Here is a 95,882-nt window from a genome sequence, read left to right as displayed (position 1 = left end):
GTAATTCTACATCCATTGCCCTACCTCCCTTGCAGAGTTTTTTCTTCTAATCCTTTTATTTAGAATAACCGGAAAGTGACAGAAGAGGGATATATACCACTTCTTGTTTGAATACAGTACACCCCAATAAACGGTAGGGGCACAGCATTGCTGTGCACCTACGAACGCTTGTATTTGACGCAAGCGAGAACAGCTATAGTTTTGTGTAAAAGCGTGGCGCTTTTAATGCAAGCCAACGCATTCACAATGCAAGCTGACACATTGGCGTTGTGGGGTATTGCCTTTCATTAATTCGCTATGAATTAATGAAATGCTGTATTAAGTGTTGACTTAGGTCTTAAACCCTTAAATTTATGAGAAAACTTGCGATTTATCTATAGGCTCTTTGAGATATACAGATTAAAGTAATATAGCAACGGTGGTATTATTGCATCCAAATGATACCGTAATTTTGTCTAGATATAGAATTCTATCGCCCTGCCAACGGGAGATTATTTCTAAAAGGAGTTTGCTGTAATGTCCACAACCCCAACTACTCGATTAATTTTAGAGACTTTACTCCCCCATCTCAAAGTGGCAGCAGCCTATGCCCATTTTCTACAACCAAAAATTGCTGCACTTCCCGCCAAAAAACAAGGAAACAACTTTTTTAGTGCTGCACTTACTGATGCAGATGTAGCTATTCAAAATCTGATAGAAGTGGTATTACTAGCGACTTTCCCAGATACTCGCTTTTATGGAGAAGAATATGAAAGTTCTAATAATACCAAATATTTTCGAGCTACCGAACTTGGTTCAGAAGGTGATTACTTAGTCACACTCGACCCGATTGATGGCACTAAGTTTTACATGGATGGACATTCTAATTACCAAATTATTCTCAGTATTCTAAATGCGGATGACTTTGAAGCAGTAATTGCCATTTCCCCTGCTCAAAACATTTATTTTTATGCCCTCCGAGGTGAAGGTGCTTTTAAAGGGACGTTGGAAATGAACTTAGAAGGCTGTGCCCCGTTACATATAACATCTCCTAAACCTGCTATTTTGTTGGGATGGGGAATGAATTCCATCGCACATTTACTAAAAAATCAATATAAAGTAATCGATATAGCAAATGATTACTCTAGTGATATTCAAATTCCCAATCTCAATGGTATTCTCAGTGGCGACTTGAGTGGAGCAGTGATCAAATCGGGCAAATTTATTGATAGTGCTGCACTCGCTTTTATTGCAAAAGAGGCTGGCTGGATTGTAACTACTCTGGACGGTTCGACTTTACCACCATTGCATACTTGTAAAAACTATAGCCTGCCTGGATTGCTCATAGCTGCCTCAAAATCTGTTCATCAACACCTGCTGTCAGCGATGCAAAGCCTAGCTGTTTAAGGGTTAATCAATATTGGGTAAGCTAAACCACATCTAGTTTACATAATCTGAAATTGTACATTTCTTGTGGGGTGGGCGTCTCGCCCGCCCAATATATGCAAGTTAAATGTGGAACAGCTTACTGTTGCATCTACAGGTTGATGTTGAAGATGAGTTAGTCCAAGGTACTCGGTCTAGATCGCCAATGAAAATGTACTCTCAACGACTCTGTTTAGAACCACTAGAACCAGATCATGCTGAACTGCTTTTTGATGGATTACAAAGTGCGAGTATATACAAGTTTATTGAAGATGTGCCGCCACAAAGCGTTCAATCACTTCGCGATCGCTAAATGGTTTTGGCACGTCGTCAATCACCAGATGGAACGGAAATTTGGTTAAATTGGGCTGTCTGGTCTCTTGTAGAGAAATGCTACGTTGGATATGTTCAAGCAACAATTACTATATATAATAGTGCAATGCTTGGATATGTGTTTTTCCCTAATTTCTGGGGAAAAGGTTATGCGCTCGAAGCCGTAAAGTGTATGATTAATTATTTAGTTAAGACATACCAAAATCTTGATTTTCGTGCTGACGTTGATGTAGAAAATCACCGTTCTATTACCTTACTACATAATTTGGGATTTGTCAGAGCGACATTTATTCAAAATATTGAGTCTAACCAAGATGAATTCAACCACGAAGTACAGTACCGCTGTGCGTAAGTCAAAAGTCAAAAGTCAAAAGTCAAAAGTATTGTATTCCGGGCTTTCGCGTCATTTTGAATAGTATGTTTATTTAGGCAGTGTTGTACTAGATACTGTCTTCCACGACTCATATTCTTTTGACAAAATGAAAATCTGTATTGTTGGCGCGGGTGCAATTGGTGGATATTTAGGGGCAAAACTGGCACTAGCAGGTGAAGCAGTGACACTGATTGCTCGTGGTTCTCATCTGGAGGCAATTCAAAAAAATGGGCTGAAGTTGCTTCTGGCAGATGGTTCTAGCCAAATTGCTACTCCATTTCTGGCAACTAGCGATATTCAGTCAGCAGGAAAACAGGATGTAGTAATTTTAACTGTGAAGGCTCACAGTGTGCCTGCGATCGCACCTTTTCTCCCAGCACTTTACGATGCTTACACAATGGTGGTGACAGCCCAAAATGGCGTTCCTTGGTGGTACTTTCGTCAGCATGGCGGTGAGTATGAAGGTACGCGGATTCAATCTGTCGATCCAGATGGGATTATTGAAGCTAGTATCGGTGCTGAACGTGCTATTGGTTGTGTGGTTTACCCGGCAACTGAGATAATTGAACCAGGTGTAATTAAACATATTGAAGGCGATCGCTTTACTCTTGGTGAAATCGACGGTACTAAAACAGAACGCATCCAATTATTGGCACAGACTTTAAAACAAGCAGGATTTAAAGCACCAATCCGCAATCAAATTCGCACGGAAATTTGGATCAAATTGTGGGGGAATGTGGCATTTAATCCGATCAGTGCTTTAACTGGTGCTACTCTAGAAGATATTTGCCGCTATCCTCTCACCCGCGAACTAGCGCGGCAAATGATGAGTGAAACTCAAGCGATCGCCGAAAATTTGGGTATAAAGTTTGGCATTACTTTAAAACAACGAATTAATGGGGCAGAAAATGTTGGTGCCCATAAAACCTCAATGCTACAAGATATTGAAGCCGGACGCGCTACAGAGATAGATGCTATTGTTGGCGCGGTGGCAGAATTGGGAAAACTTACTCAAATTCCTACACCTTATATTGATGCTATTTATGCCAGCGTCAAGTTGCTGGAAGCGACCAAAGTCAGAATTTGACAGTCCCGAAGTTTTCATGGAATTAGGCAGATATATTACCTACAGAAATGGATATTAGAATTTTTCTTGTTCGTAATGATATACAGCTCTTAGTAGTGTTTGAGTAAGGCGATCGCTTTGGGGCTTAAAAAATAATCAAACGCGAAATCCTGATTTTTTCGTTGCTTCTTAACCTTTGTTGCGATCAAGAGTAATTTAGATGCGTTTGCCCTGGGTTTTACCTGCTCTCAGCATTAAATCGTCACGTAGCTGCCTTGAATCTAAAACATTTGTGGCAATAATGAAACGCCCTGCACTCAGAATTTATGTATTGATTTTACTTTCATTTTTGCATACTGTAGCTGAAAGTCGGTAATATATTCCGGCTTGATTATCTTTTTTATTAGATATAAATTCCGTAACTTTACTCTCCTGAATTTGGTGATATTTAAATTATTTTGATAGTTTTGATAATGCTTTGATAGCATCAGCTTCACAAGAAAATTTATCTTGTGATAACTTTTTCAACTCAAGAAGTGCTGAGGAGTAACCCAAGTTGGTGCAAGTGGAAAACCAATCATTTCCAACACAAAGACAAATGTTGATGCTTGCCATCGGGTTTTGCGTGAGTATGTCGGTATTATTTCGATGAGCAATGTATCGTGAAGGTGTCAAGTATCTCCCTAAGTCCGCGCAGTTATTGAAGACAACCTATTCTTACCTCTTGATTCTTCACCCAGCTAAATACTCTCGTATCACACGCAGGATACTTGCACTACCTTTACTGTTAACCAAAAGAATCGGCGCAAGATGCGATGGACGATTCGCTTCAATAAAACCTGTGGCTGCGTGTTTAGCACTAGCCGTCACCATCACAACAATGTCAGAATTTCTCACCCACTGACGCAGCCTATCATTACCTCCCTTGTCATGACTGAGATAAACTGTCACTTCTTTACAAGCTGCTTCTAAAATACTTTTTACTCTGATTGCTACGGTTTCTGTGAGAGTGTAAATAAGAACAGATTTACTCTTGAGTTTTTGGAAAATATTCACCTCAACTTCCAGATTTTGCTCGACTAAACTCGCTGGTTCGTCAAGCAAATCTGGAAACGATTCTCCTAAGTGTAAATCTTTTACCAAAGCGCGAAAGATTCCCCTTTGCACTTCATCAATACGTTCTGTAAAACGGCGTAGAGTTTCAGCCGTAGCAAATAGAAGTTGTTCGCGCTTTTCTAGGACTGGGCAGGGATATGATATTAGTACATCAATTAAATCAAGCATCCAATCAACTTTTTTGGGTGAGGCGAACCTGTCCCAAAGCTCCAAAGCATAGTCTACAATCTCAGTATATTTTGCTGTATTAACTCCCAAAGTTAAAATAGCGATCGCTAAATCATTGAACAAAACCAAATCAACATCCCCACCCTCTGTACTCAGGACTAGTAGTTCTAGCAATGAGTAATAAAGGCTCTCGAACTCGCCACGGGGAAATTGCTCATCTTTCTGAAAAAATCCCAGCAAGTAAGGAAGCGCATCGTGCAGGATAGACTCAGCTGTTGAGCCTACTTTACTTAACAATTCGTCAAATTCTGCTACCGCCTGTGGTTGCATCAGCAAGCTAGTCACATCCCACTCGGCAGAACCCTGGTGTGCAGTGTATAACGCTCGTTCCCAGGTTGGCTTTTTATCCAGTTGCCATAACCACTCCAACCAATTCGTTGGGACAGATAAAGCTGTTGGGGTGTCTTTTGTTGTACCTTCCTGGCTTCCCCGCAGTTGGGTAAGAAAATCTTGGTTCCAACGTACCTTTAGTAAGGCTGTTTGCTCGTCAGCAGTCAACTCGTCAAAGGCTTGCAATACAGCTTTTTCCACTGCCAAAGTTTGTAACTCGTAGGCGCATTGAAGGAGCAAGCGAACTTTCTCTTTCGACGACGGAGCATTACAAAGCAATGAAAAAGCTTGATCAAAGTCTCCATTTTTGGATAGCTGTTCGGCTTGTTGCAGGGGGTCGCCTTCGCTGTTCGGGGTAGCATCTTTTAGCAGTGCAGCTAACCTTTGCAAATAGCTGCGGTGAGTTTCTTCAACTTCCGCAATTGCTAACAGTTCGTCTCGAAGTGCAGGTTTCGTTGGTTCTCCACCCACCGCCAGCAGCATAAATAATTTCAATACTTCCGGGATTTTACTGCCTGCACGGACAGCAAAAAGATTGTTGTAACGCGGGAAAACTACTTCTTGGAAATAGGTTACAGCACTGCTTGGGGCGTTATTGTCCTCAAAATGTTGTAGTTCAGTGCGGTATACTGCCTTCAGCAGAGCTTGGGTAACGGCGAAGGGGCGGCGAACCTGCAAAAGATTGCCTAGTTCCGGGAGGGTAAGCAACTCGTTCCATTGCTCTAGTTCTGCTAAGAGTTGCACCCGCAGAAACAGCAGATTCAGCGCATCCAGACGATGCTGGTCTACAAGGTATTGTAGTGAGTTTTCCGCAGCAATGCGATCGCCTGCTTGCAATGCCATATAAAAGTCCCGCAGTACGCGACCTGTGGGACGGGGAATATCTGCGACCCGTTTCACCCGTCTCTCACTCACTCGGCGCATCTGCTCTAGTGCTTCCCAAACATCTGTCGCTTGTCCGCACAGTTTGACCGCAGCGCCTCCAGTAAATTCGTAAACTGCTAATTCTATAGGGTCTTGGGGGTTTAGTTGCGCTCTTTGTCCACGAAATGTCGAATATGTGGGGCCAACAAACGCCATTAATTCTTCACTCAAACGGCGTAATTGGCGTTCCGAAAGGGCGATGGCGTACCAATCTACACTCTCGTAACGCCAGCAGGGAAGAATTGTTGGCTGAGGTTCGCCTTTGGTCAACAACTCGACCCAAGGACGGATTTTGGCTTGTTTTCCTTCGCCACGTTCAATCTTGCCAAGGTCAAATTTGTTGTCAGTGCCAAAAAACTGCTCTAGGAAGTGGCGGATATCTGCATTGCTGGCATTAGTCATTGCTTTTGAATATCACATGGTTAATATATTATGGTGTGTAATAAAAAGTACTTAAATCGTTACAGGATAAAAATTAAATAATCCAAAATCCAAAATAGTATTACGCCCCTCCCCATCGGTTAGTAAAAATCAACTGTTGTTCGGCGATCGCTTCTGAGGATGTTTCATAAGTTACAACTTCCTCATTGATTGTAATACCGTTGTAGGTGAAGTTCATCGAACCTGCAAGATAATACCCATCTCCCAGGATACCTTTTGCGTGGAGTTCTTCGGTAATGTGGAATCGCACGGGAACGTCCTGATAGTCAGTTTTGCCTTTGATTTGTTCAATAAATCTGTGATTGTGAGAGTCGGGACGGGTAGCAATGTGTACAGTCGTTCCCCGTTCGGCTAGGGTGGCGAGGACTTGGGAGAGGCGAATGCGGGAACGACTCCATGAGGGTTCTAAGCATAGGAAGGTGTTGGCGGTGTTATCGATAACGGGGATGTCAGATATCCACGGAGAAACAAGCCACACGCATTGGCTGGGGGTGATAAGTTCGGCGACGAAGATTGTTTGGAGTAAGTCAGGGATTTGGCGGGAACTTAGGCGGGAGTGAATATAGCGGGATGACATTTCTTCTTATTCTTGACGTGAATCTAACTGAGGCGGATGCCAACCCGCTTCTACCCAAAAACGACGAGCAACTTGAATCGAAGGCTCATCCCGACGTTGATCATTGAAGTCAAAACGATCGCTAGTAGCTCTTCCTGTAGGAGTTGTACCTATAATTTTTATTCCATCTTTTGTCCAGATAAAATGCTCAGACCATTGTTACTGACGGGGATGAAATAGAGGGACTTGTTTTTGAGTGTTGGGATCAGTACTTACTGTAAAATTATAGTGACGCTCATTACAGCGATGACAAGCTAATGCCAAATTATCCAATTCATCAGAGCCACCCAAAGACTGCGGCATGATATGGTCAATGGTAAAACGGTCTGGACTCAAGTATTCTGGAGAGTGACAGTATTCGCAGAGATATTCAGCTCGTTTTCTTACAAGTCTTCGAGTTTGTTCGGACACCATTTACTTTTGGCTGCTAGTTGAGCGTTAATCAAGGTAAATATTCGCTCAAGTTCGGAAATGCCTACATATTCAGCTTCTTCTTCAGGAGTGAGCGTATCAGCTTTTTTCTTCTGCAACAGTTCTTCAAAGCGAGACTGTAGCTCATCGGTAAATTTAAAAAGATAAATATCACCGAATTCGCTCATCCTGATACCAGAAGACATTAAGGATGAGGGTTGAACCATCAATTGAGTAGTCATCGTGTATTCACAGTGCCTTTGGTTCTATTGTGCCTCAATTAATCAATGATTATAGCGTTCTAGGTGCGAGCGAGTAATTTTCAGATAATTCTACGTATATGAACTTTTGCCGATGTTATCGATAACGAGCATACTAGATATCCAGGTAAAACTAGCTAGATGCACTGGCTGCGGTTGGTGAGTTAGGTGACGAAGATTGTTTAGAGTAAGTTGGAGATTTGGCAAAAGTTTAGCTTAGGCTGTAGTGGATATAGCAAGAGGACATTCTGAGTTGCTAGAAGATGTGATAATCAAATTATCAGGTGCTTCAAGATCCACTTAAAGTCACTAGAATATCGAGTATATAAACTAACAAAAGGAGTCAAAATAAATGGATATTGAAGAACAAGATAGCGATGTAATTGAAAAAGATGAAGATACTGCTGAAGAAGATAGAAGTGATAATGGAGGGTTGTATCCATATGACCCTACTCAAGCAGATATTGACATTAGAGTAGATATTCAAACAGTTTTCGATTTAATGAGAAGATATGATAACAACAAACTGATTATTGATCCTGATTTTCAACGTAATTTAGTTTGGACACAAGAGAAAAAAAGCAAATTTATTGAATCACTAATACTTAACTTTCCATTACCTCCTTTGTGTGTTAATCAAACTGTAAAAGGTAAGTATATTATTGTAGACGGTTTACAAAGAATAACCACATTACACGAATTTGTTAATGATGAATTTAACTTAACAGGCTTAGAAGCTTTAACAGATTTGAATGATTATAATTTTTCAACCCTCAAAGAATTACCAGGTGACTATCAAACGAGAATAGAAGATAAACAACTTTATATATACATTATTAAACCTTCTGTACCAGCCAAAGTTGTTTACGATATTTTTAATAGAATTAATACGAGTGGGACATATCTTGAGCGTCAAGAAGTCCGAAACGGTATTTTTTCAGGAAAATCTACTCAACTCCTAAAAGACTTATCAGAAAAAGATTATTTTAAAAGAGCTATTGATTATGGAATATCTCCTAAAAGAATGAAAGATAGAGAAGCCATTTTGCGCTACTTAGCATTTAAAATTTTTGATTATGAAAGAGAATATCAGGGAAGATTAAGCGATTTCTTGGACAATGCAATGAAAAAAATTAATCTTATGAAAGATGATGAAATAGAAATTTTAAAAAAAGATTTTATCAGAGTTATGAATTTAAGTTATGACTTTTTTGGTAAAAGAAACTTCCGTTTGCCAGCAGCAGAAAGGAGAGGAAGAATAAATATTGCTATTTTTGAATCGGTTTCTTATTTTTTCTCAATCAACAGTGATGATTTTTTACAAGACCATAAAATTAATATTCAGCATAACTTTGATAAGTTACTACAAAATCCAGAATATATTGATGCTATAAGATATGCTACAAGTAGTAAAGCTAAAGTAATCACTAGATTTAAACTAGCACAAGAAGTTTTAGGAAATGTATAATGCTTACACAAATAGAATTAGAAAATTTTAAAGTTTTTAAAGAAAGAACATCTTTCCTATTAGGTCAAATAACTCTGTTAACAGGAATAAATGGATGTGGTAAGTCTACGCTTCTTCAGTCTTTGCTATTAATGAGGCAATCTATTGAGCATAATGATAGTGCGTCTCAAGTTGTATTAAATGGTAGTTGTGTAAACTTAAGTAGCTTTACAGATATTAAAAACACTAGTATTTCCAGAAATGAATCAATCAAATTTATCTACCATTATGAAGATAAACATATTCTGAATCCTAATCAAGAAGATAATCTCAAACTTCACGGCTATGCAGAATATGATTTTGAGGAAAATTTTGAAGATGATATGGTAGCTCAGATAAGCAATATTACCTTTTCCGATCAAGGGATCATAAATTTTAATAGAAAAAAATCTGATTATGGATTTGAAGGAGTATACAAAAAGATTAAAGATTCAGATATTTTGAATCTAAATAGATTTGATTTTGATGAAGGAAACCAAGGTGAATTACCAGGGCTAGTACCGGAACGAACAGGATCTTGTCGTCTTCTTAATTTATTACCTTTCTATGGCGAGGGATATGATTTTAAAACCCCAGAAAAATACAGCCTCAGATTGGATGTGTATTCGTTGCATAAATCTCTATATTTTTACAAGATACATTACATTTCAGCAGACCGTTTAGGCCCGCAAGAATTTTATCCTAAAGCTACTTTGAACAAATTTCCAAATGTAGGAGCAAAAGGAGAATTTACAGTTAACTTACTCTATAAAAAGAGAGATGATTTAATCAATGAAAAGTTATGTCTAGGTCAAGATGCCAAGACTTTATATACTCAAACAGAAGAATGGCTTAACGAAATTTTTAATGGAGCAAAGGTCGAAATTCCTAGTTCTGACAGTAATATACTCGAGCTTTTATTTAATACGAGTAATTCAAAAGAGCGTTTTAAACCAGCTAATGTTGGGTTTGGATACCATTGTATTTTGCCAATTGTTGTTTCAGGATTGATTGCTCAACCAGGTGAAATATTAATCGTAGAAAATCCAGAAGCACATTTGCATCCAAGAGCGCAATCCCGATTAGCTCAATTTTTAGCTAGAGTTAGCAGTTGTGGTGTACAAGTTTTTATTGAATCACACAGCGACCACATCTTGAATGCTCTGCGGATAGCTGTTCTTGATACAATTGTCACTCCAGACGATTTAAGGATATTATATTTTCAGCAAAATCCAGAGCAGCCAGTAGTGCAAATCCCCGTCCAGCCAAACGGAGGAATTGAAGAATGGCCAGAAGGATTTTTTGACCAAATGGATAAAGATTTCTCTCGGCTTTTTGGAATGTAAGTAATGGAAATATTTATTAACGAAGTATCCCTAGAAGGACAGTTTATGACAGAGGCAGAATTCCGGGATGCTATAAAAATATTTAATTTGATTTTTGAATTAATCAATCAAAAAATTAAAGATAAAGAACTTTATAAAGAAGATAGCAATATATATGCTAACTATGAAGCCATCAAAGGATCTAGTTTCAATGCTAGTCTTAACCAACTGAAAGATAAATCCTTGAAAACTGCTTTTATTAATATCGTCTTCAATAAGTCAAATCCCAAGCAATGGCGTACAGAGCAGTTGCATTCTTCAAAAGATTTATTTGATTGCTTAACTATTGACAATGATTATAAAAATGTTTGTAATACTTCTTTGGCAGAAGTAGCTGAACGAAAAGGTCAAAACAGTAATAAAGAATATCTGTTAGTTAATTTTATTAATTCTAGTTTTCAAATCACTCACCCAGATATTGTTAACTGTTGTTTAATTACAGTCATTAAAAATAATATTGAAGACAATGAGATATGTATAGATGGTGTTGATAGTAAACCAGCACTGGAATATTGGTTAGAAAATAAATTAAATCTAAGCTCACTAGAATATTCTTTAGATGTTACTGAACCTCCAAGAGATGAACAAACGATTTTCCGAGACACCACAAGATTTCAAAAAACTTCGCGAAAGTATGATGGCAGATGTATTTATTGTGAATTGCTTACAGTAATGTATTGGTATGTAGATAATTTACATTATGGTGAAGCTGCTCACTTAGAAGTTTTTGATAAAAGAGGATATCATGTTGGGGAAGCTGACTTGCAAGGAAATATTGATACTAGTAAAAAAGATAAAAACAAAACTATGAATTTGTCCTAAACCCCGTCCATTTTGAAACCCGTAGTTTTTCAGCAGAATGCTATGATTCGGTCGTAGGGAGATTTAATATAGTTCTCATCCAGAATACCTATAGATGTACATTTTAGTTGTAGTTATAGTCTAGGGGAAAGGATTTTACCTGTACCACCTCTACAGACTATGCCTAAATTTACGCTGTCGTTATCAACTTCTGGTCTATACAAAGAATAACCTGCAACGGCGGCGATCGCTCTAATATAGCTAATACTAAATTGTTCTTTTTGTTGGTTAATATCCATATTGTGTTGGATGGTCAGACTTTATCTTCAAGCAGATTATCACTGCACCGTTTCTCGCACCCGTAGCCTCACCCCAAACCCTCGCGGATACCTCTGCACCCCCTCCACCAATGGATAAACCTGCAAAAACCCAAGTTCCATCGGTTCGACTGCTAAACTCAAAATCGCTGACTTTAAATCTCCTCTCGCATCAGGAGGCGCTATCAGCGAAACCGATGCACCTTGCTTAAACGCTTCCTCCACCTGTTCTCGCCAGTTGGGTTCATTCAGCCAAACTGTACGTAGGCATAGCCCGTTGAAAGCATCGCCCACTTGCAAAACATCCAGTAAAATTTCTCTATCTGCTTCAGGAATCACAACAAAGGGATTATAGGAAGATAAGGCGCGAGAACGAATAATATTTCCCCTCGCCCACAACAGCCCATAAATCACTTGAAACCGCCAATAAGGATTAGGCTGCACTAAACCAAGATGCAACAACGCTTGATCCAACTGGTCATCGTTGCTGGCGACATAGGCAAACACCCGCGCATCAATTTCAATACCTAAACGCGCTTCTTCCTGATGCCACAAACGAATCAAATCCAGCAGTAGTTTATCGGTTTCCGGGGTACTTCCAGGACGCAAAACTCGTGCGTTAATTGCAGTCATCACCGGATGCGTTACCAAAATTCCCTCAGAGGACAGGACTTTGCGGAGGCGATCGCTTGCTTGTTTTAATTCACTATGTCCTTCGGCTAACTGCACATCAGCCATTGCATCGACAACCTCAACACTGGTTTGGGTTAACTCCAATAACCGCGTCAGTTCCGAGTCCACAATCTCAAAATCCGCAGGTGACAACGCACTCCCCGCCAATTGGAAAAAATTCGCCGGATCAGCAGCATAGCGCCGCAAGATTTCCTCAATCACCCCGCCGCCACCAATGGTAGATTCAGTTATCCAGATTTCTTCTACTCCCTCTGAAATAGCAGGTGCATCTAGTGGACGCGGGCCAGGATCGATATCTAAAATCAGGTCGCCCAAATCAAAGTGGGGGCACAATTGCCCGCAAGCATCCAGCAGCGCCCCTCCCAAGGTCGCTTTAAAACGTAAAGCTGCCCAAGAATGCCACGCCTCTTCAGGTTCTGACCAGAGAATCGGTGCAAGATCATTTAATATAGTTTGGATGATATCTGCGTTGGCAAGTGCCAGCAACCTATCATGTACCCTCTGCCGTCCCTGAATTTGTTCCGGTGCAGATTCCCCTTCTTCCAGTAGGGTTTCTTCGACATTCAAGGTTTGAAAGATATTGTCCAGAACCCTTGCCATTTCTTGACCCATATTTTCACCCAAAAGCACCTCAAAAGCTTCAGGTAGTGAGATTTGGTCTGCCAAGGCGCGGGCGGTAAGCATCGATATATATATTTGATAAAGCCACTCTCGTTGAAAGACATTTGTTAATTCACACAATCTGGCATCTATCAAGAACCGATATCGGAAATATGCCGTGCGAAACGCCCAAATCTTCTCTGGATTAGAATCGCTGGGACTGATGCTGAAATTAGGCGGAATACAAAAGCGAAATACTAGACCATCAACAGATTGGGCAAATCCTACAGCTGCTGGACTACCATCGTGTCTTTGGGTGAAGCGAATTGTCGTATCGAGTTCGTCACCTTTTTGAAAACGGATGTTAGCATGGGAGGCGATCGCAAACCGCCGCACTTCAAGGGGCGATTGTTGGATGTGGGTAAAGGAGCAAACTTCTCTAATAATTTTGCACCACGAGGAACCTTGGGGTAATTCGAGTTTAATACCGGAGTCGGGAGGAATTATTTGACTGCACCATTTTAATTGGGCATTAGAACGAACGGAAATGCTGGCAGGAACTTGTGTAAGATTGATTGCCCAAGGACGAATGCAGCGAATATCTACAATTTCTCCATTTTGCCAAAGTTGAAAAATTCCCGCTTCTTCAAATTCAGTACAGTAGTCTTCTATTGGTAAATTTTGTTCTCTTTCTTGCCAATTCGGGGGAGCAATCCAGTGAGTTGCATGGATGTGTTGTACCCCAAAACGACGACTAGCCCTGCCTGGTGTAAAGGTTTTCAGTGCTTGAATAATGGGCATGAGGTTAATATCTGGCTGGCTATTACGCAATTTGGGAGGTGTCGTAATCTTTACTTCTGGTAAGAGCAAGTCGCTAAATAAACTGGGGGGAACGAAATCGGGTAAGGGGTCGTTGGTTTGATAATCTTGGTTTGATTCATTTAGATGTACTGAAAAGCGATACCAATTAGACTTTAAACGCCGCAGCAAAGTGGGAAGTACCACCATCATCAATGACCTTGGGGCTTCCCAGAGAATAGCTTCGACCTCATCTTTGCTCAAATTCAAGGCTGATTGCAGATATGCTGCCAATTCGAGTTGTCTTGTTTCTGTTTCGAGAATCTTTTCAATTAGTTCTATTTCTAATTGCTGGCGTTTTTTTGCGTATTCAGATGGGCTGGCAAAATCATACCAAACACTTCCTTTGATTGCTGCTAACTGGTGTCCTACCCAATCCATAAAAGCGAAAACCGCAGATGTGCGAATAACATAGCGGTTTTGGATGGGGAGCGATCGCTTTTCTAAAACTGGGTTAAATAACATATCATAGCCTTGATAGACAATGCGATCGCGTCCGTAGTCAGAAAGCACCACCACTGTCCAAGGTCGCATAATTCGCCGTCGTCCAGCACGTCCTTTTCTTTGGAGAAATGAAGCCATATCTCGCGGTGATTTGTGCTGAATTACACCTCCAACCTCTGGGTCGTTGAATCCCACTTCCAGGGATGCAGTAGCAACAATTACATCACTATTTGGGGTAACTCCAGTATCTTGGGAACTAGTGCGGCCAATACTTAAAGGCAATTCCAACCCATGACCAATTTCTTCACATAAAAGCCAAGATTGCCCAGCAACCAAGCGTTCGCTCCCCTCAGATGCACTATGCGATCGCAATGCTGCAAATGGCTGTCTTCCCCGCAGAGGACGACCCCAACTGTCGCATCCTTCGGCATCCAAAAGGTTATGAAATAAGCGGTTGGTAACATCTAAATCGTCAGTAAAAGCAAAAACACGGGAACCATAGAACCCTTGGCTGGGAGGGTCTTCAGATGGATCAAGGATGCGCCGTAGCAGCATCGAAGTTAGTATCGTTGTAGACAGTAAACTCGTTCCAGATACGGGGTCGCCTCTGAGAACTAATTGATATTCCGTGCCTTCCGCAACTTGATTTTCGCTGGGGGAAACTTCCTCGATAGAACCAGGATTTAAGCCTATAAGTTGGCTAAAAAACTCTGCTGCACTTTCTAATGTTGCCGAAAGACCCGTAAATTGGACTTTTGTGGCAATTATTTTCTGCCAACGTCGTAACAGGTAAGCAACCTGTGCGCCGTGGATACCTGTATAAGTATGCACCTCATCGAGCAAAACTATCTGAGGCTTTTTCGCAGTTGCAATGCCGAATATATGACCGTAACGGGAGTCTCCCATAGACCGATTGAGCATTTCTGTGCTGGTAAAAACCAAGTCTGGGGGAGTTTTCGTCATGCGATCGCGTGTTAAAATTACTTCATCTTCTTGGATAACAGCACCGCAAGATGGATTGAGACAAGAAAGTTGTTCTTTACCTGCTTCTAAATCAGCCCGTCGCCAAGATAGCGCACCCTCACATCTGGGACACCGCAGGTAAGGACAAGTAAACCCACCACTTTCAGCTTCCCATTTATCCTGTACCCGATCCAGAGTTGCGCTTTTGGGAGTTAAGCCAAAAAATGCACCAATAAGAATTTTACGCTTACCTTCTGCCTTGAGGACAGCATCAAGACGACGTGCTTCTTGATAGGTTTCAGAAAATTGGTCTTTGAGAAGTTCGTTACGGGGATAAATTGCTAGTCCTTTACTCCAATACTCATTCTTTTTCAACAACCCTGCAATATGCGCCAGTGCTGGTAAGTAAAAAGATAAAGTCTTCCCCGTTCCTGTCCCAGCACAGACAATCATCCCGCGACTTTTCGTGCTATTTAAATCCCGCAGCATCCGGCTTGTAGCGCGTAGCTGAAAATCTGCAAGTTGAACCTCACCACGCAATGGCGAATTTAGTATAGCTGCAACAGCTTTTTTTCGTATTGGAGTTAATAGTTTATCTGCCTCTAGCTGTTTAATTACTGTTTCTGGCGTAATATATCTTTTGGGATAAATTCTCGGACGGATTTGTAGGCGATAATCAGCAACTAAGGTAGGAGATGTTTGCCAACTATTATTCGGGAACAGTTGGCGGAGACGGGCAAATAATCTCACCCCTTCCGCCATCCTGGTGCGAAAAAGGCGATCGCCTCTGAGGTTGAATTCAAATAACAATTTGCGATCAACGATTTGCTCTATAAAATCCCAAACATCCTCATCAATCTCGCAATTATTTAGAAAATCGTCCGCAAGTTCTTTAATTTCATCTTCAGAAAATCCACCATCAATAATTCCCCACGTCAAAAGTTGGACTTCCTGGCGTTCCAACTTATCTAAAAATTCTCTAATTATTTTATCCCAATTGGTAGTCACCCTTGCTCTGCCTTTACTTTAAGTCAAGCGAATTTTAAAAGAATCAGAAATGCCATTTTGATTAATCCAATCTTGAACTTCTGGAGTTAAAAGACTTAAATCCGCTCCTTCCTCAGATACTGCTTGGAGGAAATGCGATACAGCTTCTGGAAATTCATCAGACTTGAGACTCTTCCAAGAATGTTTTAATTGTTCTATTTTAAGTTCACATATTGCAAATTCAGCATTATTTTTAGGATAACGAATGTTTTTTAAATCTTTCTCTATATCCTGAATTTGTAAAACTGTTTGTTTAAAAGCTTCTACTTTAGCCAGTAAATTGAGTATTTCATTGTTAGTGCTAGGCATTTTTTGATCGCGATACCTTTGCCAACATTTACTCAATTGCTGTTCTAGCGTATTTTTTAGTCTTTCAGCATCGGACTTTAAATTATTAATTTCAATGTTTTCAATATCAAAAATCCATTCATTATTATTACTTAATTTTTCCTCTATCTTGATAATTAAATTCACTATTTTATCTGTTTTATTAGCCAACTCGATATCTATCATACCTCTTTGTCGAAAAGCTTGTAATCCTTCCGCTAGCGGCTGAATAGCAGCAATTGTATCATTAATTTTATTTTTTCTATCTTGAATAATTTGAAGATTAGCTGCAAAGTTTTGCAGAGATTTTCTACGTTGAGATAACTCAATTAGTTCCTGTGATTTTTCTAAGAGCATTTTGTATCCCCTTTAATTTCATTCATGAGATTCCGTAAGTTAGCTAACCCCTCACAAATTTCTTGGTAACTAGATTCTACTGTTGCAGCATCAGATTTTTCTAATTCTGCAATACGACTTTTTGCTTCAAGAATCGAAGCATCGAGAAAATTATTAGTATTATCGAAGAATTCTGAAGAATCAGTAATAATTTTTTGATAATCTTCACTCAAGTCTTGAAGTAATTTACCAACTTTACTTTCTGGGTTGTCTTTCTCAGTTTGTACGCGCTTCATTGTATCTTGATACTTGGTAATTGCGGTACGTCTAAATTTATTTAGTATATCTTTCATTCCAACAAAGTCTTTCCTACCACGAAACACACCCTCACCTTGTGCTGAAATCATTGCAGTTTCGAGAGTCTTAAGAACTTTCTCTTTATTAATCTCCTCTCCCAACTCAGATACTAGAGATTGATAAATATTAAACTGACGTTCGTACTCTTCTTGGATAGCTTTCTCTAGGAGTTCATCGACTTGTTGACGTACCTTTTGCAACTCTGGAAACTTATCGCGGACATCTTCAGGAATTTGCTCTTGAGGTTGCCAAGATTTACGCACTTTTTCTAGAGGTTCAATAATTTGAATTGCATCAATAATTTGAAAATTTGAATTACTGCCTTTTGTACAAGCAATTCGACTTTTAACAATATCTAATAATGCTTCTCGGTTTCTCTTGAGACTAAAAGTATCAAACAGCTTTTTCCAACTAGATGCACGATTTGTATCATCATTTTTATCTAAGTCGATAAACAAAGAATTAATCAGATTTTCGAGCGTATTAGTAGGATACCCTGCCATCGTGGCACTAATCGCTAGTAATTCCACCGCAGCAGGTACGGGGTTCCAAGGTTCACCAGATTCGCGGGGATAAAGGCGAATTTTTTCGATGACGTACTGACTCCAACGTTCTAGATACTTTGCATACATGCGAAAATAGCGATCGCCATTGGTAAATTTCCAGTTCTTATAGTAATTGTATTTTAAAATACCTTGAAATACGTATGCAGTTTCTGTAAATTCCTTGTCATCGTCTGGGTTAAGGGGAAGTGATAAAATAACCCCAGAATAGCTCCCTCTCTTGACTTTAGGGTTATAGAAAATGAGATTTCGCTGCTGAACCAACTTACCACCAGTACCGACGAAACTACTTTTCAGCAGCATTTCAGTATCCCATTCAATTTTTTCGATGATAGCGGGGAAAAGCAACTCGCGGATATCTTTGGCGATCGCATCTGGTAAAATTTCTTGATTGTTCCAACTGTCGAGGATCTCCAGCTTTTTTGTCAGCGTTTCTGGAATCTCTTGAACTAAAGTATCAATCTTATATTCCCCTGAAGGATCTACAACGCTTGGTGTTACTTGACGAGGTTGGGGTGTAACCTGCTGAATTTGTCTCGGTTTAGTCTTAACATCAAGCAGAGGTAAATTAAAAGCAGTATGAACTTCTGGCGACAAATTACAAAGTTCATTACTATCATCCCACAAGTCTAAAAATACCTCACGACGCTTGATATTTTGCGCGTCTTTAGCTTGAATATTTAACCTAACTTCAGCACTCAATCTCATGTTACCAAAGTGTTTTCCTAAAGTAACTGAAGGGAAACGCCCATTTTCAATATCATCAATAGAATTTTCCAAGGTGTATTTTAATACATCTCTAATTAAAATTCTGGGGTTAAATTCATCTGGATTTACCCTACCAAACATCTGTTCTAAAGCTTTAGAATTGAAAGGATAAAGACCCATTCCTTCAACATGGCCAAAACCTGTATGACAAGCGTGGGAATGTTCGCATTCGCTACAAGCACTTTCTATTTCATCTCTATTTTGAGAATTAGCCCAGTTTTCAATGTCTTGTTCCTTTAAGCGAACAGCATTCAGATATCTAGCAACAAATACTTGAATATCATCCTGAGTAATTAAAGATTGCTTCCCAACTGTATCAATATTAAGATTGACGCTGAAAGTAACGCGCTGTTGCACTGTATCAATCAAATTTTTAAAATAACCTGTAGTACAAGCTAAGGCTGTACGCATAGCACATAATGGCTTATTTCCAGCTTGCTGAGGTCTTGCTAAAACTGCTTCCAATACTTCTCTATCAATACCTTGCAATTTAGCAAAATCTTCAATTAAAAGTACTAATTCAATATTTTTTTCTGCTAATGTTTCTCGTACTTCGCGCATTAATTGCTGCAAGTCTTCTCGACCAAAATTCAAAACTTGGGTGATAGCTTCATCTAAGTGATCATTCAACCAAGTCACAGTTTGCTTTTGTATATCCTCATCATTTATTAATAAACTATAAAATTCTCGTGCCTTTTCTCCAGCTTTTTGAATATTCAAAATATTAAGAGGCAAATCTTCGATAGAAAACTCACGGCGTTCATTAATATCTTCAATAGTATATTGATATCCCAATGTATGAATTACTAAACGATGAATAATCTCTCCATCTCTTAATAAATGCTCTCGAAAAAAATTATCATATAGCAAAGCAGGTAAATTTTCGATTAAATATTCCTGAGTTTCCTCATCAGCAAGTTTAGCGCGTGTATGTTGTCCGTTAATGCCAACTTGAAACGCTAAATTGTTTAATAATTGTTCTCTTGCACCCTTATCTGTAAAAGTACGACTTGATTGATTTAAACGTTTGCGATACTCATCTAATTTATCTACTTCAAATTCTGCAATATTTAAAATCTTTTCAATTATATCTTTTAAATTTGTCCCAATTCTGGGAATTAGCAGCACTTTCCGTTTATCTGTTGATTTTATATTAGCTTGCAACCAACGAATCAGGTGAGATTTTCCTATACCCGTCTCACCCAAAACAGGTACAAAGACAAAATCTTTTTCACATAAAAAATCTTTGAGAAACTGTGCTTCATCATATTCCTTTTGTGATAACGCCTTAATAGAGTCCTGACGGTACATTGTAATAGGATGATGTGTAGCTAGAAACAAATGATTTGCAGTTTGGGTTGCTTCCACATTCATCACCTGACGGATCATATCCAGCTTCCAACAGACAAACTTTTCAAAACGCTCATATACTAACCTCTGTACAAAATACATCAAATTTAAAATATCTGCCTGAAAAAATATTAATTAATAGTCGGTCTTCTCTATCTGGGTCTGGTGTATTTATAGGAAGTAAAATGATGCGCATTGTACTTGATATACTGTAATTAGATAAATATTTTGCAGGTAGAGGTGTTCCTGGAGGATGAAAAATCAGAGTGGGTATTCGTGGCATTAGCACAGGTTCGTAATTATCAAATATAAAAATAAATGAGTTATGTATTCTACTAGTTTCTTTCAAAAATTGATTATATTCTGGAGAAATTACAATATTATTCATACCCTGTTATATTAACCACTTGAACAATTTTCGACCTCTTGAAAACTTATTTAATTGTTCCAGTGAATCATAGAAAATAAGCAGATTTTTTTCACCTGCAAGGACTCTTTGCATTTCTTTACCTGGAATAAAATTAGGTTTTTGCCATACAGGTTTAGAAGCAGGCATTATTCCCGGAAAAGGTGTGACTCCATTTTTTCTACAAATAGGACAACCTCCACAAGCAGGAAAAACTATCACAGTATTTCTGTTTTCTGGAGTGTGACGTGGGGGGATACTATACGCTTGTGCAAATATTTCGGAAATACAACGTTTAGAGTTTAAAGCCTCTTTCATCAATTGCAGGTTTTTATAACTCCAGTTTTGGCGTTTCTGGCGCACTGGTTCAACTTCAGATTCCCAAGTGAATTTTTTATCGTGAAATTGATTACGGATACAAATAACGCGAGAATTGCGGTACAAATCCCAAGCGGCTTGATAAGCTTCTTCAGATTTTGATTCAAAGTTTTTCTTCTGGGGAGGCTCGACTGAATCGATTGCAATTAAATTGGCTCGGTTCATCAACGTTAAAGTGCGGATATTCCAAGCCCTGTTTTGGTCACTTCGCATATCAATATCTCTTTCTAGCAAAGAGGGAGGATTATTAATAGGCACACTATATTTACCGTCTTTTAGGGGTTCTTTTTTCGCAAACATACTTTGCCAACGCTGCAATCCTCTCTCGATAGTAATTGTCGATTTTTCGTTTAAACCACGAGCAACATTGAAGTCTTCAGTTGTATATAATGTTAGCGACATACATGCTTTTCCATCCCTTCCTCCCCGTCCAACTTCTTGATAGAAACGGTCAATAGTTTCGGGAATACAGACGTGAATTACTGCTCTGACATCTGATTGGTCAATACCTAATCCGAAGGCAGAAGTAGCAATAACTATATCAATTTTCCCTTCCCGCCATTTTTCAATTAATTGCTCCCGCTGCTCAGTTGTAGATTTACCTGTCATCAGGTCGCATCTTTTAAATCCAGCACGGGTTAATTCTCGTTTCCAATCCTCGACATCCTTAACTTTAGTCCCGTAAATAATTAACGGGCGAGGAAGATGATAAACTGCCTCAAGTAACCTTTGTTTTCTAATTTCTTCAGTCTCACATCGTTTAAACCAATAAGCAGGTTCTGGTCGCAACTGTACAGCAGATATAACTTGTAAATCTTGACCAAATAATGTTTCGAGGGTGTCTAAACAAGATTCCGTTAAAGTTGCTGTTAGCAATAAAGTTCTGAAGGGACTAAGACGCAATAAATCTCGTCGCAAACCAGGAATTTCTTGAAATGCGGGACGAAAATCATCACCCCATTGCTCTACCATGTGGGCTTCATCGATAATAAAATACCGTAAAATACCCCGATGGGCTGCTTCATACAGAGCAGATGCCAGAGAATCCATTAAACTTTCAGGAGAGGTAAAAATTATCCTTTGGGTTCCGGCGCGAATGCGATCGCGTATCCCTTCTCTTCTTTCTTTACCCTCCACAGAATCATCGCTATAATACGCTGTGGCATGGTGTACCAAAGATTTTGATTTTAATGCTCGTTCTTGGTCAATAGCTAATGCTGTAGTCGGGACAACTACCACGCTGACACCATTATTGTTTCTGGAGTTCAGCAATGCAGGTAGTTGGGCGCAAAGGCTTTTTCCCGCACCCGTAGGTAAGTTAATGATTAAAGTTGAATTATCAGGAGCGGTCAAAACTGCACGAATTGCTTCACGCTGTCCGATACTGCTGTATTTTTCAAACTTCATTAATTGCAAAAACGGGTCGCCGGAAACTAATTGGTAATTCCGTCGAGGTTTTTCATCAAGTAAGGGTGTATCTGGGGGATATTTGTCAGCAAGGTCAAGCCATTCCGGTTGCCAAGGACGGGCGCTGATGAGATAGTGTTCTTTATCTTCGCGCAGCACAATTATGCTAGCCTGCTCCCAAATAGTGCTATCGACAAAAGGAGGTTTCCGAGGTATTTGGAGATAAGTTGGAGAACTTCCACCCTGTTTTTCATCTTCACGCCGCAGCACATGACGCACTAGACTTATAAGGACGTTGCAGGATATTTAATAGTGTTTCATCTTTAACAGCACACATTGGTTCATATCGTGCATCAATAAATACACTTTCTACAATTGGAGCGAATAACCCATCTACGCGTCTTTGCAAAGTTTTATCTTTTGTGGTGTTTTTGTAATTCGTTAAATTTGTTTCAATAACGTAATTAAATCGGAAACCATACCACTCTTCACCTTCCCCAGAATCCGAAGTTTCTGCAACTCGCCACATAGCAAAAGCTTGACCCCGATCGTCCCAATGAATATAAGATGATAGTGCGTCTACAAATTTTTCACCAATGCGGTAGAGTTTTGCACCAAGCTGTTGATTTGCTACACTGCGGTTAAAAGTCCCAAATTCTTCTAAAACCCCTGCAAAATTGCTGCTTAAATCATTTGCTGGAATTAATGTATTTTCGGTAGGTTTATAACGCGTTAGTGCCGACAAATTAGGATTAGTAATTGGCTTAAATCTCAACACATCACAAATCCAATCTTTAGTTACTTGCTGGATTTCCTGATGACGGGCATCATAATCGTCTAAAGCTTGAAAATATTGGGTAGCGTTTTCATCTAGAGCATCAATTTCATCTAGGGCATTTTGTTCGCTAATTTTTACTTGCTCTTGCTGAATTTTTTTTTGAATGATTTCTATGCTTTCTAATAGTCCATTTGCACCCGATTTAAACAGAATTTCTGCTAATAAGGGTAATTTCTCATCAACATAAAATTGGAGACTGGCAATAGATTGCCCAAAGATATTAAACCCTTCTTTCAATAAGCGATACCATGCATCATGGAGACTATCGGGTAAGTCTACGCCAGCAAATACTGTCAACTTAACTTCCAATAAACGACCAATCCGGTCTATCCTACCAATTCTTTGTTCTAGGCGATTTGGCGACCAAGGCAAGTCAAAACATATCATGTAGTTAGTAAATTGTAAGTTACGACCTTCTTCGCCGGAGGAGTCGCAAACTAAAATAAAGCATTTGGGGTCTTTTTTAAACCGATTTAAGTTCTCCTCTACTTGAGAGCGAGTTTGTCCAACTTGATGACTGACGATAGTCCCCTCACCAAAACGATCGCTCAAGTAACGGACAATTTCGGCACAAGTTTGTACAAAACTCGTAATATATAACAATTTTGGGCAGACTGTCTCCCGGTATGGGTCTTTTTAGCCGTTGTTGAACCTCTGCAAGTAATTTAGGGAGGTTAAATTTCAAGGATTGTATAGCCGTAGTCACATAGTTTAGGACATTTTAAAAGAGTGAAAGCTAGGAATAGTAATAGTTTTACCTCCAGCATAGCTGCCTCCTGCCTCCTGCCTCCTGCTATAACAGATGAGCAGTTCTTCCAACTGTGTCAGAATAATCGAGATTTGCGACTTGAGCGCACGGCAGAGGGAGAATTGATTATCATGCCACCAACTGGATGGGAAAGCGGAAATCGAAATAGTAGACTTACACAGCGCTTAGGTAATTGGGCTGACGTTGATGGGACAGGTTTGGCTTTTGATTCCTCAACAGGTTTCAAACTTCCTAATGGTGCAAACCGTTCTCCCGATGCATCTTGGGTGAGCCGAGAGCGATTATAAGCCCTGAATCCAGACCCCGACAAATTTCTACCGATCGCTCCAGATTTTGCGGTAGAATTACGCTTTGCTTCAGACAGTTTAAAGACTGTGCAACACAAAATGCAGGAGTATATTGACAATGGTGTGCGTTTAGGATGGCTAATCGATCCGCAAAACCAACAGGTGGAAATTTACCGCCCAAGAAAAAATGTTGAAGTTTTACAATCGCCTACTAATTTATCTGGAGAGGATGTATTAGCTGGCTTTGTGCTTGATTTAGCGCAGATTTTGAGTTAGGCGATCGCTTTTTACTCACATCTCTTCTCAAAAGGCGTAGGCGTAGCCCGTCGTAGACATCGCTCAATTCTCCTCACTTCATAGTTTGACGAAATTGCAACTATAGTTTGATCAAATTTTACAAATAAAAACAAAAAATTAATATTGACTTAATATTAAAAATACTGTCTGCAATAACCCGATAACAAAACCTAAAACACCACCTAAAGTCACAATCGCTTGCAATTCACTTTTTACAATTCCCTCAATGGCAGCTTCTAAATCAGCCGGTGAAGTTGATTTTACACGGTCAACTATCACTTCATCTATTGACAAAATTGGAATAGCCTGTGCCACAATTGCTTCTAAATCTTTTTCCAAATACTTCTCTAAAATTAAAGCCAACTCTTGACTCATGACTTCTAAAGAAGTACTTACAACAGGTGAAGTACTAAGACGATTCAGCAGCACTACAGCAATATTTTGCCAATCGACAGAATCAGTTAATCCTTGTAGAAAATCGCTGCCACTGTTTTGCAGGTAATGGCGGACACTTTCGCGGGTGGTCTTTCGGAGTTGACGCACTGTTCCCATTGGCAAGTTTTGTAATGATAAATTTTGCAGTAATTTCCGAATGCGATCGCGTATTTGCAAATCTTGAGTCAATTCCTGCAAGCGAGTATTAGCAGCCTCTTTTTCATCCAAACAAAAAGTTCGTAGCCGTGTAAGAGTATTACGTAAGCCAAACAAATTTGCTACTACCCAATAAGTTCCACTGGTTTTTTCGCGGAAGCCTTCATCAATAATTTGAATGGTGCGATCGGTCAAAAAATCAACTATCGTTTGGCGGAGAAGATCCGGCGGTAAAACTACTTGCAACAACCAATCAGCAAGTCGCGTAGCTTGTTCTTCACTCAGTTGAAATTCCAGCAATATCTGGTCAAAAATTTGATTGATTTGTACTTCTAAAAAATCTTCACGCCGCGCTAAAACCTTGAGCAATCGTGGCAAAGATTCCCCTAGTAAATCCCGCAAAATTCCCGCGACAATTTTGGCACTTTTCTCGTTCTGATCTGTTTTAATTTGTTCAATTGCCAAGCGCAATAACCAGAGAATTGCTGATTGTACGCGTTCTGTTTGCAACAAACGCCGCGCCAGATTTTGCAATTCTTGTGGTGTCAACAGTGACCCCATGATTGTATTGGAAATGTTTTTAGCCAGACGCTCCTGATTGCGGGGGATCAATCCAGGCGTGAAGGGTACTTTTTGTCCAGCGATAAAAATTGCTCGGTAAGGACGGAACAACATTTTGATGGCTATATCATTTGTGAAATAGCCAATAATTCCACCCAGTACCGGGGGAGACAGATAAAGCCAAAGATGAGACCAGTCCAAGGGAAGAATTAAAAAAGTTAGGAATAGAGATGCGATTAATCGCGTCTGTACAAGAGTGAGGAGTTAAGAATGATAAATTTTAAACGAGAATTTATCAGTACTGATAATTTATAACTTATAACTTATAACTCCTAACTCCTCACTCATTTTTGTTGATTACCAGCATTCCCATCATACCGTTCGCAATGGGGTAGTGTGTGGCAACAGCAAAACCAACTTGATAAGCTAACTCTATTTGCTCTTTACCGATGGGAAAGCGATCTAAGCTGGGACTGATGTAAGCATATTCTTCTTTTAAGCCGAAATAATTGGCAACTGGTACCACGAAACTGTCCAGATACAACTGTTGAAAGGCACGTAGCTGAGGATTACTCGGTCGATGAAAGTCTAGAATTGCAGCTTTAGCTCCCGGTTTCAAAACACGGTATAACTCTTGGAGACTCCGGGGAATATCTTTAACATTTCTTAAACCATAGCCCATTGTTGCGGCATCAAATTGGTTGTCGTCAAAGGGTAAATTGAGGACATCAGCTTCTACCCAGCTGATAGCAGGTTGGGGATACTGCCTTTGAGAGCGTTCTTTAGCGTTTTCTAGCAGGTTTGGAGAAAAATCTACACCGTATACCTGTCCTGTGGCTCCGATATGTCGTGCTAAACGTAAAGCTAAATCACCACTACCGCAACACAAATCTAATGCAGTATCTCCTGGTTTAGCTGCACTCCATTTTACTGCCATTTCCTTCCAGATTCGATGCTGTCCCAGACTCAACCAATCGTTCAATTGGTCATAAACTGGAGCAATACGGTTAAAAATGGACTGAATTTCGTTAGTCATTGGCCAATAAGTCATTAGTCCTTGGTGATTAGTCCTCTCTTACAAAGTTCTGATTGGAGTAAACCTCCGCTCAGACTTTGCGCTTTGTCATTTACCAAGGACAAAGGACAAATGACAACTACACAGTGGTTTGATGGCAACGACTACTAGTCAGAGCGATCGCTATTAATTGTGCTGATAAATTAATTAGCACTATTTCATCTTCTCGCAAAGTGCAAGGTTGTTTCCACTGGAGCGACAATACACCCAAAAGTTGATGGCGGTAATTAATTGGGATCACTAAGTGCGCTTGTACACCCGTATTTTTGTAGTGAATTGCATCAATTAATTTGGTGTCTTTCAGTACATTTGAGGAAACTTGCATTTGTCCGGTGGCGATCGCTTCGGTAGTCAGTGGATCTTGAGATAGCCAATTCTCTATTGTACCTGTATAGCTGTAAGTTCCTTGAGTTGCAACCAGAGTATTTCCATCTGTAAGTTGTAAAATACAGCCGTCTGCCCCAAAAGTTTCACTTACAGCTCTAGTAATGGGAGCGAGAGTTTCTTCTAAGCTAGAAGCTGCTTGAGTTACCTGTACCAAAACACTCAGCAGCGCCATTTGAGCGTGAGCACGGCGTAATTCTTCTGTTCGTTGCTTGAGCAAGTCGTAGGTTTCTGCTGCTCTTTGCACCACTGCCTTCAGTTCCCCTGGGTCCCAAGGCTTGGTAATATATTTGTAGACTTGTCCGGCATTAATCGCTTCTACCAAGTCTTCAATATCAGTAAATCCGGTAAGAATAATTCTCACTGTATCGGGAAACTGAGGTACAGTCTTGCTGAGAAACTCAGTCCCTTTCATTTCTGGCATCCGTTGATCGGAGATAATTACCGCTACTTCACCTTCTGCTGCCAAAACTTGTAGGGCGTTCACCCCACTATCAGCTTTGAGAACATTAAAGTCGCGTCGAAATGTGCGATAAAGTAAATCGAGATTATCTGGCTCATCGTCAACTACCAAGATTTTCAGCTTTTTTGGTCGTTCGAGAGTCATAACTTGAGATTGGACTTTATCAATTTCGAGATTAGGTTTATCCATAAGATATTTCCTTTAAATATTCACTCTATTGTTATATTCCATACCAAGTTTAGTTGAGAATAGCCGAAAACAGCCAAGGGTTTATACGGAGTTGCTTCGCATATTTGAGAACGTTAATAGCGTTCGCTACAGAAGAAATTTGTCTAAATATCTGAATTAAAAAATGTTGCGCTATAAAAACTAACAAAATTAGCGAAACTATGGCAGTTTTAATCGTGAATGAAGTGTAGGTCTAGGTATAGATTAGAATAAGACTTGCTCATGAGGTGTTATAGCCGTAGTCACACAGGTTAGGACATTTGGAAAGAGTGAAAGAAGAGAGTTAGCAATAGTTTTACCTCCTGCCCTCTGCCTCCTGCCTCCTGCCTCCTGCTATAATTAGCCTCTTAAGTTGAAGCTCGCACTCCGATTATGACTGATTTACCACCCAACACTCAGAATCCCGAAGATAATACTACCAACGATGTAGCACAAGAGTTACTGCGAAGACTGAGGCAAAAACAAGGCAACTGGGTGGAATGGGGAACCGCGATCGCCTCGTTGTTAAAAATCGGTTACAACCCTCAAGAAATTTTTGAGGCGACTGGATTTGAGCCGATTCAACAAAACCAGGTGGTTGTTGGTTCTCAAGTTTACAATTCTTTAGAAAAGTTTGGAGTATCGCCAGAAACGCGATCGCACTATACCACACGCGGCAGCGATGTTTTATACGAGCTGCGTTTGCTTACTCAAGAAGAACGCGCCGCCGCCGCCGAACTGATCTTTGTCCACAAACTTGACGCTGATGAGGTGAAGGAAGTGGCAAAAGAAATTAAAGAATTCTCCTATTTCCGTATTTTGCCAGAAGGATTTTCTGCTCATCCTGGAGATGCTGTTGCTCACCAAGTTTGGAAACTGGCACGCCAAAATGCAGATTTACAACAGCGATCGCGCCTAATCGCCAAAGGTTTACGTTTTGCTCACACGCCAGGTGCAAGACAAAAAATCGAACAGTTGCTGACTGATTTTACTACCGTTCCCCAGCGTCCAGCGCCGATTTTTCCCTTTTACCGTCTGGAATTTGAGGAACAGTTACCCCGAATCTTGCCTGTGGTAGGCGAGTTGCCATTATCGCGGCAAGACTTGCAAGCTGTGCCCATAGTGACAGAAATAGAACCATTTCGGATGGTGAAGTTTTCTGGAGAGCAAGCTTGGATACCTTTACCAGGTTGGCAAGTGCTATTGGCGGCAGAAGATCCAGTAGTGATTTTAACGAATAGCGATCGCTTCCAAACCCAAAGCCAAACGGAGCCAGTCGTAGTTGTGGTAGATCGTGCCCAACGAGAATGGGATGCCTCTAGTTATTTTGTGGTCGAAAATGGTGGTGAATTAGATTTTCAGTGGTTTGAAACTGAGCCAGAAATTCCTCTACTAGGACAAATTATTATCATCGTCCGTCCTAAGAAAATTCTAGATGAAGAATTAACTAAAGATTCCTGGCAGATTGACGAATAAATTTAATTTTAGACAGAACTAACTGCGTGATGCGATCAGTTAAGACTGTCCAAACAGCGAATAGCAAATGGCGGTATTGATTCAATTTTTTGTTTGGTCAATGCCCCATCTGCTTTAACTTTCTTAACATGAACTTGGCACTGGCTTGGCAATGCTTTGCCTAAACCCTTGATTTTTCGTTGACTTGTGTAAGTCCATATTTTGAGGGATAATCACATCCCCTGAACAGTCACAAAGTAACGACTGTAACAGGAAAAACCCAAAGTTTTTAAGCTGAAAGTGTATAAAGCACAAAAATTATTTGAATTTTGTAATAACTATATTTTATCACCACAATTATTGAGGAAAAAACAAATTCCTATTTTTTCGATTTAGTTTCATAACCAAACAAACGCAATGGATTTTTTGTTGACAGAAATGACTCAAGCATTATTCAACATAGCCATTACTCGTTTGTAGCTGAACTAGGAGTTTTCCGAAAATGTCTATCACGAAACGTTGTTTGGCCGAATTTATCGGTACATTCTGGCTTGTTTTAGGTGGCTGTGGTAGTGCTGTTATAGCCGCCGCCTACACAGAAGATGCTGCAAGAATCAGTGATAATACTTATTTTCCATTGGGTATTGGATTAGTAGGTGTATCCCTGGCATTTGGGCTTACTGTCCTCACAGGGGCTTATGCTTTTGGTCATATTTCTGGTGGTCATTTCAACCCAGCTGTTTCGTTTGGACTATGGGCAGGTAAGCGCTTTCCGGGGTCTGATTTACTACCTTACATCCTCTCTCAAGTGAGCGGCGCAGTTGTTGCTGGAGGGATTATTTACCTGATTGCTAGCGGCAAAACTGGATTTACGCTGACTGGCTTCAACCCACTGGCTACCAACGGTTATGGTGCTCATTCTCCAGGTGGTTACACGCTATTTGCTTGCCTGATTACTGAAGTTGTGATGACTTTCATGTTTCTGCTGATTATTCTGGGTGTGACTGATAGCCGCGCTCCTAGAGGATTTGCACCACTGGCAATTGGTTTTGGACTCACTTTGATTCACCTAATCAGCATTCCTGTAACTAATACCTCGGTTAATCCTGCTCGTAGTACCGGAGTTGCTCTATTTGCAGGTGTAGAACTCTTTTCGCAAATCTGGCTGTTTTGGATAGCTCCTATCTTGGGAGCTATTTTAGCCGGATGGTTGTACGTAGCTATGTTTAGTGAATCAACTGTGGAAGAACGCTAAAATCTCAAAGAGCTAGTCTAAAAGTCATTTTCAACTGTACGAGTTAGCCCGGTATTTCTGGTTTTTATAGCAGTTCATCAAAACGGGCAATAGTTGGATCTGCATTGTGCCTATAATCAATCTTCAGGTGAGGCTGCACCTACAGCCTGCCGTAGGCATCGCTTGAAATTTCGTTTTTAGATTTCTTAACAATCCCGTGATTGAACAAATAACGCTTGGCTAATTTGTTTAGTCATACGATTGACAGAATATTTAAGTTTATGAAAATTCACGGTGTACAGTTCCCCGACTTTTTTGATAAGTCGGGGAACTTACTTTTCACGAATGATTTAGGGCTGTTATATACACTCTCTTTTAAAAAAAATTAGATTACTATTCTACTAGAAAACAACCAATTTTTTAATTATTCTACATTTTTAATCATTAGACTTATTTACGAATTAATTAGTACAATACAGCATAAATATACATACTATCTCAATTAACGAGACTTGGGTCTTGACAAGGATATTTTGCTTTTTGTTAAAGTTAGGCAAACTTCCGCCTCAATGTACTAGTTAGTGATATTTTGAGCCGGAAGAACCCCCTGCTTTTTAAGGGAGGCTTAAGATATATTTACAGAGAATCACCAAAGATTATTCATATCTGTGGTTTGGGAATTACATTCAACATCTATTTAAAATATAAAATTTGATATGTCAGACTCTAAATTTACTGCTCCTGTTGTTCAAGAATTACTCGACTCAGAATTGTCTGAGCGATCGCTAATTCCTTCTTTGCAGGAAAAGATTCTCACAATCCGCAACAGTCTCCGCCCTGGACAGCAGCAAATGGCTGATTGGCAATCTGGCCCTTTGGCTATTTCAGCCGTTCCTGGTGCAGGCAAATCTACTGGGATGGCGGCAGCAGCAGCGATCGCGATCGCACGTCAATATGAGCGTTCATCCTCTCGCCGTCAGTTGGTAGTTGTTACTTTTACTCGCTCTGCTGCTGCCAATATTAAAGCGAAGATTCGCAAATTCTTACGAGATAATTTATCTTTACCTCAAACGGGATTTTTTGTCTATACCCTACATGGTTTAGCGTTGAACATTGCCAGTCGCCATTCTGATTTATCTGGTTTGCAATTAGAAAATGTTATATTAATTACGCCAACTCAAAGTCACCGCTTTATCAGAACGGCTGTAGAACAATGGATTGTAAATTATCCAGATGTATATTTGCGGTTGTTGGAAGGTCATCAATTTGACGGGGAAGAGACAGAAAGGTTGCGTCGTCAATCAGTGCTGCGAACAGAAGTATTGCCAGAATTGGCTAATACGGTAATTCATGAAGCAAAAAGTTCTGGGATATCGCCAGAAAAATTGCGGGAGTGGAGTAAACAAACCACAGACGAATATGCAATTTTGAGCGTAGCGGCGGGATTGTACGAGCAATATCAAAACTTGATGCGATCGCGTGATTTCATAGATTACGACGATATGATTTTAGCTGCACTGCGCGTTTTAGAAAACGACAGTGCCCGTCACATCGAGCAAAACCAAATATTCGCTGTCTTTGAAGACGAAGCCCAAGATTCTAGCCCTCTTCAAACGCAGCTATTAGAAATTTTGGCAAGTAATCGGGAATATGAGGGGATGAATACAGACGCGATGAATCTCGTCTCTACGCACTTCCCACTAAATTTAGTCCGAGTTGGCGACCCTAACCAGGCAATTAACTCTACCTTTACTCCAGCCGATCCGATTTATTTTCGGCAATTTTGCGAAGAGTGCGATCGCATCGAACGATTGGCAACGATGGATCGAGCTGGTCGCAGTACTAGAATTATCATTGAAGCCGCTAACTTTGCCCTGAAATGGATCAATAATCAGTGGTTAGCAACAACTAAAACCAACAACAAACAACATCCTGACAACCGACAAGTACCATTTCGCTTGCAGACAATTCGCCCTGTGGAAGTTGGCGATCCGCAAGATAACGCCAACCCTGCACCCGTAGGACGAGGATTAGAACTTTATACACCGCGTGACATTCATCACACCGTTGAATTATTATCTCAAAGAGTAATTGAGTTATTTGGTGAAGACCCAACAAAAAATAGTGCCGCGATTTTAGTCCGAGAAAATCGTCAAGGACGATGGTTAGCAGAGGCTCTGACACCTATGTGCAAAGAGCATAAAATTACACTTTATGATGTCGGAGAACGCGATCGCCGTTCCCATGTTCCCCAAGAAATTTTGGCATTATTGCAATTTTGCGATCGCCCCCACTCTCCCGATTACCTCAAAGCTGCTCTAGAAGCATTAGTACAGCGCCAATTAATTCCTACCCAAGACCTCAACGCCCTTGCTAGTCTGCCAGAAGAGTTTTTGTATCCTGGCCCCCTAGCAGAACCCCAGCCAGAAACAGTACAAAAAGCTGCCCGCTTGTGTCGCAGCTTACTCCGCGCTCGTTTAGAATTGCCTCTTTACCAGCTAATTTCCTTTCTCGCCTTGACCTTAAATTACGACCAAGCAGAATTGGCAACTGCTGATAAACTCGCAGAACGGGTAAATCAGCAGATAGCTGGCAATAGTTCGATGGGGGGAATGCTATCAGCTTTAAGTGAAATCGTTAGTTCCGAACGGTTTGAACCAGTGGAAACCGAGGATTCGGAAGAACGTTACACCCGTCGCGGTCAACTGACGATTATCACTATGCACAAAGCTAAAGGGCTAGATTGGGACTATGTGTTTCTTCCCTTTCTGCACGAAAACTTGATTCCTGGCAGATTTTGGGTTCCTCCCCAAAGCCAATTTTTAGGCGACTTTACCTTATCAGAAGTAGCCCGTGCCCAAATTCGCGCTACTCTCCATGAAGAATCTATCATACCGGATGTAAGTCAAGCATGGGAGGTGGCAAAGAATTTGAAAACATCTGAAGAATATCGTTTACTTTATGTTGCCATGACACGAGCAAAGGTTATGCTGTGGATGTCTGCGGCGCAGAAAGCTCCCTTTACTTGGAGTAAACCGGACAATTTACAAGAACAAGCGCCTTGTCCAGTGTTTCCAGCATTAAAACGCCAATTTCCTGAATGTGTGGTGAATTTAGCGGCAATCAGCAAACAAGTATAAGGGATGGGATATTGGGCATTGGGCACTGGGTAAAACAGTTCCGTTAGTGGATAACGAACCGCAGAGGCACAGAGAAGCCAGTGCATTGGGCGGGTTCCCCGACTTGAAGCAACTGGCGCGGCACAAATAAATCAGAGTTTGAGAGATATTCTGCGTAAGTCCCAATAAAGAAACTGAATTAAGAGTGCAACGTCAAACAAATTATGATTGCAATTGCGTTTTAACAATTGATACATAAATATATGAAAAAATCAATCATCCAAGCATCTGCCGTGATTAAAAGCACCTTCCAGTTACCCAAAGGAGTTTTATTAACGCTAGTGTTGACAAGCTTGCTATCCTGCGGATTTGGACTCGTTGAAAATAATTCTGCTAAAGCTATACCTCTGACTAACAGCACTCAATTATCCCAATCGCAAGTAAACGAGTTGCCGAAAGCGATCGCTAATAAAATTTTAGGAGATGCAGCCTTCCGTTCCAGCCTACCTAAACGGGAATTAGAGATTACCCAAGTCACATCGAAAACCTTTGGTAATCCCTGTGAATTCAAATTTGGAGAAGTTTGTACCAGGGAATACAACCCCATTGAAGGCTGGGAAGTAGTTGTCAAAGTCCGCCAAGATTCGTGGACTTACCATGTAGATAAATCTAGAAAGCAAATCCTTTTAGATCCGAAAGTGGTTGCTTTACAAACATTGCCTAAGGCGATCGCAGATGCAATTTTGAGCGATGCCTCAAGCCGTTCTGGGGTGGGAATTACTGATTTAAAAATTACTAAAACTACACCAAAAACTTTTGGTAATCTCTGTCAATTCAACTTTGGCGAAGTCTGCACCCAGCAGTATGATCCCGTGGAAGGTTGGGAAGTGATTCTCAAGGTTAAAGAGCAATCTTGGACTTACCATGTGAATAAATCCACTTCGCAAATAATTTTAGATCCCAAAGTCAACATAATTCGTAATTGATAATTCTTAATTCGTAATTGCAATTAGTGGGAGCTTGAACTCACTACTAATTCTAGATTGCTTAATTTTCAATTTAGCGGGGGCTTGTACCTCTTTAATTACGAATTACGAATTACGAATTAGTAATTATTTGGTCAATGCCACTGAAAAAAGTTAAATAAATCAATGGCTTTGGCTTTTTTTCATCTCCTCATTCCGTGCTTTGACCATCACAGCACGGATATACTCATTTTTACCATTGGTATAAGCCTCGCGATCGCTCGAAAAACTTGCCGCCAAATCGCGTTTTAGAACTTCGTAACGTTTCGCCTCTTCAGGATGCTTTCTCAAATAGTCACAAAATAGCTTGCGTTCCCAAAATTCGCTGTCAATCTCGACTATGTGAATATGATGAGTACGTTGCTTTCCGTATGGTGGCATTCCTTTAACAAAAAACATCCGTCTAGGATCTGGGTTTTCACGCCAATAAACGTATCCCAAAGATTCTAAAGCTAAAATAGCAGATTTTGCATCTACCAAGGAACGCACTCCCACCATGATGTCAATAACTGGTTTGGCTGCCATTCCTGGTACTGCGGTACTACCAATATGTTCAATTTCTACAACGAAGTCATTGCCTAGTAGTTGCCAAATCCGCTCGGCTTCCTCTGTAAACAAAGTCTGCCAACGTGGATCATATTCGACTATATTGACCTCATCCATAGGTGAAATTAATTTGATCTAAAGCGATCGCCGTTGCTTAAATCCTTTATTTAATTGCAGTTATAGCAATTTTAATAGTATATAATAATGGATCGTGTCGAATCAAAGCTAGACCATGCCAAAACTAAAGACTCGTAAAGCTGCGGCAAAGCGATTCCGTGCCACCGGTAGCGGTAAAATCGTCCGTCGTAAAGCGTTCAAAAGCCACCTTTTAGAACACAAATCTTCTAATAAAAAGCGTAGTATGCGTAAGAGTGCCCTTGTACACGAACGCGACGAACTTAACGTGCGGTTGATGATGCCATATTTGTAAGTATTTTAGGAAATAAATTATGACTCGGGTAAAACGCGGTAATGTAGCTCGCAAACGCCGCAATAAAATTCTCAAACTAGCAAAAGGTTTTCGCGGTTCCCATTCAACTCTGTTTAGAACTGCCAACCAACAAGTGATGAAGGCGCTACGGAGTGCCTACCGCGATCGCAAAAAGAAAAAGCGCGATTTTCGTCGCCTCTGGATCGCCCGCATCAACGCTGCTTCTAGGCAACACGGCTTGAGTTACAGCCAGTTGATCGGTAACTTGAAAAAAGCAGAGATCCAACTAAATCGCAAGATGTTGGCGCAATTGGCAGTTCTCGATCCAGCTAGCTTCGGCAAAGTTGCTGAATTGGCACTTCAAGCTAAAGGATAAAGGTGTAAGGGATGTATAACAGATGTAACAAATGGCAAATAATTACTCGGTTACATCTGGTATTATCCGTCACTATATTTTGGATTTTTTGCTTTTCTCTAGTGGGGACAGGATTAACTGCATCTGCTGCCGAAATGTCAGAAATTCAGCAGCGCGGCTATTTAAATGTTGCTGTTAAAGATAACTTGCGTCCCTTGGGATTTAAAGATGACAACGGGAATTTGCAAGGTTTAGAAATTGACTTGGCAAAGCGTTTGGCAGTTGACTTGGTTGGTAAAGCAGAAGCTGTAAAATTTCAACCTGTAGCGAATCGCGATCGCCTGTCTGTAGTCTTAGACAAGAAAGTTGATTTTGCGATCGCTAGAGTCACAGCAACCGAGTCACGCGCCCGCATAGTTAGTTTCAGTGTTCCCTATTATTTGGATGGCACTGTACTAGTTACAAAAGATGCATCTGTGCAGCAGTTGAGCGATCTATCCAAACAAAAAGTTGCCGTACTTAACAACTCCAGCACCATTCCTAAAGTGCGATACTATCTGTCAAACGCCGAGTTAGTAGGAGTGAATTCCTATGAAGAAGCGCGAGAGAAAATAGAAAATAATGCAGCCTTTGCCTTTGCCGCAGATGCTAGTGTTTTAAGCGGTTGGGTACAACAATATCCTCAATATCGGCTATTGCCAATTAAGTTATCAACTGAACCTCTGGCTGTAGTAATGCCCAAGGGATTACAATACGATGAATTAAGACGAAACGTAAATCAAGCGATCGCTCGTTATTTAGAAAAAGGTTGGCTCCAACAACGCTCTCAATATTGGGGTTTACCGTAAATTGGTCATTGGTCATTGGTCATTGGTCATTAGTCATTAACGAATAACAAAGGACAAATGACAAAGGACAAATAACAAACTTTATAATATTTGTATTTGCAGCAATGGATAATAGTCTAGCCGTTGTTTATCTCTCAATTTTGGTGGTTATACTCACAATTGCAGCCGTGAGTGTGTTTCGCCAAATTTTTAAAACTCGCAAGGTTGAAGGCTCTTTTGCAAAGTTGCGAAAGAAGTTAGAGAAAGAAAAGGGTACGACTCAAGAATATTATGAGTTAGCCAGTATTTATTCAGAAAAAAAAATGTATTCTCCAGCGATCGCGCTATTTCAAAAAGCTCTCAAAGCTGCCCAAGAAGAGGAAGAAGCAAATATCGCCCCCATCTACAACGGGTTGGGCTATGTTTATTTTACCCAAGACCAATATGACTTAGCAATTCGTCAGTACAAAGAAGCTATTAAGTCTAAACCAGACTACGTAACAGGATTGAATAATCTTGGTCATGCCTACGAGAAGAAAAAATTAACTACTCAGGCGTTACAAAGTTACGAAGAAGCACTCAAATTTGCTCCAAATAACTCTATTGCTAAACGTCGTGCTGAATCTTTACGCCGTTTGGTATCGGCATAAATAGGGGACTAGGGATTGGGGATTAGGTATTGAGTATTAGAAAAGATTTCCCAGTCCCAAGTCCCTAGTAACCAGTCCCTAAGTATTAACAAATTAATTTCGCTTTCGCCTCTTAATTTATCGGTTTTCACTCTAAAGGTTGGAAATAGATAACTACAAGTCTTTTGTAAAAATGTAAAAGATGATTAAGCGGCTAAAGCGTTTTTTCTGGCTAGCTATTGCCATCATTGTTATCATTTCTATCTCAATCGGATTAATGGAAACATTGACGGCTCAACAGCCTTCAATCTCCCATCCTCTCACTTCGCTAACTGAGGTAGAAATTAGCACAGCTGTTTCGATTATCAAAAGAGAAAAAACTTTGAGCGAAACGGCAGCTTTTCCACTTATTGCTTTACAAGAGCCAGATAAAGAAGAAGTTCTAAATTTTACCCCTGGTAAAGTCTTTGGGCGAAAAATTTTTTTGGTAATCTATGAACGTTCAGAAAACAAAACCTTTGAAGGAATTGTTGACATCAGAAGCAAAACCTTAAGTTCTTGGAAAGAAATAGCATCTGTTCAACCTGCGATTATTAATTCAGAATATGAACTAGCAACTCAGGTGGTTAAAGCCGATCCTCAATGGCAAAAAGCAATGCAAAGGCGGGGAATTACTGATTTTGAGCAAGTCAAAATTAGTTGGTGGGCACCAGGCATTCTGAGTCAACAGGAACAAGCAACAGGTAATCGTCTTTGTCGCGGCTTATTTTACTACAAAGGTAAAAGCTGGAACTATTACGGTAGTCCGATTGAAGGAGTCTTAGCAACAGTCAATTTGAATACAGGTAAAATTGCTAGTTTTGTTGATAGAGGAAATGTACCTTTCTCTAAAGAAAACTGGAATTATGATGTCAATTCCTTGGGGAAATTACTATCACCCCTTAAAGCCTTGAAAAGCCTCCAACCTAATGGTAGAAATTTCCAGATAAAAGACAATGAAATTAACTGGCAAGGTTGGAAGTTTCGCTATTCAATGCATCCTCGTAATGGATTAATGCTCTACCAAGTGACGCATAATGACGGGGAAAAGATTCGACCAGTTTTATACCGCGCTAGTCTCTCAGAAATGGTAGTACCTTATGGCAATCCTGAACCTATTTGGTCATTCAGAAATGCCTTTGATGTTGGAGAATATAACTTAGGTATACTAGCAAATACGATGGAATTAGGTAAAGAAATTCCCGAAAATGGCTTGTTACTAAATGCTGTATTTGCTAATGAGCAGGGAGAACCTTATCAAATACCAGGGGTTATCGGCATCTACGAGCGCGATAACGGAATGCTGTGGAAACACTATGAGTATAATACTCAGCGTAATGATGTCCGTCGCAGCCGAGAATTAGTGATGAAGATGACGGTAGCCATTGATAACTACGATTACAGCATCAATTGGATCTTTCATCAGGATGGGGCTTTGGAAGTCCAAAATGAATTAACAGGTATTATACTGGCGCAAGGAACGGCTGCCCAGAAGCAATCTGATGATGATTCTTATGGTCGGTTAATTGCGAAGAATATCTTTGGAGTAAATCATCAGCACTTTTTCAACTATCGCCTAGATTTTGATGTTGATGGTCAGGCGAATTCTGTGATGGAAATGAATGTGAATGCTTTGCCGATGAATGAGAAAAATCCTTTAGGAAATGCGATCGCAGTTGCAGAAACCCCACTAGCCAAAGAAAGTGCTGCTGTGCGCGATTTGAACATGAAAAGCAGTCGCGAATGGATGATTGTTAGTGCAGACAAAAAGAATATTTTAGGGGCTGCACCCGGATATATGCTAATGCCTGAAGGAAACTCTGTATTTTTCCCGGTGGAAGGCTCAAAAATCCGTCAACGGGCAGAATTTGCAACTCATCACCTCTGGGTAACAAAATATAAACCTACTGAACTTTATGCTGGAGGCGATTATCCGAACCAGACGAAACCCGAACAGGGTTTACCAAAATATATCTCAGACAATGAGTCTTTGCTAAGTGAAGATATCGTACTGTGGTACACAATGGGCCTAACTCATATTCCGCGATCGGAAGATTGGCCTGTAATGCCTGTTCACCGAGTTGGCTTTAAGTTAGTCCCTAGAGGATTCTTTAGCCGGAATCCAGCGATAAATTTGCCAGAGTAAAATATTCGTTTTCTAAAGTTTCCCTTAGTTCAGTTTTTTGTAATCTGTAAACCTGTAACTTGAATGCTGATAAGCTTATCGTAGATCAAACACTGGCAATTTTCACAATAGGATACCTCATGAATTTTCCAGAAATTAATATTCCCGGTGATGGAACACTGCACGCTCGTTTAATCACTTCCTTGGGTGAAATTGTAGTTCGTTTGGAAGAAGAGCGAACTCCTAACACCGTCAAAAATTTTGTCGGTTTAGCAACCGGAACAATCGACTGGAAAGACCCTAAAACTGGTCAATCTGGTAAGGGAACTCCAGCTTACGATGGAGTTCGCTTTCACCGAGTCATCCCTGATTTTATGATTCAGTGTGGCGATCCTCTGAGTCGTTATCTAGATACAGCCAGCCGATGGGGTACTGGTGGGCCAGGATATCAATTTGAAGATGAGTTTCATCCTGAATTGAGACATACTGGTGCAGGTATCCTGTCGATGGCTAATGCCGGACGCGGTACTAATGGTTCGCAATGGTTCATTACAGAAGCACCAACACCTCACCTTGACAAAAAACACAGTGTTTTTGGTGAAGTTGTCGAAGGTCTAGATATAGTCAGCAAGATTGCTAATGTGCCTACAACTAGAGATCGTCCGAATCAAGAAGTGGTGTTAGAAAAAGTAGAAATTTTTCGGAAGTAATTAGCACTTCAATTTGTAGTAAGGACTTTAGTGCTTAAAAAATAAAGACTAAAGTCCTTACTACGAATCTTGCTTATCCATCGAGATTTTGCAGTCCCATCGCAATCTTACTGTGTTTTTCAATTTGCCCCATAACTTGTTTTGCACGTTGAATAACTACGGCTGGTAAACCCGCTAATCTTCCCGCTTCAATTCCATAAGACTTATCAGCACCTCCTGGTTGAACTTGGTGCAAAAAGATAATTTGGTCGGGTAATTCTTTCACTGTCACTTGATAGTTAGCCACATTCGGTATAATACTAGCCAGTTCATTTAATTCATGGTAATGGGTGGCAAAAATTGTCCGCGACCGAATATCCACTGCTATATATTCTGCCACCGCCCAAGCTATGGAAAGACCATCAAATGTTGCTGTCCCGCGACCAATTTCATCTAATAGTACTAACGACCTAGATGTGGCATGGTTGAGAATATTTGCGGTTTCATTCATCTCCACCATAAACGTAGATTGACCAGTTGCTAAATCATCTACTGCACCGACACGGGTGAAAATGCGATCGCATATTCCCAATCTGGCAAACCTTGCTGGTACAAAACTACCAATCTGCGCCATTAACTGAATTAATCCCACTTGACGCAAATAACAACTTTTACCACTGGCGTTTGGCCCGGTAAGAATAATTAAATCGGGACTGTCATTTGTTATTTTTTCTTGGTCATTTGTGATTTGTTCTTGGTCATCTGCTAATGACTCTTGACCTAATTGCGTTGAATTCGGCACAAAGAAACCCGCAGGTAAAGACTGTTCTACTACTGGATGACGGCCATCAACAATGTTTATCTCTCTTCCTGGCAACATTTCGGGACGACAGTAACCTTGATGTACGGCCAACTCAGCCAAACCACACAACACATCCGCCGCCGCCACTGCACGAGATAAATTGCGAATTACTTCCGCTTCTTGTGCTACCTCTTCCCGCAAGGCCGTAAAAATCTCATATTCCAACTGATTTAAATCATCTCGCGCTGTGAGAATTCTAGCTTCTCGTTCTTTCAAATCTGGAGTGATATAACGTTCCTCATTGGTCAAGGTTTGCTTACGGATATAATTAGCGGGTACAAGGTCTGCTTTGGTGCGGGAAATACTGATGTAATAACCAAAGGTTTTGTTAAATCCTACCTTTAGTGTGGAAATTCCTGTCTTAGCTCTCTCATCAACTTCCAAGTTGGCAATCCATTGCTGGTCTGCTTCGACAGTCGCTTTTCTTTCATCCAATAGGGGATTTACACTAGGGCGAATCAATCCGCCTTCTTTAATTAGTATGGGTGGGGACTCTACAAGATGCACGTGTAACTTTTGTGCCAATTCTTCTAACACACTGGGGACTTTCTGTAAAGCTTTCAGGAAGGGAGAACGCGTCTCAATTACTAAATTGGCTAATTCTGGTAAGCGTGAGAGAGAATCTGCTAAAGCTACTAAATCTCTAGCATTAGCTGTACCAGAACCTGTCCTTCCTGTGAGGCGTTCCAAATCGTAAATTTGCTTTAACAACTGGCGTAAATCTTGACGCAGGGGCGTATTTTCCATTAATTCTTGAATGGTATCTTGCCGCGCCCGAATGCCTTTAATATCGACTAACGGTTGCAACAACCACCGCCGCAAAGCGCGCCCACCCATTGCTGTACTAGTTTTATCTAACGCCCAAAGTAAAGAACCGTGAAAAGTACCATCTCGTACAGTTTGGGTAATTTCCAAGTTACGGCGGGTTTGATTGTCAACAATTAGGTAGTCAGTAACAGTATAGCTGCGGAGTCTCTGGAGGGTGATGGGGTTTTCTTTTTGAGTATCTTCCAGGTATTCCAGAAGACCGCCAGCCGCACGAACAGCGAGGGGAAGACGATCGCAACCGAGTCCTTCAAGCGATCGCACCTTAAATTTCTGCAATAATCTTGGTCTAGCTTCACCTTGAGAAAAGGGAAATTGCGATCGCAAACTATAACAAAATGATGGTGGCAAACACTCCGGCAAATGTGGCGAAGTTTCTCCCGGACGCAGCAAACTCCCCAAATCAGGTGCATTTGTCGGAACTAACACCTCTGAAGGTTGCAAGCGCATTAATTCTTGTGTCAAATGTTCTAAATCACTACCTTGAGTAGTGAGAAATTCACCTGTAGAGATATCTGCATAAGCTAAACCCCAATGATTTGCGGCAATTACTACTGCTGCAAGGTAATTATTGCGACTGGATTTTAGCATTCCTTCTTCTAGCAAAGTCCCAGGAGTCAGAATGCGCGTTACTTCTCGTCGCACCAATCTCCCAGCAGCTTCCGAAGCATCTTCCACTTGATCGCAAATTACCACTGCGTAGCCTTTCTCTACCAGCATCGTCGCGTAGCGTTCCCAAGCGTGATGCGGAACACCAGACATCGCCACCCGTCCCTGTTCCCCGGCTTGCTTACTAGTGAGAACTAATTCTAATTCTTGCGCTAGTTTTACTGCATCTTGGAAATAGCATTCAAAGAAATCTCCTACCCGATACAGCAATACCGCGTGAGGATATTTATCCTTTGTCTCGACATAATGCAAGTACATTTGACTTAGCTTACTGCGATCCACCTGTTGATGGTCAGAAATAAAAGTACTTGCATCGGGCTTGGTAGATGGAGTTTCGGAGTGAGAGGCAGTCATAGATGCTATCGAGTTATGCACGGAAATTCCCCAAGATCCGATGATAACGTGATGTGAAAGTTGAATGGCGATCGCTCAAGGATATTTTACCTTCACAGCAGATTGCAAGTTAATCAAGTACAAAAATACCCCTCCCTAACCCCTGCCCTTACAGCTATTTTCAGGTAAATAGACCACGCGGTAGGGGCGCAATACCTTACGTCCCTACTACTCAAACAAAATTATTTCATATTCTAAATTTGGCAACCCCAAATTAAAATGGTAAATGAGTGAGGTTGCAAGTCAAAAAAGATTACTCCTCTTCTTCCTCTTCTTCCTCTTCTTCTTCTCCTTCCTCTTCTTCCTCTTCTTCTTCTCCAAATACTCCGTCTATGAGTTCTTGTGCGCGTTCGTCTGAAATATTTAAGGCTTCCTGAAGCTCAGAGATATAATTTTGTTCGCTTTCGGGTACTTCTTCGTCAACTCCTACCACTAAGATAGCTGTGATGTATGCAGCTTCGCGATAATCTGTATTGGGTAAGGATTCGATAGACTGGGCGATTAAATCTTCTGGTTCTTCTTCTTCAATCAAACTGACAACTTTTTCGTTCAATTCTTCAAAATCTTCTTCAGAGTAATCTTCAAATAAATCAACCTGACCGAGAAATTCACTCAAAGCGTATTCTTCTGTAGAAGAAATACCTTCATCATCAGCCGCTGCGGAAAACAACCCAAGGATTGCGATCGCAACTTCTGGTTCTAGAGCAACTGAACTAACACTACGGCCTTTGGGCAACTTGCGTTTAGACATAATTATCCTCTAAAAGTTACGTGATATTTCAGGAAGTAATACCTTGTGGCTTATAATACTTCCTCGATTTATGATTCCCAAAAGAATACGGAAATATACATTGGGATGAATCTTTTTTTCATAAAAAATACGTAGATAATTATATTACTTGCGTATAAAAAAGTTAAATTGTTTTAAGCAATGAGGTTTTTAGGACTTTTATACGCCACCGCAGCCTAAAAGGATGTTTGAAAATTTATGGTTGATGTATCAAATATTCTTTTACCCCACCCTAACCCTCCCCGTATGTATTGGGGAGGGAACTAGATTCCTGTCTCCCCCCTTTCCAAGGGGGGATTAAGGGGGGTAATCCAGGGAATAGTAAGCACAGTCCAGGAATATGAAAATGCTGATGACAAAACTGTATAACCAAACCTCAGAAAAGCAAAAACGGCAAACTCTCAGAAACAATATGCCCCCATCTGAAAAAATAGTTTGGGCAAAACTTAGAAATCAACAAATTGAAAGCTGTAAATTTCGCAGACAATACAGTATTGACAGATTTGTTGTGGATTTTTATTCTTCGGAATTGAGACTTGCCATAGAAATTGATGGTGATAGTCACTATCAAAATGCAGTTCCAGAATATGATCGCGATCGCCAAGCATTTTTGGAATCAAAAGGTACGAGGATTTTGAGATTTACGAATCAAGAAGTTTATCAAGATATTGATAGTGTGGTGGATAAGATTAGGGAAGTTATTTGTAGGTTGAAAGGAGTTACCCCACCCTAACCCTCCCCTTATAAAGGGGAGGGAACCGGAAATCTTTTTCGCCCCTTCTAAGGGGGGATTAAGGGGGGTAATTCGACTTGTGTGTACACCGTAGCTTATAAAGGGGAGGGAATTAGATGTTTTAGTTTCTCCTTTATGATGTTATTTTGGCGTTCGCATTTGCTGATTTGGCGTTCGCATTTGCTGATTTGGCGTTCGCATTTGCTGATTCGACGTTCGCATTTGCTGATTCGGCGTTCGCATTTGTTGATTTAGCGATCGCATTTGTTGATTCGACGTTCGCATTTGTTGATTCGGCGATCGCATTTGTTGATTCGGCGTTCGCATTTGCTGATTCGGCGTTCGCATTTGTTGATTCGGCGATCGCATTTGCTGATTCGGCGTTCGCATTTGCTGATTTGCCGTTCGCATTTGCTGATTCGGCGTTCGCATTTGTTGATTCGGCGTTGAACTAAGTAAAAAGGAGTGACGAGATTTTATTGCATTGACACCTCACCCGTCACTCCTTATAACTTGCGCGTTGATTAGCTGTTACGCATTGTTAAATTACACCAGCTTACTACTTCATTTATCCTCTAACTAAAGAGAGAGGCAGATAACTATTAAGTTAATATGTGATTCTCTATACAAATATTTTTAATTTATTAATATTTATCTTTGCAATTCTAGATATAGTAGTTTGACTATTGCTTAAAACGTCCTCTTAAACAAGTTAGGAATCTTGTTGTGAATTTAATTAATAGAGAACGTATTTAAAATCACAAACAAACTTAACTTAGATTATATGTCTTTAGTAGTAGTTGCATAATCCTTGTGATGGAAGTTAGGGAAACTATTATTAGTTACTCTTAGTAAAAATGGAAACAATAATTAGCTATAAATTATTCATACAAAGAATAAAAAAGCGGGCTTAATCAATCATATTAGTCATAAATGTAGAGTTTTCCTACTGTGGTATCTGCCATTTGCTAGTAATAATTTTGACTGGTTTATCAGTTAACCGAAAAATTTAGTCCAAATATTAGTATCATCTGAGAACAAGAGATTTAGCACTAGTATTTAGCTGAGTTTACAGAGTTATACCACCAAAGATAGAAGTACTACTTAAAAAAATCTGATATAATAGGTTTTGAAAAAAGATTAAGAAGTAAAAGCTACAATAACCATTTTGTAATTTTCTAGATTCAATTTTGTTTTGAGCATCAAGGTTGAATGCGATACGTGTTATTTAAAAACTGGCACATCTGTAGCGACTGTACGGATATACAGCAGTTTGCAAGTAAATGAAACACAAATGCAGGACTCATAAAAAGTTTCTATCTCCTGCCTCCAGCATCAAAACCCGTGGCTTTGTACTTCATGCAAAAGAAAACTGCTGTAAATTATCAAAAACTTAAAATAAATGTAATTTTATAAGTTCAATTGTGTAAAAATTATAGTTTATAACCACTTAAATTTATCACTCAATTAAATTAAGACTGCTGCAATTTTTTCAAATATTTATCTAGTAGATTTTTTGCTCAACTTCTGCAAGCAAGTAGCGGTTATTTAAAGTGAACATAGAAAAATTTATCCAACGCACAGAAATATTGCACAAGCGTTTATCAGATTTATACCAAACTGCTAGTGTACTACCTTGGATTTCCCCCGAACTGTTGCCGGAAGCTTTTAAGGAACTTTATAACACCTCAAAAATAGCACAATTAGCGGCGGAGGAACTTTATCAACAAAACGAGGAATTAGTAAAAACACGGAATTGGCTAGAAGCAGAACGCCACTACTACCAAGATTTATTTGAGTTAGCGCCAGACGGCTATTTAGTAACTAATACAGAAGGAATCATCCAAGAAGCTAACCTCACCGCAGCTAAGTCGTTGAATATTTCAAAGCATTTTTTAGTGGGAAAACCAATAGTTAACTTTATTCCTCTAGAAGAACGTCAGCAAGTTCGTTACGAACTGATACAGCTATCGAAATCAGACAGAGTTAAAGAGTTATTGGTACGTTTTCAACAACGTCATGGTGATTTCTTTGATGCAGCATTGACTGTGGCAGTTGTCCGTAACAACCAGGGTAAGGCAATCTCTCTGCGCTGGATACTGCGTAACATTACTGAGCGTCAGCACTTAGAATCAGCAAAAGTTAAGGACGATAGTCACATCTTCAACAATCGTCCCCTACAGAAATATACTAAAGGAGAAACTATTGCCCTCCATCCATCAGTAATTTCGTATGTTTCTCAGGGTTTTGTCAAACTCAGTACCTACTGTGAAACGGGTGAAGAAGTGGTGATAGGATTGGCAACAGCAGGAATGGTTTTTGGTTCTAGTTTGACTTCTTTAAGCATTTACCAAGCAACAGCCCTCGCTGATGTTGATCTGGTGTCAATTTACGCGGGAGAGATAGCAGCTTCTCCAACACTTAGCCATACGCTTTTACCAAAAATTAATCAACGGTTACAGCAAACAGAATCTTTTTTAGTTATTTGTGGAAGACGGCGAGTACAAGATCGCTTGCACGATCTATTACAACTTTTGAAACGAGAAGTGGGTGAAACTGTACCAGAAGGAACTTGCCTAAGTGTTCGCCTTACTCACGAAGATATTGCTAACGCCTGTTGTACTACCAGAGTAACAATCACACGATTGATGAGTAAATTACAAGAACAAGGTATAATCAGTTACGACTTTAAAAAACGGATTATCTTGAGAAATTTTGATTAGTTATTTTGCTATAGATTGATGACATTTTTGTTAAGCAAAGATAAGTTGCCAGCCAATCAGGAAAATTGCTATATCTGCAAAAACATGGCTGATGTATCCAGGCCAAATTGAGCAATAATTCAAGTAGCACCATGACCAAATCGCCCCTGCTATAAACACCCCCAATGAGCATAATATTGTCGCACGCCAGTCGAAGTAAGCTGCCAAACCAATAACGTGATGAATCGTAAAAAATAGTGCAGATAGTACAGCCGTAGTCACATAGGTTAGGACGTAATGACAAGCGTGAATGCTAGGAATAGTAATAGTTCGACCTCCTGCCTCCTGCTATACTACAGCTAAAGGACTTGATACCAAAATTTCACATTTACGATAGACAAATCAACGCCAGACAAATTCCTCAAGCAAAGAGTTGATAAATATCCAATATCCTGAACCTACTAAGTAAATCGCAAAACTGTTTAATCCAATTTGCGTTGCTCGCTCGCGAACATATTCAACATCTATCTATATCGCGCCCAGCAGCCAATAAACAATCAACATGATACCTAGCATTAATAGCCCTAATCCGACTCCAGCTAATAAATCGCGTATTTTAGGATATTCAAATTTGAAATTCTCTTTATCGATAAATAATAACCAAGTAATGGGTAGTATCAACAACCAGATTTTAGATAATAAGGCTACTAAATGTCCAGGGAAGCCAGGGAGTATATACAGTTGAGTTGCAATACCAATGCTTGGAACTGGCACAAGTAACAACAGAGCTAGTAGTCTGCCAACCCAAAGATGCGCTTTTTCGGGCTGGGGAAAGGGGAAAGGGAACTGGGTTTGGGATTTAAAACCTTTCCCCCTGCCCCTTATCCCCAGAGGGGGCCCCACCTTCCCTCTTACCCAATAAAGAGCTTTCGTCACGAAAGCGAACTACTAGTAGTGCATTTTTATTTTGGTTAAGTTTTAACATCGGAAAGTTTTGTTATATTTTGATAGTTTTAACTTTTAAACTACATCTATTTTTAAATCCATAGTTTTGATGTCAAGTTAGGGTGATTACTTCTAATAAAATCGAGGAATATGAGTTAGAAAGGTTTTTTGCCTAAGTTCTAACAAACAAGGAATTCAAAATGTACCCAAAATAATGTATATCTGATTGAGGGCGTATTGCTAAAATCGCAATACCTATGACGGGCTACGCCTACGCAGCATTCAAAGCAGCTATGCACACATCTGGCACAAAAATTCCATCATCGGGCTACATCTTAGCATTGGATTTAGGTACAACAGGCAACCGCGCCTTTATATTTAACGTAGACGGCAAGATTGTTGGACAGGCATATAAAGAATTAACTCAGTATTATCCTCAGCCAGGATGGTTAGAACATGACCCTCAACAAATCTGGCAGGATACTTGTTGGGTGATGCAAACCGCAATTGAGAATGCCCAGATTGCACCATCAGCGATCGCAGCTTTGGGACTAACTGTACAGCGCGAAACCTGTTTGATTTGGGACAAAACTACTGGTAAACCACTCCATAATGCGATCGTCTGGCAAGATCGCCGCACTGCTCCTTTTTGCCACCAGTTACAACAGCAAGGCTACGCTGATGAAATTTACGATCGCACCGGATTAATCATTGATGCCTATTTTTCCGCTACCAAGCTCAGATGGCTATTAGACAATTGTACTGATATCGATCTAAACAATGTCTTAGCAGGTACTATTGATACCTGGGTGTTGTGGAACCTCACAGGTAGGAAAGTCCATGCTACTGACCACAGCAACGCCAGCCGTACAATGTTGATGAATCTCAAAACCTGTGAATGGGATGAGATTTTGCTGGATCTGTTTCAGATTCCGGCTCAGATTTTGCCCCAGATTCAACCGAGTTTAGGAGTATTTGGAGTCACTGATGCGACTTTGTTGGGCGCTGAAATACCGATTACAGCCATCTTAGGAGATCAGCAAGCGGCTCTATTTGGTCATGGCTGCGATCGCCCCGGCTTAATCAAATGCACTTATGGTACTGGTAGCTTTTTGGTTGCTCATACAAGCGATCAAATTGTGCGCTCTCGCCATCAACTTATTTCTACAGTGGCATGGACACAAGCAAATACCAAAGATACTTTAGATGTCGGCTATGCCTTAGAAGGCAGTATGTTTACTAGTGGCGCTTGTATTCAATGGTTGCGCGATCGCCTGAAGTTGATTAAAACTGCTGCTGAAACTGAAGCGATGGCCAATCAGGTAAAAGATAATGGCGGAGTCTACTTTGTACCTGCATTTAGTGGACTGGGCGCACCCTATTGGGATATGAGTGCCAGGGGAGCTTTTTTCGGCATTACCGCCAGTGTACAACCAGAGCATCTAGTTCGCGCCGTCTTGGAAGCGATCGCTTATCAAGTTCTGGAGGTGGTGCAAGCGATAAACGCATCCAGCAGTACTCCAGTTGGGCGATTAACCGTAGATGGTGGTGCTTGCGAGAATAATTTTTTGATGCAGTTTCAAGCTGATGTGTTAGGTATTCCAGTTGAACGCCCGATGATGCGCGATACGACCGTTCAGGGTGCAGCATTTGCGGCAGGTTTAGCTGTAGGATTTTGGGAAAGCTATGAAGCACTGGTAAAACAACGGCAAATTGAGCGTGTGTTTGAGCCAAAGAGTGATTTCCCCTTATCCAACTTTGGTACTTGGCAAAAGGCAGTGAAACGTACTTTGGCTTGGGAGAAGTAGCCGATCAAAATTAATCAGTCAAAATATCACTCACATATAAGAAGCGCATGACTACTAAACCGAAGATTTTCATTGATGGAGAATCAGGAACCACAGGCTTACAAATTTACTCACGCCTAAACCATCGGGATGACATTGAGTTAGTTAGCATTGAAGCATCTAAACGTAAGGATGCAACCGAGCGAACCAAACTAATCAATGCTGTTGATGTTATCATTCTCTGCTTACCTGATGATGCAGCCCGCGAAGCTGTTAGCTTAGTCAGTAATACTAAAGTTAAGATCCTTGATGCTAGCACTGCCCATCGCACGGCTAAGGACTGGGTATATGGTTTCCCTGAACTAAATCCAGGACAGCGAGAGAAAATCGCCAGCGCCCAGTTTGTCAGCAATCCAGGCTGTTATCCCACAGGATTTTTAGCTTGTATCCGTCCGTTGATTGCCAAAGGACTCCTGAATAGCAACTTTCCCATCACCGTTAATGCAGTGTCAGGTTACTCTGGTGGCGGAAAGAATCTGATTATACAGTATCATACCTTCCACGAACAGCAAGCCGGTGCAGAGTCGCTCCACCCTTATGGTATCTACGGTTTGCAGTTTGGGCATAAGCACGTCAAAGAAATGCAGCAGTATTCAGGGTTAGCATCACCGCCGCTTTTTGTACCAGCTGTGGGAGATTTTGAGCAAGGGATGCTGGTACAGATACCTTTACCACTAGCGACTTTGGATAATCCACTATCAGGTAAGATTATTCATCAAGCGATCGCTGATTACTACCAAAGTGAAAAGTTTGTGCAGGTTGCTCCATTCCAAGATTCAACTCTGCTGAGAGACGGAACATTTCTAGATGCGATCGCACTCAACGATACTAATATTGTTCAGGTTTTTGTATTTGCTAATGATACTACCAAAGAAGTCTTACTAGTTGCTCGTCTTGACAATCTGGGTAAAGGCGCATCAGGAGCCGCAGTTCAAAACCTAAATATCATGCTCGGTTTTCCAGAAGAGTTAGGATTGTCATGAAAGAGAGTTAAGCACTGAGGAGCAGAGGAGAAGTTGTAGTAAATTTATTCCTCTCTGCTTCTTGTGCCCAATGCCCATTATCTTGATTTTTCTTTCAGTTCCTCAAGCAATTGAATTACATTATGCTCAAATGCTTTGTTTCGCTGTTGAACTGATTCAATTAACGGTTTATCAAACAAATTAATGACATACTTGCCGAATTGAATACCTAAAGGTCTTAAATGTCCACCTGCTACAGTTTTCCGAAAATCTTCAGGTGGCTTTTGCAGAATATTAGTAAACCATTCACAGGTTGATTTAGCAATATTATCTGATTTGAAACAGACTAAACCCATGATCTTAAATAGCTTACTATCCTTGATTAAATTTCGGGTTTCTTGAACAGTTGGTTTCACACCCCAACCAAGATTATCAATGATATCCGCTAAAAATTGAGGACGAATTGCGCTCCCTGTGTCAGCAATAGCAGGTGCTAATAAGATAGAAACTTGTCCTTTAATGAAAATACTATTAATTTTGATTTTCCGACCTACATAAGTACAAATTAATTTTTCAACTTCATCCCTTTTTCGGATTAGTTCATCAAATAGAACATTAATATCTGCAATAACACTTTTTATATGTGAATCATCAGAAGTATGAGCTAACAGGTTACGAATAAACTGTTCTCTATGTTGAGCTTTTGCAGGTAGAGCAGTAAATCCTTCTAATAAAGAGATATATTTACAGCCAAGGCTATGTCCAATCCAAGAAAAGTTTTTATCATCTAAATAGGCTTCATAATCGTATCCCTCAACAGTTGCCATTTTCACAAGCTCTGGCAGAATTTCATACTGCTCTTTCATGAGAAAACCAGCTTCTACATAATGGTTAAAAGTAAAATTAAACGGCAAAAGAATAATTGTATATCCTTGCTCGAATAGAGATTGAAGCAGATAACTATAAAAAAGCATAGGGCCAAATGTTCCAAAGAAAGCCCCAGCAATAAATTGAATTACTCCTTTAGGCTTTGGATGTAGAGCAACCCAACTGTGAGAAACTGGTTTAAATCTCAGTTTTAGATTCATATTTACCATGACTTATTTGTAGGTATATGCTGAATCTCCAAACTGAAATTGCTGCTTTTCGGATTATTCAAAAGATATTTTTACAAAATCGAGATACTTTAGCGAACTGCGATCGCCTCGTTACCGAACAGCCTGAACTCTCCTAATAATGTTAATTTCACTAGTTAGCAGTGGTTAAACCAGGGCAAACGCATCTAAATATTGACGAGCTTGAATAAGGGTGAAATACACCCCTTCTCCAACCACATAAGGCTTTCAGTAAATTAAATCTCACTTTTTATGGAAATAATAATCATTGCAATGGGGAGTTAGAGGCAGCCGACGGCTGCCTGACTTTTCACGCTCAGTTCTCAAAACACTAAATAGCGTAGGTTTTCTCACAGTCTGATTCTCAATAGTTTTAGATTAATGACTAGGAGTTATGAGAAGATCAGCGTTTGCACCGCTCAATTTATGCGATCGCTATTGAGACAATAACCAGAAATAACTTGTCTACTTATTTTATGTTTACCCTTGAGAATCAAAGCTGGTAAATACAGGTGTGTGTAATTTACTACTTAAATTTTATTATTCTAAGATATAAATAGGGATGTAGCTTTTAAAGCAAAAAAAGTCTTCGTACAAATAAGTAACTTCTTTAGCCCTGAATTAGTCCATCAAAGCTGAAAAATTAACTTTATTTTGGCAATATACATAGCATTTTTAGTGGTTTAATCATCAGATGCTAAAAACACTCAAATTTATATATATAGATGTTTTTGAGTCTTTACTGTCAGAAATGTATACTGCTCTGTAGAGTTATTTATATAAAAAAGTTGAAAGTTAACCATCCGTGAAAGGTTAAGGTAATTGCACATTTGTCAAGAGGGTGCAGGAAAAGGAGATAAATCCAGCTTGGAGACTGGCAATCGTCTGGCTTTGACAACTCCTAAATCTTGATTTTCTAACGCAGCAAAGTACTTAATGGGGTCATCCGCCTTCCCTTTGTCGTAAGCAACACTAAAATGATACAAACCACGAAAAATCATTTCTAAAGAAATGCGGTCAAATGGTAGAGATAATTCATCGGCAACAGCATCTGCTAAATCAATTAAAACAGCATAAAATAACCAAGTTGCCCAGACTTGTAACTTGATACCATTAAGAGAACCAGTCCACAAATAAGACAGTGCCAATAAACGTTTAACTACATAAAAAGCCTCTTCAATTCTCCATCTTCTTCGATATAAATCAGCTACGACGTAGGGAGGTAGTATTTGTGGCTCGAGGATAGAAGTAATATAAGAATAGTTAGTTTTTCCAACTTTTATCTCGATGAAACGTCAAGTCAGTACTGGTGCGCCACCACGACCACTACCAAGTTGAATCAATTGGTCTTTAATAGAATGGTCATAGCTAAAAATCTTTATATATTTAATAGATGCTTTGGCTTTTAAACGAGTAATAAAATGGACTTCTTGATTAATCAGTTGTTGTAAAAATTGGAAATGATAGAAACCTCTGTCAAGTAAAATTAAAGTCTTAGCAGCGACTAAATTTAGTAATGCAGATTCAAAATTTGTGTCAGAAGCAGCAGGATTAGTGTGAAACCAAACTTCGACAGGTAAACGAGTAACTAAATCAATAACTGTACAAATCTTACCTGCGAGTTGACCTTTTTTCATGTCTTCCAGGCTTTTCAGCTTCCGAAATAGAGCTTCTAATGTAGACCCATCAGCTATCCATATTCGTTCAAAATTACAGAGTGCAAATTTAACACTATCTGGCAATGGTCGCTTAAGTCTTTGTTGCCAATTCCGTTGTAATTGAGGTAGTAAATCTTTAAAGACACGTTCAAATAATTCAGATGGGAAAACTAAAAATCTTTCGGAAAGTGATTGTTGTGCAACTTTGGTAACATCACACCATAAGAAACCTTCTCTTGCTAACAATCTATTTAACTCCTGAACGCCAGGAATTTGTCGCCACAATAACGTTAATACTGCTGCCACCATTAACGATAAATTCAGAATCCTGTCTCGACATCCTAACTGCTTATAATATTTTTGTTGAGCAAAAATAGCTGGGGTTAATAAAACTTCTAAATGTTTGGAGATCGCTTCATTATCTATAGTAGGAGTATTATGTCGGTGTGCGTGATCAGAGTTTTGTTTTGGTCGTTTTGGCATGGTGGTAAACCAAATTTTTCATTACCTCGTTTGATAATTGAATTTACCTAAGAATTCAGTCCACTTTTGACAAAGTTATTCTCTCGTTACAATACTGTTTCATATCCTATTTTAATTTGTGAAAGACCTTAAAGATAATGATAATCAAATAGAGGGGGAGGAGGCGAGCGTCGCTCGCCTCCTCCCCCTCTGCCCACACACGATTATCATTCTTATTAAGACTATTTTGAGTATTTTAGCTGATTGACAAAAGGCGCTTTATTCTAACCTCTCACGGATGGGGAGAAACTCGCATCGCTTCACAGAATCAATTTTTGACATAGCCGCACATGGGAAAGTTCATCTAGTATTAATCATTCTAAAGATATTGGCACTGTATGATATGAGTATCTGCGATCGCAGATTGTAGAAAAATATAAACTCGTTGTAGAAATACAGCTGATAAATACTTGTAAATGATCTATTGCTGGAAATTCCAGAATCGAATCATACCCTGTAATTTGGTGTCTGGCTTTTAGTAAATACCACAGGCAATACACTATAAGTCTAAATATTCTTTTGCATTTGATAGGCTTTGGGATTTACACCATATTTTTTCCTAAACGCACTTGCAAACCGACTACGGTTAACATAACCAACAATTTGAGTAATTTGTTCAATTTTCATTTGCCCTGATAGCAGTAATTGCCTGGCTTGTTCCATGCGATAGTCGTGTAAGTAACCAAACACTGTAGTCCCAAAAATTTGACGAAACCCGCGTTTAAGAGTGTATTCGTTAATACCCACTTGTCGAGCTAGATCGATTAATGAAGGTGGATTACCGATATTCCTTAGTAAAATGTCTCTGGCATGATGGATGCAATCAATTTCTTGAAGCCGTACCAGTTTTTCTGTTGGCGCTGCTAATCGATCTACTAGCTTGAGGGATACTAATTCTAGCACTTTGCTTTCCAGATACATTTTGCGTGTTAGTCCTTGATAAGGACAATGAAGAATCTGCTGGAGTGCGATTTGTTTGGCTGGGGTAATTAGACTGGGACGTAGATTAAAATATTCTGGTACACCTGCGATCGCTTTTTCTAAATCTTTTGGTAGTGGTTCCCCATAACTTTCGATCAACATCCTCAGTGTTTCTGGCTTAATTATCAAACTCACCCAACTCAGATTACCAGCTCCATCAACGTTGTTATTCGACTGTGGATAGACACCACCAAAAATATAGTCTTCTCCTGACTTTTTTGGTTGTCCATCACAATCTTGTCCCGATCCAGCTAGAATAAATCCAAATTCTAAACTGTTTTGGTGATGGGCATGAGTAATCCACTTGATTGACTGCGGCAAATAGGTTTCAAAAATTTCGATGATAATGCCTTCACGCAGCGGTATCCAGCGATAACAGCCTTGACCAAGTTCTTGAGGATACCGACAAAGACGATCCTCTTGATGGATTGGATCGATTAATAGTTGTGGATTTGCTGCTTTCCTCAAATCCCAAAAATCGTAAACTGTGATGTTAATTGTCATCGTGTATTGTACTATGCAATCGCTGTGTTTAGATATAGCCGTAGTCACATAGGTTAGGACATTTTAAAAGAGTGAAAGCTAGGAATAGTAATAGTTTTACCTCCAGCATAGCTGCCTCCTGCCTCCTGCTATATATTACATGTGTGCGATCGCCTAATTCATACTTCAATCAAGTTTAAAAATTGCCAAAATAATTGTTCAATAATACTGAACAAGCTTTAGTAAAGAATGAAACTTGCACCAAAGAATGACGTATGCTTTATAGATTGACGATTGATTTTTACGCAAGCAAATCACAGTTGTATTAATATGCAAAGGAATCTCGGTTCTAGTGGGGAACAGTCACTAAAGGAAACGAGGAGTTCTGCTTTTACCCATTACCAAATTTAAAAAACTTTTTCCTAGTTCCCAGTGCACCATTATCCCAGAGGAGGCCTTGATTTCCCAGTCTCTAGAAAGAAGAGTGGCGTTCTTGCCGCCACGAACTAAGCGTTAAGTAAGAGACTCACAAAATGCGACAAATTAAAAGTGCAACAAAGTTTTAAGTACCTCCAACACGATTTTTAAGTACCTCAACACGACTTTTAAGTACCTCAACATCGTGTTGAAGTACTTGAACACAATTTTCAAGTACCTCAACATCGTGTTGAAGTACCTGAACACGATTTTCAAGTACCTCAACATCGTGTTGAAGTACCTGAACACGACTTTTAAGTACCTCAACATCGTGTTGAAGTACCTGAACACGATTTTCAAGTACCTCAACATCGTGTTGAGGTACTTCAACATGACTTCGATGTATGCCCTTGTAATCCCTGCTTCCCCTGCTTCCCCTGCTCCCCCTGCTCTTTTCACGATGATCTCACTTTTTCGCGTTGCTCCCAGTCCGATGCCTGCTCTGGGCTACGCCATCGCTTGATATTGTAGCGACTGTCTTAAAAGTCAAGCGTATTGTCCTATAAGTGAATTGCTCCTTCTGCCTCCTGCCTCTTTCCTTCTGCCTTCATCAATAAAGTCGAGCTAACAGCAGAAAAGTTTGTATCAATCAAGCAGTCAGTACACCAATTAATTTTGAGTAACCATCATCTAACTCACAAATTATCTCAGCTATTTATTGCAAGCGTACAGATACACTACCTGCATGGGCTGGCAAACCTTCTGTTTCTGCTAAGGTGACAGCTGCTTTGCCTATTGTCTGTAATGATTGTTTGCCACATTCTAAAAAAGTAATTCGTTTAAGAAAATCGAACACACTCAAACCAGAGGCAAAGCGGGCAGAACGGGCAGTTGGCAGTACATGGTTGGGGCCACCTAAATAATCACCAATCGCTTCTGGAGTATAGCGTCCTAAAAACACGCTCCCGGCACACTTAATTTGATTAGCAAGCTGTTGCGGGTTTTCTGTGCACAATTCCACATGTTCAGGAGCTAGTTGATTGAGCAATGGTATACTCTCTACCAAATCGCTAACCACAATTACGGCTGCATAATTTTGCCAACTAGCACTGGCAACTTTTCTGGTGGGTAAATCGGCGAGAATTTTCTCAACAGCTTTTATTACTTGTTGCGCGAAAATTTCGGAATCAGTGATTAAAATTGACTGGGCACTAGGATCGTGTTCTGCTTGCGATAGCAAATCCCAGGCAATCCAATCCGGGTTGTTCTGGCTGTCAGCTACCACTAAAATTTCAGAAGGGCCAGCGATGCTATCAATGCCAACAGTGCCAAAGACTTGACGCTTGGCTTCAGCAACATAAGCATTACCAGGGCCAACAATTTTATCCACAGGGGCAATACTTTCTGTACCATAAGCTAATGCTGCGATCGCTTGCGCCCCACCAATGCCATATATTTCTGTAACACCAGCAACTTGAGCAGCAGCCAATACGGCGGGATTAATCTCACCACCAGGCATTGGTACAGTCATGACAATTCTTTCAACACCAGCAATTTTGGCTGGTAAGGCATTCATCAACAAAGAACTCGGATAGCTAGCCCGTCCTCCTGGTACATAAATTCCCACTTGCGACAGCGCTACCCAATTCAATCCCAGTTTTACCCCGACTTCATCAGTATAAGCAATATCTTGTGGTAGTTGTTTTTCATGAAAAGCCACAATCCTTTGAGCAGCAAATTCCAGTGCAGCCAAGACATCAGCAGGACATTGTGCTGCGTGTTCGGCAATAAAAGTTTCGCTTAGATGCAAAGATTGGAGATTGTTGCGGTCAAAGCGGTTAGTATAGTCCTTGACTGCGCCATCACCACGCACTTTCACATCAGCTAGAATCTCACGTACTGTGCCACTAACATCAACTGTAACTTCCCGGCGATCGCTTACAAGAGTTTTGAATTTGACAGAAAAATCTTTGTCGGTAGTTTGAAGTAGCTGCATGGACAGTACCTTAAAAGCAGTGAGGTCAATAATTAGTTTAACTCTTGATTAACTTGTTCGATATGACTGTGTTATGTGCATGACTCTTTTTGGGATGTAAGTTAAAAGCACAAAAGATTATGAGTTAACATCTTATGCAGCAGTCCACTGTAATCTTGACTCTCGTCATGGTATTGATTGCAACAACAGTTGCAGCAGTTATAGTTATCCAGCTTCGAGACATTGCCTATACAGGAGTAACACTCTGGGCATTGGTAGCGATGGCTGCGCCAACGTCTGCGACGAACGCACTCAAGCATTCTGGCAACTCAATACTTAAAAATACCGTATTCGTTTTAGCAATTATCCTAGTTTTAACCGCTACGATTAACAGCTTACGCACCCGAAAAGAACATATTTAAGTGTGATGACATCCCCCCAGCGCTAGTCAAGAGACAACTTTTAGAAGCGTTCATTAAGCACGTGCAATCATGGTCGGTTATTACACATACCAGTCTAATTATTATTAGTCAAAATAGATAGTTAGAGCCATAATCTTCTGAAAATACCAAAATTCATAAAAATGAAAAATATTATCTCGATTGGTTGGAATAACTTGTTAAAACGGCATAAAGAATCTGTTTTACTATTTGACTCAATTGCTGCTGCTAGTGAGATTGCCCTGATGCTTAACGGTCAGTGGGATGGCTGCAATGGTGTAATTGTAGCTTTTAGTGATGAGGTAGCTGTTAAAACTGCTGCCAAACTATTAAAAGCTACATGGTGTTATCAAGGTGCATCAAAAGCTGTTTTAGGCAGAGTAACAGCTGATGAAATTTTACGCCGTTATGCAATAGGAGAAAGAAATTTTGTTAATGCTAATTTGAGGTGTGCAGTACTTACATCAGTGAAGTTAAGTAAAATTAACCTAAGTTATGCCTCGTTGAGTTGGGCAAACTTAAGTCAAGCTAATCTAAGTAAAGCTGATTTAACAGCAGCAGACCTAACTCAAGCCAATTTAAGTGGAGCCGATTTGAGTAAAGCATACCTGATAAGAGCAAACCTAAGTGAGGCAGACCTGCAACAAGCTTCACTTCAGGGAGCTAATCTAAGTAGTGCTAACTTAAGTGAAGTCAACCTCACTGGTGCAGATTTAACAGGAGCTAATCTGTCATTAGCAGACCTCAGAGGAGCAAATTTTCACTTGTGCAATTTGAGTCAGGCTAACTTAACAGATGCCAAGTTAATTGAAAGTGACTTGGCTTTTGCTCAACAATATCCGAACAAATACTAAATTTAATTTATTGTTAGATTTTATACCAAATTTAAAAAAGAATACGACAAATAGACCATTCGTAGAGACGCGATTCATCGCGTCTTGATTCAAGGATGTGTTGCAATCATTAATTGAATTGGTATTAGTAATTAATTGAAGAGAAATTTTAGATTCATCCAAATGAAGGGTTTTAAAATCTCTCAAACTTTCAGTTACCCTGAACATTGAAACACTACTGAAAGATTATTAGCTGGCATTTGGTAAATCTGTTGCAAGATCAGATTTTGTGCCCTAGCTACTGCTATGACATCATCCAAGTTACGCACACCCCACTCTCGGTTTTCAGTGCGTAAATATTCGTCAAAAGCTGCATTACTTGCAGATGTATGTTCTCCACCTTGTTTGAAGGGGCCATATAAATAGAGGATACCTCCTGCTTTTAGAATACGACCTGCCCCTGCCATTAACCCCAGACAAGCTGACCAAGGTGAAATGTGAATCATATTGATGTTGACAATAACGACAATTGGCTTGGTATTCAGCCAATCAAATCTACCATTTTCCACAGCCCAAACTGGTTCTCTTGCATCTAGCTCAAGCGGTGCATAAACGTTATCACATACATTGTGTTCAGTCCATGAAATAATGCTGGCTCTTGATTGTGGATTTACATCGGTTGGAAGCCATTGATAATCTCTGAGCCTGGATGCAAAAAAGACTGCGTGCTCACCAGTACCACTTGCTATTTCTAAAATAGTGCCGCTCTTTGGCAACACTTGTAAAAGTACTTCTAGAATTGGTTCGCGGTTACGCTCGGTTGCCGATGCGTATTTTCGTGCATTTTGTGGTGTCATCTGGATCGTTATATTTATAATTAATATGAATCAGGACTTACGTAAAATCATAAAAAAAACGAACCGCAAAGACAAGGCAGTGCGCCCTTGGGATTCCCCGACTTATTTGCTCTTAGCGTTCCCGTTCGCGCATCGTCTTTGTCAGGAGAAGGGTAGCAACTGCCGTGCAAAGGACACAAATAAATAAGAGTTTCAGAGACTTTTTGCGTAAGTTTTATGAATATAAAACTATAGACATTTCTCAAATATTAAACGAATAACTCGACAAATTTTTACAAAATATTTGCACAAGTCTGAGCAAGTAACTTTTTGCAGGCTTATCGCCATACAACCATTTTATCAAATCACCAGGAGATAACCAAAAACTTTCAATAAAATCATTTTTATTGTACTCTGGGCTACAATAACGCGATGTGCGACTTTTTTTATTCTTATAGAATCTTATCCGTCCTTTCTGGGCAGGCAAGATGCCTACCCCACAATGGAATCAAGGTTTAAGATTTGACTCTGAGTTTAGTGGTAGGATTGCCAAGTTATGGTAGCAAGTACTGGCTCATTCCATTCTGAACCACACCCTGAACTTGCTAATTTGGCATGAATGAAGAGAGAATCTATCAGTCAAGTCAAACTAACTCTCCAAAACGCAATAGTGGATGTTACCGAATTAGTCAAAGTTTCAATTATTCTCTTGCTCGTTGCTACAGGTGTAGCTTTGCTATCCCGGCGGTTGCGAATCCCTTATGTTGTGGGTTTAGTATTAGCAGGTTTGCCCATCACTGAGCTACTATCTCGTCCGATTGGTTTAAATCCAACCCTTGTTTTGGATCTTTTCCTGCCAATTCTCCTCTTTGAAGCTGGTATTAATACAGATGTCAGCCGCCTACGCAGCACTTTTAAACCAATTGCCCTACTTGCTGGGCCTGGGGCTGTGCTTTCCAGCGCGATTATTGCCGTACTGTTGAAATTTGGGCTGGGACTGAGTTGGATACCTGCCTTATTTGTAGGAGTAATGCTGGCAAACACTGATACAGTTTCAATGATTGCCGTCTTCAAGGAAATATCAGTACCCTCGCGGCTTTCCACCATCGTTGAAGGAGAAACTCTATTTAATGATGCTGCTGCCCTGGTTATGTTCAACCTGATTGTGCAAGTATATTCGACAGGTTCACTCACATTTATGGAGGGAATCCAACAACTGTTTGTTATCTCTCTAGGAGGCTGCGTTGTCGGGTTAGTCTTGGGCTACTTGAGTATACCCATATTCGCCCGTTTAGATGATGCTCTTAGCAGTCTTTTGCTGACAGTTGCAGTTGCATTAGGCACTTTTCAGGCTGGAGAATTTCTAGGTGTATCAGGTGCTGTCGCCGTAGTTGTCGCTGGATTAATTTTCGGGAATTTAGCGCTTTCTCGCAATACTTCTGCTTCTAGTCGCATCACCTTGTTGAGTTTCTGGGAATATGCCGGTTTTACCGTCAACACCTTTATTTTTCTGTTGATTGGTGTAGAAATAGACCTGGTAACACTCTGGAGGACTTTACCAGCAATTTTACTTGCAGTTTTGGCTTATCAAGTTGGGCGAGTTCTTACGGTCTATCCACTGCTGGGAGTGGTTCGTTGGTTCGACCGCCCAATTCCGCTACGCTGGCAACATTTACTGTTTTTTGGCAATATTAAAGGCTCACTCTCAATGGCTCTGGCATTGAGTTTACCTACAACACTGCCAGGGCGAGAAGTCTTGATAGCTATAGTCTTCGGCTGTGTGCTGGTGTCGTTAGTGGGACAGGGTTTAAGTTTGCCTTGGGTGGTAAAACGCTTAAAATTATCTAAATTTTCCGAAATTCAACAACAAGTTGAAGAATTACAAGCCCAGTTGATGACGGGTAAGGCTGCACAAGATGAATTAGATAGCCTGTTGAGATCGGGAGTATTACCAAAAGCCGTTTATGAAGAGATGCGTTCAGCTTATCAGGTAAGAATTGCCGGTGCAGAAAAAACACTGCGGGAACTATATAATCGTCGCCCTGATGAGGTGGAAGGTAGAAGTGGCAAGAGCAGTAAACTTGAAGCTATTCGCCGACGTTTATTGCTGGCAGAAAAAGGAGCGCTCAATGAGGCAATGCGGAAGCGAATTCTCTCAGAAGAAATTGTGCGCGGGCGGATACAAACTCTTGATGAACAATTGTTGCAACTAGAAGATGATTAAATATGGGGTATAGGGCATAGGGCATTGGGTATAGGGGAGATAGTCTGGGCTTCGTCGATGAACCTCTAAGCTTTAGCTGATTGATTAGGAACTGCCGCCTTCAGCTAGAGATTGAGTCAGATACTCAATGAATGCATTCCCATGCTTTGCATAGAAACGAGAAAACTTAATTACGAATTACGAATTACGAATTACGAATTACGAATTATTTTAAAGGCGATCGCTTATTATTATTTTGACTTTTAATTACTCTACCAGGACTGATAAAAGAAATTCCTTGTTGAAAGTCAGTGCCAATCATGACTGCTTCCACTATCGGTTCGGATATTTCTGTTTGGGCTACCCACTCGACAATGAAGTTTGCGCCTAAGCCTCCACTGGTGTCATTTCTATTGATAAAAAAATCTGTGGAAGCTAGGGGTTCAAGTTGAATAGGGCGCTCTAAATACTGTTTAACTAGTTTTCCTTCTGAGTTATAGTAGCGCACAGAAGTAATAATAATCGGATTGGTCAAATCTGTATTCCGAATACTAAGCGTAACTGCTAACTCAAAAATCTCTTGGCGATTGTGATGATAGATATGAGAATAGACCGGAACATAAAAAGTTTGACCGCTTGCTATCTTAAAATTATTATCCAGCGTCACTGTTTTTTGCAATGGGGTTGCTGGAATGGCATCGGGTTGTGACTTGAGTGTTGATTCACAAGATGCAAGAATAATAACAGCGATCGCTAAATAAATATATCGATACGGCTTCATCAAAACTCACCAATTTTTTTATATGTGGAGCTAACCCTACCTAATAAACAGTTTAGGTAGGAACTGTACTCAACATCTTTGTTCAATAAAATCAATGACTTGATGTAAAGATCCTGGTTTAGTCACAATCAGCACAGTTGAGTGAGGTTCCAGTATTGTACTACCGTTGGGAATCATCAAATCTTCATGGGGATGGGATTGATAACCAATAATTAGCGAACCAGTAGGGAATTGCGAATCCTGAGCAATTTCGGCAACGCTACGACCAGCAACATAGCAATTGTTGGGGATGGAAAGTTTCAGAACCTCAATCTGTCCCTGCTCAAAATGCATCATTGATTCCACTTGCGGATACTCAATAGCGTTCACCATTGTTGCAACTGATAGTTCAACAGTACTAATAACATGGTTGGCTCCAGCTATCCGCAGTGGTTCGGCAAAGTCGGGGTGGCGCATCCGACTCAAAATATGAGGAGCTCCATAATGTTTAGCAAGAGTTATCATTGCCAAGTTTAAGGCATCACTTCTCAGAACTGCTGCTAAGGAATCGGCTTTGCGAATCCCCGCTTCTAGCAAGACTTCTGTACTCACAGCACTGCCTTCAAAAGCCATTGCTCCCACTTGTTCGCGGGCGTAGCGGCAAGCGATCGGATCGATGTCAATTACAGCAACAGTATGTCCTAGTTCTACCAGTTTTTGCGCTAAACTTAAGCCCACTAAGCCGGCTCCACCGATGAGTACGTACATGAATGCTCCTAATGCTCTTTCACTTCTTACTTCACTTTATAAGCTAACAAAGAATGAAGTATAGTTTGTGAGCCTCGCTCGGTACTCAAACCATAATGCAATAAGCATGGGAGGAATTAGTAAAACTGTGTTGTCTGTGAATTTGGCACAACAAATATATGAATCGTATTTAATTTGTGACCATTGAAAGCTATAGAGTTTTAGCAGATATAGCAGGAGGCAGGAGGCAGAAGGCAGAAGGCAGCTATGCTGGAGGCAGAAGGCAGCTATGCTGGAGGTAAAACTATTACTATTCCTAGCTTTCACCCTTTCAAAATGTCCTAACCTGTGTGACTACGGCTATATTAAACCTCAAATACTGCCTTTAGCTCAAATTCAAAACCTTGCTTTGTCAATACTATTTAGTAGCAATGAAAACAAAAAAATTATTCTAGCAGAGGTTTTTTCAATTACAATTTTTAAACTTGTGTTTTTCGAGCAGCTCTTTAACTTGAACGGATACTAAAGGATGTGGATCTTTTTGTAACTGGGGGAGGATTTGCAGGAGAACGCGATATGAAACCATATTTAAGTATGCGATCGCAGCTTCTCTGACAAAGCCGGTGGGATGACGCAAACTCACTAATATCTCAGAACTGGTTAGTCGGATGCGTGTAACTTGAGCATAATGAAAACAGCAAGCTAAACACCAGTCAGAAAGTAAATTACCTAACGTCAGCAATCTGTGGAGGCGATCGCTAACTACCATGTTCTCATATTCTACGATCTTGGCTTCTATAAGATATTGTAATTTTTCTGCCTGTGGTCGGTTATCTAAAATATTCAGCAATAAAGACTTTGAAGGCAAAGTTATAGTATGCTCTAAAATTTCTAAGCCCCGCGCTAAGTTTACCACTGAGAGCGATCGCAGATTGAAGGATGCTGCCTGCATTTTTTCTGGCGAGTAAAGCAGTCTCAGTAATAGTAGCAGCCGCTCTTTCACATCCAATTCTAATTCTAGAAGGGCGCGTTGCAGTAATTCACAGACAATCACAATCCTTTCACTAGATTGATGATTTTCTTTTTGATCTAGTATTTGAAAGTCAATATATGCAGCGTAAATTTCACCTAAAAACTTTAATTCCTGCTTAATTAAATTTTCCACTCGACTTTCATAAAACCGATCTACTAAACCTTTGATTCCTGGTTGTTTGTGTATTTTTAATAAGCTGCGGAGAATATGATCTCTAGTAGTACCCCAGGATGTCTCCAACTTTTCCCATAAAGTCTCCAATGCCTGCTGGGTACCAACTTGAGCAATGGTACGCCAAGCATACATTCGTACTACTTCTGGTTTGTAAATATTGGTCGCCAACCGCAACAGCATTTCTAAAGCTTCATTTTCTAGTCGTACTAGCGCTGACATGGCTGTGCTGCGAGTTGATTTGTAATAAAGTGCTGCAATCAGTGCTGAATAGTATTCTTCTAAATGGGTGGCTGCAATCATTTCTAATACGGCACAGCGCACCCGTAGTGACTCATCTTGTAATAAATTTGGGATATGAATCCGCAATGCCTGCAAATAAACTGCTTCTCTAAGCGCTCTAACTCCATTCATCCGTTCCCGTTCTTGTTTATGAGTCAGCATCCGACGCATGGTTTGAGTAGCTGCTACCTTTTGCATCGGCGTTCCTTGGCGTAAAACTAAAGCGGCGGCGGTGGCGCGGATAAGTGAGTTTTGCCGGGGGTGTAAATATTCTTCTAAGAGGCTTAAATTGGGATTTGGTTCAGCCAGCCAAACGTAACGCAGCGCTAAGGCAAAAACTTCAGGATTAGTTTCTTGGGATTCTTCTAACAAAGGACGGATGGCGGCTAGATAAACCGGATTTACACCTCCCATCAGCATCACTTCTAAACTTTGGCGCTGCAAATCTGGGGTTAACTTTAATAGTAGAGGTGCTAAAACTTCCGCAGCTCCTTGGGAATCAATTTGGGCTAAAAGTTCAATACAAGAGCGCTTATCAGCCTCAGAGCCTTTTTCTGCTAAAGCTTTGACTACACCCTGTTTGAAAAATCGTAAGCCGACATTGGTTGCACTCAACTGACCCCGCGCTACACTCAAGACTAACAGTTCCACATAGCGCGATCGCAATTCCCAAACTACTGTTAGACAAGTGCCAGTTATCAGCATTGTTTCTGCTACCAACACCCATTTTTGTAGTGGTTCCGGTACAAACCGCCCACAAAACAAGATAGTTGCGAAAATTAGCACTCCTGTCAAACCTGTAGCGATCGCTTCGGCTGTTCCACCAGATAAAGTCTGCATCCGGCTGCGAATTGCCTCTGGAATCGGTTGATACAGAATGGGGCCGCTACTCATGACAAAGGTGTAACGCAGAAGTTCGTCGCAGAATTTGACAATTATCAAACCCCAGAAAAAGCTTTGCGATTGGATGGCTGGAATTAAATGTAGCAATACCAGCATTCCTGGGAGTGAAAAGCCGACGGTGATTGGTAAAAGCGTGGCCGTGAAAAATACCCCCATTCGTTCGATGAGGCGGCTGGAAAAAAACCACTGCAACAACAACTCACACAGTCCTAACATTCCACCAAAAAGACCCAAAAAGCTCGCAAGTTCTCGGTCGTCCAAATTGGATTGGAGCTCGCGTAAATACTGAAAATCTATTAACAACCCAATAACTTGCAACAGACCCACAAAAGCAAACAACTGGCAAACGTACCGCTTTAGCGGACTTTTAATGAAACGCTCTCGTGAAGCTTGTTGTTCGGGAACTAGTCTTTGTGGAGTTTCAGGAAAAGCTGCTCGATAATGATGAGTTAAATAGAATAGAATCCCCGATCCTAATAAAATCACCATACAGGCGATGAAGATGATCTTATTCAGTGTGGTGTATTGCAATAGCCAAGGCAAACTAAAGCCACTGATTACATCTGCTACTAAAAGACCACTACTCACGAGTGGGTAAGTTCTTTTAATCTCCCGAATATTAAATATTTGGTTGGCAACAATGGAAGTGTTGAGGTCATTGACCACATAAAGTGCATCTACCCATAACCGCAGTAGAAAAGCTGATATCACTGCCAGGTAGGCAAAATGCGATCCCCAACGTAATACAACTAATAAAATTAATGGCATCAACATGCAAGGTGTGATCGCCACAATTACCCGACGTAAAGGAAAAATCTTTTGCAGCCAAGAGTATAAAAAGACCAGTCCGGCACTCATTACCGCATTAGCAATGTACATCCACGGTAGTAGATGAGTTCCATATTCATCCAAAAACAGCGCCACCGTACTGTCTTCTGCCCACCGCAATCCTACACATACAATTGTGTAGAAAAGAAACATTATCTGGGTTCGTTCACTCTCCTCCGGTCGGAGATTCACCCACTGTAGTAGTCGTGGTAAAGCAACTTTATTTGCAGCCAACCAGTGATTTTTCAGTTCCATGCAGTTTTATTTTCTGGTAGTATCACCGCCTAATGGGGCAGGGGGAGCAGGGGAGGCAGGGGGGCAGGGGTTTTTGTCTTCCTTGTCCTTCATCTCTTGGAAATAGCAAAAGTCCTGAGCAACTGAGTATTATGTTTCCCACTCAGGCTTGAGAATTATCGATTTTAGATAAATTGATACAACCTCACAGCTTTGGGTGCATGTTGCATGGAAACAAAACATCAAAAAATCCCCTAACTTTCTTTTAGCCAGGGGATTTTCAAACTTGGTCTATTAAATAGTTAAAGAATTATTTTTTAGGCGAGATGAGCATCATCATGTTTCGTCCTTCTTTTTTAGGCGCTTGTTGAAGCTCACCAAAAGGCTCCAAATCAGTTGCCATTCGCTTGAGCAAATCTTCCGCTAAGTCGCTGTGTTGAATTTCTCGACCCCGGAACATCACAGTCGCTTTGACTTTATCGCCATCTTTCAAAAAGCGCTCTGCTTGCTTAACACGCACGTTGTAGTCGTGTTCTTCTATTTTGTAGCGCATCTTAACTTCTTTGACATCAGCCGTGTGCTGCTTTTTCCGGGCTTCCCGCGCCTTTTTTTCCTGTTCAAACTTGTATTTCCCGTAGTCCATAATCCGACAAACTGGCGGGTCAGCTTTATCGCTGATTAGCACCAAATCTAGCTCTTTTTCTTCTGCTAGTTGTAGTGCTTCCTGTGGAGGCAAAATTCCCAGTTGAGCACCGTCAGTGTCAATCACCCGAATTTTAGGGAAGCGAATTCGTTCGTTAATTTGGGGCAAATCGCGAGTTCTTTTCTTCTCAATCACAGGCATTATGATTTGTGGGAGCTCTTAAATGAAGGATTTGGTGTGGTCTAAATTGGTATGCCTCAGAGGCAAAATACAGAAGTAACTCAGGACTGAAAACATAGTCTCCAGTTCTAGGGTAACTAATCTATAAAATAGTTGCCTCTTTGTATTTGTCATTTTATTTAGTCTAAAAGAATTTCTCTGCGATAGTTAATCTAAATTAGACAACTTAGACTCATATTAAATATTATTACAATTATTTAGCAAGACTTTTTGCGATCGCGTAACTGCCCACCGTAGGCGATCGCATTGAGTCACATTATCAGGACTAGTACAACACGGCCTAAATAAACATACCATTTCAAATGGAGTAAAAGCCTGAAATACAATTATTATGCATGACTTTTGACTTTCGCCTTGTGGTACTAGCCTTTGAGCCAAATTTAGATTTTGAAAGCTAAATCTCCCAAAACCCGCAAGGTGCAGATTACTTTAAAGCCAATTCCCCACTAAAACATAGGGTGCCCAATAAAATGGATGTTCTTTATCCTTCAAAACAAACTCTTGAGCGCGACGTAGGGCTTCTGCTTTACTTAAATTGGGATTTTTTGTTAATTGTTCATAGAATTTACTCATCAGAACGGAAGTAGATTTATCATCTACTTGCCACAATGAAGCCAGGGTACTGCGTGCGCCGGAACGCACAGCAACACCAGCGAGTCCCAAAGCAGCACGCTTATCTCCACTCGCTGTTTCACAAGCACTAAGAACAAGTAATTCAATTGGAGGTGGTACGCGGTTGGAGCGCCCTACTACTTGTTTTCTAGTTTGCAGTATTTCACGCAACAGTTTAATATTAATCTTGCGATTCCAAGTAAGAATATATGTATCTTCAACTTTAGAACTGAATCTGCCGTGAGTTGCTAAGTGAACTACAGGAAAAGAAACTGAACTGACTTGCTGCTCAATGTTGGTATCAGTAAAAGCTTGGTTGATGAGTTGTTTAGAAGGAATAATAGACTTTATTTGCTCCAATTCCGTAGTGACATTTGATAAGGAACTAAAGCCGAAGCGAGATTCTGTTAATCCGGCGATTAATGCTTCTAATCGTCTTTGTTTTTGTTTGGGTGCTAGCAATTGCAAACCGGGCAAGAGGGCAACGCTGTATTTTTCTATCAAATATTTATTGCCGTCGTAAAGTGCAGCCATTGGGATATTCCGCAACGAACCATCCATCACAAAGACTAGATTTTTGACATTATTTTCCTCTAAGTCTGCAATGGCAGGTTTGATAATCCAGTTGTATACTTCTTGAGAAAGCTCCTCGCGATCGCGAAATGTATAACGTTGTTCTAATTTTTGTCGCAGTGCTTCTAAAATCTTTTCTACTTCAACTTTGGATTTGTAAGTTGTGTAATGCCGTAATTCTTCAGAATGCGGTAATTTGACAATTATTTCGATGCTGTTTGGTAAGATAATTGAGTAAAAAACTGCTGTCACTGAATTAGGATTGTTCACCACTTCCCCAATCTGCGTTGGCTGGATGGTAATACAAGTATCTTGGAAAAAGTTGTCTAATTCAGCCAATTGTAAAGCTTCAATCACCTCACGAGCTTGCTTTAAATTTTTCTGACTGACTTGTTTGGTTACTGCTTTGTCAGTCAACGTTTGATCCGATTGTAAAAGTAATCCTACCAATTGACGATATACTGGTTCTACTTGATCTCGAAAGTCAAATTGAATGTCGGGATTAAGAGCTACCAAATCACCGCGTAAAGTCTGAAGAGTTCCCACTGCTGTGGTGTAAGCTGCTACTGCTCTTTGGGAGTCTCCTTGTACCGAAAGCAGACGTCCGAGTTGCCATTCCCACTGATAAGCAATATCTGGTGCATTTACGATCTGAGCAAGATTTAAAGCTGACTCAGTATATCGCTGTGCGTTTGGCAATTGTTTTTTCATCTCGTAAAATTGAGCCAGATAACCCAGACTATAAGACTCGGCTCGTTGGTCTTTAATGTCTTTGGCTTGTTGCACTGCGGTGTTTAATAGCTCAACAATTTCTTCGGGATTTTGGATTTTAGCTTGTTCCCTCGTTGCTGCTTGGAAATCCTGATTTTGAATTGGGAAATTAAAAACTTCTTTTGTTGTCTGCTTCTGTGCCTTTTCAAGACAAACCAAACTCTGGGCAAAATTTATTCTGGCGTATACTGCGGCTCGACTAGGAGTTAAATTTGAAAGTGCAGATTTAATTGCTCCCAGATATTCGCTCGTCGGTTGTTCCCCAAGAAACTGCAATGCGCTCAAGCGATTGAGTTGGGCTTGTACAGCAATAATCGGAGAACTTGACTTATTAGCGATTTCATGATAATAGTTAGATGCTTTTTTAAAGTAATTGGTATCTTCTGTTTGGGCAGACATTACTGTTTGTCCACACCGCGACGGGAGAAAATTATCCTCTTCAATAGTGCTTTCTTTGATGAGATTTCTCTTGCCCCTTGCGAATGCGGCATTACCTAAACTGAGTAAAGTTGCACTTTCTTCTTGTGGCGATCGCAACTGTTGCGCTACTAGCAAACTTTGCTCCAGCATTTTCTGAGACTTTTCTATATCTCCACTAGCTAGCAGCGAATTTCCAAAACTTCGCAATCCATCTGCTTTTAAAAGCGAGTTTGGCATCGAAATGAGATTTTTTTCTACCTGCTCAAATATTTTCATTGTGCGGCGGTAAAACCCCAAAGATTGGAAAGCTGTAGCCTGGTTAATTAAAGTACCAGTATTACCAGCACTATCACCAATTTCAATATAGGTTTTAGCCGCCTTTTGCCATGATTGCAAAGCATTTTCAACTTGCCCTAATATTAATTGTAAATTGCCTTGAGTGTTGAGAACCAGAGCAAGAATATGTTTTGCGTTACTAGTATTTAAATTTGCTTGCTTTAATAAATCAAGACTAGTTGTAATTGCTACACTTGCTTGGTTCAAATGTCCCAGTTTTTCCTCAGTTAAAGAAAGGAAATTTAACGCCAAAGCTTGGTTGAGTGCGTCATTTTGGGACTGATAAATCTGTGCAGCCTGCTGAAAACTTTGCGCCGCAAAGGCAAATTGTCCTGATTGGTATAAAGTCTTGCCCTTTTGCATCAGTTGTTCAATGCTTTGGGGCACTTCGTTATGGGATATAGAAGTATTGCTAATTGGCTGACTCGATAGAATGGGAACTTTCTCAATAATTGGGACAACGGCAGCAGCCGATAGCAGATGAACACTAAAGCTGAAAGTAAATCCCAGCAAAGCTAACAAGATAATTTGCCACTTGCGAAATCCACCCTTTTTTCTAGCCGTGTCCCAAAAATTAAGTCTTGCCATTCCAATCCCTTCCTAAACAATCATCATTGCCTGATACCGCGTGTCCATTAATTGGCAATTGGCGGTTGACATCCCAATGATGAGCTTCCCACTTTCTGTAGTGTAGCTGTGGAAGGATAAGCAGTGAGTGTCACTTCCCCATTCTGATTAATTATCCACCCCTGCGCTTCCACAATTTGAGTAGGGCGTGAGGAATCATTCTCTCCCTTTATCCCCACAAGAGACTGCGAGTTCCCCTTATCTTTTTCTCCCTCTTTTCCCTTTGGTACAGCCGTGAGTCGCCAATCTTCCCATACCGCATCACTATTAAGTGTGTTGTTCGGAGAGGGAGGTAAACCACCACTTCCGGTATAAGTGAAGCTACTTTTAGCGGTTCTGGCGCAGATATTATCGTCTACTAAACGGGCGACATCAACCACATCTGCTGTTAAAGAAACTAATCCTTTACTAGGGTCTGTATCAAAGGTATTGATTTGTATATTTCCGCTCAAGTCAGAACTTGCTCCTGTTGCAGTAATACTATTTATTAGTGGAAATGATGTTGTTGGAGATTGAAAACCAAAGATTTGAGCGACATTAATTGTGATATTTCCACCACGAAAGTTTTCCGAATCAGCACGAATATTATTATTTTCATTTGCAGCTGCAACAACAAAGGCATTTTTGCCATCGATTGTAATATTTCCACCAGTAATATTGTTTCCAGAAGCTTTAGTGGTGATTTCACTATTACGATGCATTAATAATAAATTTCTGGGATTTAGATTTATATTGCCTTGTCCGGCGATGGTGTCAGCTGAAATTTTGCCTCGGTTGTCAAGATCAATCAAATTAGCATTTACTGTTAAATTGCCTGCTGTTCCATTCCCCTGACTGCTGCTAGATAGTTCAGCGCCATTGGTAATAAAAAGCGACCTAGTTGTAACATCAACATCACCTCCATTGCCCACAGCATTTTCTGCTACCTTACTCTCAATCGTACTTGGCAATCCATTAGCGCTTGCTCCATCAATAGATACCATATCTTGGGCAAACAGATTTATTTTTCCTGCATTCCCTTCTCCCTGCGTGCCTGCGCTCAAGATCCCACCATTTCGCAAAAAAAGTGAGCCTGTATTAATATTAATATCATTTGCCGCACCTGTTCCTAGAGGTAACACAAGACTATAAGCACCACTTCTGTTGTTGTTACTGCTTACACCATCAAATAAAACGAAATCAGTCGCATTGATATTGACACTACCAGCATTTCCATTACCATTTGTACTAGTAGCCAAGCGGGCACCATCAGTAACTTTCAACGATCTAGCAGTGATATTTACATTGCCTCCATTACTATTTGGTTGAATGGTCGCAACTTCGCTGTAAATGCCTCCTGGAAAACCTTCTTTGCTGACTCCACTTAAATTAACGGCATTAGCGGCGTTAATAGTTACACTGCCAGAATTTCCTTGTCCTAGAGTACTTGCTGCTAAAAAGGAACCATCGCTCAGGGTTAAAGAATCCGCTGTAACATCTATATTGCCCCCCTTGCCATTTGCACCTAATTGTACTCTGGTATAAGCTCCTCCCTCAGTTATAAAAGACACATTATCTTTTGCTTTAATACTAATATTACCTCCGTCTCCCTCTCCATAAGTATCAGCTTGGAACGAGGAACCACTGGCAACTGAAAGTGAACCTGTGCTAATGCTGATATTACCTGCTTTACCCTTTATTTGCCCTCCCAACAGGGTTTTTATAGAACTTCCATCTGATAGAGAGACGCTATCGCGGGCATCAATTATCACATTACCTGCATTTCCTTCTTTGCCATAGCTTTCTGCTGTTAATATGGCTTGGTTGGTCAGCTGAAGCGAACCTGTAGAGATTTTTACTATACCTCCGTTGCCTGAACCTTCGCCATAATCTCGTAAACCTACGCTGCTAGCAGCATAACTTTTACTACCATCAAATAGAACCGAATCGGTAGCATCAATTAGTACATTACCTGCGTTGCCTTCACCGAAAGTACCTGCTGTTAAAAATGACCCATCAGTAACCGAAACTGACCTTGCTTGGATTGAAAGGTCATTTCCATTTCCTTGGCCGCCTGGTTGAACTGCGGTATCCGCCTTACTATTATTTGCAAAGGATACAGTATCGCCAGCTTGTATTTTCACACTGCCTGCATCTCCTTTTGCAAGGGTACTGGCACTAAGAAACGAATTATCGTTCAGTGTCAGTGAATCTGTGTTGATTTTTATAATCCCGCCATTACCTTCTCCTTTTTCAACCTGGCTCAAGGCAAAAGAATTATTATAAAAATCAACGGTATTACGAGCATCAATTGTTAAATTGCCAGCATCTCCCGTACCTAAAGTACTAACCTTTAATTGAGAGCCGTTACCAACCAACACAGAATCAGCTTGAATCTGCAAATCTCCACTTTTTCCTATATCTGTAGGTTCTGTAGGTTCTAAAGTAGTCGAGCCAAAACTTCCATCTAGAAAAGAGACTTGTCCACGAGCATTGATATTGATATTGCCGGCATTACCTGGACGCAGCAAGGAATGATCGCCCAAGGAACGAGTGTAAATTCCAGATCCACCCTTTACGGACAATAAGCCAGTAGCAATATTAATATCACCAGCATTGCCGCTACCATTCGTTCTAACTTGGTTTCTAATTTCGCTTCCCTCTTCTATTCTGGTTGCTTCCGTGGCGTTAAGAGTAATATTTCCTGCTTTTGCAGTTACCGATCCTAAATTTGCCTCGATACCACCATTGAGTGCACTTCCTTTTAACAAATCTATGTTGCGTGCGTTGACTGCAATACTACCACCACTCTCATAAGAAACATTAGCGATCGCACCATTATTCAAAAATACATCACTTCTGGATAATTCAGGTACTTGAGTAGTAAAAGTGTCGCCATTAATAGCAAGATTTATACTTCCTGGAGCAGCTAATCCTGCTAATTCGATTCGTCCACCATAAGCATTTAATTGCCCATTATCCATCGATACATTACCACCGATTAGTAATAAGCTTTTACCATCAGGTACTCGCAAACCGTATGTATCAAAACCTGCTAAATGAGGACCAGCAGGTGCAACTGAGTTATTTTGAATTGCTCCTGTAGGGATTTGGTTGTATAAAAAAGCTGAAGGGTTAATCGTCAGTAACGATGAAGGTGCTTCTGGATTTGTAGCGCTGAAGCTGCCTAGACTACCGAATTGTAAAGCGTTGGCTGTTGTTGCAACAAAAGAACCACGAATATCTAAGCTGCCATTTTTTCCAAATACAATTCCATTCGGATTAAGTAAGAATAAGTTTGCTTTCCCGTTAAGATTAGCACGAATTAAGCCATCAATATTAGAAATTGAATTACCTGTTACTCGTGTCAGGATGTTCTGAATATCTGGTAAATTATTGAAAAAAGCAGTAGTTCCATTGGGAACAGAAAACTCAGAGAAACTGTGAAATAGATTAGTGCCTCTTGTCGTTCCACCCTCAATAATTCTGGTGTTGCCATCTAATTTGACAGTAGAATTATTCGGCAGAGTACCATCCGGTGTGATTTGGGCGATCGCGCAATTAGCAGAGAATATGATTGTACCAGCGAACTGACAAGTTAGGACTTGGGCGATCGCAATTTCTAATCCTCTAAAGCACCCAAAACGCAGATATTTTTTCAAAATTGTATTCCTCTAAAAAAATAGAAAATGTTTTTGCAGATATCCAATGCGATTTCCCCATGTTAGAAAGTACAACATGGTGCGATCGCTTCGGTAGAAATATCTTCCAACCCCACAGAATCCAACAAATCTTTCCAATCAGTTGCCAAGCTTGCATCTTGGCTTTGGCGAGTGCGAAGTTCTCCTAAAGTAGTTAGAGCGTCTTGCCAAATACCTGCTTGAGCATAAAGAGCTACTCGCTGACGTGGGGTTGCTGTCTGTAAGCGACGTGTTAATTCATCTTTTGGGACAATGCGTTCCACTAATCCTTCAACTGCTATATCTTCTGAGCGGCTTTGCGGGTTACAATCAATTAAAAAGTACCAGTGATAATATTGTCCAATTTCCAGGGGTTTCTCTGTTGTCGGAACACTAATCCTAATCACTCCTGGTGTGTTGGATAAACTAATCGGAATTGGTTCTTTGGTAAGAGAGTTATTTTTTTCATCCAATAAGACAAATTTCACTGAGTTGATATTCTTGGGTAAATAGGGAACGTAAAACCAAAAAGTTGGATGTTTATCTGTGGTTAAGCTTAAAACATATTGTGTGGTATCTTTGCCTGTTATTGCTTGCTTCTGATTTGCAGTTTTTGATACTAAAGGTACTAAGGCGGTAAGAGGTTTGTTCGTAACTGAGCTAACTGGGCAATCACCGCGAGTTCCTGCACCTCTTCTGTCTCTTGGTGCACCCCGATTTTCTGGTTGTCTATCTAAGATTGGCTGAACAAAATTTATTTTTGTCGTGTTTGATTGCTGAGATTGTGCTGATAATTGCGTAATATTAACTAACAAAAAAGTTGTACTCAAAAAGAATGCTTTTAGTGGTGAAAGAAAGTTGATTTGAGTCATGATCAAATTTTCAATTATTTATAGTTATTTTTATGAATAATTTTTCGCACTTTTTACACTGATTCCAGTGATTATTAATCCCAGTGCAGAGGGAAGAAATGGCATCCAACCTCCATGTAGCAAGAGAATAAAACAGCAACCGTAGAGGATGAGTAATTCAGCACTGATGACAATAGCAAGTTTTAATAGTGACCGACTGTATACAGCTAATATTCCGGCTACCAAAGACGTACCGCAAATCCCCAGGATTTCACCCCATGCAGGTAAAACCCACAACAGTGGTCGCTTGTCTAAAACAGCACTTAGAATTTGACTTAGCATGTGTGCGTGAAGCAGTACCCCTGGAATTTCCTGGTTGGGGGTAGTTGCCATACTGTATGGTGTAAGAAAATAGTCTTTAGCGCTTTGTGAGTCAACGCCAATCAAAACAATCTTATCTTTTACCCAGTCGGGGTTGAATTGATTATTCAGGACTTGTGCGACAGTGATTTGTTTTGCAACCTCCCGCGAAGAGCGATAATTGAGTAGTATTTGATGTCCTCCGGCGTTAAATTGTTGATAACCACCTGTAGGGACATCTATAGGTTTAAAAACTACTTTGCCAAGCTGCAAGTAGCCGTCGTCAGTAATATGGAATTGGATGTTTTGTTTGGCTAAATATTGTTGTGCGAGTTGGAAGTTAAGGGAGTAGCGCGACTTGCAATTTGATTCCGGTTCTGGTGTCATAGATAGTAGATGACGACGGATTACCAAATCGCTATCAAATACAATATCACTAAAACCTATACGACTAGGTGGAATTTCTGGTGGTGGTGATATCCCAACCGCTTGCTGTTTGCTACCACTAACTTGACAGATACCAATAAAGTTGTTGTTTGTTCGCAAACGAGTCGCTAAATCTGCATATTGAGAATCTACCGGAAAATCTCGATAAATATCTAAACCAATGGCTCTTGGTTTGTAAAGTGACAATTTTTGCAATAGTTGTTGTAGCGTATTATCTGATAGTGATGATTTTTGTCTTTGTTGTTGAGCCTGAATATCTGCTTCGGTGACAGTAATCACTAAAAGACGTTTATCTGCACCTTCATCAGGTCGCATCCGCATCATTGAGTCGAAAGCTGATAGTTCCCATTGTTGCATGAAGCCGAGCGATCGCACTCCCGTAATTAAGCTGGCGACCAAGACACTCACTAAAAATGTGGTTTTCAGATTCCGCAGTGTCAATTTTGGGAAAGCAGTTATGTTAGTTTCACCAGATAATTCTTGCCAAGTTAAAGTCTCTTCCGCTATATTTTGATAAATCACAGGTAGCCAAGAAGCACCAGGAAATTCCTCTTCCAAACCCTGTAATCTTGAACGTGCATAACGCACAGCTAAATAGAAAGATTGACCTTCAGAAAAAGCTCCCAAGAAATATTTCACAAACTCTTGTGCTATAAAGTCGGGTATTTCTTCCCGCATGACAATAATTTGGTTAATTTGCAAATCAATTAACTGTCGCGCTAATCCCAAACCATCACAAGAATTAAAAATAGCTATTTTTAAGCCGCGTGAAATTGCGTAACTCAACGCATTTTTCAACTCGGTTATCGTTAAACTACTAGTTTTATTTATATATATCCGACCACGCTCATCTTGGCTATGACTGTGGCCTGCAAAAAACAGTATATCCCAGCCTTGTTCATCCCAAAGCCACTTATCTAATTCCTGACGTGAAGGCTCTACTAAAAATACTATTGATGCATTTGGTAATTGTTTTAAAATATTTCGATCTTGCTGAATATCAATTCCTTGACTATTACCCAAAATTGCCAATATTCTAACTTTATTTGTTTTCTGTTTGGGTAGTGGTCTGACTCGCTCATATTTGGGAGTACTTACAGCAACTTCGCAGAATTGATAATGCTCGATAAAATTCCATAAATGCCAAGGTAGCCGTTGCAAAAGATAATCGCTAGCTTCAATAATAACTTGAAATTCTTCATCTAAAGCTAATTTCTCTCGTAATTTCTGATCTATTGGGCGAAATAAATCAGAATTTAACCAAGAATTGATTGCTTCATATAACTGTTTTTGAACTTCACTAAAATCTACTTCACTAACGTTATTTAAACCTGTCGATTCTATTTCGAGTCCTGAACGGTTCACGAATCGTTTATAAAGTGCTTGATATATTAATTGAAAGCGTTTATAGAGTTCAGCTATGTTTGGTGCAGGAGGTAAACTAGCTGTAAACTTTATCGGACGAGAGTTGTTAGTTTCCCACAATTGTGCAGTTACAGGGAAAAAGCCATCATTTAAGTTACCTTTTTCTAAGCTGATAACAATTAACTTACTCATCTTTAATTATCAAATAGCTATGATTTACACTTTTCATGTATATTATTAAGTATTTTTATATTGATTCATGACTTGAAAATACTAATTAGCTAATCTCAAGTTTACTCAAATACTTATAATATCTGTAGATTACTAGGTTGAAGAACGTAAACGCGTTCGCAAAGCGTCTTTGATAGGAGAAGCGTAACCCAACGCTAGTTTAAAGTTCATGTTAGGTTAAACCTTGTAAAATCTAACCTGTGCTGTATTGATAATATAAGTAATTACCCAAACTCGATATAATTTCAAATAGAAAAATTTTCTGTCATTTTGAAATCATCAAGAGTCAGTTGGATAGAAAATCTGGTTCCGCTTAAACCTTTAAAACGGTTAAGTTGAATGTATGAATCCAGGCTTCTCGATTCAATTTGTTGTAGAATATTTCCCGATTCTAAAAGCATAATTTTTAGATTTGGTGGTAAATATTTATTATTACCAGTGGGATGAACTTGTACGATGATAGCAGTTTTTTTGTCTTCTTCCTGCGAAAGAGCAAGCATCAATGCTAAAGATTGTCCTCCTAATTGTACCCCTAAATCAATTAGCTTGACTCCATTTATACCTGTTTTACTAGTTGCAGAAAAACTTCTGAACTCAAATGCTAAATTTCCTAACTGTGAATTTAAAACTTCGTCAATAGGTTGCCATCCTGCTGTAAATAGTTTCTGAAACCATTGATTAAGGTTCATCGGAATAAATGAGGAGTCTATAGAGACGCTATTCATTGATTCTATGCTTGGTGAGAAGTATTTCTTAGCAGTGGGTGCAGTATTTTTTTCTTTAGTTAAACGTTGATTATACAGTTGTTGTCGCCACTGTTCGTTGGAAATTAATGCTGCCCATTGAGCAAATGGTATATCCAAATGTACTCTAGGAGAATAAATAGAAGCATCACTTAATGTCTGCAATAAATTTTGAGCTTCTGCTGCTGACAAAGTTACTTCAGATAATACTTCTTCTCGCCAACGCAGTCCTAGTGTAGCAAAAAGTAAGGTGAAACTTTCAGTTAACTGTTCGATAGGTAAAGAATAAGTGCGATCGCTTGAATTATATTTGCCTTGGTTTTTCAATTGACGATGGGTAGCAAATCCGCATACTCGTATCCAACAATCATCATCGTCATCCAAATTTACCTGTACTGGTATATAATAGTCAGCCGCCCAACTATTAATATCTACCCATTCTTGCGGTACACACAATTCTTCTATATCTATTGTTTCAGTCGGCACTAATACTATCTTGGTTTCACCCACCTTAATTGCTGTGCCATTTACTATCTCTAAGATACTAGGTAAATTTTCTTCACTAGGAAATACCTCTGCGCGTAACCTAGCTTCTTGTAAGGATAATTGAAACCAAGTGAGTATGCGACTCAAGCAGATGCGATTAAGATAAGCATTGTAAATTGCGATCGCATTTGAGTGATGTTGAGAAAGCTGCCATACTTTTTCTTGTTCCGCTGTCTCTACCTGCAACCAAATATGCTTAGTGTCAATATTTACGAAATCTGATAAACTCAACATTCTCTTCCCTCTCCCAAATAAAGTTAATACAACTGATTTTGAATGTATCTTTCCACTAGAAAAATCTTTTCTTCTAGTTTTAATTCTTTATTGATTAATTCTGCTTCATTTTTTAACACTAATTTTATGAGCGATTTAGAATAATTACTCAACCACTTTTCTAAATACTCTTTCATCCAAATATTTATTTCTTGCATCAATTTTTCTTGTAAGTTGTTTTTTGCTTGATTAAGTCTTGTAGCTATTTCATTCAAAGTAATTCTTAACTGAGAAGCAATTTTAACTTCATCTATTTGCTCTCCATAATAAAGTTGTAAAATCTCGCGTTCTTCCTTTACTAACTTCTTGATGGCTGACACCAAAGCTGCTTGAATCAAATCTGAGTACACTGGTGCATGGTAATCGCTTTCTAACCATCGTCTTACATACTGTTTAACCCATTGTTGTGGTTGGGAAATTTTGGCTATAGCTTCTAATAGTTTGATTGTAGATTTAGTTAGATAACGAGAAATTGTACTTTGATTTATTCCCAATTTATCTGCTAGCTGTTTTTGATTTAATCCAAATCCATAATAGAAAAGTAAAATTTTCTGATCGTCCAGTTTCATGGATTGAAGTTGCTCAGATAAAATTGAATTAGCTTGATTCGCTAAAAATCCTTGTTCTCTTATATCCTCAGTACTTGATATCTTTTCCCATTCAATTTCTGGAACTTGTAATTCTGATTTAACTTCAAATCCATCTAATTGCAAAGCATCAAGTGAAAATTTCGGTAGAATCGACATCGGATAACTTTCTAAAGCTTTAATGCAAATCTCCATCCAATCTTGAATTTGTTTTGCAGTCACCTTAGTAGAGTTAGCAGATACCTCATGTGGTGCGGTTGGTAATACCTTTTCTACGTTATAACATTGAGCAGATTTTGAAAAATCTTCTTCGTCAGGGGCTATCCATTTTTTACCTGTAGTTCTGGTTGGATTTTTAACCTTATTAATTAAATAAACTTGCTTAAAGTATTTTCTAGCAAAAATAATTAATGAAATTTTTGGTTCGATTATTCCAAAGACTTTTAGTGCTCCTATGAGTTCTTTATCACTCTTTTTATATAACAATCTCCACCGTGAAAATCTATTAACTTCTGCTGAGTATTTAATATGGTTTATTAATGTGTTAGTTATATATGTATCTACATTCGCAGTTTGAGAATTATATTTCACTAAAATTTCTTTCAATTTTAATGGATTGTAAACTAGCAATCTAGCAATACATAGATATTCTTCCCAAGAATTGGCGTTACGCTCTTTACATAAGTCTTTAGCAGCCCAATAGCATTTTTCTTCAAAGTAACTTGCTAAATGTTCATAGGCAAGTTGTATTTTATTACTCGGCTCCCAATCTGCTATTGATTGTGATTCATCAAATGCTACTTTTCGCCAAAAATTTGCGATGTCTATTCCTTTATCATCGTGGGAAAATAAATTAGAAAACTCCTGATGCTTTTCTTCATATAACTTCAAATTACGTTGCAGAGAAGGTTGATGTTTCCATTGCAACACTAATTGATTATTTTGGTTAGTCAGCATAATATAGGTAGAAAATTTATTAAGATTATCCCTCCGTTTTGGTAGTACAGGAATGCTATATACATTGGTAAAATTAAGCACCATTATTTTTCCCCTAGTGGACAGCAAAATGAGGTTTACAATAATATATGCAAGGGGAGCAACGCGATTTGGTGATCTGCTAAAACTAAAAATGGAAATAGGCTATTTCGGGATGTGATTACCTCCGTTATGCTACGTATAGGCGTAGCTTCTGTCAGCATCGCAACAAAAAAACCTGGTTTTATTGATAATTTACTGATGTAATTGATAATTTCACCCCAATTTCATCAAATCGCGTTGCTCCCAGCAATATGCAAGTATCAAATACACTGCATTGTTTTATATGATTTTAGCTTTACTGAACTTATTGGGAACAAAGCAAGTTAATTATGCAGGCTGTAGGCATTATAAAAACTTGAGGGTAGAAATTGGTCAAAATGCTTATACTTTTACCTTGTCACCATAAAATATTTATTTATCAAACAACAAAAAGACTGGTTTTAGCAAGCTAGGAAAAATAAATAATTTCAAAGCTTACGCGACTGGCACATAAATTAAGGTATAACAAAAGACAAATGTTTTTGACGTATGACAAAACCTACAATCGTTACAGTGCTTGATACTCCTCATTTGTCACTTTGCGAAAGCAAAAATCAGAAGTAACTTTTAAAACTCTGACTGGATTTGTGTCTCAAATTTTTGAAGTTGCTGTATAAGCAGATCCGATTAATGAGGAATCTTTTATCCTCAGTAAGTTTTGACGATATAGCCGTAGTCACATAGGTTAGGACATTTTAAAAGAGTGAAAGCTAGGAATAGTAATAGTTTTACCTCCTGCCTTCTGCCTCCTGCCTCCTGCCTCCTGCTATACAACCTTAAATCCAGCCACAAATTTCTACAGTGGTAAAACTAACGGCATTGAGAGATTTAACTGTACTTTACTTCAAAGAGTTTCACGTTTGATTAGATAAACGTTGTCATTCTCCAAAAATTTAGAAAACCATATTGGAGCTATCTGGTATTTCACCTATCGCTATCATAATGAGTTACTACAGATTTAAGGCTATCTATCCTTACCTATTTAAAACTACTAGACGATTTTTCTTACTCTAGTTTTATTTTAAGAAAGCGACATAGTCTCAATTAAGATTTGGTGTTTTTATTTTGACGCTCGGTTGTTGTTTGCTGGTTGTTTGTTGTACTTTGATTAAATGGTTTTTCAACTGCTTCTCTGATTTTTGATTCAGCAATATCGGTTATCTTGTATCTCATTTGATCGGATAGTCTATCAATAAATCCGCCGAAAACTCTACTAAAAAAGTATCCAATTGATTCCATGATTTTCACCTCATAATTGAAACGGTATTAAAGAGTGACTTCAATTAAGTTCATACTAGTTTAGTGGACTATGAAATGTCAGTAGACTTATGTCTATAAACAGGGTTATTTCATTAATTCACAAGACTATAGACAGAATTATTTGAATTAAAATTTCTATCCGCACTGTTTCTCAATTGATTTGCGGGGTATCTCCAACTGCGTCCTCATCTGCGCTGCGGCGATCGCGTCCTACCTCTAGAGGATTGTTCTCTGTTTGTGTCCATAATTAAATTGATTTACCCTGCCATTTCCATCCGCACTGTTTCTCACTTGGTTTTCGGGCTATCTCCAACTGCTCCTCATCTGCGCCGCGATTACAGTTGCTGAATCGGCAAATTTAGCGACGACGCTGCCCTCCCGCTCCCGGCGGTCGCCGCATCGGTGGCATCGGAAACTCCGAGAGCGACGGCAATGACGATGACGATGATGATGACGATGACGAGAGGAACGCCGAATTCCGTCGCTGGGTCCCCTGCTGCGGCAGCGGTCGCTGCGGTAGCGGTCGCTGCGGCGGTGGTCCTGGCAGCGGCGGTAGCTGATGCTGCGACTGGTACGACGGCGGCCGCGACTCATCATGCTGCGGCAGCGCCTCCGACAGGGTCGAGAACGGCCGCTGCCGCTCCGGTATTGGCTGCATCTCCCGCTCCTGCAACTGCCGCCGCCGTTGTGGATCCGTCTCTGTCATCCACGTTGGTGGCCGTCGAAGCCCCAGGGTCCGCTCCCGCTGCTGCTGCGCAAGTGGCCGCGTCATCCACGACGGCGGCGGCGGATGCCCCAATAATGACGAGTCTGCCGAAAACCGCGACTGCAACGGCGGCGTTGGCGGTGTTGGATCCACCTGATCAACATACTGAATATTAGGATACGGATGTTCTGGTGCCCCGGCGGAAAGTTGCGAAAATCTCCGAGTAGGTCCGGCCCCCTGTCGTTGAATCTCCGAGATCGCCGAGAGCGGCCGTGCCCCCTGTGGGAGCCGCGGGAGCGGCCGATCCCGCGGCGGTATTGCTTGCGAATACCGTGGCGGCGGCAGCGGCGGCAACGGTGGCGGCGGCAGATGATGATACTGTATCGGCGGCAGTTGCGGCGGCTGCAACGGCTGCGGCGGACCGATCTGCGGCCGCTGTTGTTCTTCTCTTCGTTCTCTTCGTTCTCTTCTTGACCGTCGCGGATGAAAGAAATTATCCATAAAGCCTGCCATTATTAGTGATCCCTGTGCTTTAGATATGGTTCCAAATCACCCGGAATTAAAAATTTATTGTTCAAGCGATCGCAAAAGGCGCGTATGGTTTAATGGTAAAAAGTGCGATCGCGGGTATTGAAACTTTCATTAGATCCAGCCAGCGACTTCTACACTCGTCAATGACTTGCTTAGTTTTTCATACTCGCTTTGAGTAGCCCCTAAAATATGCTTCATTTGGACTGCTTCTCCAGCATCAGCTGCTACAAATGCAGCATTAAGGGCAATAATGCGGATATTTCCACCTGCGGTATTGAGCTGAGCGAGCTTTTTAAAATCTAATCCTTGAGTGGGGGTACTCGATGGGAAAATTCGTTGCCAAATTTTTTCTCGATGCGCCGCATCCGGGAGAGAAAATTGAGTCACAAAGCGCAGCCGCCGCAAAAAGGCAGAATCCAAATTGCTCTGCAAGTTTGTGGTCAAGATAGCTAGTCCAGAATAAGATTCCATTCGCTGTAGCAAATAACTGACCTCAAGATTGGCATAGCGATCTTTAGAATCCTTTACCTCACTCCGTTTACCAAAGATTGAATCTGCTTCGTCAAATAATAAAATAACGCCACCACTCTCTGCTGCATCAAAGATACGCTGGAGACTTTTTTCAGTTTCGCCAATATATTTGCCGACAACTGAGGACAGTTCAATTTTATAGAGATCTAAGTTTAACTCATTGGCAAGCACTCCAGCAGCGAGTGTTTTCCCCGTTCCGCTGGGACCAGAAAATAAAGCTGTGATACCCAGTCCACGTCTATTCTTTGCTGCAAATCCCCAATTTTCATATACCTTAGCTTTTTGGCGAACGTGGGCTGAAATTTGCTCTAAGGTATGTTTTTGTAGGGGCGGCAATACCAAGTCTTCCCAGGTCAATTTAGATTCAATCCGCTCTGCAAGTTTATCTAAACCAGGCCGCGCTTGAGTGCGACAACTCTCCCATAATGCCTGTTTGAAGGAAACAGCAGATTGCGTTGTCAATTGTCCAATTACTGCGGTACAGGCACTACGAATTGTAGAAGTGCTTAAGTAAAACTGAGACGTGAGCGCTTGCAAATCTTGAGACAACTGTTCTGAGTTTGGGATCAGCGTGCCTTGTCCATTGAGTTGGGTTTTGAGTTCGTCTACAGAGGCTTGCCAGGTGATTAACTGTTCTTGGGGTTCTGGTTTGGGAATATCAAAGCGAATCATCTTACACTTTAACTCCTGGAGTGGAACACGGGTTGCGATAATGATAAACCCTGAAAATTCCTCTGTGAGTTGATTGAGCGCAGCACGTTGTTCTGGATCAAGAAGATCCGTATCATCGCAATTGAGCAGGAGCGCCCTATGCTCTAAAATACATTCTCTCTGCAATCGGCGAGTGAAAGAAGTTAAGTCGTCAGAGTTTATAGGAATGCGATCGCAGTTCAGGAGACTGATGCCTTGCTCAAGTTGGTGACAAACGACTTGGGCAATATCTATCTTATCTTCTATCTCTGAACCACACAGTTGAACTATGGGGGGAATATCTTGAGATGAACTTAGATGCCATAACGCTGCTATTTTATCAGCCAAGCTCTGGTGAGAGGGTATTAGTTGATTGGGACGAGCTGAAGGTAGCTTAGTAAGTCCTGTCAGTAATGGGTCTGTCGTTTGGAGACCTTGAAGGTAATGAAGGATTCTCTCATCTATAAACAATTGTTTATTCAAAAGGCTATTACCCGAACCTAAATTGATGAGCTTCCAGTAGCGAAGCGCTCCATCAGGAGCTAATGCACTCCAATGAGGATTTGGTAAGGTTCTGAGGGCTAACCCAAATGTTGGATAGTAGTAGTTCCGATCGTTATAGACTTTAGTGCATAATTCTGGAAAACGCGAATCGAGTTCAATGGCAGCGCAAAAAACCAGTATATAAAACTCAAATTCTGAAAGTTTAAATCTTTCACAAATTTGCTCAAAAGCTGGAGTAAATGACATTTCAGAAGCTATCTTCCAGAGTTGAGATTGATCGCGATCGGTGTTTGAATATCTTGCGTCGGGATCGTTTTCAGATCGCTCGGTCGAGTTTTGTAGAAAATTGTGGACTAGATCGAAAGCGGCAATTGAATAGTGGTGGTTGGCTTGGTACCAGACTTCAAAATCGTCCTGCATTATGCTCCTTCCAGTTGCGAACTCTGTATTTGGCTTTCGTCTTGATACTTAGGCTGAGTGTGGCAAGGAAATAGGTGATTGATAAAATTTACCATTCTCTCTATTCGTACAACAACACCAATTAAAAGTAGTACAAACAATGCTTGAAACGTTGCATTTATAGGGCGTTGTGTTCAGCATAGATGCCCTACACTGCCAAAAAAACTACTAAGCTAATAGTTAAGGGTGCAAACGACTTTAGCCAAGGGAGGGTCATTCACGCCTACAACAAATCATTACTTCTAAGGCATAAACAGACCCGTCGGATCTTCCCCCTCAGCGACTTTCTCGGGTCGTACCCGAACGACTTGATTGGAGGGGATTGATTGACTTATTTTGTATGAGGCCCTGGAGTCTGGATCTTTCTGTGTTGATTCGGGATGTACGTTTCTGAAACCTATGAAGGCACTGTTTTTTTCAACACTCTCTCCATCAGCACTGGGTTTGTCATGCAATGATGCATAAGCGCCCGCTACTCTCCTGCTAGGAGTACCATGAACCTGGCCTTGAGAATTTTCTATAAGTTTCGAGTCACCCATTTTTTTACTAGCTCCTCCCTCCTTTCCTCCATGAGATGTTAGTAGCCCCGTATCTAATATGTTGGCTGCATTGCTCGCTGAAGTTCCATGAAGCATATATCTTGGTACAGAAGAACGGTTGCTATCCACTGAGTCCCGATCCTTGTTTTCCGCTGTAAATTCTCTGCTAAAGCGGCTAGGCGTTAGTGATGATACTGGGCTAGATTGTAATGGCGGTGGTGCTGGCGTCGTCGCTTGCTCAGATGATGAAGCTAAACCTGGCGGTGGTTGCGAAGACGATTCTTCTTGCTGTTGCTCTCCCTGCTGAGGATTTTGTCTTTCTGCCTTACGACGGTTATGTTCCTTCCGTGGATGGAGTATATTTTTAGCAATTTTTTTCATCGTTGGTGCTCCCTGCTTTAGATATGGTTCAAACGGTCAAAATCAGGTTCAAAATCACCCTAAATTACAAATTTATTGTTGTGGCGATCGCAAAAGGCGCGTCTGTTTTAAGGCTAAAAAGCGCGATTGCGGGCGTTGAAACTTTGATTAGATCCAAACAGTGACTTCTACACTCGTCAATGACTTGCCTAATTTCTCATACTTGGTGCGATCGCACATATTAGCCTTGAAGAGCTAGAATAGGCTTATCGTCTATGGTTGGATGTAAAACGAAAGTCTGTTCATTCGACACTACCTCTAAATCTTTATAGTTTTGGTACTTATATAGTTGTTGATGAACAACTTGAACCTTTTGAACCCCAGCATATAGATTGTGAGGCAATTTAAATAAAATTCTGTTGTCTTCAACAATTTGTGGTTCTAATAGGTTTTCTCCTCCGTTCAGACGGAGCAGAGTTATATCTTCACTCAAATTCTTCCCATAGATGATTAGACTGCTCCCTGCTACAATCTCGCCATTTGTAGGCGATGCCACAATTTTCTCAATTTGCGGCTGATTCAATGCCCTTTTACTAGAACCTGGAGCAAGTGAAGATTTCTTAGATCCAATAAACATCATCGATATTTCGTAGGCAATTGAGGGTCGATAAGAACCTTTTAAGAGCGACCACAATCTGGACATCTGTTCTGTATCGAACAAGTTTGGCGCGATCCTTACTTGGTCTAACTGCTCGGTTAAAGTTTCAACAGAAGTCGATTCAATCGCTTGTGCCAAAAGACCAGAACGATTGATGGTTGCGACATGATTTAGCATTGCTCGAATTGTGGCATTGGATAAAACCGGAGTTTGATGCATAAGCTGCATGACATAACCCAACAGTATTTCCGTCTGAAAGTCTTTGTTTCCGTAGGCGGTCAATACATAATGGAGATTGATGGCTAAGGGGAGAATTGCATCTTCATGGGCTGGCTGGTTGCGTAGCCTGCCGCCTTTGGCATCGTGCCCACCCAAATCTGCATTACGATTTTCTGAAACCTGGTAGAGAAATAGATTTAGCTGAGGTTGACCATCGACTCCAATAGAAATCTGATCTGGGGGAAGTGTGGTTACTAGCACATTTCCCATACTCGACAGTGCTGCATTCTGAACCAAACCGTCTTCTATCAAGTTTTTGAATACAGCTGTGATCGCTGCGATCGCCAATCCATTACTCATATATTTTTACCTAAAAAACTATTTGTATTGTTAGGCACTTAAAAAGCTAAATTGATATTCGTTCAAACCCTTCATAAGCGATCTCTATCTCCTCAATTTCAACATCACTTGAATCCGTTTTCATATCTCCAATTCGGAATTTGGTTGGCCAAGCTTCTGTAAATTGAAAGGCTGCTTGGGGGCTATCCCCTTGATGAAAAGTGATTGATATAGTTCTGCGCTGTTTGAACCAGTTGCCCTCTTGCACCGACGAAAACCATAGCCACAAACTCTTGGAAATGTTCATGCCTCTGCGTAAAGTTAGATTTCCACCGACTGCGTTACCAGGAAGCTTAGTCAGTCGGGAGCGTCCCTTATTGGCGTTCCCCCAGCGATCGCTAGTGACTTCTCTAAACTGGACAACCTCTTGGGTAAAGTCAAAACCATCACATTCCTTAAAAGTTCCGTCCAAACGATCATTGGAACCATCAAGTTGCAAGGTTATAGAGAAGCCAGCTTTCATTAATACAGTTGCTTCACTCATAGATTGATTAAAGTGTTTCAAAGGTTACGGTTAGCTATTTCATCCCAATTTTATTTAGTCGAACTATAGATGGGATTTAGGAACCCCCAATCTGGAGAGTAGTACTCTTGGAGTAAGTCTCGAACTTACTACTCTCCAGCTCCTCTCTTGTCAAGGTGAGTGGATGTTGGGGGAGATAAATCTCTAATTTATCATTAGAGATAAGGAGGTTGAGGTAAGACCTCGATCAGGAAGACTGAAACACACCAGTAATAAGGTACGTTTGACAGTATTACTCACCATATAATGGTGTTTATATCTGGAGTTTTCATTCTTCCATCTTTGCGAACATTACTGCATCCGCTCAATTTCTGTAACGCACAGTTGAATTGTTTCAGCAGCAAGCTCGGAACTGTTAGTCTCTGCATCAGCCACCTGGTAACTCATGGGAAAAACGCCTTTTAGTTGCCATTCAGCAGCCGCTCCTTCTTCCCCTGAAAAAGTGAACGTCAAATCCTCAGTTGTATAACTGCCTTGTTTAGCATTGGGATTTAATTTTTTCCACCAATCCGCTAATTTTTTATCACCCCTAGGTATTGAGCAAGTAAACGTTGGTTGCCCAGGCTTTGTTGGACCTGGTCTAGGTTCTAGCTTCTTCTTTCCTCCCGTCTGATTACCGACAGAAGTAGAAGATACTTCAACATCCATTTTTAAACCACTGAAGCTTTTTACTGCTATTGTTCCACCCAAAGTGCCCCCACTAAGGCTAAAAGAAGAAGCATTAATATATTCATTCTGCGCCATGATATTCTCCTATTTTTTTACTTGATATGAATGAGCTAGAACAAGTTAGTTGTCGTTTTCATTTTCCAGAGCATTCCACTGACTAATGCGGAAGACCACAAATTCAGCCGGACGCACTGGGCATACACCAACATCGATATACAAACGACCCAAGGTCATCGTTTCAGGCGTATTGTTTTCTTGGTCACACTTCACGTAGAAAGCTTGCTCAGGATTAGCACCAAATAAAGCTCCCTCACGCCAGATGCGCTCTAAAAAGTTCATAACGCAATATCGCACTTGCGTCCACAACTGTTGGTCATTCGGCTCAAAGACAGCCCACTGAGTTCCCACTTCAATGGAACGCTCAATATAGCTGATGAGTCGTCTGACACTGATGTATCTCCATTCCGTTTTGTCAGGTTCCACCAGGGTCCGGGCACCCCAAATGCGGATTCCTCGGTTGGGGAATTTACGAATGCAGTTGATACCGAGTGGGTTAAGAAGCTCTTGCTCTCTGAAGTTGACATCGTAGGCTAAACCAGTTATCCCTTTAGGAACTTCATTTGCAGGAGCCTTATAAACTCCTCGCGTTTCATCTGTTCGACCCCATACACCCATCATGTGGCCAGAAGGAGGAACAAGAATAGAACGCCCTGCATTTCGAGGATTGGGTACTTTAACCCACGGATAATAGAGAGCTCCAAACATGGAACGACGACCAAACTCATCTAACCAATCAATGACATCCTGAGGTCTAATGCGATCAGGAGGAGGATCTAACACAACCATTCGATTCGTTGCTCCTGGCATATTGCCGCTGGCAGAACCTTCAGACATGCTGATCATAGTCTCCATCACACCATGAACTTGTTCAATGTTTAAAATTTGAGCTTCATAGGCTCGCATTAAATCCGGAAAACATATCATTGTGATCTCGTCGATTTCAAAGATGCCGAGAACGCCAGTTCGTCTGCTCCGATCGCCTTCTACTTCACTAGCAAATTTCTCAGATGTAGAAGTCGGTGCTGGAGGCAGTAGTTCGTATTCGCCATTCATGGGCCGTCGGGCTAAGGGCGATCCGGGCTGGGCAATATCTCCAATCGAAATATATTTAGAGTTTTTCAGAGCCTCAACAACGTAGGTTACAGCCTGCGTTTGGGGTTTTGGATCCATACTCAAGTGATTGTATTGCTCAAGCACTTGATCATCTCGGCACACTTTTAGAGAGAAGAACTCACGTGGATTTTGAGGTATTTCTACTTTATGCGTTCCCTGCAATTGACCTTTAATCTGGTCGCTCGCTTTATCGTCATTCTTCGCAGGAGGTAAAGCCCGAGGCATTCCATCGTGAATTTCGATTCTAATGGGTCCGTTATCGAAGTGTTCAGCCCGGATGGATAAATTTAAACTTGGGCGATCGCCGCGTCTTGGGATCTCTAAGCGAGGTGCTTGCCGTTTGGAATTTTCTAGCCCAATACTGGGGAGTTGAGTTCCAATACTTGTAACCCAACAACGTCCGCCCCCATTCAGGAAATATCCTCGAACTGAGAAAGGTAAATACGCATCGAAGTCTGTGAACCCGTTAGAGTTGCGTCGGGCAAAGTAGTCAAGATACTGAGTCCAACTGGTGACAAGCATGGGTTTAAAGAGTTCGGCCCCGCCTCGTATATCTTCAGTAAAACCGATAAATCCTGCGACCGAAGTACTGACGCCCTCAATCGGACGACTGCCGCGATCAACTTCTTCAACATAAACGCCTGGTGCAAAATAGTCTAGTCTAGCCATGTTAAGTGCTCCTTGATTTGTTGGATAATCGATTGATATAAAAATCTAGTAGGCAGGCATAAGTAATATCTCTTGGGGGATACATGATTCTCCGTCTACAAAAACATTGCAAGTCTTAAACTGATAGCCAAATCGTTTAAGGTGTAAAGTGTAGTTTCCAGAGGTCAAATTCTCAAACATAAAATACCCTTCCTCGTTGCTAGTTACTGATTTTTCAGTTCCTTCAAGTATGATTTGAACTCGTTTTAATGGCTTTGCGTTCAAAGTATTTTTGACAATGCCAGCAATGGCAACTCGCTGAATTCTAGAGCCGCTCCTGCTGATAGCTGGAATTGAATTATTGGCTCCAAAATGTCGTTCAGTAACCAAAGGTACAGTTGTTTTTCTCCATATATTCAAGGGAACAGTTACTGTCAAATAAATAGCAGGTCGTATGGGAATAGAAAGAGAACCCCATAAACTTCCTACATCAATGGGTGGGTCGTTAGTGACTGATAATGATAAGTTGCCGTGACCACGAAGATCAGGAGTTAGAAACTCCTCCCGCAAGACCCGACTACGCATTAATAGCAGTAGAGTTTCAGATAGAAGATGATGCTCTCCTAATACAGTGCGATCGCGGGCTGTAATCACAATCGAGATATCAAACCAACTAGGTGCTCTACATACTTCTGCAACCTGTCGTGAATCATCAAAATAGCGTTCAACCTGCCTGCCATTATTTGGCATTTTTTTACTGATTCGAACATCATACAGATAGAGATTAAGTGATAGCTCTCTATTACTATTTTTTTCTAAACTTGCAGGGTGACTAAAGTTTATTTGCTCAGTGCTAGTGAGAACAGATCCGCTAGTCAACATTTCAGCAAAAGTTTGAAGAATCGAATTCAGCATAAGCAGATATCTAATTCGTTTCTATATACTCAGATTAAGCGATCTACTAGCCAATGCAATCAGACTTATGTACGAATTGAAATTTAGAAGTTATAGCTTAATTATTTTTCAAAAATCACAATAAAAGCTCATGTTTGCATAGAGCTTTAGTTTATGATGTAATTAATTTTACAAATTATTGTCAGAATTCAGGAGTCAGAATTCAGGAGTCAGAATTCAGGAGACAGCCAGCAAGGACATTTCAAGACTTGATAGTTTGGCAAAAAGCACATTAATTAGAAACTTTTGTAAGTAAAAAAACAAAATTTAGTTGTGGACAGCAGTAAAGAAGAGCTATCCAGGAATTTTAGCTGCTCGTTTGGGAGACAAAAGCTCTGAAACATTTAAATTATTGTGGTTGATTATTAAATGACAGATGGCTATCCAGTTCATCCTGGCTTAATTAGTAGTGAAGACCACATATAATTAGCAAAACATATATGACAAGAGTTAAGGGTGAAAATAGTAGGTGAGGCATTATCTTGCTCATCTACATCGTAAAACTTTTTGCTACTCTAAAACCGAAGAAATGCTGAAATGTTCAATTCGATTAGTAATATATTATCTAAAGTACGGTTCGGTGGCGCTGCGGGCGCTGTGTGCCCCCAAGCTTGAGGCGATATCTACGACGGGCTATGCCTACGCTTGATTCATACTTCCATTGAGCAACGCCTTGTTTGCTCTCTAGTTTGTAAACCTCTGCCATTGCTTCAGCTTGAACTTGCTAATTTTATGCGATCTATAGCTTATGGTATTTCACGAAATGCTTGATACAAATGATTTGTCTCTAACTCTTTCCCCTTATTCCCTGTTCCCTTGCTGCCTATTTGTATTAATCTTAAAGGGAAATGGTATTACTGTTGGAGAACTGGTATTAATAGGCTTCGGAAGTGGTTTTGGCGTATCAACTTGGAGCAAAAACGCACGTTTGACTGATTGACCTTGTTCGGTTTCAGCCGTAAGGATAATTTGAGAGAGATTTGTGGTTGCTTTAAATGTCCTAAAACCGCTAGCCGGGACATCACCTAAAGGTTCAAGTTTAACCTTGACACTATCCCCCTGTACCTGCCAGTTGAGAGTCACAACTTGTCCAACTTTCAAGAATATTGAGGGATTCGTCTCTGAACTTTGATTATTGAGCGTAAAGTTCATAACTCGAAGGGGTGTTGCCTTTAACTGGACTTGAATTGCTTTGGAAAGTGGCGATTGTTTTTGACTTCCATTAGACACAGGTTGAAGGTTAATTGCATAGTCGCCTGGTTTAGCCGGAAGCCCTATATTCACATTGGAACAACTCAATGTCTCGTTGACTGGAGGTTGACATTGCTTCGTTAGTTCTGGAGGAATTTGTTTTTGAAAATCATAAGTCTTGAGGAGCGTTGGTTTACCGTCTTTGAGTTGACCGATAACCTGAAGCTGACTAAGTTGGCTAAAGTTGTTGATGTTCCAACTAAGGGTTAAGGGTTTCCCTTTTTCGAGTTGAGACTGGCGTGCTGCAATGCTCATCACCTGCGGCAGTGGCTTAGGTTGAATTACAACATTCAGTTTCTGCTCAATAGGTTTTTGGGCTGATTTTGCTTTAATCTGAAGTTGGAAGGTGTATTCTCCCGCCAGTCGGGCACCTGTATCGACATTAGTGCAGGTTAAATTGCGATCGCCTACGGCGGGGCGTAGCCCATCGCGAATTTGGCAATAACGGTTCAGTTCTGTTGGTAAGCCTTGACGAAAGTCATAAACTTGGGGACTGTTCGCAGTTTGGTCTTTAGTTGAAGAAACCACTAGTTGAGCGAGTTGAGCGGAATTCGAGATTGTCCAGTTTAAGCGTACCCTGCCTCCCTCGGTATAGCTAGCGCTATCCGGTTTGAATTCTGTCAGGATTGGTGGAGGAGCGGGTTTAAAGAACACAAACCAAATCAAAAAGCCGAGTCCCGACAATGCACCAACCCCTGCCAGCACACACAGCAGAAACTGCCACCAAGGGCGTGCCTTCCAGACTAACAACCCCATCGGTAAATTTTCTGGAGTCGGTAATGCTTGAAGGTCTTGAACATTGACTTGAAACGGTAGCTCTAAGCCATACCCAAAGAGGGGACGTCGCCATTTCTGCTTGGGATAAACGGTTAGATTAATCGTCGCTGTTTCGCCAATTAACAAATTGACAGAAGACGGATTGCAAACATAGGAGCACAACTGGGTTTCATCTCGGCTGCTAGCACTTACGGCCAATTCTCGAATTGAATTTCCGTGATTTGTCAGTATGAGTAGATACTGCCCCGGCCTGTGACTGACTTTTCCCAGAATAGTCTCCAGTTCAACACTCAGGTGAAGTTTTGGCTTTACCTCTAAATACACCAGATCTAAAAAGACCTGCTCTGGGGCATTATCAGAAATGAGCTGTAGAGTTGGTGAATAGTGACCAGCTGGCATATCTATTGGATAATGGAGCTCAATGATGATTTCACCTTGGCCTCCAGGATTAAGCTCCAAACCATCGGTACTCGAAACGACGCCTAACTCACTCAGTTCGTTGGAAGGATATTGAATCGTGAACCACATTTTATCCAAGTCAAGACAATGGAGACGAAACCGATCCACTCGACTGGAGTGGTTGTTCACGATTACTGATAGCCTCTGGTGCTGGTTGGGCTGAATTAATAAAGGCTGAACGGGACTAGTTGCTGGGCTAATTGAAAAGGTAAGCTTTTGTGACTGTATAACAGCCTGCTCTTTGACTAGAACTTCAAGACTGCCTGGGTAATAAATCGGTGTCTCTTCTGGATAATGCTCTGGGGCATCTACTACTACCGTGTAGGGATAACTTCCTGGTAGAGCGTCTGAGGGAATCTCAAAGACCAGACTGACTTCACAAGCCTGTTGGGAGTCGAGGGCAACCCGCTTTCTTGCAGATGGACACCATGCCAGCAAGGTTTGAACCATAGGATCGATAAACACATCAATCGCGGCTCCCTGCTCGCCTTGATTAATCAGACTGATGTCAAGAGTAACGCTCTCCCCTGGGAAACCCTTTAGGCGGGTAGAAGGATTCAGGATAACTTTGAGTGGTGTTATGAGATTCAACATCTTTACAGCGTCTTTAGTAAAGGACTAAGTAGAACTAGTGGAAAAAATCACTATATTAATAAGAGTAAAGTAGGCTAAAATCCTTTTTCCTCCTGCCTTTAGCCTAAATATTCACACCTACTTACTTATGGCGTTGCTGAAATATAATGGTTAATTGCACAATAAAAGAATAAAATTTCCAGAATGCAGCTTTATTGAAATTATAAAAAATGGTTGTATTCGTGGTAAATAAGCTTTTTAATTCAACTTACTAGTTTTCTTCTAACTAATTCCTGCCGCATCAAACAAGTCATAATAGCTCCGTTTTTACTCGGAAGTTATATCACATAAAAATGCTAATTTATACTTAATTTTGCCAAGCTCTCAACTATCTTTCGTTTACTGCCAACTTAATATTTATTGTTGGTATTCAACATTCAAATAGCTTTTTTTCCTTTATTTTAAAAAGGATTATAGAGTAAACTAAAATACAGACCGTTTTCTTGTAATGTTCTCTGATTATTTGAGTCAATAGATATCAAAGGGATACCCCAGT

General features: G+C 40.5%; 68 protein-coding genes and 5 pseudogenes. 27 read left to right on the top strand and 46 right to left on the bottom strand.

Going from position 1 to position 95,882, the window contains the following annotated elements; translation table 11 throughout:
- Positions 1–516: 516 nt before the first annotated feature.
- The 4 genes from V7K79_RS05510 to V7K79_RS05495 all read left to right on the top strand — a co-directional run bounded on the left by V7K79_RS05510 (position 517) and on the right by V7K79_RS05495 (position 3,197).
- Complete coding sequence (locus V7K79_RS05510; RefSeq protein ID WP_335045441.1) at positions 517–1,386, top strand: inositol monophosphatase family protein; 870 nt, start codon at positions 517–519, stop codon at positions 1,384–1,386.
- Between the two features lie 106 nt (positions 1,387–1,492).
- Positions 1,493–1,717, top strand: coding sequence for a hypothetical protein (locus tag V7K79_RS05505; protein WP_335045439.1), 225 nt, complete (start codon positions 1,493–1,495; stop codon positions 1,715–1,717).
- Positions 1,718–2,089 carry a GNAT family N-acetyltransferase gene (locus V7K79_RS05500; protein ID WP_335045438.1) on the top strand — a complete coding sequence of 124 codons (372 nt, stop codon included), beginning with the start codon at positions 1,718–1,720 and terminating at the stop codon, positions 2,087–2,089.
- Between the two features lie 127 nt (positions 2,090–2,216).
- The gene (locus V7K79_RS05495) at positions 2,217–3,197 is read left to right on the top strand and encodes a 2-dehydropantoate 2-reductase (RefSeq protein WP_335045436.1); all 981 of its coding nucleotides are present in this window, start codon (positions 2,217–2,219) and stop codon (positions 3,195–3,197) included.
- Positions 3,198–3,407: 210 nt separating this feature from the next.
- Here V7K79_RS05495 and V7K79_RS29930 read toward each other — a convergent pair.
- The 5 genes and pseudogenes from V7K79_RS29930 to V7K79_RS05475 all read right to left on the bottom strand — a co-directional run.
- A pseudogene (locus tag V7K79_RS29930) lies at positions 3,408–3,722 on the bottom strand (IS1634 family transposase); the annotation flags it as partial.
- Between the two features lie 186 nt (positions 3,723–3,908).
- Positions 3,909–6,176 carry a protein DpdD gene (gene dpdD / locus V7K79_RS05490; protein ID WP_335045434.1) on the bottom strand — a complete coding sequence of 756 codons (2,268 nt, stop codon included), beginning with the start codon at positions 6,174–6,176 and terminating at the stop codon, positions 3,909–3,911.
- A 100-nt stretch (positions 6,177–6,276) separates the two neighbouring features.
- Positions 6,277–6,792, bottom strand: coding sequence for a phospholipase D-like domain-containing protein DpdK (gene dpdK, locus V7K79_RS05485; RefSeq protein WP_335045432.1), 516 nt, complete (start codon positions 6,790–6,792; stop codon positions 6,277–6,279).
- A gap of 198 nt (positions 6,793–6,990) precedes the next feature.
- A complete protein-coding gene (locus tag V7K79_RS05480) occupies positions 6,991–7,245 on the bottom strand; it encodes an HNH endonuclease (RefSeq protein WP_335045430.1) in 255 nt (84 codons plus the stop codon).
- Positions 7,215–7,484, bottom strand: a complete 270-nt coding sequence (locus V7K79_RS05475) for a hypothetical protein (RefSeq protein WP_094330698.1) — start codon at positions 7,482–7,484, stop codon at positions 7,215–7,217. The genes V7K79_RS05480 and V7K79_RS05475 overlap by 31 nt, the downstream gene beginning before the upstream one ends.
- A 370-nt stretch (positions 7,485–7,854) precedes the next feature.
- On the opposite strand from V7K79_RS05475, the gene V7K79_RS05470 reads away from it, so the two are divergent.
- The 3 genes from V7K79_RS05470 to V7K79_RS05460 are packed head-to-tail and all read left to right on the top strand — an operon-like array spanning position 7,855 to position 11,195.
- Positions 7,855–8,970: a DUF262 domain-containing protein gene (locus tag V7K79_RS05470; RefSeq protein WP_335045427.1), complete on the top strand. Its 1,116-nt coding sequence runs from the start codon at positions 7,855–7,857 to the stop codon at positions 8,968–8,970.
- A complete protein-coding gene (locus V7K79_RS05465; protein WP_335045426.1) occupies positions 8,970–10,334 on the top strand; it encodes a DUF3696 domain-containing protein in 1,365 nt (454 codons plus the stop codon). The genes V7K79_RS05470 and V7K79_RS05465 overlap by 1 nt, the downstream gene beginning before the upstream one ends.
- Before the next feature lie 3 nt (positions 10,335–10,337).
- Positions 10,338–11,195: a hypothetical protein gene (locus tag V7K79_RS05460; protein WP_335045424.1), complete on the top strand. Its 858-nt coding sequence runs from the start codon at positions 10,338–10,340 to the stop codon at positions 11,193–11,195.
- Positions 11,196–11,308: 113 nt separating this feature from the next.
- Here the strand turns inward: V7K79_RS05460 and V7K79_RS05455 are convergent, their stop codons facing one another.
- Genes V7K79_RS05455 through V7K79_RS05425 form a run of 7 tightly spaced genes read right to left on the bottom strand, consistent with a single transcriptional unit; the run spans position 11,309 to position 23,429 of the window.
- On the bottom strand, positions 11,309–11,473 hold the full coding sequence (locus tag V7K79_RS05455) for a hypothetical protein (RefSeq protein WP_335045422.1): 165 nt from the start codon (positions 11,471–11,473) through the stop codon (positions 11,309–11,311).
- A gap of 39 nt (positions 11,474–11,512) precedes the next feature.
- Positions 11,513–16,057: a protein DpdJ gene (gene dpdJ, locus V7K79_RS05450; protein ID WP_335045420.1), complete on the bottom strand. Its 4,545-nt coding sequence runs from the start codon at positions 16,055–16,057 to the stop codon at positions 11,513–11,515.
- Between the two features lie 18 nt (positions 16,058–16,075).
- Positions 16,076–16,780 (bottom strand): hypothetical protein, encoded by a 705-nt coding sequence (locus V7K79_RS05445; protein WP_335045419.1) that lies wholly within the window; start codon positions 16,778–16,780, stop codon positions 16,076–16,078.
- Positions 16,771–19,899, bottom strand: coding sequence for a protein DpdH (gene dpdH, locus V7K79_RS05440; protein ID WP_335045451.1), 3,129 nt, complete (start codon positions 19,897–19,899; stop codon positions 16,771–16,773). Before dpdH ends, V7K79_RS05445 begins: the two co-directional genes overlap by 10 nt.
- Positions 19,871–20,185: a hypothetical protein gene (locus V7K79_RS05435; protein WP_335045454.1), complete on the bottom strand. Its 315-nt coding sequence runs from the start codon at positions 20,183–20,185 to the stop codon at positions 19,871–19,873. The genes dpdH and V7K79_RS05435 overlap by 29 nt, the downstream gene beginning before the upstream one ends.
- A gap of 6 nt (positions 20,186–20,191) precedes the next feature.
- Positions 20,192–22,267 (bottom strand): protein DpdF, encoded by a 2,076-nt coding sequence (gene dpdF, locus V7K79_RS05430; protein ID WP_335045417.1) that lies wholly within the window; start codon positions 22,265–22,267, stop codon positions 20,192–20,194.
- Positions 22,245–23,429: a helicase-related protein gene (locus V7K79_RS05425; protein ID WP_335045415.1), complete on the bottom strand. Its 1,185-nt coding sequence runs from the start codon at positions 23,427–23,429 to the stop codon at positions 22,245–22,247. Before V7K79_RS05425 ends, dpdF begins: the two co-directional genes overlap by 23 nt.
- Before the next feature lie 162 nt (positions 23,430–23,591).
- Between V7K79_RS05425 and V7K79_RS05420 the strand changes: the two are divergent.
- Positions 23,592–24,158 (top strand): annotated as a pseudogene (locus V7K79_RS05420) (Uma2 family endonuclease).
- 138 nt (positions 24,159–24,296) lie between these two features.
- Here the strand turns inward: V7K79_RS05420 and V7K79_RS05415 are convergent.
- The 3 genes from V7K79_RS05415 to V7K79_RS05405 all read right to left on the bottom strand — a co-directional run bounded on the left by V7K79_RS05415 (position 24,297) and on the right by V7K79_RS05405 (position 27,442).
- A complete protein-coding gene (locus V7K79_RS05415) occupies positions 24,297–25,532 on the bottom strand; it encodes a DUF445 domain-containing protein (protein ID WP_335045412.1) in 1,236 nt (411 codons plus the stop codon).
- A 139-nt stretch (positions 25,533–25,671) separates the two neighbouring features.
- A complete protein-coding gene (gene ubiE, locus V7K79_RS05410; RefSeq protein WP_335045448.1) occupies positions 25,672–26,367 on the bottom strand; it encodes a bifunctional demethylmenaquinone methyltransferase/2-methoxy-6-polyprenyl-1,4-benzoquinol methylase UbiE in 696 nt (231 codons plus the stop codon).
- A gap of 118 nt (positions 26,368–26,485) precedes the next feature.
- Positions 26,486–27,442: a response regulator gene (locus V7K79_RS05405; protein WP_335045410.1), complete on the bottom strand. Its 957-nt coding sequence runs from the start codon at positions 27,440–27,442 to the stop codon at positions 26,486–26,488.
- A 411-nt stretch (positions 27,443–27,853) separates the two neighbouring features.
- On the opposite strand from V7K79_RS05405, the gene V7K79_RS05400 reads away from it, so the two are divergent.
- The 4 genes from V7K79_RS05400 to V7K79_RS05385 all read left to right on the top strand — a co-directional run bounded on the left by V7K79_RS05400 (position 27,854) and on the right by V7K79_RS05385 (position 34,254).
- Complete coding sequence (locus tag V7K79_RS05400; protein ID WP_335045408.1) at positions 27,854–28,936, top strand: RuBisCO accumulation factor 1; 1,083 nt, start codon at positions 27,854–27,856, stop codon at positions 28,934–28,936.
- A gap of 481 nt (positions 28,937–29,417) precedes the next feature.
- A complete protein-coding gene (gene aqpZ, locus V7K79_RS05395) occupies positions 29,418–30,170 on the top strand; it encodes an aquaporin Z (RefSeq protein WP_335045407.1) in 753 nt (250 codons plus the stop codon).
- Positions 30,171–30,865: 695 nt separating this feature from the next.
- Positions 30,866–33,289 carry an ATP-dependent helicase gene (locus tag V7K79_RS05390; protein ID WP_335045406.1) on the top strand — a complete coding sequence of 808 codons (2,424 nt, stop codon included), beginning with the start codon at positions 30,866–30,868 and terminating at the stop codon, positions 33,287–33,289.
- A gap of 242 nt (positions 33,290–33,531) precedes the next feature.
- Complete coding sequence (locus tag V7K79_RS05385) at positions 33,532–34,254, top strand: hypothetical protein (protein ID WP_335045404.1); 723 nt, start codon at positions 33,532–33,534, stop codon at positions 34,252–34,254.
- Between the two features lie 162 nt (positions 34,255–34,416).
- On the opposite strand, the gene V7K79_RS05380 is transcribed toward V7K79_RS05385, so the two are convergent.
- Positions 34,417–34,956, bottom strand: a complete 540-nt coding sequence (locus V7K79_RS05380) for a GrpB family protein (RefSeq protein ID WP_335045402.1) — start codon at positions 34,954–34,956, stop codon at positions 34,417–34,419.
- 115 nt (positions 34,957–35,071) lie between these two features.
- On the opposite strand from V7K79_RS05380, the gene rpmI reads away from it, so the two are divergent.
- The 6 genes from rpmI to V7K79_RS05350 all read left to right on the top strand — a co-directional run bounded on the left by rpmI (position 35,072) and on the right by V7K79_RS05350 (position 39,954).
- Positions 35,072–35,269, top strand: coding sequence for a 50S ribosomal protein L35 (gene rpmI / locus V7K79_RS05375; RefSeq protein WP_335045401.1), 198 nt, complete (start codon positions 35,072–35,074; stop codon positions 35,267–35,269).
- A gap of 19 nt (positions 35,270–35,288) precedes the next feature.
- Positions 35,289–35,645 (top strand): 50S ribosomal protein L20, encoded by a 357-nt coding sequence (gene rplT / locus V7K79_RS05370; protein WP_335045399.1) that lies wholly within the window; start codon positions 35,289–35,291, stop codon positions 35,643–35,645.
- An 11-nt stretch (positions 35,646–35,656) separates the two neighbouring features.
- A complete protein-coding gene (locus V7K79_RS05365; protein WP_335045398.1) occupies positions 35,657–36,472 on the top strand; it encodes a transporter substrate-binding domain-containing protein in 816 nt (271 codons plus the stop codon).
- Between the two features lie 104 nt (positions 36,473–36,576).
- Positions 36,577–37,101, top strand: a complete 525-nt coding sequence (locus V7K79_RS05360; protein WP_335045396.1) for a tetratricopeptide repeat protein — start codon at positions 36,577–36,579, stop codon at positions 37,099–37,101.
- Positions 37,102–37,282: 181 nt separating this feature from the next.
- Positions 37,283–39,265, top strand: a complete 1,983-nt coding sequence (locus V7K79_RS05355; protein ID WP_335045394.1) for a primary-amine oxidase — start codon at positions 37,283–37,285, stop codon at positions 39,263–39,265.
- A gap of 119 nt (positions 39,266–39,384) precedes the next feature.
- A complete protein-coding gene (locus tag V7K79_RS05350; protein ID WP_335045393.1) occupies positions 39,385–39,954 on the top strand; it encodes a peptidylprolyl isomerase in 570 nt (189 codons plus the stop codon).
- Positions 39,955–40,027: 73 nt separating this feature from the next.
- Here the strand turns inward: V7K79_RS05350 and mutS are convergent, their stop codons facing one another.
- Positions 40,028–42,643, bottom strand: coding sequence for a DNA mismatch repair protein MutS (mutS, locus tag V7K79_RS05345; protein WP_335045446.1), 2,616 nt, complete (start codon positions 42,641–42,643; stop codon positions 40,028–40,030).
- 292 nt (positions 42,644–42,935) lie between these two features.
- Entirely contained in the window at positions 42,936–43,433 is a 498-nt protein-coding gene (locus V7K79_RS05340) for a tellurite resistance TerB family protein (protein WP_335045391.1), read from the bottom strand.
- Positions 43,434–43,818: 385 nt separating this feature from the next.
- Between V7K79_RS05340 and V7K79_RS05335 the strand changes: the two genes are divergently transcribed.
- Positions 43,819–44,205, top strand: coding sequence for an endonuclease domain-containing protein (locus tag V7K79_RS05335; RefSeq protein ID WP_335045389.1), 387 nt, complete (start codon positions 43,819–43,821; stop codon positions 44,203–44,205).
- A gap of 141 nt (positions 44,206–44,346) precedes the next feature.
- Here V7K79_RS05335 and V7K79_RS05330 read toward each other — a convergent pair whose 3' ends face one another.
- Positions 44,347–44,637, bottom strand: a complete 291-nt coding sequence (locus V7K79_RS05330; protein ID WP_335045388.1) for a hypothetical protein — start codon at positions 44,635–44,637, stop codon at positions 44,347–44,349.
- Between the two features lie 1,121 nt (positions 44,638–45,758).
- On the opposite strand from V7K79_RS05330, the gene V7K79_RS05325 reads away from it, so the two are divergent.
- A complete protein-coding gene (locus V7K79_RS05325) occupies positions 45,759–46,928 on the top strand; it encodes a PAS domain S-box protein (RefSeq protein WP_335045385.1) in 1,170 nt (389 codons plus the stop codon).
- 30 nt (positions 46,929–46,958) lie between these two features.
- On the opposite strand, the gene V7K79_RS05320 is transcribed toward V7K79_RS05325, so the two are convergent.
- Positions 46,959–47,189, bottom strand: a complete 231-nt coding sequence (locus tag V7K79_RS05320; protein WP_335045383.1) for a CPBP family glutamic-type intramembrane protease — start codon at positions 47,187–47,189, stop codon at positions 46,959–46,961.
- A gap of 246 nt (positions 47,190–47,435) precedes the next feature.
- The gene (locus V7K79_RS05315; RefSeq protein ID WP_335045381.1) at positions 47,436–47,681 is read right to left on the bottom strand and encodes a hypothetical protein; all 246 of its coding nucleotides are present in this window, start codon (positions 47,679–47,681) and stop codon (positions 47,436–47,438) included.
- Between the two features lie 464 nt (positions 47,682–48,145).
- On the opposite strand from V7K79_RS05315, the gene glpK reads away from it, so the two are divergent.
- Together glpK and argC are read left to right on the top strand one after the other, a co-directional pair.
- Positions 48,146–49,660, top strand: coding sequence for a glycerol kinase GlpK (glpK, locus tag V7K79_RS05310; protein ID WP_335045444.1), 1,515 nt, complete (start codon positions 48,146–48,148; stop codon positions 49,658–49,660).
- Positions 49,661–49,707: 47 nt separating this feature from the next.
- Positions 49,708–50,682: an N-acetyl-gamma-glutamyl-phosphate reductase gene (gene argC, locus V7K79_RS05305; RefSeq protein WP_335045379.1), complete on the top strand. Its 975-nt coding sequence runs from the start codon at positions 49,708–49,710 to the stop codon at positions 50,680–50,682.
- A gap of 77 nt (positions 50,683–50,759) precedes the next feature.
- Here the strand turns inward: argC and V7K79_RS05300 are convergent, their stop codons facing one another.
- The 5 genes and pseudogenes from V7K79_RS05300 to hisD all read right to left on the bottom strand — a co-directional run bounded on the left by V7K79_RS05300 (position 50,760) and on the right by hisD (position 57,833).
- Positions 50,760–51,749, bottom strand: a complete 990-nt coding sequence (locus tag V7K79_RS05300) for a DUF1350 family protein (RefSeq protein ID WP_335045378.1) — start codon at positions 51,747–51,749, stop codon at positions 50,760–50,762.
- Between the two features lie 872 nt (positions 51,750–52,621).
- Positions 52,622–53,917, bottom strand: a pseudogene (locus V7K79_RS05295) (IS4 family transposase); the annotation flags it as partial.
- A 546-nt stretch (positions 53,918–54,463) separates the two neighbouring features.
- Positions 54,464–55,441: a helix-turn-helix transcriptional regulator gene (locus V7K79_RS05290; protein WP_335045375.1), complete on the bottom strand. Its 978-nt coding sequence runs from the start codon at positions 55,439–55,441 to the stop codon at positions 54,464–54,466.
- A gap of 522 nt (positions 55,442–55,963) precedes the next feature.
- A complete protein-coding gene (locus tag V7K79_RS05285) occupies positions 55,964–56,296 on the bottom strand; it encodes a hypothetical protein (RefSeq protein ID WP_335045374.1) in 333 nt (110 codons plus the stop codon).
- Positions 56,297–56,552: 256 nt separating this feature from the next.
- Positions 56,553–57,833, bottom strand: coding sequence for a histidinol dehydrogenase (gene hisD / locus V7K79_RS05280; RefSeq protein WP_335045371.1), 1,281 nt, complete (start codon positions 57,831–57,833; stop codon positions 56,553–56,555).
- Between the two features lie 134 nt (positions 57,834–57,967).
- Here hisD and V7K79_RS05275 point away from each other — a divergent pair, with 134 nt between their 5' ends.
- Together V7K79_RS05275 and V7K79_RS05270 are read left to right on the top strand one after the other, a co-directional pair.
- Positions 57,968–58,234: a hypothetical protein gene (locus V7K79_RS05275; protein ID WP_335045368.1), complete on the top strand. Its 267-nt coding sequence runs from the start codon at positions 57,968–57,970 to the stop codon at positions 58,232–58,234.
- 161 nt (positions 58,235–58,395) lie between these two features.
- Entirely contained in the window at positions 58,396–59,106 is a 711-nt protein-coding gene (locus V7K79_RS05270; protein WP_335045364.1) for a pentapeptide repeat-containing protein, read from the top strand.
- A 194-nt stretch (positions 59,107–59,300) separates the two neighbouring features.
- Here the strand turns inward: V7K79_RS05270 and V7K79_RS05265 are convergent, their stop codons facing one another.
- Entirely contained in the window at positions 59,301–59,942 is a 642-nt protein-coding gene (locus V7K79_RS05265; RefSeq protein ID WP_335045362.1) for a DUF938 domain-containing protein, read from the bottom strand.
- A gap of 649 nt (positions 59,943–60,591) precedes the next feature.
- On the opposite strand from V7K79_RS05265, the gene V7K79_RS05260 reads away from it, so the two are divergent.
- A complete protein-coding gene (locus V7K79_RS05260; protein WP_335045442.1) occupies positions 60,592–62,145 on the top strand; it encodes a cation:proton antiporter in 1,554 nt (517 codons plus the stop codon).
- Between the two features lie 205 nt (positions 62,146–62,350).
- On the opposite strand, the gene V7K79_RS05255 is transcribed toward V7K79_RS05260, so the two are convergent.
- From V7K79_RS05255 to V7K79_RS05210, 10 genes are all read right to left on the bottom strand, one after another.
- Entirely contained in the window at positions 62,351–62,905 is a 555-nt protein-coding gene (locus V7K79_RS05255) for a DUF3124 domain-containing protein (RefSeq protein WP_335045360.1), read from the bottom strand.
- 69 nt (positions 62,906–62,974) lie between these two features.
- Positions 62,975–63,652, bottom strand: coding sequence for a potassium channel family protein (locus tag V7K79_RS05250; RefSeq protein WP_335045357.1), 678 nt, complete (start codon positions 63,650–63,652; stop codon positions 62,975–62,977).
- A 445-nt stretch (positions 63,653–64,097) separates the two neighbouring features.
- Positions 64,098–67,103 carry an MFS transporter gene (locus tag V7K79_RS05245; protein ID WP_335045355.1) on the bottom strand — a complete coding sequence of 1,002 codons (3,006 nt, stop codon included), beginning with the start codon at positions 67,101–67,103 and terminating at the stop codon, positions 64,098–64,100.
- A gap of 289 nt (positions 67,104–67,392) precedes the next feature.
- Positions 67,393–67,926 carry a translation initiation factor IF-3 gene (infC, locus tag V7K79_RS05240; RefSeq protein WP_335045353.1) on the bottom strand — a complete coding sequence of 178 codons (534 nt, stop codon included), beginning with the start codon at positions 67,924–67,926 and terminating at the stop codon, positions 67,393–67,395.
- A gap of 468 nt (positions 67,927–68,394) precedes the next feature.
- Positions 68,395–71,265, bottom strand: a complete 2,871-nt coding sequence (locus tag V7K79_RS05235; RefSeq protein ID WP_335045351.1) for a CHAT domain-containing protein — start codon at positions 71,263–71,265, stop codon at positions 68,395–68,397.
- Positions 71,266–71,312: 47 nt separating this feature from the next.
- On the bottom strand, positions 71,313–74,945 hold the full coding sequence (locus V7K79_RS05230; protein WP_335045349.1) for a two-partner secretion domain-containing protein: 3,633 nt from the start codon (positions 74,943–74,945) through the stop codon (positions 71,313–71,315).
- Positions 74,946–75,007: 62 nt separating this feature from the next.
- On the bottom strand, positions 75,008–75,835 hold the full coding sequence (locus V7K79_RS05225; protein WP_335045348.1) for a DUF928 domain-containing protein: 828 nt from the start codon (positions 75,833–75,835) through the stop codon (positions 75,008–75,010).
- A gap of 30 nt (positions 75,836–75,865) precedes the next feature.
- Entirely contained in the window at positions 75,866–78,178 is a 2,313-nt protein-coding gene (locus V7K79_RS05220) for a CHASE2 domain-containing protein (protein ID WP_335045347.1), read from the bottom strand.
- A gap of 284 nt (positions 78,179–78,462) precedes the next feature.
- Positions 78,463–79,740, bottom strand: a complete 1,278-nt coding sequence (locus V7K79_RS05215; RefSeq protein ID WP_335045345.1) for a DUF1822 family protein — start codon at positions 79,738–79,740, stop codon at positions 78,463–78,465.
- A 23-nt stretch (positions 79,741–79,763) separates the two neighbouring features.
- Positions 79,764–81,407, bottom strand: a complete 1,644-nt coding sequence (locus V7K79_RS05210; protein WP_335045343.1) for a sigma-70 family RNA polymerase sigma factor — start codon at positions 81,405–81,407, stop codon at positions 79,764–79,766.
- 836 nt (positions 81,408–82,243) lie between these two features.
- Here V7K79_RS05210 and V7K79_RS05205 point away from each other — a divergent pair.
- Positions 82,244–82,405, top strand: a pseudogene (locus V7K79_RS05205) (IS1 family transposase); the annotation flags it as partial.
- An 82-nt stretch (positions 82,406–82,487) separates the two neighbouring features.
- On the opposite strand, the gene V7K79_RS05200 reads toward V7K79_RS05205, so the two are convergent.
- The 8 genes from V7K79_RS05200 to V7K79_RS05165 form a co-directional block, all read right to left on the bottom strand.
- Positions 82,488–82,682: a hypothetical protein gene (locus V7K79_RS05200; RefSeq protein WP_335045340.1), complete on the bottom strand. Its 195-nt coding sequence runs from the start codon at positions 82,680–82,682 to the stop codon at positions 82,488–82,490.
- Between the two features lie 1,369 nt (positions 82,683–84,051).
- Complete coding sequence (locus V7K79_RS05195; protein ID WP_335045339.1) at positions 84,052–86,085, bottom strand: ATP-binding protein; 2,034 nt, start codon at positions 86,083–86,085, stop codon at positions 84,052–84,054.
- A 281-nt stretch (positions 86,086–86,366) separates the two neighbouring features.
- A complete protein-coding gene (locus tag V7K79_RS05190) occupies positions 86,367–87,044 on the bottom strand; it encodes a hypothetical protein (RefSeq protein ID WP_335045337.1) in 678 nt (225 codons plus the stop codon).
- A gap of 220 nt (positions 87,045–87,264) precedes the next feature.
- Positions 87,265–88,260: a DUF4255 domain-containing protein gene (locus V7K79_RS05185; protein ID WP_335045335.1), complete on the bottom strand. Its 996-nt coding sequence runs from the start codon at positions 88,258–88,260 to the stop codon at positions 87,265–87,267.
- 46 nt (positions 88,261–88,306) lie between these two features.
- On the bottom strand, positions 88,307–88,783 hold the full coding sequence (locus tag V7K79_RS05180; protein WP_335045333.1) for a phage tail protein: 477 nt from the start codon (positions 88,781–88,783) through the stop codon (positions 88,307–88,309).
- Between the two features lie 330 nt (positions 88,784–89,113).
- Complete coding sequence (locus V7K79_RS05175) at positions 89,114–89,566, bottom strand: phage tail protein (protein ID WP_335045332.1); 453 nt, start codon at positions 89,564–89,566, stop codon at positions 89,114–89,116.
- Positions 89,567–89,611: 45 nt separating this feature from the next.
- Positions 89,612–91,333: a phage tail sheath family protein gene (locus tag V7K79_RS05170; RefSeq protein WP_335045330.1), complete on the bottom strand. Its 1,722-nt coding sequence runs from the start codon at positions 91,331–91,333 to the stop codon at positions 89,612–89,614.
- A 45-nt stretch (positions 91,334–91,378) separates the two neighbouring features.
- Complete coding sequence (locus V7K79_RS05165) at positions 91,379–92,227, bottom strand: beta-sandwich domain-containing protein (RefSeq protein WP_335045328.1); 849 nt, start codon at positions 92,225–92,227, stop codon at positions 91,379–91,381.
- Between the two features lie 275 nt (positions 92,228–92,502).
- Between V7K79_RS05165 and V7K79_RS05160 the strand changes: the two are divergent.
- Positions 92,503–92,915, top strand: a pseudogene (locus V7K79_RS05160) (IS1 family transposase); the annotation flags it as partial.
- A gap of 152 nt (positions 92,916–93,067) precedes the next feature.
- On the opposite strand, the gene V7K79_RS05155 reads toward V7K79_RS05160, so the two are convergent.
- The gene (locus tag V7K79_RS05155; protein WP_335045326.1) at positions 93,068–95,347 is read right to left on the bottom strand and encodes a COG1470 family protein; all 2,280 of its coding nucleotides are present in this window, start codon (positions 95,345–95,347) and stop codon (positions 93,068–93,070) included.
- Positions 95,348–95,882: the final 535 nt, after the last annotated feature.

It is taken from the genome of Nostoc sp. (assembly GCF_036917575.1).
Taxonomy (GTDB): Bacteria; Cyanobacteriota; Cyanobacteriia; order Cyanobacteriales; family Nostocaceae; genus Nostoc.
This window is presented reverse-complemented; position numbering and strand designations above follow the sequence as displayed.

Excerpts from the sequence above, each read along its gene's own strand:
- V7K79_RS05510 (WP_335045441.1), top strand. The coding sequence starts at position 517 with ATGTCCACAACCCCAACTACTCGATTAATTTTAGAGACTTTACTCCCC.
- V7K79_RS05505 (WP_335045439.1), top strand. The coding sequence starts at position 1,493 with ATGTGGAACAGCTTACTGTTGCATCTACAGGTTGATGTTGAAGATGAG.
- V7K79_RS05500 (WP_335045438.1), top strand. The coding sequence starts at position 1,718 with ATGGTTTTGGCACGTCGTCAATCACCAGATGGAACGGAAATTTGGTTA.
- V7K79_RS05495 (WP_335045436.1), top strand. The coding sequence starts at position 2,217 with ATGAAAATCTGTATTGTTGGCGCGGGTGCAATTGGTGGATATTTAGGG.
- dpdD (WP_335045434.1), bottom strand. The coding sequence starts at position 6,176 with ATGACTAATGCCAGCAATGCAGATATCCGCCACTTCCTAGAGCAGTTT.
- dpdK (WP_335045432.1), bottom strand. The coding sequence starts at position 6,792 with ATGTCATCCCGCTATATTCACTCCCGCCTAAGTTCCCGCCAAATCCCT.
- V7K79_RS05480 (WP_335045430.1), bottom strand. The coding sequence starts at position 7,245 with ATGGTGTCCGAACAAACTCGAAGACTTGTAAGAAAACGAGCTGAATAT.
- V7K79_RS05475 (WP_094330698.1), bottom strand. The coding sequence starts at position 7,484 with ATGACTACTCAATTGATGGTTCAACCCTCATCCTTAATGTCTTCTGGT.
- V7K79_RS05470 (WP_335045427.1), top strand. The coding sequence starts at position 7,855 with ATGGATATTGAAGAACAAGATAGCGATGTAATTGAAAAAGATGAAGAT.
- V7K79_RS05465 (WP_335045426.1), top strand. The coding sequence starts at position 8,970 with ATGCTTACACAAATAGAATTAGAAAATTTTAAAGTTTTTAAAGAAAGA.
- V7K79_RS05460 (WP_335045424.1), top strand. The coding sequence starts at position 10,338 with ATGGAAATATTTATTAACGAAGTATCCCTAGAAGGACAGTTTATGACA.
- V7K79_RS05455 (WP_335045422.1), bottom strand. The coding sequence starts at position 11,473 with ATGGATATTAACCAACAAAAAGAACAATTTAGTATTAGCTATATTAGA.
- V7K79_RS05445 (WP_335045419.1), bottom strand. The coding sequence starts at position 16,780 with ATGCTCTTAGAAAAATCACAGGAACTAATTGAGTTATCTCAACGTAGA.
- dpdH (WP_335045451.1), bottom strand. The coding sequence starts at position 19,899 with ATGTATTTTGTACAGAGGTTAGTATATGAGCGTTTTGAAAAGTTTGTC.
- V7K79_RS05435 (WP_335045454.1), bottom strand. The coding sequence starts at position 20,185 with ATGAATAATATTGTAATTTCTCCAGAATATAATCAATTTTTGAAAGAA.
- ubiE (WP_335045448.1), bottom strand. The coding sequence starts at position 26,367 with ATGACTAACGAAATTCAGTCCATTTTTAACCGTATTGCTCCAGTTTAT.
- V7K79_RS05405 (WP_335045410.1), bottom strand. The coding sequence starts at position 27,442 with ATGGATAAACCTAATCTCGAAATTGATAAAGTCCAATCTCAAGTTATG.
- V7K79_RS05400 (WP_335045408.1), top strand. The coding sequence starts at position 27,854 with ATGACTGATTTACCACCCAACACTCAGAATCCCGAAGATAATACTACC.
- aqpZ (WP_335045407.1), top strand. The coding sequence starts at position 29,418 with ATGTCTATCACGAAACGTTGTTTGGCCGAATTTATCGGTACATTCTGG.
- V7K79_RS05390 (WP_335045406.1), top strand. The coding sequence starts at position 30,866 with ATGTCAGACTCTAAATTTACTGCTCCTGTTGTTCAAGAATTACTCGAC.
- V7K79_RS05385 (WP_335045404.1), top strand. The coding sequence starts at position 33,532 with ATGAAAAAATCAATCATCCAAGCATCTGCCGTGATTAAAAGCACCTTC.
- V7K79_RS05380 (WP_335045402.1), bottom strand. The coding sequence starts at position 34,956 with ATGGATGAGGTCAATATAGTCGAATATGATCCACGTTGGCAGACTTTG.
- rpmI (WP_335045401.1), top strand. The coding sequence starts at position 35,072 with ATGCCAAAACTAAAGACTCGTAAAGCTGCGGCAAAGCGATTCCGTGCC.
- rplT (WP_335045399.1), top strand. The coding sequence starts at position 35,289 with ATGACTCGGGTAAAACGCGGTAATGTAGCTCGCAAACGCCGCAATAAA.
- V7K79_RS05365 (WP_335045398.1), top strand. The coding sequence starts at position 35,657 with ATGTATAACAGATGTAACAAATGGCAAATAATTACTCGGTTACATCTG.
- V7K79_RS05360 (WP_335045396.1), top strand. The coding sequence starts at position 36,577 with ATGGATAATAGTCTAGCCGTTGTTTATCTCTCAATTTTGGTGGTTATA.
- V7K79_RS05355 (WP_335045394.1), top strand. The coding sequence starts at position 37,283 with ATGATTAAGCGGCTAAAGCGTTTTTTCTGGCTAGCTATTGCCATCATT.
- V7K79_RS05350 (WP_335045393.1), top strand. The coding sequence starts at position 39,385 with ATGAATTTTCCAGAAATTAATATTCCCGGTGATGGAACACTGCACGCT.
- mutS (WP_335045446.1), bottom strand. The coding sequence starts at position 42,643 with ATGACTGCCTCTCACTCCGAAACTCCATCTACCAAGCCCGATGCAAGT.
- V7K79_RS05340 (WP_335045391.1), bottom strand. The coding sequence starts at position 43,433 with ATGTCTAAACGCAAGTTGCCCAAAGGCCGTAGTGTTAGTTCAGTTGCT.
- V7K79_RS05335 (WP_335045389.1), top strand. The coding sequence starts at position 43,819 with ATGCTGATGACAAAACTGTATAACCAAACCTCAGAAAAGCAAAAACGG.
- V7K79_RS05330 (WP_335045388.1), bottom strand. The coding sequence starts at position 44,637 with ATGCGAACGCCGAATCAGCAAATGCGAACGGCAAATCAGCAAATGCGA.
- glpK (WP_335045444.1), top strand. The coding sequence starts at position 48,146 with ATGCACACATCTGGCACAAAAATTCCATCATCGGGCTACATCTTAGCA.
- argC (WP_335045379.1), top strand. The coding sequence starts at position 49,708 with ATGACTACTAAACCGAAGATTTTCATTGATGGAGAATCAGGAACCACA.
- V7K79_RS05300 (WP_335045378.1), bottom strand. The coding sequence starts at position 51,749 with ATGAATCTAAAACTGAGATTTAAACCAGTTTCTCACAGTTGGGTTGCT.
- V7K79_RS05290 (WP_335045375.1), bottom strand. The coding sequence starts at position 55,441 with ATGACAATTAACATCACAGTTTACGATTTTTGGGATTTGAGGAAAGCA.
- hisD (WP_335045371.1), bottom strand. The coding sequence starts at position 57,833 with ATGCAGCTACTTCAAACTACCGACAAAGATTTTTCTGTCAAATTCAAA.
- V7K79_RS05275 (WP_335045368.1), top strand. The coding sequence starts at position 57,968 with ATGCAGCAGTCCACTGTAATCTTGACTCTCGTCATGGTATTGATTGCA.
- V7K79_RS05270 (WP_335045364.1), top strand. The coding sequence starts at position 58,396 with ATGAAAAATATTATCTCGATTGGTTGGAATAACTTGTTAAAACGGCAT.
- V7K79_RS05265 (WP_335045362.1), bottom strand. The coding sequence starts at position 59,942 with ATGACACCACAAAATGCACGAAAATACGCATCGGCAACCGAGCGTAAC.
- V7K79_RS05255 (WP_335045360.1), bottom strand. The coding sequence starts at position 62,905 with ATGAAGCCGTATCGATATATTTATTTAGCGATCGCTGTTATTATTCTT.
- V7K79_RS05250 (WP_335045357.1), bottom strand. The coding sequence starts at position 63,652 with ATGTACGTACTCATCGGTGGAGCCGGCTTAGTGGGCTTAAGTTTAGCG.
- V7K79_RS05245 (WP_335045355.1), bottom strand. The coding sequence starts at position 67,103 with ATGGAACTGAAAAATCACTGGTTGGCTGCAAATAAAGTTGCTTTACCA.
- infC (WP_335045353.1), bottom strand. The coding sequence starts at position 67,926 with ATGCCTGTGATTGAGAAGAAAAGAACTCGCGATTTGCCCCAAATTAAC.
- V7K79_RS05235 (WP_335045351.1), bottom strand. The coding sequence starts at position 71,265 with ATGGCAAGACTTAATTTTTGGGACACGGCTAGAAAAAAGGGTGGATTT.
- V7K79_RS05225 (WP_335045348.1), bottom strand. The coding sequence starts at position 75,835 with ATGACTCAAATCAACTTTCTTTCACCACTAAAAGCATTCTTTTTGAGT.
- V7K79_RS05220 (WP_335045347.1), bottom strand. The coding sequence starts at position 78,178 with ATGAGTAAGTTAATTGTTATCAGCTTAGAAAAAGGTAACTTAAATGAT.
- V7K79_RS05215 (WP_335045345.1), bottom strand. The coding sequence starts at position 79,740 with ATGTTGAGTTTATCAGATTTCGTAAATATTGACACTAAGCATATTTGG.
- V7K79_RS05210 (WP_335045343.1), bottom strand. The coding sequence starts at position 81,407 with ATGGTGCTTAATTTTACCAATGTATATAGCATTCCTGTACTACCAAAA.
- V7K79_RS05200 (WP_335045340.1), bottom strand. The coding sequence starts at position 82,682 with ATGGAATCAATTGGATACTTTTTTAGTAGAGTTTTCGGCGGATTTATT.
- V7K79_RS05195 (WP_335045339.1), bottom strand. The coding sequence starts at position 86,085 with ATGCAGGACGATTTTGAAGTCTGGTACCAAGCCAACCACCACTATTCA.
- V7K79_RS05190 (WP_335045337.1), bottom strand. The coding sequence starts at position 87,044 with ATGAAAAAAATTGCTAAAAATATACTCCATCCACGGAAGGAACATAAC.
- V7K79_RS05185 (WP_335045335.1), bottom strand. The coding sequence starts at position 88,260 with ATGAGTAATGGATTGGCGATCGCAGCGATCACAGCTGTATTCAAAAAC.
- V7K79_RS05180 (WP_335045333.1), bottom strand. The coding sequence starts at position 88,783 with ATGAGTGAAGCAACTGTATTAATGAAAGCTGGCTTCTCTATAACCTTG.
- V7K79_RS05175 (WP_335045332.1), bottom strand. The coding sequence starts at position 89,566 with ATGGCGCAGAATGAATATATTAATGCTTCTTCTTTTAGCCTTAGTGGG.
- V7K79_RS05170 (WP_335045330.1), bottom strand. The coding sequence starts at position 91,333 with ATGGCTAGACTAGACTATTTTGCACCAGGCGTTTATGTTGAAGAAGTT.
- V7K79_RS05165 (WP_335045328.1), bottom strand. The coding sequence starts at position 92,227 with ATGCTGAATTCGATTCTTCAAACTTTTGCTGAAATGTTGACTAGCGGA.
- V7K79_RS05155 (WP_335045326.1), bottom strand. The coding sequence starts at position 95,347 with ATGTTGAATCTCATAACACCACTCAAAGTTATCCTGAATCCTTCTACC.